The sequence below is a fragment of the Methylomonas sp. LL1 genome, from assembly GCF_015711015.1.
Taxonomy (GTDB): Bacteria; Pseudomonadota; Gammaproteobacteria; order Methylococcales; family Methylomonadaceae; genus Methylomonas.
In genome coordinates, this window is sequence record NZ_CP064653.1 from 115,343 (window position 1) to 230,685 (window position 115,343).

Sequence of the window (115,343 nt, forward strand, 5' to 3'; positions counted from 1 at the left end):
CATGCCAGAGCGTGCCGCCATCCTCCTCGCGTAGCGGCATGGAATGGCCCTCGATCCAGATTTCACCCTTGGCCGGATGCTGGTAGCGAAATGAATTTCGCCAGGGTTGCAGGGTGCGGGCGGATTCGGCGATCGATGCCTGAATGCGGCCGATGTCATTGGGATGAATACGGGCGAATACCGGGCTAAAATCTGTTTCAACCTGATCGAAGCCGAATCCGAGGATCGATTCGATAAAGGGACTGGCGTAGGGCATGCAAGAGCTGCCGTCCGGACGCAAACGGAACGAATAAATCAGTCCCGGCACTGTCGAGGCAACCTTGACCAGTTGATCCTGCAACCTTAACCGTTCCGTTAATGCAAACTCTATTCGTACCCGTTCCGACACATCGCGCAGAATGGCGGTAAACTTTTTCTTGCCGTCGATTTCGAACTGGGCCAGGGAGGCCTCGATGGGGAACTCCTCGCCATTGGCTCGCAGGCCGGTAACAGCCTTAAGTTCACCCTGCTTACGGCTGGTGATGCCGTGAAGGTCGAAAGCGCGGATATGCGCCTCGTGAGCGCTACGAAACCGCTCGGGAATAAAGCGGTCGAGAGTTTCGCCGATTACCTGGTCAGCCTTGCAACCGAACATTTTTTCCGCCGCCGAGTTGAATAGCACAATACGTTGATCGGCGCCGATAGTAATAATCGCATCTATCGCGGATTCGACAATTCCGGAATAGCGCCGCTGACTTTCCAACAGGGCCAGCTTGCTTCGCTTCTGTTCGGTAATATCCTGGGCGGTGCCGAACCCGCCGACTAAATTGCCGTTTTGATCGAATTCCAGTACGGCTCTCTCCCGGACCCATTTTACCTCGCCGGCGACAAGCAGCCTATGTTCGATATTGTAGGGTTCGCCGTGCATGGCGGCTTGCCACATCCGGTCGACATAGGCCCGGTCATCGGGATGCACGGCGGAAAGAAAGGTTTGGTAGGTCATCGGCGGACCCTTGGCTATACCGAAAATACGGTGAGTCTGATCCGACCAAAGCAATTCGTTACGTTGGACGTTAATGCGCCAGTTGCCGATTTGTCCGACCGATTGCGCCAGATTCAAGTCTTGGTGGCTTTGCCATAGGGCTTCGGCCGATCGTCCATGGGAACTGGCCGTGGCGATAATGTAGGCCGAGACCAGGCAAAAGCAGCTATTCAAAATCAACAGGTTATGGAGTTCGATGCCCCTTGGTAGCAAGATCAGCGCATTGACCGCGATCAAGGATAAAATTGTCGCCAGGATGCCAGGATTCCGTCCCAGCCAGAAAGAGCTATGAATAATGCCGAAGAAAAACAACAGAAATGCAACCTGTTCGGCAAACACGGGAATATAAAGCGTAGCCAGCGTGGCGGCCGCGACCACCAGCAGCGTCAGTCCGTAGCGTAAAAAGGCTGAACGGACGCCTAAAGAGAAGAAAATGGATCGAAAATCGGATCGCTCAACTGTCATTCGCGTTGGATTTGGCAATAAGCATTAAAGAATTGTTTGGCGCTGCGGCCGTTTTTGGCGGCATTTTGATGGGCAAAATCCAGGGCCGCTTTGTGCAAGGTTTCGCGGTCGCCGTTGAAATCGACGAAATAGCTGTCGACTATTTCCAGATAGGCTTGGGTTTGTTGCGGGTAAAAAGCCAGCCGTAAACCGAAACGGTCCGACAACGAGATTTTTTCTTCGATGGTGTCGGAATAATGCACTTCTCCGTCCACCAATTGCGTCTCCAGATTGTCGCGCATATGTTCCGGCAGCAAATGCCGGCGATTCGAGGTGGCGTAAAACAGCACGTTGTCCGGTGGCAGCTCTATCGAACCTTCCAGTACGCTTTTCAACGGTTTGTACAGGCTATCGCCGCTTTCGAACGACAAGTCGTCGCAATAGATGATGAAGCGCTGGTCGTGTTCGCGGATGCTGTCGACGATTTCCGGCAGATACAACAAGTCCTGTTTATCCACTTCGATGATGCGCAAGCCCCGGTCTTTATAAGTGTTCAACAAGGCCTTGACCAGCGAGGACTTGCCGGTGCCGCGCGCGCCCCACAACAATGCGTTGTTGGCGGGTTTGTTTGCCAGAAAGCGTTCGGTATTGGCGATCAGCTGTTGTTTTTGCGAATCGATGCCCAGCAATTGATCCAGGCGAATCGGGTCGGTTTGACGAACCGGGCGTAGATAGGCTTGGCGCTGGCGCCAGATGGCCGCATGGGTGGTGTTCCAATCGATCATGAGTTTTCCGCGGGTTGTCTGATGGAGCCTGATTGTATGATTTTTTAGCAAGCGATAGTAGCCGCGCATTTGATCCGGCGGTTCCGGTTGATAGGACATGTATTCCGGTTAAAACAGTAATCGTTCAAATGCCGATAGCCTTGGGAGTATGGGGGGTTTTGATCAATGGCTTATAGGTTTAGTGGGGTAATTGAACGGTAACCGATAGGCCGCCAAGTTGTGAAGAGCGACCAATCTGCAGGCTTCCAGCATAAAATTCGGCAATATCGCGAACGATAGCCAATCCAAGGCCATGGCCTTGGACGGCTTCATCAAGGCGCATTCCCCGTTGGCTGAGTTGTGCAATCTCGGCCTCGGTGCAGCCTGGGCCGTCATCCGATACCCTGATAATGGCGCCGTAGCGACAATCCACTTCGACCAGAATCCGCCGTCTGGCCCATTTGAAGGCGTTATCCAACAGATTGCCGATAAGCTCCAACATGTCTTCGCGATCGTAACGCATCAATTGATCGGGAACGCGAACTTCAACATCAAATTGTTTATCGCTATAGATGTTGCGTAACAGATTGACTACCGCGGTTAATTCCAAATGCGGATTAAACGCCGCGCCAGTTTGGAAGCTGCCGGATATGCGCGCGCGTTTAAGCTCTCGATCGATACGCTGCAAGATGGCGTCATTTTGTTGCTGAAATTGTTGCCGAAAATCCGGATGCTCGCGCAGGATCGGGTCTTCGGCCAGGCGAAACAACATCGCCAGCGGTGTTTTTAGGGCATGTGCCAGGTTGCCGATAGCCGTGCGCGACTGATTCAGGCGCCGCTCGACCAGCAGCAACAAACGATTGACTTCCTTGACCAACGGCCGAATTTCCACCGGCACCAGGGTGTTGATTTGTTGCTGATTACCGTTGGCAATCTGAGCCAGTTCCCGGCGAACCGCTTTGATCGGCATGAGTGCCCGTCGGACATCGGAGGTTTGCAACAGAATGGCCGCCGCTAAAACCAGTAAACTCAAGCCGAAATACGCTATGCGAATGCCAAGGATGTCGTGGCCAATATCGGTTAAATCCTCGGCAATGCTAATGCTGACCTGATGTCCAAATTTTTCGAAGCCCCGGCTCAACACCAGCAACGGTTGCTGATGGGGCCCGGTATCGAAGTGGTATTGTCGGCTGGTTTGTTTTGGCGTCGGCGCGAACGGCAGGGTTTGTCCCTGCAATGAAACCGAATAAAACACCCGGTCGCCAATATGTATGACGAAATAATGGCCAGAATAGGCTTGTCCGTATACGGAACCGGCATGCGAACTATCAAACCTGAGTTGGCCGTTCGCATCCACGCTCAAAGTGTCCAGCAATGAGTCACCGTCGTGAGTCAATCGAGTCAACATCTGTTTTTCGGCAACAGCCCGAATCACCCAGTCCGCCGCCGACCAATGCGCGGCAAAAATCACGCAAAGAATGATGGCTAAACCGCGATTAAGCCGCCGTCGCAAAGACATCAGGTTTTTTCACCAAAAAAATAACCATGACCTCGGCGGGTAACGATCAAATCCTTGCCTAGTTTTCTGCGTAAGCGGTTGATGTAGACTTCGATAACATTGCTGTCCGGATCGGTGTCCAGCTGATAGACATGCTCAAGCAAATGGCTTTTAGTCAAAATTTGCCCGGGGTGAAGCATGAAGTAACGTAACAGCCTAAATTCGATTGCGGTCAGTTCAACTGGCTGACCGGCATCGATGCAAACGGTTTTTCGCTCTTCATCCAACGCTACTCCTGAATGGAGCAGTTGAGGCTGAGCGAAGCCATGCAAACGTTTCAATAATGCCTGTACCCGTGCTAGAAGTTCTTCAATATGAAAAGGTTTAGCCAAATAATCATCAGCGCCGGCCTTGAAACCATCGACCTTCTCATGCCAGGCATCGCGGGCGGTCAAAACAATCACCGGTAGATTGTTTCCGGCTTGCCGCCACTGTCGCAATACCTCCAGCCCCGGTAGTTTAGGCAATCCCAGATCGAGGATGGCAATATCATAGCTTTCGGTTAGGCCCAAATACTCTCCGCTCTTGCCGTCGCATGCCACATCGACGGCAAAGCCCGCCATTTTCAGCTCCGATTTTAAAGACCTTGCTAAATCGGGATCGTCTTCCACAAGTAATAGCCGCATTGTAATTTTTGTGTCGTTTTGAGAGGGGAATTGCCGTGAAGATTCTAGTGCAATGCCGGGTAATTATTCAGCTTGGTTTCATATTAACTTGGCAGAGTCGGCAATGTTTCGATAAACAACCAACAACGAGAATGTTGCGATGGCCGGTCGATTGCATGGGGAAAACCCGGTCAATGCTAGATTGACAGGCAGAAAGTTGCGTTCCTCGCAAGTTGAACGGGATGACAATAATGTGAGTTTAATCAATTTTTAAGCTTAAATTTATCTTGCCGAGCTATGGTGGCTAGCCTTTCAACAGTGGATGGGTTTCAGTCAAGACTATTTCTGAATTGTCCAACCAATTGGGACGGCTTCTTTTATAAACTCCTAGCAGGGAAATTTTAATGATGACTAAAAAATTAATTGCCGCCTTACTAGGCGGCGCTGGATTAATTGGAGCTAATACGGCCATGGCGAGTACCACCTACGGTACTTTGGGCAATTTCGACGTTTTTAATGACTCAACCACCAACTCCTATTATGGGTTTGAAATTGAATTGGAAGGCCTGGATCCGTCTTCAATCGCTAATTATAACGGCAACTACTACACCTTCCAGAACTGGCATTACGGCTCCGGGCAGGTAAGCGGTGTCAATGGAAATACCATTATTCGTTACTACGATGGGGGCGTACATGCCACGGCGCCTTACACAACGCCTATCACCAACACCGGCGGCCACTCCTGTATAACTATCGACGGTTGCGAGCATTTTGGCCTAGCGCTGAATGGCAATCCAACCGCCTCCCGTTATTACTGGCTGGATCAATCGGGTAACCGCAGTACGGCGGTAAACTTGATTGGGGCTCCTATCGTCAACGTGGTTCAGCCCGCTCCCCAAGCGCCTGGAAACCCTCAGCAGCCCGCCGTCGTGCAGTTTGTGGTGGAAGCGCCCGAAGCTCCCGAGGCGCCGCAAAGCCAAAAATTTTCCGATGCGGTTTGGGTAAAGGTCATGAAGACCGAGCTTGATATAGATCACATGGCCGATCTTGATGATTTGATGGCCAATAATCCGGACAAAATCGCCGACAAGAATGATGCTAATGCGGTAGAAGTGGAATGGAGACTGCTACAGCGCCGTCTGGCACTGGATCCCGATGATCCACAAAATAAACTCGATAGCGGCGAGCAGGAAGCAGGCGTTAATGCCGAGCAGGTATTGAGAACCTATCAATATTTTGCCTTTGCCGGTACTTACAACGAAGAACATGAAGCTACATGTACCGACGTCGGTACTTGCGAAGATGATCTCGCGGATGATGCAAATAACATCGATCTTTATGTCGGCCGCTTGATCGGTCAGCAAATGATCGCGGCGAACTTGAATGGCCCTATCGAATTCCCGGCACAAGTCCCCGTTCCCGGCGCGGTTTGGCTATTCGGCTCGGCTTTGGCGGGCTTTATCGGCATATCACGCCGGAAGCGTTCAACTACCAATTAATTAATCCAATATCGGGCTATCCCGGTTGGGGGTAGTCCGAGTCCGTGCTGGACTGACATTGGCCCGATAGTGCCTGGGACTGTATAGCCAGGGAACAGTGGTTTTGGTGTACCTTTCAGGAAAATAGCCCGGTTTGCAAAGCCGTTTTAGGTTTTCAAGCGGGGCTGGCGGCAAGCAATCGAATTCTTCGGCTCTAACCACTTCTTTCCAAACCGGATTGCTTAAACGGCAGATAACTCGCCGCATCCTGTTTATAAGCTTGGATGGCTTTTTGCTCGCGTCCGACAAAGTCGGCAATGGCTTGAGCGAAGCGGGTATCTTGTATCCAATGCGCGGAGTAGGTGGTGACGGGTTCGAAGCCACGGGAAATCTTGTGCTCGCCTTGCGCGCCGGAATCGAAGCGCCGCAAGCCTTGTTCGATGCAATAATCCAGTCCCTGGTAATAACAGGCTTCAAAATGCAGGGCGTTATATTCTTCATGGCAGCCCCAATAGCGGCCGTACAGAGTGTCAGTGCCGACAAAACTCAGCGCCGCGCCGACGTAGTCGTGGTCCTTGACTGCTAGAATCAATAAACATTGTTCGGGCATGCTAGCCGATATTTGCCGAAAGAATGCCGGGTTTAGATAAGGCTGCGAGTATCTTTTGCTATAGGTCATGCCGTAAAACCGATAAAACGCTTGCCATTGCGGTTCGGTGATATTGGACCCGGCGATGCGCAATAATTCAATCCCTTGTTCCGCCACGCGCCGGCGCTCGCGCTTGATCATCTTGCGCTTGCCGGCGCCGAGTGTTTGCAAATAATCGTCAAAATCACGGTAGCCGCGATTAAACCAGTGAAATTGCACGCCTTCGCGTATGCTCATTCCCAGAGATTGCAATTGTTCCAATTGAGGCGAAACCGGAAACAGGCAATGCCAGGAGGATATGCTGTTTTGATGGGCAAGATCCCGGATAAAGTCGAACAATACTTGTAGGACTTGGCCGGAATCGACACCGGGTTTGATCAGTAAACGCCGGCCTTGGCAGGGGGTGAACGGAATCGCGCTCAGATACTTGGGGTAATAATCCAGCCCGGATTGCCGGTAGGCTTGCGCCCATTGCTGATCGAATACATATTCGCCCCAGGAATGCCGTTTCAGATACAGCGGCATCATCGCAAGCAGTTGGCCTTGCTCATAAACCAGTAAATGCGCGGGCTGCCAGCCGGTCTGTTCGCGGACCGATCCGCTTTGTTCCAGCGCCGCTAAAAATTCGTGGCGCAGAAAAGGATCATCGAGGCCGGCCAATTGATTCCAGTCATCGGCGTCGATTTGTGTCAGGTTATGGATTTGTTTTACTTCCATTTCCGAAAACAGTACATTCAAAACATCCAGATTACAGCAATAGCACCGTTATGACGATAGAGAAACCCTTCTCGCAGGCCTCCGAAAATAACAAGCAAGCCATTTTAGAGATCATCAAGGAGGTATTTTGCCAGCCTACAACAGTATGGGAAATCGGCAGCGGCACCGGCCAGCATGCCTGTCATTTCGCCGCGAATTTACCGCATGTCCGGTGGCAAGCCACCGATAGGCAAGACAATATTCCCGGCATTCGCTTATGGCTGGACCAGGCCCAATTGAGTAATCTGGAGCCGCCGTTAATGCTGGATGTTTGCGATACGGCATGGCCGTGCCGGGCCATTGATGGCTTATTCACCGCCAATACTCTGCATATCATGAGTTGGGACGAGGTGCGGATATTGTTCGAGCGATTGGACCGTTACCTGAGGGTCGGCGCCTCGGTCTGTTTTTACGGCCCATTCAATTACCACGGAACCTACACCAGCGAAAGCAACGCTCGTTTCGATCAATGGCTGAAAAGCCGGAATCCGCTGAGCGGCATCAGACACTTTGAAGACGTCGTGGCTTTAGCTTCGGCCATAGATCTTGATTTGCAGGCCGATCATGCGATGCCGGCCAATAATCGGCTGCTGGTGTTTAAGCGGGGTGAGAGGAAAAGCTGTTAAATTCCCGACGCGGTGTGATCCGATACAAATCGGAAGATTTTGTCCGGTTTGCGACAGCGGTAGCTAGCCGTTTGGCGCGGCTATCGGCCGGCTGGCGGCCCAAAGGCCGGCCAGTGCTGGATTGGCCCTAATCTTGAATGTCTTAATCAGTTCAGCGAAACGACAATCGGTTGTTCGCTGAGCACAAGTCCGCTCAGTCAACGGCAAATTTCTCTGAGTGGGGAAATATACTTCCATAAATCGCCTAAGGAGCCGCAATGGTCACAAGTATGATCAGCCGGGAACAGACAAATACGGATAGCCTCGCTCGGTTCGAACGTTATATGGCCGAAGCCAAACCCTTGATGCAAAAACAGTATCAACAGTTGTTGGCCCAGGATTTGTCCAAACAGCAATGGGATCGTTGCTTTCAGCGCAATGTGCTGGCCGTGCTGCAACAGAGCTACGAGCTAGCCTTGCAACATTTGCAGACCTTGCCGTTCGATGGCCGCGAGGTGGCGGTCGATCGAGGCTTGTCCCAATTAACCCGGCGGATGCTGGCCGCCTTTGACGGCTTTGTCGACGAATTCCTGTTATTTGCGGTCGATAAGCATCGCACCTCTTGCGCCCTATCCAATTTTCCGGACGAACATAAACCCGATAACGCCTATCTGAACCAAGTAAAGCGCGACATCGCCGAACTCTGGCAAGGCTTTGCGATAAATGCCAACGACTTTTTTCTGGAATGCCGATGAAATTCTATTTAACCCCCGGCTCCTGCTCCACCGGGATTCATATTTTGCTGGAAGAGCTGGAACTGGTTTTCGAAGCCCATATCATCAATTTGTTGGCCGGCGATCATCAAAAACCGGATTTTTTAGCCGTCAACCCCAAGGCGACCATTCCGGCCCTGGTGCTTGATGACGGCACAGTCCTGACCGAGTTCGCCGCCATCGCTTATTGGCTGGCGCGCAGCTATCCCAAGGCCCAATTGCTGCCGGGGGATGTCGCCGGCGATGCGCGCGCGATCGAGTTGATCGATTATGTGGTCGGCACCTTGCATGGACAGGGCTTCGCCAGGATATTCACCACCGTTAAATTTAGCCCTAATCCGGCCGATTTCGAGGCGGTCAAAGCTCAGGGGCTAAGCATCGTGCAACAAGGTTTTCAGCTGGTAAACGATCTGTTGCCCAGCCAAGGTTATGCCTTGGGCAGTTTCAGCATTGCCGATGCCGCCCTGTTTTATGTCGAATTTTGGGCCGATAAATCCGATATCGTCTTGCCGGAAAATTGTCTGGCTCATTATCGCTTGATGTGTTCGCGGCCGGTGGTAAGGCGGGTGTTGATGGAAGAAGGCTATCGTCCGACATAAAGCTGCCCGACCGGTAAGTTGATTGTTACCAAGCCCTAAATGGGTTTGACTCAGGCGGAACATAAACAGCATTTTAGGTGAACCGAGCATGGCATTAATTGAAAAAACCGACACCCTCACCGTCGGCTACCCGGCGATCGATCACGATCATCACGAATTCATCCAACTGCTGAATCAGCTGGATAACGCGGCGGATGCCGACTTCGCGGTCTTGTTTCAACAGCTATACCAACATACCGAACAGCACTTTGCGCTGGAAAATCAACTGATGCGGCAGTGCGGATTTCCGGCCGAGGCCGAACATACGGGCGAGCACCAGCGGGTCTTGGGCGAATTCAAGCAATTCAAAACCAGGGTTGATAAAGGCTTGATTGCCTTTGGGCGCTCGTTTGTCAGAGATCGCTTGCCGCAATGGTTTCAATTACATGTCGCCACGATGGATAGCGCGCTGGCCGTGTATATCAAACTCCGGAGTCAGACCCATGACGGTGTCGCCGGATGACGGACTGCGCGGAACTGGAACTCATCAACCAATTTTACCCTAGCGCCGAAAGCGCGCGAATTCTTCAATATTTTCTGCGCCAACATGACTGGCCCGATAATTGTTATCACTTCGCCGGCCGACAGTTTGTCTTGCCTCGCCTGCAGACCTGGCATGCCGATGCCGGCATACGCTATAGCTATAGCAACAATCTGCTGGAAACCCGGCCCTGGACCGAGATGCTGAGCCAGATCAGGATTAAGGTCGAATCGTTGCTGGATTATTCGTTTAATTCGGTGTTGGTCAACTGTTATCGAAACGGTGACGATCATGTCGGTTGGCATGCGGATAACGAACGGGAATTAGGCGAGAACCCCTTTATCGCCTCGGTCAGCTTTGGCGCGGAGCGGGCGTTTGCCTTCAAACATAAGCGTTCATCGGAACAGGGCCGAATTTTGTTGGGCAGCGGTTGTTTGCTGATCATGCGGCCGGCCTTTCAAACCCATTGGTTGCATAGCGTGCCGGAAGACAAAACCAGCCGCCAGGCTCGGATTAATCTGACCTTTCGTAGAGTGAACGGCTTACAAATTTAGTCGGCCGCTGGACTTTCCGAATCAAAGCCGGTAAAAATATCCCCGAACAATTTGCTACTGATTCTACAGTCTATGGATTGCCCCATGGTGTCGATGGTGTTGTCGCGGTTGATGGACGAGTGGCCGGCGTAGGTTAGATGTCCCGCGTCATCGGACCATTGGACTTACCGGCTTTTATCTCGGCGTCTCTAACAAATTTAATTAACTGATTTCGAACATTTTATAGAACAATAAACGTCCAAGGAGCGGATTAACCATTTCACCCTGTCCCGATGGTAACGCATAGCGTCAAAACTCAAGCTATTCTGGATTATGTTGACGGGCAACCGGTTTGGGTGCGCTATGGCCTAGCCTTTCTGGCCGTCAGTGCCGCGGCTGTAGCGACGTTCTATATTCCGGTGCTGGGTTTACGAGCACCATTCCTGTTGTTTTTTTTCGCGATTATTCAAGCCACTTTTTGGTTCGGTTTGCATCAAGGTATTTTCGCGATGCTGTTATCCTTGTTCGTAGCTAATAGCTATTTCTTGATTCCGCTTTGTATTTCAACACCCGACGATATTGTTGTTTTAAACATCGGCTTTTGTATATTGTCAGCGGTGATGATAGCCACTACCGGATTTCATCGGCGCTTAACCAAGACGCTGAGGGACAGCAGGTACGATTTGAACCACGCGCAAGCCGTGGGACAAATCGGCAGTTGGCGTATGAACGTGCAAGCTAACGAATTGTACTGGTCCGACCAGAATCACCGTATTTTCGGCATTCCCAAGGGGACGCCGATGAGCTATGAAACTTTTCTCGGCTGCGTGCATCCGGATGACCTGGAATACGTCGACCGGATGTGGCGGGCTTGTCTGCGGGGCGAGCCTTACGACATTGAACATCGGCTTATGGTGGCGGGCGAGTTGAAATGGGTGCGCGAGAAGGCTGAATTGGAATTCGATCGCAATGGGCAACTGATAGGGGCTTTCGGCACTACTCAGGACATTAGCCGGCGCAAGCAAGCCGAAGAGCAGTTGAAGGAAAGTCAGCGTTTGCTGGCGGAGTCGCAGGCCATCGCCCACATCGGTAGTTGGACAGTCGATATGGCTAGCGGCCGGGTAAACTGGAGTGAAGAAGGTTTACGGCTTTATGGCATCGTGTCCGACAGCCATCTCAACCTGACCTTTGAGCAGTTTCTGGCCTTGTTGGATGCGGAACACCGGCCGGCCATGCGGGCATGGGTCGAATCCTGCGCGGCGGGTGACAATCCGGCGGAGATTGAGTTTCGAGTTCACAAGCCGGATGGCTCGATTCGTTGGTTACAAGGACGCGGTAAACTCGAAACAGGTCCCGATGGCGAAGCTGTGCGCATGGTCGGCACGGTGCAGGATATTACCGAGCTAAAGCAGGCCATGGAGGTCGTACGCGCGGGCGAGGCATTTGTGCGGGATTTGCTCAACTCGTTGCCCGAACACGTCGTGTTGCTGGATCAGCAGGGCAAGGTAACCTCCGTCAATGAGCCTTGGGAACGCTTCGCGCGCGAACAGGGTGGCTCGGTTTGCGAACTTTCGGTGGGCGCGAATTATCTGGATGTCTGCCGCCGCTGGTCCGCCGCCGGCGACTCCGGTGCCAGCAAGGCTCTCAATGGCCTGGAGTCGTTGTTTGCCGGACAGCGGCAGGAGTTCTTCATGGAATATCCGTGCCCAACCGCCGACGGCTTACTGTGGTTTCTGATGCATGCCAAACGCGTCAATCACAGTTTTGAGGGCGTCATCATTACCCACCTCGACATTACCGAACATAAAGCGGCCGAAATCATGCTGCGTGAAACCGAGGCCAGGTTGGCGCTGACCGTGGAAGCGGTGCATGCCGCATATTGGGACTGGGATTTAGAGACACAAGCATTGTACCTGTCCCCGGAATGGAAACAGCAAATTGGTTTTGACGAGCACGAATTAGCCAACTGCTGGGATGAGTGGGAATCCCGCCTGCATCCGGAGGATAGGGATATGGTGGTGACGGCCACGGAAAATTATATCGCCGGCGGTCAACAGGACTATGAGCTGGAGTTTCGCCTGCGGCACAAGGATGGTTCTTACCGCTGGATTCATGCGCGCGGAGGTTTGTTGCGAGACCAGGCCAACCATCCCTACCGGATGCTTGGCATCAATTTGGATGTTACCGAGTATATGAAATCCAGGGAACTCGCCCAGCGCCGCGACAAGATGGAGCACTCGTTCCGGTTATCGGTAGCCACGCAGACCGCGTCCGCGATCGCGCACGAGCTAAACCAGCCCCTGACCGCCATCAACTCCTATGCCGATGTTGCGCTCAAACTGCTGCAAATCGGGAGTCCAGACCCGCAAAAACTGGCCCATGTTTTGGAAAGTTGCGGCCAACAAGCCCGCCGCGCGGCGGAAGTCATACGGCAATTGTTGGACCAATTGCAACAAACCAAAGCCATCAGGGAGGCGGTCGATATCAATCTGTCGGTGAAGGAGGCACTCGAATTCATCTTGAGGTACAAGGAATTTGATGCTTTTCAGATAGAGCTGGAACTGGCCATTGATTTACCCTTGGTAATGGCTAATTCGCTGCAGGTTCAGAAAGTGCTGCTCAATCTGATCGGCAATGGCCTGGAAGCGATGCGGGAACGGGGGGAAGACGCCGAGATCATGACGGTCAGCACCCGCCGCGCCGAAGGCGATCCGGACATGGTACAAGTCACCGTTTGCGACAGCGGAAAAGGCGTGGCTGACGGCATTCCGCTTAGAACCCTATTTCAGCCTTTCTACACGACCAAATCCACCGGCTTGGGCATGGGCTTGGCTATCAGCCGCAGCTTGATTCAATCCTTCGGCGGCAGCATGTGGGCGGAACGCAATGCCGACAGCGGCCTGAGTATTCACTTTACCTTACCCTTTGCGAAATGAGCAGCGAACCTTGCGTTTTTCTAGTCGACGACGACTTTGCGGTCCGCGATAGTCTGAAGCTGGTGATTGAAGCAGCCGGCTTTGTTTGCCGGACGTTCGAGAGCGCCGAGCACTTTTTGGAAAGTTTTTGTCCCGGTAACATCGGCGTCCTGCTGCTGGATGTCAATATGCCTGGGCTGGACGGCCAAGAATTGCAAGCCGAACTCAGTCGCCGCCATATCCATTTGCCCATCATCTTCCTCACCGCGCATGGCGACATACCGATGACCGTTCGCGTCATCAAGGCCGGCGCGCTCGATTTTCTGACCAAGCCCGTCAGTTCCGAACTTTTGATTAAACGGGTTCGGGAAGCGCTGCAACAGGAAGTCGAGATGCACGCCAAAACCATGGAGGAACAAGCCCTTTGCCGCCGGCTAAGTGGATTGACGGCGCGCGAAATGGAGGTCATGACCTGGGTGGTATCGGGACTTGCCAATAAGGAAATTGCCCGTAAGCTGGACATCAGCCACCGAACCGTCGAGATTCACCGGGCCAGGGTCATGGAAAAAACCGGTGCCGCCAATCTGCTGGAACTAGCCCATATTTGTGAAACTTGCCGGCTGTGCCTCGACCCTCCTTTCGAGTCCACCTGACTCAAGCCGCCTCGTGATAGCCATCGTATCGGCTAAGCGTTTGCCGGTAGGTGCCCGCACGTATTTCAATTTTAAGGTCTTTTTGCTGTAATTTCATCGCAAGAAAGGCATTAAAACCCTGCCTGCCGAATGTTTAGATCAGCAACGAGGAGGCTGGTATGAATATAGATTCGACCGTGTTTTTTTTGGACGACGATGCGGCGGTACGCGATGCCATCGGTATATCCTTGCGCATGTCCGGATTTAGAGTCGAAGTGTATGCTTCCGGAACAGCATTTCTGAAAACCTACCAGGCCGATCGTCCCGGTTGCGTGTTGATGAATGCAATCCTACCCGACATGCATGGCTTAGCGGTTCTACGAGAACTAAACAGACGAAATTGTTCGATCCCGGTTATCTTCATGACCGGTATCGGAATCATACGGGATTTGTTGCCGATCCTGCGGATTGGTGCGTTTGCTATTCTGGAGTGCCCTTGTTCTAGGCATTTGATGATAGAAAGTGTATGCCATGCCATCCGGCATGATGATAGAAGCCGCTGGCTCTGAAAACTGCCTTGAGTATCGAAACAAACTCGAGTCGTTATTGATCCGAGTGGGAGGGGCTTTAGGTGGGGCGGTTCAGACCCAGGCGAATTTTTTTGCAATAAAACCGCGAAGCGGAAATATGCCGAAGGCATGGGGTTAATCCCCTGATACCGCCCCGAGCATCGCAGCATTTGACGAGAATAGCCCGCCAGGGGAGCGGCAGGGATGCCGCTCGTTTTCGGAGGGGCTGGGAGCCCCTTGAGAAAACCCTCGTCAAATGCGAGAAGCGCAGGATCCAGGCGGTATTGGGGCGGCCTTTTCTTTGGTTGCTTTCTTTTGGCCGAGCAAAAGAAAGCAACTCGGCAGTCGGTCCGAGAACCGACTTAAAATCAGCTTCGCGTAGCGTTTCGTTAATTTACGCTTCGGTTTGAATCGCACCCCTAAAGCCTCTTCCACTGTTTCAACACACTATCCTGGTTCCAGGCGGGCATGCGTTTGGTTGATCTATGCCTGCCCGTCCGGAGATGATTTAAGGTAGCGTGTTATTTGGCGGCAGTGGAAAGCCTGTCGTATTCAACCACTGTAACTTAAGTATCCCGGTATCGAGATTGTTGACGCCCTGATCTTCATTGATGTTGGCCGACCACAACCCAGGGTAGAGAAAGCTGGACTTTAAGATCCCCGAGTCGAGGTTGTTTACCACGGTATCGTTATTCAGGTCCGCCGTCAGTTGCGCGGGGGGCTGGAAACTGGCCTCGGCATTCAAATCGCCGGTCTTGATGGTGCCCAGCTGGTCGGTAGGACCATAGCTGACGCCGTCCCAGTTGGGCAACGGGGTCGGTATCCGAATAACCTGGCCTGGATGCTCGACGTCATAGCGCAACAACATGGCCGTGTCCTCGTGCTGGGTGTTATGGCAGTGTTCCACGTAAGTGCCCAGAAACTCGCGGAAGCGAATCGCCACGTCGATGGTCATACTTTCGTCCGGCAAGGGGGTAAGGCCGGGTATATTCGGCTCGCCCAGACCTGAAACACGGTAGACATCCTTGCGTGCTCCAATCTCCCAAAGCGGCGGATGGTGCTTGCTGCCGTCGGCGTTGCCGCGTAACAATAATTGGCCTTCCTCGAAGTGGACATGCACCGGATGCGCCCAACTCGCGCCGCTGTTGATGAAGTGCCAGATTTCCAGATCATTCAGTTCCGGGGCGGCCGAGACAACCGAAGGATCCGCCGTCAATTTCTTGCCGCCATCGGTCCTGATGCTCCAGGGCTTACCGTCGGTGGCGTTACTGGTGCCGAATTCGAAGGTGCGGTGTTTGGCATTCTGCAGTTCCGCATCGGTGAATTTGACCAGCGGAACCATCATCTTTTTACCCACCTCGTAGTCGGCCGGATTCATGCTGAGATCTGTGCCGCTGTATGGTTGCACCCGAAGTTCCAGAAACTTGGTGACGGTTGGGTCATCCTTCCAGCTATTGGCCTGGAGTTGGGGAGCAAAGCTACCGTTCAGGATGTCGGCCAGTGGGATCACCTTTTCAGGGCCTTTACCGTTGGAGAATGCCAGGGTATTGACCATGTAAAGTTTGGTTCCGGCCGGGAACTGGCTGAAGTCGATGATGACGTCATGCCGCTCGGCGATGCTCATGACCGGTAAATCCTTGGACTGTGGATTGGGAAAGGGTACCGCATGCTCCATGATATTGCCGTCGTTGGCGACCATGTGGAAATGCACGCGGCTGTAGGATTTGTTCGAGCCGGCCGGGCCGGGCATCTCGCCGCTGCCGGCGTCGTTATACTCGCGCACGATGGCGATCTTAAAGAAGCGCGACACGCTGGCATCGAGCATGCGTAGGCGGTAACGGCGGGCTCGCACGTCGAGATAGGGTTTATATAACCAGTTGACGGTCATCGCGTCGCCCAGAAAACCGTCGGTATTCAAGGTGTTGAAGTGCAACTGTCCATTCGCGTCCCAGGCCTTGTCGGCAATCGCCAGGTTGATGTCGTAATCGCGGTTGCCCCAGTCCAGCGTGGTACCGCTGGGGAAACACAGATTGGCATTGTTGGGATTGGCGTAATTGCATTGAAACCCTTCCTTGCCTCGGTCGATCGCGCTGTAATAATTCATCATCGCGGCATTGCCCTTGTAGACATTCTGCGCGGTGCGATCGGCCATGTGATCATGGAACCAATGCGTACTCATGGTCTCATGCCAGTCGCCGCGTATCTTGACTGTTCCGGTGGCGGGATCGCAGGTTTTGGCCGTTGGCACGCCGCTGTTGTCGGGTATCATCAGCGTTTCGCCGGGCGAGCACGGCGTGGCCGCGCGCGGTTTGGAAGCGTCGGTATTGATGCTGTCGTAGCCGGCCAACTGCATCGGCCAACGGTAGTCGTAGAACTGACCGGGGTAAAAATAAGCGCCGAAAAACCCGTCACTCTCGGCCGGATTGTGACCATTATGCTCATGGGTACTAATGGTGTGCTCGCCGAAACCGTTGTTGGCGGCGATGTCTATCGGCAATGCGTTGTAATGGCGAAACAAAGTGGGAATCCCGTAACGGGCCATCAGCAGTTTGGGTGGAAGCGTGCCATCGAAGGTCCACACTGACTGTGGCTCTTGAATCGGCATGTTGGGATGAATGCGGATTCCGATATTACGGGTACTGCCGTCGAATGCGCTGTCGAGATTCCCTTGCGCATCCGGACCGACGGTGTTGTGGTAGAGGCCGGTCCGGTTTTCCTGTCCGCTAACCACGGGACCAAACTCACCGCTGTTATAGCCGTGTAACTGTAGGTTGTCGCGAATGCCGCCGTTGATTCGTGCTCCGGTTTGCGCGCTCTGGAAGTATTGTTGCGGGAAAAATTCATTCCAACGTTGGTGGGAGAACCATTCGCCCTGTGGCCTACCTTCGATGACGCCGGTCATTGTTCTGCCTATGCAGTTCGAAATCTGGTTCGCCCAAGGATTGGGCTGGCTGGTGTTGGCCGCCCAACTTGGTGCCGGGGACAAGGGGTGCTCAAGAAAATTATCCAGCGCGTTGGAATCTGGTGTACCGTTACAGGGATCGGCACCCACCGGGCCGGGTAGGGAGGCGGCCGAAGTATTCGGATCCGGCAAGGGCTGGGTGCCGAACTCCTCGAACAGCAGCATCTGTTGACTGAAGGCTGTCGCGCCGAACAATGGGCTAGGCGGCAAATCCGTTGGTACGTTAACCGCCGCCTGGACCGCGGCTAAAGGCGCCAGACTGACAGCGCCGCTGATCGCAATGGCATGGATCATTGCCGCTAATGGTGGTCGCGATGGACGGACAAGACTATTGGCCGGTCGAAATAATAAGCTCCCGCCCGCATCGGTGCGAGCAGTCTTCATTGATCGTTTGCATAGATACATTTTCATTTTCATCACCCCTAAGTTAATCGCTCCCGACAAAGCCGGAGCTTTATCCGCGGGAACTCGCTTTTGTTGCGAACGCCTATTCGGGTATTCCCGTCCCGATAAGCAACCAAAATCACACAGCCACGCTTCCCTCTTGCATTGGAAACTTAATGCTCTGTTTTCAGGAAAGTCAGCGCGAGATGCCTTCCGTGAACATATTGCTTCGACACGCTGAACTTTTAGAAAAATAAGTTCCCGATATTCGAATGTCTTGTAGGGGCGAATTCATTCGCCCAGGGCGATTAAAATCGCCCCTACAAGGAATTCAGGGAAATTATTTCCAATCAAATCCTTACTCCCCTCGTCATCGATTCATCCCGCCCCCTCTGGCCGGCGCTTGCTTTCCTGTCGTAGGAATTCGATCAAGGCCTGAATATCCTCATCGCTTAATTTCAGATTGGGCATCGGGATATTTTTATATTTGGCCAATAGTTCCCGCGCCAGGGGATCGTTTTCCTTCAGCATCAGATCCGGCTCCTTGATAAAGCGGGTCAACCATGTAAGTTCCCGGCGCTCGACCACGCCGTTAAGATCCGGTCCCAGCTCATCGTTGCCGGCCACGGTATGGCAGGCGGTACAGCGCGAGCGGAAGATTTCCTCGCCGCGGCCCATGTCCGGCAGCCGCGTGGCATTCGCATAATCCTGATTTCCGGCTAAGCCGCCGCCGGCGTGGTTTTGCAGCCGCTCGCCCAGCGCCCAGGCTATCGATTGAGGCACATCGAAGGGGGTGCGCTTTAGCCATTGGCCGCTGGTCTCGTTGCCGACAATCAAGTTGACGTTGTGATCGCTGAGATCATGCTCGTCGCCAAGCATGCCGAGCTTGCGCCGAATCAGATCGATATCCGCTTTTGTCCCGGTCAGGAACTGCCAGCCTGGGCCGATTTTGAATTTTTGCTTGTATTCGTTGAGTACCGCCGGGGTATCGTGTTCGGGATCGATACTGATCGAATAGATGAAAATATCCCGGCCCACCCGCTCGCCGAGCAATTTCTGGACTTGGCGCAGTTTTGCCGTTTCCAATGGACAGGAGTCCCCGCAGTGGGTGTAGATGAAGTTGATCGCGACCACCTTGCCCTTGAGCATGTCGTCATAGAACTTCAGGGTTTGGTTATCCTGATTGACCAGTTGGACATTGGGAAAATAGTCGGCGCCCAAGCGGCCGGCCTGGACCGTACCGGCTCCGAACAGGAATAAGCCGCCCGCCAGCAGGCAAACAGCGATGCCCCGCCCAAATCTTCTTGTAGTTGACCTCATGGTTTTTCTCCTTTCGAATCTGTGGAAAAGGCCGCGTCCCTGGCACGAGCTTCCATTACTAGGCTTATTTCGAAAAAAATTTTAGAAATTCACTTGATTTGTTGAACCTTGTGTTTGATTTCCGGCATTCACCCACAAAGCACAAAATCTTTCGGCCCAAGAAACAAGATCTAGTTGTTGATCAGAGTTGATCAAAGCGTTGACGGGGCCGTTTTAAATGCCGAGCCATAACACCTCCGGCATTTTTCATTAGCGGCCAGTGTACATTTCCTAGGCTGCCCGTATATCCGTACGACTACTATCAGTAGTTCCACTGATAGTAGTCGTACGGATTTCTTCGCGTCATCAAGTCGATCTAAGATTTATCCAAGCTTAAATTTCCCGACCGGGATAGTCCGTAGCCTTCGGCGACATAAGAACAGCCGCGGTCTGCTTGTTACTCGGTTGGGCAATTTGGCCCGGTTTGTTTTGAGGGAGCTACCGGCGGGGATCGGTCTCTTGAGACTAGGAACATCCCTGGGATCGTTGAATGCTTGAGTTATCTATCGTTAATTAAATCTTGGAGAGTCATCATGTTGAAAAATACACTGCGCAACATTGCTTACACAGCCGCCTGCCTGACATTGTCTTTCAAAATGGATATGGCTGGTGCCGCCATCGTTACCTTTGATCCCTTGAATCCGGTTTACGCTCAGGACGAGGCGCCTGTCACCATCAAGATCGTCGGGCGGGATTTTGTGGGTGATACTTCGTCCGGCGCCACTCAGGGTTCCATGGGAGGCGGATTAAGCGTCAGTTGGGACGCCAGCATTCTTAAGTTGACGACGGTAACTTCGTTGTTTGCTGGCGATGAGTTTTTTGGCGACACGGGAGCTATCAACAATGTAAACGGTACCCTGACTGGTTTTTCGGTGTCGAGTTTTTTCACGGGTACCACTGCGGCGAATTTCGATATCGCCGAATTGGTCTTTGACTTCGTCCAACCGGGTTGGTCGGATACATCTATCAGTATTTCCGGCATAGATGTCTGGGCCGATGGCTCGGGTTTGGTCGATGTCACGCCTCTCGGAATCGGTGGGTCGGTAACGGTAACCCCAGTGGCTGTAGTTACACCAGTGCCCGTGCCTCCCGCTCTGGTCTTATTCGGCAGTAGCCTGTTGGGAATGATGTGCCTTGGCCGCAGAAAATCCTACGCGGTTTAACCTTCAAGCCGAATAGACATCCCACAGGAGAATTTTATGTCAACTTTCAACTCAATCGTTTTATTAGGTGCCTTGCTGGCATCGCCGATGGTCGCCAGCGGTTCTACCACGACGAGCTACGTCAGTGGCAATGCCACCAATCTTGCTCCGGATTTTTCTTATCAAGGGACCGGTGGAAGCTTTGTCATCACGCCCGCCTCGGAATTTTCCCATCTATGGGAGCTTAATGTTGCCGAGGGCGAAACAGCGAATCTCAGTTTTAGCGTGAGCCCAATCTATGTATCCAATTTCGCGATTTTTGATATTGCGGCCGGTATCAACATCGACTCGGTTTCGGCCTTGTTGGGGTTAACCGGAGGACCGCATAGCTATCTGGTCTCGGGTGTCGGTACCGGATTTTCGGGCGGTGCTTACTCAGTCGGAACCGAGGTCGCGCCAGTAATATTACCCGTCCCCGTGCCAGCGGCAATCTGGCTAATGGGCTCGGCACTGGTTGGCTGGGTATCGATCGGCGGACTTAAGAAGAGTGCGGTTGTGTAACAAGTAGAGGCTCTGGCCTTTCATAAAAGTGAGTCACAAACGTGCGGGCGAACATTGCAACTGATTAATTATGTTAGACAGGGGCGGGCGTTTAGCAACGCTGCCAAAACTATCGGTTCGGGATACAAGCCATCAGCGATGTATCCCGAACCGCCGAGGCCTTCGTTCCATAAATCAACTCAGTAACTCAAGCCGTTCAGCCTCATATTGCTCAAAGGAGGAATCTATGCAAACAAATTCACTCAAATTTCCAGCCAGTCGATCATGCCAAGTATTACGGTTATGCGTGGTATTGGTCACGGCCGGCGTTTCCGGCGGTGCGTTGGCCGCTCTCGACGCCGTCGGCCCGGTTAATCCCGTCGGCGATTATCCTTATTGGTACCGCGATAGTGCCGGCATTAGTCTGGAATTGTGCGCGGACCCAACGGCGGTCAATGCCTCGGCTCCGGCCAATCTATTATGCCGGATGGCAAACAATGAGCCGTCGAGTCCGAATCAGACTGAAACCTTCTGGACTCGTGTCGATGCCGGTTTATCCACCCGCATCGGTAGTGCTCAACTAGACATGGCATTGGAAGGGGATAGGGATGTGGCCTCCGGTGAAAATATCAGTTATGGCCGCATTCACATTCGCATCGACAACCCGATAGCTGGCGCGACGCTGAAAGTCACCCATCCATTCGGCCAGGTAAGCTTTGAAAATGTGCCGGAAGGCCAAGGCGCGGTTAATGTAACCGAGAAAATCGGTATTCCAAATGCATTACCACCGGCGGATTTTACTGGCGCCTTATCGTCGAACCTCGGCCCCTTTTTAAGATGGGCCGACCTGGATGGTGAGCCGGTTCCAGTGCTGGATCAACTTGGCAATGAATATATCGGTGATCCCAATATTCCTCATGCGATGACCGGCAGTCCGCTAAATACCAATTTTTTCCGGATTGAGGGGCCGGTCGGCTTAGGTTCGAGCAATCTATGCGCGGACCCTACCTTAGGTGACGATGCGGCCGATCTGACCGATTGTATCGAAACCGAATTGTTTGCCGGTGCCGGCAGGATCGCCAAGGATAGCGATAGGGACTTAGTCCCGGATATTACCGATAACTGTTCCCGTATCGTCAACGCCAATCAACGCGACACCGATGCCGACGGCTTCGGCAATGCTTGCGACACGGATTTGAATAATGACAATGTCACCAATCTGTTGGATGCACGCCTATTCAAGACAGTGTTTTTGTGCCGACCCCAAGCCAATCCGGAATTGAACAGCTGCGATCATGCCGATTTCAATGGCGATGGCGTGGTCAATAATCTGGATGCGGGCCTGTTGAAAAAATATTTTCTAAAACCACCGGGTTGATACCCTCCAAAGCCGGCTCAGCGGAGTCCCTAAGCCTTCCGCCAAGTTATGCGATCTCGTGGTGGGGTGGCCGTTAATTCACAGGAGAATAAAATGAAACGCTTCATCTCTCTGAAATATGCTCAACCGCTATCTTCGTTAGCGCTGCCGGTAGGCTGGGCGGGCGAATTCGGTAGCATTCCAAAGTCTACCCGTTCCAGGACAACCGCGCTGTGTCTGGCGATGGGTTTGGGGCTTGGCGTTTGCGTGCCGGCTCAATCGGCCACGCAGGCGCTGATCAATGGCGAGATTCAGAGTATGACTCTGAATAATCCCGGCGACCATTGGTCCGGAGGCACCCTCGTGGTGGGCGGCCAAAATGTCATCATTCCGCGCAATCTGTTGATCGATTTGCCGGCCAACCGGTTGACCCTGCAACAGATATTCGCGCAAGCGCCAGGCGCCTGCGTAAGTAACGGCGAGTCCGGCCTGGCCAAGGCGGACTCATGCAACACCAAAGGTGCCGGCGGGTTCGCCACTATCCACGCCAACCATACCAACGCCGGGAACATCATCGCCGGCGACGTGTTGATCGAGAAAGGCCTGGAATCCACCTCCGGCGAAGTCACTTATATTAATTACGATGAGGGTTATTTCATCCTGAGTGGTAAACCGGGGGATCCCAATACCGGGGTGATGGTGCGGATCAACGATCCCGATGGTCGCCACACGGTCCAGCAGGGTAAGGCTTGCGCGGGCGGTCCCAACTGTAGTGCGGATCCACGTTTTACGCTGGATGGCGACAACTATACCAATGTCTATACCACCGGTTATCCGTTGTGCATACCCAGTACCAAACCGAGAAGTTTTATCGATGTGCTGGATTTCAACAACAATGGCAATATCACTGAGAATCTGACATTCCAGGCTAATCCGGACGGCAGCGGCGATCTGTTGTGCCCAACCAGCAACCGGCCGGGGAATCCCTTGACCACGCCGGTGGACGACTCCAGACGTTTCGCGCCGATAATGCTAGGGGACAACATTACCGCCGAGGGTAACTTCGAGACTGTCGACGGTGTCCGCTTCTTCTCGTCCCATACCACGAAGGTCATGGTTGCACTGTCGACCAAGCCCGACGACACTCAGCCGGATTATCTGTTCCCCGATGAAGTGGGAATAGACGCGGCGCCCTTCTTCAACCAGCGCGCCCGTACCCTGATTATCGGCTACGGTACACTGGCTCCGATCGATGTGGATGTCTGGAGCATCCATTACGATCCGGTTACCAACCAGCCCCACGAATTTCCATTGGCTTCGGTTCAGGGCTGCGAGAATGCGGCAGGCCCCGGTACCTGCGCGGGTTTGGGTCTGGTCGGTGCCGGGGGGAACATCTTCCGGATTCGTTATGACGTGGATTTCATTAGTCAGCCAACCAAGGACAAACTGTCACCCTGCCTACAATTGCGCGCCTCGCCGCGTTTCGGCGCGCTCGACATCTGCCCCGGCGGGAATCAAGCGTTGGCTAACGAGATGGGGGTGATGAGTCCTATTCCCCACGAGGTCCAATTCCGTACCGGACACAGCGGAGCGGGGCTTTATGCACTGGATATCAATGGTCAACAGGCGCCTTGCTGCCAGTACCTGTTTCCGTTCGGAGTGGGGCTGGGCGGAATCGGTTTTCAGGAGTTCAACGAAATCGACCTCAACGCAATGCAAACCGCCTTTCCGTTCTCGGGTTTGCCCTGGAACCTTGATCGCCGCTTGAGTCCCGGCGGTTGTATCGACAGCTCCGTGCCGCCCGATGGCATCGTTGACTGCGAGGCTACACCCCAGCCATTGGAACCTTTTCCCTTCGAAGGCTACGAGCCACGCAACCAAGTGAATAACGGCCCGCGTGGGTTTTATAACGACCCGAACTACACCGCCACTGCCCTCGCGGATGCGAGCAACCGGGTGTACTCTTTCGTCGATGCAGGGCTTAACAAATTCAACGGCAACAACACGCTGCTGACTTGGGCACCGGTCGATCCGTCCTTGCAAACCATCACCCCGACCGAGGATGTGCCATTGATGTGCAGCATAGAACAGGCTCAGGCTGCCGACAGCGATGCGGACGGGGTTCCGGACAGCCTGGACAACTGTACCACTGCCGCTAACGGTCCGCTGATTCCCGACCGCGGCATGCACATCCAACGAGATACCAACAACGATGGCTACGGTAATGCCTGCGACCCAGACTTGAACAATGATGGCCTGGTGAACAATTTGGATACGGGCTTGTTTCAGGCGGATTTCTCCAAGACTGGAAACCTGGATGCCGATTTCAACGGAGATCATGTGGTCAATAATCTGGATGCCGGCATCATACGGAGCTACTTCCTGAAAGCGCCGGGACCTTCCACTATCGCGCACTAATAGAAAGGACTATCCAGTCGGGTGGTGCATCAAGGATGCGCATCACCCATTTTTCCGATCTCGGCGCTAGTTTGTTCCAGCAATGGTTTTACAAAACAGCAACAGAATGACCAATGACCATGGCACGGCGGCAAGCCTAGCGGTGATGGTTTTACCGATATTAACGACTAAAGCATAAATTCCAACTTATATCTGGCTTCGGACGGGAATTTTAAAATGACTATATCAATCCGGCATTTTCAAAAAAGGCACTCGATAAAACGCATGGGCGCTAGACTCATCGCGGCATTGCTGCTGACGGTCGGCTTTTCGGCTCACTCGGCAACCAATGCGCTTATTGTCGGGGACATCGAACGATTAACGCTTGACGATCCGAATGACCATTGGTCCGGCGGATTGCTGATCGTGGGAGGGCAAAGCATTATCCTGCCGCGCAATTTGCTGATCGATTTGCCGGCAAACCGTTTGACGCTGCAACAGATATTTGAACAGGCGCCGGCAAACTGCAAGGCCGCGAGCGAATCCGGCCTAGCCAAGGCCGATGGCTGTTCCGGCGGCAATCGGGGGTTTGCCACTATCCATGCCAACCGTACCAATGCCGGCAATCTGATAGCCGGTGACGTATTTCTGGAAAAAGGCACCGGAACCACCAGTGGCGTGGTCAGCTATATCGATCATAGCGATGGTTATCTGCGTATCAATGGGCTGCCCAACGATCCTAAAACAGGGGTCATGCTACGCTTGAACGATCCGGACGGCCGCCACAGCATTCAACAAGGCCTGGGCTGTAAGGCCGGGGCGCCTAACTGCAGCGCGGACCCGCGTTTTAGCTTGGATTCGGATAACTACGTCGTTGTGTTTTCCACCGGCATGCCGGCCTGCATACCCAGTACCAAGGCGAGAAGTTTTGCGGATGTACTGGATTTAAACCGCAACGGCATCACGACCGAAACCCTGACTGCACAGTCACTGAAGGACGGCACCGGCGATCTGCTTTGCCCTGAAACCAACCGCAGCATAAATGGTGGCCAACCGGTCGATGATTCACGTAGATTCGCGCCGATACGGGTAGGCGATCACCTGAACGCCAGTGGTAATTTTGAATCGGTGAATGGCGTTCAATTTTTATCGGTCTACAAGCTGACGCTATCAAAAGCATTGGGGACCAAAAACGATCCGACCCAACCGGATTATGTGTTTTTGAGCGAGGTTGGAATCGATGCGATGGGCTTTCAGAACCAACGCGCGCGGGCCTTGTTCATAGGCTTCAGCACCCTTTCTCCCGGTGACGTGGATTACTGGTCGGTACATTATGACCCCGGCAATAATGAGCCGCATAAATTCCCGCTGGCCTCGGTCAGAGGCTGCGACCTACTCAATGGCCAAGGCATGTGCACCCGCCAGGGGATTGGTCTGGGTATCAATGGCGGCGGAGATATTATCAAGATCAAATATGACGTCGATTTTTTGTTTCCCAGCGCGCTGACTTTATCTCCTTGCGCGCAACTCACCGCGGGTGGTTACGCCGTCTGCCCCTTCGGCGGCAGGCAAGCGGAGGAATTCGCCATATTAAGCCCGATTCCGCGCGAGATTTTTGCCCGTACCGGCCATGGCATGAAATACCCGGAGTTGATCACACTGGATATTGCCGGAAACCAGACCAGCAACGGCCAATACTTATTTCCTCTGGGCCTGGGATTGGGAGGCATTACCGCCCCTGAATTCGTCGAGATCAATCTGGATAAGGTCGGAACGCCTTTTATCTTTGCCGGCCTGCCCTGGACTCTGGACCGCCGGCTCAGCCCCGGCGGCTGTATCGATAGCAACAATGATGGTAATCCGGATTGCGAATCAAGCCCTCAGCCGCTGGATCCCTATCCGTTTTCCGGATTAGATCCGCGCACCCAGGCCAATATTCCGGGTTCCTTTTATCCGGCTAATAATTTCTACAATGCCAGCCCATTAAGCAATGTACAGAACCGGGTTCTTTCCTATGTCGACCCCGCCGTAGCCAAATTCAACGGGAACTATAGCGTATTGAAATGGCCGCCAGTTGATCCCGCCGAAATCCCCGTCGAGCCGCCCGTTCCGGTCATCCAAGAGTGTTCCGCGCTGGATAGCGATCATGACGGCATTGATGATGGGTCCGATAACTGCCTGTTAATCGCCAATCCGGACCAACGCGATACCGACGGCGATGGCTTTGGCAATGCCTGCGACACCGATCTGAATAACGATCAAATCAGCAATAACCTGGATACGGGTATCTTAAAGTCCGTGTATCTGTGCAATAGCGTATCCAACCCCGGAATTGATAGCTGCGACCATGCCGATTTTAATGGAGACGGCGTAGTCAATAACCTGGATGTAGGTATTTCCAAACAATATTATCTACTGCCGCCAGGGCCTTAGAGATCAGCGCGGGCATGATGTTTCTATCCACTTACGGTGGAAAAACAAAAAATTGTCCATCGTGTAAAAACTTGAGGAGATCGAAATGACACTTCGAAATTTTATCGGCGTCGCGGTCAGCCTATGCCTATATTGCAATGCCGGGGCGGCTGTTTCTCTGAAAGCGGTAGCGATACCGCCCGTGCCGGGGTTGAACCATTATGTTCGGGATCAAGCCATGGCGATACTGCTGGGCAAGGCCTTGTTCTGGGATATGCAATCGGGCAGTGACGGTCAGGCCTGTGCCAGCTGTCACTTTCATGCCGGCGCCGATAACCGGATCAAAAACTCCCTGAATCCGGGGCAGGCCGGAGGCGACAACAGCTTTAACGAGACGGCAAGCGGCGATGCCGGCGGAGCCAATTACAGCTTGGATGGCGCCGATTTCCCGTTTCACCAACTGCTGAACCCATTCGATCGCAATTCGTTCGTGACAAAGGATAGCAATGATGTGGTCGGTTCCAGCGGCGTGCCGTCGGGGCGGTTTAACGACATCGTTCCCGGTGTCGGCCAGGAAGATTGTTCGACGGTTCCCGATTCGGTTTTCCAGGTCGGCGGTATCAATGTGCGCCAAGTAACCGGCAGGAATTCGCCTTCGGTCATCAATGCCGTGTTCAATTTTCGTAACTTTTGGGATGGCAGGGCGAATAACGTGTTTAACGGTGTCGATCCGTTTGGCCCCAGCAATGCCTCGGCCGGCATCTGGATGCGCCAGCCCGACGGTAGCGTGATCCGGGAACCGGTCAGGCTGATCAATTCCAGTTTGGCATCGCAGGCGGTAGGTCCTCCAGGTAGCGCGGTCGAAATGATGTGCAATGGCAGAGTGTTTGCGCAACTAGGCAAAAAACTGCTGCACACTGGGATAGTGCCGTTGGGCTTGCAGGAAGTCGATGCCGGCGACAGCGTCTTGGGACCGCATGTCGCCGCTTCCGGCAAGGGTTTGAAACTCAGTTATTTACAAATGATACAGGCGGCATTCCAGCCGGAACTGTGGGATGTTTCGGGTGATTTTGGCGGTTACAGCCAGATAGAGGCCAATTTCTCCTTGTTCTGGGGCCTGGCGATTCAATTGTATGAAGCCACGCTGGTTTCCGATGACACGCCGTTCGATCGGTTCATGGAAGGCAATAGCAATGCTCTTACGCCGGCGCAGGTTCATGGGATGCAGGTATTTAACGGTCCCGGTAGGATCGAAGGTTTTACCACAACGGAAATTTTACCCGGCCACGGTTTGTGCGCGGCTTGTCATGACGCGCCGGAATTCACCGGCGCCGCTAACCGGGTATTGTCGATCAGGGAGGAGGGCCTCGGCGCTCAAGGCGTGATGGAATTCATGAATGTCGGAGATATTTTCAACGGTCGCACCGCATTCACGGCTCAGTATGACAACGGCTTCTACAATATCGGTGTCAGGCCCAGCGCTGAAGATATTGGCACCGGTGGCGTGGATCCTTTTGGCTATCCACTGTCCTTTACCCGTTTGTCCCAGCAGCATGGCCAAGTCAGCGTGGTCAATAATATCAAAAAGGTGATTATTCCCGAATTCACCATCTTGGATCCCAATACCGGTGCCAAGATTTTTGAACTTGACCTGTGCACACTGACTATTTTTTGCCAAGTACCGCCAAATGCTCCGGTCGCCGTTGACGGTGCATTCAAAGTGCCGGGTTTGCGTAACATCGATTTAACCGCCCCGTATTTTCATAACGGCGGCACCGCAACGCTGGAGCAGGTCATCGATTTTTACCGGCGAGGCGGTGACCGCCGCGATGTGCCGGCTACCGGCGGCGATACGACCGGTTTTGCCGCAAACAAAAGTAACCTCGATGAAAATATCACCAATCTGTCTCTGACGGTGGGAGACGAATCCGACTTGCTCGACTTTCTGCTGAGTCTCACCGATGAGCGGGTGCGTTGGGAAAAAGCACCGTTTGACCATCCTCAATTGCTGGTTAGAAACGGGCATGATGGCGATAATGTCATGGTTAAGGACAGCGGAAACGGTATCGCCACCGAAAGTTGGGTGGAAAGGCCAGCCGTCGGGGCCGCGGGACGTTCGGCAAAAGGTTTGCCTCCGTTAAAAAACTTTCTCGATGCGCCGATGGTCGATGCGGATGCCGATGGCCGGATTGACTCGGAAGACAACTGCGTGACTGTGGCCAATGGGCCGGTCATCGCCGATAGCGGTAAAAATAGCCAGCGGGATAGCGATGGCGATGGATTTGGCAATGTCTGCGACACCGATTTGAATAACGACAATGTGACCAATAACCTGGATTCGGGGATTTTTAAGTTGGTGTTTTTGTGTAGTACCAACACCAATCCGGCGTCTGATACCTGCGATCATGCCGATTTTAATGGCGATGGTGTAGTCAATAACCTGGATGCGGGAGTTTTGAAAAAATATTTTCTAAAACCACCGGGTTAAGATAATTAAGACTGGGTTAAATCAAGTAAACAACAACACAAAATGGGCTAATGTGCTTTAATTGTGAGTATATTCGATATGGCTTGCTTGAGTTGCCGTGTGATTGGCACTAAATGGCACGAAAACGCTTTAACCGGATGCCAATCCGCTTTACCTTACTCTTTAACAGACATGAACACTGAATCCTGCGTTTTTATCATTGATGATGACTATGCCGTACGCGACAGTCTTGGGCAGGTCATGGATGCCGCTGGGATTGCTTATCAAACTTTTGAGAGCGCCGAGCACTTTCTTCGGGACTATTGTCCGGGTAAGCCCGGTTGCGTGCTGCTCGATCTCAACATGCCGAATATGAGCGGCGAGGAACTGCAAACCGAACTCATCCGGCGGCAGTTTCGGTTGCCTATTATTTTCTTGACCGCCTATGGCGACATGGCCACAAAAGCCCGTGTCATGAAAGCGGGAGCGGTAGATTTTCTGATCAAACCCATTCCCAGCAATCAGTTGCTGGAACGTATTCAGTTGGCGTTGCAACACGAATGTCAGACCTAAGCGGCGCAAACGCTGGGTAACAAACTTTCCCGGAAGGGGCTGTGTAGGAGGGGTTTTAGCCGCGCCTAAGGCTTATCGTCGCGGCTAAAGCCCCTCCTACGCCGGCGACATACCAATTACAAAAAACAGGTTATTTCCAACCAAATTCCTAGGCAAGTTGTAGTCGGGCTAACGACGCAATTGCCTGACCGTCATTGCCATCCGGATCAATGCTCAATTCCAGTATGCCGACCTGGTTCAATTCGATTCGATAGTCTTCGATTTCCTGGGTAGAACCGGTTGGACTGAAGTTCCATTGTTGCCGCACAATCTCCTGAAATGTTTGCCCCGCATCCGCCGACCAGCGTAAAACATACTCCTGCCGGCGTTCAATCTCGGTTTCCACGAACTCCAATCGAATCCGAAACAAGCTTTGCGGCTCGGTAAAGATCAGCCGTATGGTTTGTTTTCCGGCTTCGGACGCGCGCCAGCCATCATTCAAGCCAGGCAGCAAGGCGGATTCGATCGGAAAGTCGGGATCTTCCGAACTGACTTCCACTTCCGCCAGTCTGTCCAGGTTGAGCCAATCCGGTTCTGCCATAATCGATTCCGGCTGAGAGGGTGAGATGATACGCTTGCGCATGGGAGTAACCTCCTGAGGGTGAGCCGAAAAAATGTTCGGCGGCCTTGGGTGAAAAAATTGTATGTCGACAGTCTATTGGATAAACGAACATTAAGGGCAAAAATGATGAAGACACCGTTTTCCAACGACGTCTCGCCTCGGCCATTGAGTTTCAGTCAGGCGGTTCTGTTTTGGTTGAAGCTTGGATTCATAAGCTTCGGCGGGCCGGCCGGTCAAATCGCGGTGATGCATCATGAACTGGTCGAAAAAAGGCGCTGGATTTCCGAGCGGCGCTTTTTACATGCCTTGAATTTTTGTATGTTGTTGCCTGGGCCGGAAGCCCAGCAATTGGCGATTTATATCGGTTGGCTGATGCACCGAAGCTGGGGCGGCATAGTTGCGGGAGTCTTGTTTGTGTTGCCGTCGTTGTTGATATTGATCGGACTGTCCTGGGTTTATCTGGCGTTTGGCGATCTGGCTTGGGTAGCCGGCGTGTTTTATGCGATTAAACCGGCGGTGACTGCTATCGTGTTGCAGGCGGCGCATCGTATCGGTTCGCGCGCGCTAAGGAATAAAACGTTGTGGTCGTTGGCCGGTTTGTCGTTTCTGGCCATCTTCATGCTGAAGATTCCGTTCCCGGTGATTATTCTGATCGCGGCATTGGTCGGTTTTTGCGGCGGTCGTTTGGCCCCGGAAACCTTCAAAATCGGTGGCGGCTCGGCCAGACTCGATAAAACCTTCGGCCTGGCACTGATAGATGACAATGACAGGCTGGCGCATACCCGATTTAACGGTTTGCGCGCGCTGATGACCGCCGGTATCGGCGCCTTGCTGTGGCTGGCGCCGATGGCGATACTGACAATAAAGCTTGGATGGACGCATGCCTTGACTCAAATGGGCTGGTTTTTCACCAAGGCGGCATTGTTGACCTTCGGCGGCGCCTATGCGGTATTGCCTTACGTGTTTCAGGGCGCGGTCGAGCAATATCATTGGCTGTTGGCCCGGCAAATGATCGATGGCTTGGCCTTGGGCGAAACCACGCCGGGTCCATTGATCATGGTGGTCACCTTCGTCGGCTTCGTCGCCGGCTGGTCGCAAGCCCTGCTCGGCCCGGATCAATTGTTTTGGGCCGGAAGCCTGGCAGCCCTGGTGGTGACTTATTTTACCTTTTTGCCCGGTTTTCTATTCATCCTGATCGGCGGGCCGATGGTCGAATCGACCCACGGAAATCTGACCTTCACCGCGCCATTGACCGCGATCACGGCCGCCGTGGTCGGCGTGATCCTGAACCTGGCGCTGTTTTTCGGCTGGCATGTATTCTGGCCGCAAGGCTTCCAGGGCTCGATCGATGCAGTCGCCGTAATGATTTTTGCCTGCGCGGCATGGGCCTTGTTTCGATACAAAGTCGGCGTCATTCCGGTTATCGCCGCTTCCGGCGGGTTGGGACTTCTAATGGTTTTGCTTAACAGCTGGCTGATTTGAGTTTGCGGCATGAGATAAATCAGGCGGTCGAGACGCTTGGCATTTATATTTGAGGGCTGGTTGCTTTCGGCATGAACGGTAGTGCTTATCCAATGCAGCATGTCATAATCGGGCCTAAACGCGGGGGGAAACAGCATGCTGCAAAAACGTCTGATTATTCTGCTGTCGCTGTTGATTTTGTTGCCGACTCTGGTGATAGGCTGGATGGCCTATCATTTCTCGATCGAGGCTATCGGTGACGATAGGGTCAAGGTTGTCGGCAGAATAGCCGAGAATCGGCACCAGCAATTGAAGCAAGCATTACAGCGCTCCAACAGCCGCGCTCATAACTTTCTGGCCGACATATCAAGGAAATGCCTGAATGCCGGCAATCTCGACCGGGATTGCGCCGGCGGCCTTTTGGCTGATTATCTGCATATCGAGGCCGCCAGCGGGGTGGCGTTGTTTGGCCCCGATTCCGATGCTGTCCTGAGTGTCGGTGAGCCGGCCGTCGGCGAGAGAGTTTTAGCCGAATTCGGTCCGGAGCAGTTGGCCGGTATCACCGATCCGAATCCGCAAGGCCGGCGTTTTTATTATGTGATTGCCGGCGACAAGCAATCGGCACTGCAATTGCGGGTGGCCTATCCGCTCGATTTGATTCAGCCGATTTTTACCCCTCCCGCCGATCTCGGTCAATCCGGCGAAATCTTTTTGGCCGACAGGAACGGATTTTTTATCACCACGGCGCTTTATGCCGCTGCCCAAGGCCATAGTCATCCGATTTCGGCTCGGCCGATGCGGGATTGCTTGAGCCGGCTAAACACCGAGATGCTGGAACCGGATTACCGCGGGGTGGCGGTGATTCATGGTTTTCGTTATGTACCTGAAATCGGCGGCGGCTGCATCATGGCGCATATTGATCAAGCCGAAGCCTTTGCACCGGTTCGGGCATTGGAAAAGCGCATCGTCATTGCCGTGTTGCTGTTCATCGTTTTAACCTCGGCGATTGCCAAACTGCTGGCGCGGCGTATCGTCCGGCCGATACTACGTCTGACCGAGGCCGCGCGCCGGATCAGCGATGGGGATCATTCCATTCGCGCCGAGGTGAAAGGTCTCGATGAAATATCCGAACTGGCTAAATCGTTCAATCAGATGACCGATGCATTGGCGGATGCCCGGCGGGATTTGGAAGCCAAGGTTGCGGAGCGTACTCAAGCTCTGCGCACCAGCCAGGAGCGTTACATGCTGGCCGAGCGTTGCGTTAACGACGGTATCTGGGACTGGAATATCGTGACTCACGAATATTATTTGTCGCCGCGCTGGAATACGATTTTGGGTTATGCCGATGGTGAATTGCCGAATGAAGAATCGATTTTCTTTAAATTGATCCATCCGGAAGACAAAGCCCGCGCCAGCGAAGTGTTCCGCCGCCACCTGGAAAATATGGAACGCTACTGCGCCGAAATCCGCTTGCGTCACAAGGATGGCAGTTATCGCTGGGTGCTGGATAGGGGAGAGGCCTTGCGCGACCAGAACGGCAAGCCTGTACGCATGATAGGGTCCATCACCGACATTACCGAACGCAAGGCCGCCGAAGCCCAGTTGATCGAGTATCGCGAGCATCTGGAACAATTGGTGGCGATGGCCACCACCGAAGTCCAGGCTATCGTAAAGACCGCTGTTAACGGGGTGATTTCGATCGATGCGACCGGCGCCATTCGCGTATTCAACCCGGCCGCGGAAAGCCTGTTTGGCTGGAAAGCCGAGGAAGTGATAGGCAAGAATGTCTCGCTGTTAATGCCGGAACCCTTTGCCGGCGAACACGACGGCCATATCCAGCGTTTCTTGCAAACCAATCAATCGACAATTCTTGGCATCGAGCGGGAGGTGGTGGCCCAGCGCAAGGATGGCAGTGTTTTCCCGGCTAATTTGGCGGTGGGCCATGGCATCATCTCGGAAGGGCGGCATATTTTCGTCGGCTTTATCGCCGATATTAGCTCGCAAAAGCAAGTCGAACAGGAACTTAGATTAGCCAAGGAAGCGGCCGAAGCCGCGGCCAAGGCCAAAGCCAATTTTCTGGCTAATATGAGTCACGAGATCCGCACCCCGATGAATACCATTATCGGTTTTGCCGAGGTGGCACTGCAAAACAAGGCATTGTCGCCCGATACGCGGGAGCACGTCAGAACCATCCTCGGTTCCGGCAAGCATTTATTGAATGTCATCAACGACATTTTGGACTTTTCCAAGATCGAGGCCGGCAAGGTCGAGCTGGAATCGGTTTGCTTCAATCTGCATTTCGCCGTGCAGGAGACCTTGCAAACCATAGGCCTGAGGGCGGCGGAAAAAGGCTTGAAAATTGAATTACGGATTGCGCCGGATTTGCCGCGGTTTTTTAGCGGCGATCCCAACCGTTTGCGCCAGGTGATTTTGAATCTGGTCGGCAATGCGGTCAAATTCACCGAATCCGGCGTGATCTCGGTGTTGATCGAGCAGGCGGAAGGCGAAGACATGCTGCATTTTGCCATCAGCGATACCGGCATCGGCATGACAGTCGAGCAAGCCGATCGAATCTTCGATTCCTTTTCCCAGGCCGATACCACCACCAGTCGGCGTTTCGGCGGCACCGGCCTGGGGACCACCATCAGCAAGCAAATCGTTGAAATGATGGGTGGGCGCATCTGGGTCGAAAGCGCGTTGGGGCGAGGTTCCACCTTTCATTTCACCATTCGGCTACCGTCAACCATGGCGCAAGACAGTTGCCTTTATCTGGAGAGTCCTCAGTTGGTGATGGATTATTTCTCGCCGCGCTGTTTCAAGGTGCTGCTGGCGGAAGACATCGAGGCCAACGCCACGCTGGCTAGGTTACGGCTGGAGCAACAAGGGCATAGTGTGGTGTGGGTGAAAAACGGCCGGGAAGCCGTCGATGCTTTCAGTCAAGGCGGTTTCGATTTGATCTTGATGGACTTGCAAATGCCGGTTTTGGATGGCATTAATGCGACCAAACAGATTCGCCAACTCGAACACGCTGGTGGTGGCCGGATTCCGATTTTGGCATTGACCGCCAGCGTGTTGAAGCACGAAAAGATCCTTTGCACCGAAGCCGGCATGGACGCCATCATCGGCAAGCCGATCGATGTCAACGAACTGCTGGAACAGATGGAACTGCTGACGCCCAAGGGGGTAGGGCAGCCGAGGACAGCGATCAAGCTGGAGTCGACGCCGCAAATACCGATCGATTTCAGTCCGCTGTCTTCGGTTGCCGATACAGGCAAAGGCCTGCAAACCTGGCGCGAAGCTTTGGTGTATGCGCATGCGCTGATCCGGTTTGCCGAAGAACATGGTAACGACGCGGCCCGAATGGCCGCCTTGTTTGCGGAAAATCCGAACAATCTAGGGATTATCGAGCGCCTGGCCCATGCGCTAAAAGGCGTGGCCGGTAATCTGGCCTTGATCGAGGTGGCCCGCTTGGCCGTTAAACTGGATGACAGGCTAAAACAAGAGCAATTGGAAAATATTGCCGCCGAATTTTCTGCCTTGGATACCGCGCTGAAGGCCTCGGTTGCGGCAATCCGGCAACTGCAGTTGCCGGAGAAGCAGCCAATCCTGGCCAGGCAGGCGATCGATACCGAACGGGTGGCCGGTTTATTACGGCAACTCTTGGTTGCGCTTGATGGCTTGAATCCCGACCGGGTCGAGCCTATCGTGCAACAACTCGAGCCTTATCTGGACCAGGGGGAATTGAAAACCATACAGCACGAGGTGGACAATTTCGACTTCGATGCGGCCAAGGCAGAGGTGCAAAAATTGGTCAAGCGTTTTGGTTCGGATTAGCGAGAGAGGAATGCATGAAAGATAGTTACCAAGTGCTGCTGGTTGATGACGAGCCGAATAATTTGAAAGTGCTGCAGCAAATTTTAAAAGATCGCTTTGAACTGATTTTTGCGATCAACGGCGAAAAAGCCCTGGCGGCGGCCAGCGAACATCAACCCGATATCATCCTGTTGGACATCATGATGCCCGGCATGGATGGTTATCAGGTATGCCGGCAACTGAAGCAGAACCCGGCAACCGCCCATATCCCAGTGATTTTCGTCACCGCGATGAGCGAGATGGAGGATGAAGCCCGTGGCTTCGATGTCGGCGCGGTGGATTACATCCAAAAACCGGTGTCCGGGCCTATCGTATTAAGGCGGGTGCAAACCCATCTGTCGTTGGTCAAGGTCGATGCGTTGGATGATCTGGCCCGCGCGGCCATCAAAATGCTGGGCGAAGCCGGACATTACAACGATCCTTATACCGGCGAACACATCTGGCGCATGGCCGATTATTCGGCGGCATTGGCGCGCGCCGCCGGTTGGACCCCGGCTCGGGTCGAGATGATGGAACTGGCCGCGCCGACTCACGATACCGGTAAGATCGGTATTCCCCACAGCATTTTGAAAGCACCGCGCATGCTCAATGATGAGGAATGGGAAATCATGAAAACCCATTCCGCGATCGGTTACGACATCCTGAGTAAAAGCGATAATCCGGTGTTCAAGATGGCTGCGACTATTGCGCTGCATCACCATGAGAAATGGGATGGCAGCGGCTATCCCATGGGCTTGGCTGGAGAAAATATTCCTGAAGCGGCGCGTATCGTCGCCATCGCCGATGTATTCGATGCACTGACGACCAAGCGGCCCTATAAGCAACCGTGGACTCTGGAAAAAACCCTGGAAGTCATGCGCGAAAGCGCCGGCAGCCACCTTGATCCGCATTTGCTGGATGTGTTCATGCATATCATGCCGGAAATACTAGCGATCAAGGCAAACTGGGAGTGAGAGCGTTTTATTGGCGAGGTAAGCCATCCGCTTTTCGTCAAAATATTCGTGGTTTTTTCAGGTTGGGGCTTGGGCTACAATCAACGGGTTTTTAATCAGTCATGAATTTTGGAGACAAAAATGGCGGAATTCAGAAAGTACAAATGCAAAACCTGCGGACATATTTACGATGAGCAACTGGGCGATCCTAGGCAAGGTGTTGCGCCGGGCACGCGTTGGGAAGATGTGCCGGAAGATTGGGGCTGCCCGAAATGCGGCGCCGTGAAAGCGATGTTTACCCTGTTGAGATCCTGATTTCCCGCTAAGGGATGGTCGCGAAGAAAAGGGCGCCTTGGCGCTGGCCATTAGCTTAAAGTATGGCTAGCTTACACCAAGCTGACACAATCCCTGTTACTGGGAACGGTAATGGGGATTTTTTTATTTAATAGGCAGTGGAAGTTTAGGTTCGAACCCTATGTGTAGATTAACATAGCGACCCCTTGCTGCCGGTCACCTCATTTGAACCAATGTCTGCAATATTTTCCCTTTCAGACACTGGGTTCGCGGATGAAAAAAATGATACCGCTTGCTAGAAATGCGAACAGTCCTGAAGCAACAAAAGCCAAGTTGTAGTCGCCAATCAGACTATGGACGTAGCCGGCACTGTAGGCGGCAATGGCCGCCCCGATTTGATGGGCAAAGCAAATCCAGCCGAAAACCACGCCGACGTTTTGTTTCCCGAACAAGTCCGCGGTCAAGGCTGATGTTGCCGGAATGGTGGACAACCAATTCATGCCGTAAATAATCGAGAACATCATTAATTGACCGGTAGTATCTATGCTGGGCAGTACGATCAACGTTACGCCTCTGACGACGTAATAAAACGCCAGCGGCCAGCGCTTGCCGTACCGATCGCACAACCAGCCGGATAAAATGGTGCCGAACACATCGGCCGCACCCATTACCCCTAACGACATCGCCATGGTCATTTCGGTGAAGCCGTGTTCGATGCCGTGTGGAATCAAATGGGTCTGAAAAAGCCCGGAGGTGGTTAAGCCGCAAATCCCAAAACTCGAAGCCAACAGCCAGAATTGCGGGCTGCTCATGGCTGATCGCATGGGATTTCGATCGGGCTTAATGACTGTTTCATGAACGCCATTGGCGCCAAAAGGCAACAGGCCTTTGGATTCGGGATCGTCTCTTAAAAATTTCAGCACCAAGGGTAACGCCACCAAGCCTAACGCGACGGCGATAAACAGCGTCGCCGCTCTCCAGCCTTCATGAACATTGATTTGCATTAGGACCGGGGTGAACACTAACTGGCCGGAGGAGAAGGCTGCCCCCAATATGCCTAACGCTAATCCCCGGTGCCTATGGAACCAGCGATTGATCAACGCCGAGCCCATAATCATCGAAGTGCCGCCCGAACCTGCGCCGATCAGCAGTCCCCAAAACAAATACATTTGCCAGGATTCCTGCATAAAAACGCTGCCGGCAGCCCCCAATACCGATAGTATTAGCGTGATGACACTCACTTTTTTTGCGCCGTATAAATCCATCAATCGGCCTAAAAATGGCCCTGCCAGGCCAAATAACAGCAGGTTGAGCGAAATCGCGCCGCCGATGGTTTCCCTATTCCAATTAAACTCCTGTTCCAGGGACATCATGATAATCCCTGGAATGGAGCGCAGTGCCGAAGCCACAAACAAGCACAGAAACGTGACCGCGAGCACTACCCACGCATAGTGAACTGAATAAGTATGACTCTTTGGCATTGTTACTAAGGACTTAAACATTTTCGTGAGGGTTTGTTAGTAACTGATGTTATGCAACCTTATGGTTTGTCCAATGCCATCAGAATCAGTGTCGCTATCGCGACTGGTTTATGTAGAAGTCGGTTCTCGCACCGACAGGCGAGATACTTTCTTTTGCACGGCCAAAAGAAAGTATCCAAAGAAAAGGCCGCCCGGATTCCGCCTAGATCCTGCGCTTCTCGCTTTTGGCGAGGGTTTTCGGAAGGGCTATCCATAGCCCTCCGAAAACGAGCGGCTTCCTTGCCGCTCCCCTAACGGGCTGTTATCGCCAAAAGCTGCGATGCTCGGGGCGGAATAACGGGACTAAAAACCGGCTCTGCGTAACATCAGTTAATAAGCAGACTTATTTAGCATCTTCGATTTTGTCCAGCAGTTCAATCAGCCGTGTGACCCCTTGCAGCAAGATGCCGCCGACGCCCAAGGCGAACCACACCCCAATCACAAAACCCCAATGAATCGGCGCCGCGAAGAATTCCTCCCTAAACCAGAAGGTATGCCCCCACTCGTTGAAACCGACGCTGACCAAAATCATGAACGGTCCAAACACCGCCAAGGTCAAAGGCAACGAGATACCTTTGGCATACAAGGGCAAGCGGGTTCTGGCGTACAGCCAGGCACAGCCGCCCAGGATCACGTACAGCGGGAAGTTGAAATAGAACTCGATGATGTGGTTAGCGGTAAACGGCGTGTCGCGGATCGCCACCTGATGCCAGGAATTGTCCTGTTCGGCAAAATAACTGCCCGCCCAATACACGGCGAACGTGTATATGCTGATCCACATCGTCAACGTGAAATAGCGGCGTATCTCTTCCTTGGGTGCCAGTTGATCCAGATTCCGGTCGCGCGTGGTCCATAAGTAACCCCAAAAGCCGCTAGCGACGGCGGCGATAATGACCAGTTCGATATAAAACAGCCGCATCCAGTACTGTTCGAACGCCGGTTCCGTGGAATCCAAGCCGTGTTCTATGGCAAAAGCGCCCTGATACAACCGCAAGCTAACGTAGATAACGGTTAATAGGCCAAAGCCTTTTAAATATTTGGGTAAGTCAATCAAATACCAAGGCAATGATTTAGGGTTTTCGGTGCTTAAGCTAACGTGTTCTGTCGTGGTAGCCATGATTTATGCTCCTGAATTAATTGAATTTGGGAATGACGGCGGCGGAAATGCTCGAGATATAGCGTTTTCCCATCGTATCGTCGTAAAGGAAAAGCAAACCGCCGAGCCGGCTGTCCGCATCTTTGATCAGCCCATCCAGCTTTTCCGACTCCCAGGCGGCATCGCGCACTTCAATTGTGACGGTGCGTTGTTCGCCAGGCTCGATAGGCGCATTGTTATCCAGGCTCAAGCCGTTGTTACTGACGTCATCCTTGCCGGGAATGTTGCCCACATTGGCTAATTCGGCGTTCATGAAATGTACGTTAGAGCTGGAAAACTCGCCGATCCTGACCGCGCCTTGGCTTCGATTGTCGACACTAACCTGCAACACCATGGCACGTTGAGCCACGTTGTATTCCGCTTTTAGGGTGTCCACATTGACCGTTCCGGCATTGACTTTAGCCGGCAAAGGCAAAATCCGATCCAGTCCCGCTTGTAATGGAATAGCGTCCGGGTAACTGTTGGCGGTGATGGAATTCAGCGCCAATACCAAAACCGGCACACCCACTAACACGGCTTTGGCGATGAGTTTGTCCTGATCGGTGATCAACTCATGTTCCAAACCGGCATCCAGCATGCGGTAACGGCTGATGAACAAGGGACGACGCACCCACCACAACAACCAGGCAGCCGCCAATACACCCCAGAACAAGTGCCAGAACACGCCATTGGCAAAGCCGAAGCTTTCCATGTCGATCATTTCACCGTTAATGGTTTTAATCGTATTGGTGAAATCGCCGGGATCGCCGCCAATTTCCAGCCACACACCTGGGCCCATCACCTGACCCGCGTCTTTTAAATTAAAAAACGGGTGAATGTGATAACGCCCCGGCAAACGGCCTTTCAAGACCACTTTGAACTCATAGTCGCCACCCGGCTCCAGGGCCACCGAGTTGGTCCAAGGCTTACCGTTCAGGTAACGCTCGGTACGAATCAGCACGGGTCCGGGTGTGGAGATATTCAAGAAGCTGGCTTCCGGCTTGGGCACGCTGATCGGCCAGTCTTCGGCAACATGAAACTTGCCGCTGACACTGACTTCATCGTTGACGTTGAATTTTTGCGTGGACCACTGCACGTCGTACCACTGTATGGTCCGCATCCGAATGAACGGCTCCAGGGCTTTTTCGCCATGGGCCTGAGCGGTGGGTACTGACAACACTGACAATACATTTAAGCAAAGCAATGCCAACATCCAAGGTTTAAAAAGTGATTTCATGACAGTTCCTCCTTAGATTCTTTTCAGATAACGGGTATCGGCAAACCATTTGCCGATATGCCACCACAGCGGATACATCAATGAACATAACAATGCCGAACAAAATGCCGCCAACGGTGTGGCGTACTGGCCATAGGTTCGCAAAGTGCCGCGCTCGATGATGCGCAGGTATTCCGGCATGCCGGTACGGATATATTGAAAACCGAACAAATCGGCGACCGTCAGCTGACTATTGGCCACCTCGACCGGTTGGTGGAACATGCCGAAGATCGGCCAGTTGGTGGGGTAAAACAACAACGCAAACGCCGCGCCGCCGAAGATGGAAGTGATGGTCAGGCTGTTGGTGAGCATTAACAAGGTATCCAATACCAGTGCGCCCGGAATCATCGTCGCCGGCAGCACCATATTGATGGGGAAATAGTTCCAGTAGTGATAGGCAAATACGCGGGTAACCCAGGTGCCGAGCAATAAGGCGGCGACGCATAAGGTTGCCCCCAAAGGCAGGCGAAACTTTTCCCACATCACTGCTTGTACGGCGGCTGGAAAAGTAATACCGATCAGCGGCGTGACCAATGGCCACCATTGCCGATCTTTCCAATCGACCCAGAAATCCCAGTCGCCGACGGTCAGGGCAAAATGTAGATGAAACGAACCGATGAATAAAAACAGGGCCAGAACCAGGATCAGATAATCGTAAGCTCTGACCAACCGGGCTTTCTCGCCTTGATAGGGTTTGAACGTTGAAATTGGAATTTGTGCGGACATAGTAAGAATCCCCCGAAATATGATTTAGTGAGCGACAATCCATTGAGTATTTGGGCGCGTCGCCAACCGAAAGCTACCCTTGGGGGAGTAAAACCGTATTGGTTGGTCGACACGCTCGCGGTATAAGTTAGTGGGAATTGGTTGAACTGTGAAATGGTGAAATTTCATCCGCTATCATCAAGACTGTTCATACCGGCCAGCATCGATTTTGTTTACTCTGAAAGTAAAATATTGGGAAGAGCGCGGTTGCTTGTTGGATAGGCGTCGGCGGCAAGGATGCCGCCGTCGAGCCTACACGGACGTATTCACGGCGTCCTGTCCGGCAAGCAACCGCACCTTGGGAGGCAGCTTTCTTGGGCCGGGGAGATGCACTGGTTTCATGATCGTTAGCATGAAACCGAATTCATTGAGGAACATCCGTATGGCCAATCTGCGCACCTTCGACTTAAATCTGTTGCTAGCTTTCGATATATTGATGCGGGAGCGCAATGTCACCCGCGCGGCGGAATGCATGTTCGTGACGCAGTCGGCGATGAGCCATACCTTGCATCGCTTGCGCCAACAACTGAACGACCCGGTGCTGATCAAATCGCCTGCCGGCATGCAGCCAACCGCGCTAGCGCTGGCCTTGGTGGAGCCGGTACGCAGTCTTTTACAGGAAATGGAACGATTGCTCGAGGCACCTCAGGCCTTCGATCCGGCCTCCAGTCAGCGCCGTTTCACCATCGCCGCGACCGATTACATGGAGCTTTTAATCTTGCCGGAGTTGTCGAAATTGATTGAGCAGTCGGCGCCTGGCGTCGATATTCATGTCAAACGTACAGAATCTGCTTTTCCTTTGCCGCAGCTGGAAAACGGCAGCCTGGATGTGGTGTTGGGTTTTGCTTCGGTACTGAATCCGCCCGCGCATTTGAACTGCGAACAGTTATTCATGGATCGCATGGCTTGCGTCGTCAGGCAGGGCCATCCAAAGATCAAAGCGGCGCCATCGTTGCAGGAGTATTTGGCGGCAACGCACATGCTAATCTCCAGAACCGGCGATAAATTGGGTTTGATCGATGAGAAATTGACCGAGTTGGGTTTGGAGCGGCGCATTAATTTCATCGTGCCGCATTTTTTGTCGGCACCCTTAATCGTTGCCCAGTCCGATATGATTTTGTCCTTACCCTATCGCTTGGCGATAGCGTTTCAGAAACTGGTACCACTCGATGTCTTGCCGGTGCCGGTCGTTTTGCCGGACTACGATTTGGCGATGATTTGGCATCCTTTATGGGAAAAGGATCCGGCCCACGCTTGGTTGCGTGAACAAATTACCTCGATAGGCCGGAATATTGCCGCCAGTGAAATACGCCTTTAACGCCCCGGCAGGCCTGCGGACAAAGCTTTGACCTTCAACAGGAAGTAAGGCGGTTTGGATTGATCATCGCCGCCGTTCAATGTGGCCGAGCGATGCAAGCGATTAACAACGGCATACAGCTGTCCGTTAACGCCAAAGCTAAAGGAATCGACCCAAGACAATCTTGGGCATTGCGCCAATTGCCGGTATTGTCGTTTAGGATCGATCAAGCCAATGGCATTATTGGCTAAATCCCCCAGATAGATATTGTTATTCTCATCGATGCTGATGCCGTCCGAGATCGGTTTGTCGCTATAGCGTTCAACATTCTTAGCGAGTTCTTGAGCCGTTAACGACTCGTTAATCAAGTCGGCGGCTTTAATCCGGTAAAGGCTGAGGCCGTGCATCGGCCCGAAATACACCCATTCGTTCGCTAAATCCTCGGTAATGGGATTAACACCAATATGCGGCTTCACCAATTCGCCCGACGGGGTTTTCACCTGAATCGGCACATTGTCGATGACCAAATCGACGTTTTCCGGCACCACGCTATGGTGCCCCTCCAGCACCCTTCGAGCCGCTCCAGTCGACAAGTTGACCACGATCAACGCGGCATTCGTTCCACCCGCCGGATCGCTGATGAAGGCATGATTGTGCTTGGCATCCAACGCAAAGTCGTTGACGAACGCATCCTTGGGTGCGATCGGCGCGGGTAAATAAATCAAACGCTGGAGCTTATTGGTTTTGGTATTCCAGCCGACCAGTTTGGGCGCCACGCCGCTACGCATACAGTTGTCCAGCATCCAGACGATACCGTTGCTATCGGAGCGGATACCCAGCACCGAGTCGAGCTTGATCGGCGCAGTCGAATCGGCCGCGGACATTTCCTTATTCGGAAAAGGTAGCAAGGCTTGATCCTTGTACTCCACCACCGTGTATTGCGGTTGATAAAACTGATGTTGGCTCATGATGATCCGGCCGTTGGCGGTTGCCGTTACATTGCCGGGTCCAGTGTCGAGGTTGGCAAATACATCAAAATTAGAATTGCCTTCAGCCAAGGCCTCAAAGGCAGCAAATAGCATGACTGTGCAAGATCGAGTTACACGGTTCATTGTCATCTCCAGTATGTTGTTGGGTTGGGCAACACCATACTGGATCGTTAAACCCGTGTTAAATGACAATATTTAATCACGGACCATTCAGTACATTGATGATGAGTTGAGTATTCAATCTTGCCAGTAAGCATATTCAGAAGATCAATTCGAGATGAAAATTCGCTCTGGCTTGTTCCAAATTACTGGGTAAAGCAGCTGTTTACAGCTTTACTGGTGACATTCGCTGATATATTTGAATGTTGCAAAGTTGCCGTTATGCAAAGCTTTGCATAACGGCCAATAGCCGACAGACGAAACGGACATGTCAATGTCAATGTCAATGGCAAATGTCCCGCCGAAAACAGACATAGGGTATAGCGAGTTTAGAAACCGCACCAATCGCAAACTATGCAGTATGCATTTTTTTACTGCATACTACGAGCCATCGACATATCATCCCCTCTAACATGGAAGATCAAACTGCAATGGACAAGCGACTGATAACACTTCATCCAAAGCAGGCTCCAAACTGCTTGAATTCTTTAGCGCTGTACATGTTGATCTATTTCACTAAGAAATTTGCATTTCTTGACGCTTTGCAAAACTCAAATGACTCAACCCTAAGCTTAATTACGAGTGATCGGCCAAGACAGCTTTAGCGGCTTTCCCAGATAGTTTGCCGCAGCCACGCATTGAGCAAACATTATTCAATAGCTTATCCACAAATGATTACTGATTTCAAAAAAATTGACTTACTTTCTTCTTCAGACTTTGAAATTTTTGTCAGAGATGTTTTTGTTGCTGCCGGTTGGACTGACGCTCTTATTACTAAAGTAGGGCAAGAGTTTCAACATGGCGATGGCGGCGTTGATATTTTTGCATATAAAAATAAACGCAAATTCGCCATTGAGGTTAAACAAAGACGAGCCGGAAGCACCGTTGATATTAAAGCACTAAATCAATTGGTAACAGGAGCAAAACTCGCTAATGTAACCAATATGATTTTGGTGACCAATTCTTACTTCACGTCTGAAGTAAAAGTAAGAGCATTAAGGCTCGGTGTTGAATTGCTTGACAGAGATGGTTTGCAGAGTTTGTGGATTAAAAAGCATTCTGAAATCGGACGCGAAATTAAGCCCAGAAAATATCAAGAAACTGTTATAGATGATAGCGTGGCACGGTTTAATGCCGGTAAAAACCGCTTGCTTATAGAAATGGCGACTGGTTTAGGGAAAACGTATACTGTTGCCCATTTGGTCAAATTACTATTACAGCAAGGCAAGGTGAAGCGCGTACTTTTTTTAGCACACCAAGTTGAAATTTTATTACAGTCTGTCACTGCATTTAAAAACGTTTTGGGTATTGGCACTTACTCGTTTTCCGCTTGTTTTGGTGGCGCAACCCCAGAGCATACCGATTTTGTATTTGGCAGTTTCGACACGTTATATAGCAAAATAACCACTTTAGAGAAAGAATCATTTGATATGGTGATTGTCGATGAGGCTCATCATACTCCTGCCATCACTTACTCGACTGTCGTTGACCATTTTCACCCAAAATTACTGGTTGGACTTACCGCAACACCGTTTCGTGAAGATAATAAAGATGTTTTGGCATTTTTTGGAGGTTCTGCTGGGCATGTCGGTAAATATGATTTAGCATGGGCATTGCGACACAATAAGCTCGCGTTTCCAAAATATTTGGTTTTATTAGATGACTTGGACCAATCGCGAATTGACCAACTCGACCAAGGTATGTCGATTAGTGACTTAGATCAAAAGCTTTTTTTGCACAAAAAAGATGAGGAAGTGGTTCGCATCATAGAAAAAACTGTACAGGATAAACAAATGCCTAACCCTAAAGGCATTGTTTTTTGTCGTAGTATCAATCATATCAACTACCTCATTCAATTTTTTCCAGCGGGTAGCGCAACGTTTGTTCACTCGAGAATGAATGACCAACAGCGTTGGCAAAATATTCGGGATTTCCGCGAAGGCAATTATCGTTATATTTTAGTGAGAGATTTATTCAACGAAGGAGTGGATATTCCGGAAACTAATTTATTGGTTTTTATGCGTTATACTGGATCACATACCGTTTGGTTACAACAATTAGGTAGAGGTTTGCGAAAAACACCGAACAAAGATTATGTACACGTCTTGGATTTCGTTGGCTCATTAGAACGCTTAAATGAAGTGCATCAATTGACAAAACGAGTCAACAGTATACCTATTGAAAAGGAAAACTGGGAACAGCAACCCGGTGATAAAAAGGAAGCCGTGCATAATTCTTCGTTAGAAGTAAATTACAGTCAATCCGCTGCACAAGTTTTACAACTAATAGAAGAGCTTCAATATCGATTAAAATCACGAATGCAAGTTATGAGTGCGTTACAGAGATATTATGAGGATTACGAAAAAATACCGGAATTAAATCAGGTTGAAAGCGTTTTGACTGACATTACTGCCGACCAAGTCGCCACGCATTTTGACTCATATTTTGGTTATTTAGAAGCGGCGTTAGCAGGACGATATGATCAAGGTATATTTCGCACATTGTGCTTAAACTATGCAACTGATTTTTATCAAAAAAACCATATCTGTCCAACGTTTAGGGCTATTAGCTTAGCAAATCAGTACAACGGATTGTTGGCTTGCTCTGAGCTAGAAGTTAAGCTTTTATTGGGGAGCGAAGTTGAGTTAGAAAATCATTTGTTAGAGCAAAAAAAAGCAACTGAATTCAATAGTAAAATAGTTGAAGTAACTATTGAATTAGCGGAACCGACTGAAAACGTAAAAACTAACGAAATAAATAATGAGTCGCTAATTATTGAAAAATATTCAAAAATTATTAACACGCGACAAGATTTATTGAGACTTGCCGATGAGGAACGGGCAGAAATTAAAAAAGTATTTAATTCTGAGTTTCGGTTTCTTAGTTGCCTGCAAACTCAAAAAGACAAATGAATGCAAACTTTATGGATAAAAATGTTACTGTAGATATTACGGAGTATTACCTGACTCCTTTAGCTAATATTACACTGCCGGATAAGTATAATAAACTGATTAAACGCATAAAAAGCGCGTCGGAATACAACTTATCGGCTGAAACAATAGCGGACATTGTTAACCTCGATCCCAATGAATTTTCAGTATATGCCGGCATTGGCAAATCATACGTTCAAGCTCTGATAGAATTTAAAAATGAGCTACCGAGAATTTTAGAGTTGAATCAAGACTCAAACGTTGTCTTAGAAGAAAATTTATTTTCAACCGAAAATTTTAGACAACTCGAAGACCCAATAAATAGTATTGAATTCTCACCGAAATACCAGAAGCTCATAAAACGAATTTTTGCAGTAATGGATAACATTGCAACACTACAGGATATTGTTAATATTGATGTTGAAAAATTTTCAAAATTACCGGCGATCGGTAAGTTGTATGTTGAGCAGTTGGTAAGCTTGCAAAATGCTCTTTTGCCTCAAGACAATAAAGATGAGTCTATCGAAATAGCAGAAATACAATTGCCGTTAGAAACTATACTTTCAAAGCTTTATTTAAACTATAGTTTTTTAAATGATGTAGAAATTAAGCAATTAAAAAAGCTAGAAAAATTTTATGGCAAAGCTGTTGATGTTCGTAATGTGAATACTCTGCTAAATCTTGATAAGTTTCAATTGGCACAACAAGCTGGTTTCGGAAGGTCGTTTTTAACAGCTCTGAGTGATTTACAGAATAGACTAAAAAATGAGTTGAGTGCATTACCTGAAAATATAGCCGCATATACTATAAAACAAAAGGGTTTGTTTATATCAAGTGAAATTAAATTTATCGAGTTTAAAGAAATAGATGCCGTTTTAATAGAAGATGTTGAAAGTTATTTGTGGACATTAGGTGAAAAGGAAATGGATTTCGCGCTTTCGCGCTGGGGCTTTAATCAGAAACATGAAACACTTGAAGAAGTTGGAAGTCGATATGACATAACAAGAGAACGGGTGCGACAGGTTGAAAAAACTATCAATAATGGCTTACTTTTAAGCCTAAGAATACAGTCCAAAGTTTTGTGGGCTAATATTCGTGAAAAAATGACTGAAGACTTGACTATTTTACTACCTAATTTAGCAAAATGTTTTGAAACGGAAAAATTGTTTTACGAATTTATAGAGCTATGCTGCCAAGTTGAAAATGGTAATATTCATAAAATTGTGTTTACCAAAATTAGCCCAAAAATTATCAATCAGTTATTTTGTACCAATCAATCTCCTATAGCGCATGAGGCAATTGTTAATGAATTGATGTCTAATTATGGCTATAGCAAAGCTGCAGCAATTAATGGCTTAAAACAACTAGCGAAACTCGATAAAATTAAAGTAACTGAACAAGGTATTTATCCTAATCGGCTTGGAAAAATAGAAGCCGTCGCTCACGTTTTAACTTTTCATCCGGCCGGTTTGCCTTGGAAAGATATAGCTAGGATTGTGAACAAAAATAATTATTCATCAACGCCATTTGATGAAACAAGGCAAGCAAGTGGATTTGCCAATGAATTTATTTATTTATCCGACCACGGGACGTATCGTAACTTAATATTTCTAGATATTGAAAAATTTAACATTCCTGAAATTATGCAACATCTGCTTGACTACTTCAAAAAAAATCAAACAACAACTTTGCATTTACATGATTATTATTACAAGACTAAGGAGCTATATTGTGAAATAGAATACTTTACTTTGCGACATATTATTAGAGAGCATGGCGAAGAAAGAGGGGTTTATTTTAATGGTAAATCAGGCACGGATAGTGTAAGTCTTGATCCAGAAGTAACTCTGATTTCACAATCTGATGTAATCATCAAAGTTCTGAATGAATCAAAAGTTGCCATGACTAAACAGGAAATTGCGGAGCGTTTAAGAAGTAAAAGTAAAGCTCATGCCACCTTTTATCTCAATAAACTCATGGAAGAGGGTAGACTGGTTCGAGTTGATCAGTTGGTTTATACAACACCTGAAAAGGCTTTCAAAAGTATGGACACAAAGGCAGTCATGATGGTTATTCAAGATATTATGAACACTTCTAGTACTATTGTTGAGGCCGATGTATTTCGTGAATACGTTAATTTGGAGCTGAATTTAAGCTATTCGAAATATATTTATGCAGCCTTAGTCAGAACAAAAATTAACGAATTAGGCTGGTACCGTAATGGCAGTTTATTTAGCAAAAACTCAATTCCTTATAAAAGCTTGGCTGATTTATGTCGCCAATTGTGCAATCGTACGTTGCCCAATGATAAAAACGCTGAAATTCTACAACAAGCAGTATGGCTAACCCGCGCAGTGACGGAAGATGCACTTCAATGGTGGAAATGGCAGCAAAAGCACAACAGTTAATTGGCTCTACGTGAATCTTAGCCTGATCAGATTAACGATATCGTAATCGGAGGAATGTTGGCTTCGAAATATGCGATTACGCAAGCCAATCGCACCTACAGTTGAAGGGCCGCTAATTGACCATTACGTGGAGTTTCATTTTATGCACAGTATCTTGGTTTCGACTAGTTGACATTAGGAATCAAGCGGCTTGGGCAAGGCAGCCAGATAAAAAGCTGATCATAATTTCTGCAAACTTCAGGAGTCAATTTTCTGTTGTTCAATTCAGATACAAACCCTCAGCACTACAGATAGCTTTTCCTACTTAAATATTGCTCCCAACAAGGAAACAATCATGCGGAATTTATCCATAATGTCGATAAAAAGTGAGAACTCAATACGTCTAATGAAATCGACTGGAATAATTGCTGATATTGCTCCCTCTGGGTGTATTTGAAAGTTTGTTTCAAATCATGGAAATTATGCAAAGATTGCGAGCGAGTTAGAGGCTTTAAAGCCAGCTTACATCATGGTTGTGCCAAAGTCGCTGCACATAAAAGGAAACTTCACATAATGGCCAGCTCTGTCTATCAGTATCTGATTGAATCGAAACTGGTTTTTATAATTGTAAGATTAAATTAGGGCTTTTTAAGGGATAGCCGTTGTCATCTTCAAAAAATTTCAGATGATTGCAGCGGTCTATCCCTTGTTATAAACCATTCTGAGTCGCCACCAGCCACACTTTGGCCTAATGGTTAGGCCTTGGCGCCCTTTTTATAGGTTCAATTTACGCCAGTTTGCTTTTCAAAAAGCCGACGATTTCGTCAAACGCCACTTCCTGGCTTTCCTTGTCGTTGCGGCCTTGATATTCGACGGTGCCGCTATCCAATCCGCGATCGCCGATCACGATTCGGTGCGGGATACCGATCAATTCCATATCCGAGAACATGAAGCCGGCACGCACTTTTCTGTCGTCCAGCAGCACTTCAATCCCGGCAGCCATTAACTCGCGGTAGATTTTCTCGACCGTGCCGGTCAGGCGGTCGGATTTATACATGTTCATGGGGCAGATAGCCACCTGGAAGGGAGCTAGTTCGTTCGGCCAGATGATGCCGCGCTCGTCATGGCCTTGCTCGATGGCGGCGGCCACCACGCGCGAAATGCCGATGCCGTAGCATCCCATGATCATGATCTGATTCTTGCCGGCTTCGTTGACGATGGCCGCGTTCATGGCCTCGCTGTATTTATCGCCCAACTGAAAGATATGACCGACTTCGATGCCGCGAGCAATCGTGATGTTGCCTTGGCCGTCCGGACTGGGGTCGCCTTCCACCACCATGCGCAGATCGGCAAATTGTTCGGGAGCTGGCAAATCGCGTTGCCAATTTACGCCGCTGTAATGCTTGCCGTCTTGGTTGGCGCCGCAGATAAAATCGGCCATCAGGCTGACGCTACGGTCGGCGATGACCGGCATGGTTAAGCCGATCGGCCCGATGGAACCGGGTTTGCAACCGCAAGCGGCGCTGATCTCTTCGTCGCTGGCCAATTGCAGCGGCGACAACACGCCTGGGATTTTTTCGGCCTTGATGGTATTTAATTCATGGTCGCCGCGCAGCAGCAGTGCAACCAGGGTGTTATCCTCGCCTCTGACGATCAGGGTTTTCAGGCATTGTTCGGGATCGACATTGAAAAACCGGCTGACTTCATCGATGCTGTGCTGGTTGGGAGTATCGACCAAGGTCATGGTTTGGGTCGCCGCGGGTCGCGTGCCTTGCGGCATCAAGGCTTCGGCCTTTTCGACGTTGGCGGCATAATCGCTGGCGTCGGAAAATGCGATGGCGTCCTCGCCGGAATCGGCCAGTACGTGAAATTCATGCGAGACCGCGCCGCCTATCGAGCCGGAGTCGGCGATCACGGCGCGGAATTTCAAACCAAAGCGATTGAAAATATTGGTATAGGTTTGATACATCAAGTCGTAGGTTTGCTGCAACGATTCCTGATTCAAATGGAAGGAGTAGGCGTCTTTCATGATGAATTCGCGCGAGCGCATCACGCCGAAGCGGGGGCGGATCTCGTCGCGGAATTTGGTTTGGATCTGGTAATAAGTGATCGGTAATTGCTTATAGCTTTTCAACTCGTTGCGGGCCAGGTCGGTGATGATTTCCTCGTGGGTGGGGCCCAGGCAGAAATCGCGGTCGTGCCGGTCTTTCATGCGCGCCAGTTCCGGGCCGTATTTTTCCCAGCGGCCGGTTTCCTGCCACAGTTCGGCGGGTTGCAGGGCGGGCATCAACACTTCCAGCGCGCCGGCCTTGTTCATTTCGTCGCGGGTGATTTGCTCCACCTTGCGCAGCACGCGCAAGCCCAGCGGCAACCAGACATAGATGCCGGCCGCCAGTTTGCGGATCAGGCCGGCGCGTATCATCAGTTTATGGCTGGCGATTTCGGCATCGGCGGGTGTTTCTTTTACGGTGCTCAGGGGGAATTGTGATGTGCGCATGTCGTTGATGGGTATTTAGTCAATAAATTGCCATTTTACCGTTTAACGGGCGGACTGAGAATTTTAGCGGGTGATTTTTCTGCCGGATCGGGCTTGATATTGCTTATGTTTGCTATAATTCGGGAGCATTTGGCAATTTCTTTGGATAGTGTGCCCGGAAGATTAGGAAAAATGATTAAAGTTTTGCTGGTTGATGATCATGAGTTGGTTAGAAGCGGCATCGAAGCATTGTTAAATGCAGTCGAGGGTATTGCCGTGGTTGCTGTCTGTGATTGCGGAGAAAAAGCGCTGCAGGTGATAGGCGCCGATCCTCCGGATGTGGTGCTGATGGATGTCAATATGCCGGGGATGGGCGGATTTGAAGCGTGCCGGCGTATTTTGCAGAGTTATCCCAAAGTCAAGATTATCGGTTTGTCGGTACACAATGGCGGCCCGATTCCTCAGCAATTGTTAAAGTTGGGAGTGGGCGGTTTTGTCTCCAAGGCTTCGCCCGTCAGCGAAATGGTCGGGGCGATCAAAACCGTGATGTCCGGCAAGCGCTATTTATGCCAGGATGTGGCCAGCAATCTGGTATTTGAGTCGATAGAGAGCGAAGAGGCTTCGCCGTTTTTTCAGCTGTCGCAACGCGAAGCCGAGGTGGCCCAGATGATTCTGCGGGGTAAGGGCATTCAGGAAATTGCCGAGGCATTGACGCTAAGCGACAAGACCGTCAATACCTACCGTTATCGCTTGTACGCCAAGCTGAAAATCAAAAATGACGTGGAACTGACCCGGTTGGCGGTCAAATTTAACTATTTCGAAACTTAGTGCGGTAAAAGTGCCCGCCGATGGACGAGCACTTTTGTCGGATCAAACCAAGCCGCGAGCCTTGGTGAAAGCTTCTCTAAAGTCGATAAAAACCGGCTTTTCACTTTCCAGCATGAACTTCAACAATTCATGCTGTAATTGATATTTCACATTGCCGACAGCCAACGCGCCCACGCCCACGGCGTTAGCCGACTGGGTGGCATGAATCAATGGAACGGCCATGTCGTTAGAGCCAATGCCCTCAATCCCCGGCGGCGGGACTGCGTTGACGTCACCCGCCACTTTCAATTGCTTGGCCCCGGCCAATACCGCCGCATTCAGCACCCGGATGCCGGCTTTTGCGGTACAGAACACAATGTCCGCATCGCCAAGCAGTTCTGCTTTTTCAGCATCGGTTCTGGCCACGGCACCGGTCATTTTGGCATTGAAACGGCGATTGTATTGCTTGGCCGCGTCATTTGCCGTATCCACCGATAAATGATCGACCAATACGGTTTCGGCGCCTTGCAGCGAAGCAATGATGCCGGTGGCAATGCCGACAGGGCCGGTACCGCCGAAAACCAAGGCCTTGCAGTCCTTTAATTCCTTGCCGTGGGTTTGTTGCAAGGCTTTTTCGACGCAGGCCACCAATGCCGCCGCCGTAGTGTAGGCGCCGCTGGGATCGGCGAAAACCGAAATCTCGAAAGGCGGCACCATGGCAGGCTTGGTCGCTTGCAACATATCGATGGCTAGGCCAATGTCGCGGCCACCGATAAAAATCCCGGTTTTCTTGATGCCGGACGGGCTGCGCGAAAAAATCGCATCCTGTGTCAGGTTTTGGATGTTCTCCAATTTGACGTTGGAATAAGGCATCAGCACGTCAAAACCGGCATCGAGCGCCATGTTGATGTCAAACGGGCTGTTGTTTGGCATCGGGTCGAACATGTGAAGTATGCTGCGTTTTGCCATTTTGATCTTACCTTCGGTAGTTGACGGATTGCTTGGCTGGAACAATACCTTAATTACTCGATTTAATAAATTCACGGGCTACTTCAAATGCGTGTTCAAAATGCAGGAACAGCGGTTGATCGCATTCCAGCATTCTTTTCAGTAAGCGGCTTTGCGCCTGGTATTTGATGTTGCCGATCGCCAACGCGCCGATACCGACCGCGCCGCTATTGGAACCCGCCAACGGTTTGCCGTTGTCGAAGGCGTCCAAGCCGGCAATGCCGGCGGGCGGCACGGCGTTGACGTCGGCGGCCACTTTCAATTGCGGGGCCGAGGCAATCAGTTCCGCGCTCAATAATTCGATGCCGGCGGCGCCGGTGGCAAATACCACGTCCGCTGTTTGCATGTATTCGGCTTTGTCGGCATCGGCGCCGGCGCTGATGCTGATTTTGCCGTCGCCGAATTCCTCGCTGCACAATTCGGCGGTGCGTTGGGCTCTATCCAGCTGTCTGCCGATGATTCTGACCTTGGCGCCTGCTTGGGCGGCAATCACGGCGGCGGCTTGGCCGACAGGGCCGGTACCGCCCAGCGCCAGTACGTTTTTGCCTTCCAGCGTGGTGCCGAATTTGTTGGCTAGTTCTTTTTCAACCGCCGCCACCATGCCGGCCGCGGTAGTGAAGGCGCCGCTGGGATCGGCAAATACGGAGACTTCGAAAGGCGGAACCATGGAATTTTTGGCCATTTTCAGCATGTCCATGGCTTGCTTGGTTTCGCGGCCACCAATGAAAATGGCGGTGCGCAACAGACCTTTCGGACTACGGGAGAAGATGGCGTCTTGCACCAAACCCCTTACTTCGCTGGGTTCAACGTTGATGTAAGGGACGGCCGAAATCCAGCCCGCATCCATCGCCATGTTGACGTCGAAAGGGCTTAGGTTTTTGGCTGTGGTCAGCATGTGTAGGATGAAAGGTTTTTCCATGGTTTCCTCTAGGATTTTGATTAGCCGTCAAGTATAAAAGAAAAGTCCGGCCGATAACAATTTTGCTCTGATGCTGGATTAAGTCGTCAGACTGCTCATTTCAGCTTGGAGGTGACGTGCGGTTCGATGGCGTGGTACATCAATTGATGCATGCGCGGATTGCCGACGATGATGTTGCCGGATTGTAAATACTTGTCGTTAAAGGAAAAGTCGGTAGCTACGCCGCCCGCTTCCTGGATCAACAAAACCCCGGCGGCAATGTCCCATTCCTTGACTCCGATCTCCCAATAAGCATCCAGACGGCCGCAGGCAACATAGGCCATATCCAGCGCGGCGGCGCCGGCTCTTCTGATGCCGGCGGTGTCGGCGGCAATCGCCTTGAACATGCCTAAATAAGGTTCGATATGTTCCATGGTTTTGAACGGAAAGCCGGTGCCGATCAAGGCCCCGCGCATGCTGTTTTGTTTGGTGACGCGGATTTTCCGGTTGTTCAGCATCGCGCCGCCGCCACGCTCGGCGGTGAACAGTTCATCGCGAACCGGATCGTAAATCACGCCGACTTCCAGCTTGTTTTTATGCTTCAGTGCGATCGAAACCGCATATTGCGGAAAACCATGTAGAAAATTGGTGGTGCCATCCAGCGGGTCGATAACCCAGACATAATCATTACCCTGATGCTCGCCGCTTTCTTCGGCCAGGATGCCGTGTTCCGGAAAGGCTGCTCGAATCACTTTGATGATTTCCTGCTCGGCCATGCGGTCGACTTCGGAGGCGTAGTCATTGCGGCTTTTTTGGTCGATGGTGAGTTTCTCGACATTTTGCGAGGAACGTTGAATCAGGTCGCCGGCGTTGCGCGCTGCGCGCACGGCTATATTAAGCATGGGATGCATAGATCGGATTGGTAATGAGCAGTTAGAAAACAGCGATAGCATAGCAAATCTTTTGCTAGAATCGCCGGTTTTTTAGCCGTTGAGAGCCGCCTTTGCTATCCAATTTTAAAGTCGTTCTGGTTGAGACATCCCATCCCGGCAACATCGGCGCCGTGGCGCGGGCGATGAAAAACATGGGCATGGATCAACTGCGGCTGGTGTCGCCCAAGCTGTTTCCTCATGCCGATGCCACGGCGCGCGCTTCCGGTGCCGATGATGTATTACGCGCAGCCCGTGTCCATGATTCCCTGCAACAGGCGATAGCCGATTGTCAGGTTGTTTTGGGATCCAGTGCCCGCGATAGAACCATAAGCTGGCCTTCGGTCACTGCACGCGAATGCGCCGAAAAATGGGGCGGCGGGGCGGCAAAGGAAAATATCGCCTTGGTATTTGGCCGGGAAAATTCCGGATTGAAAAATCACGAGCTGGATTTGTGTCATTATTTGCTGCGTATTCCTTGTAATCCCGACTACAGTTCGCTGAACTTGGCGGCGGCGGTGCAAGTAGTCAGTTATGAGTTATTCGTCGCCAGCGGCCGGGAATATGCCAGCAGCATAGGCGATCGCGGCGAGGAGCCCTTGGCGACGGCGGAGCAAATGGAAGCTTTTTATACCCATTTACACGAAACCATGGCCGATATTGGCTTTTTGCATCCGGAGCGTTCCCGCTCCATCATGCGCCGCTTGCGGCGTGTATTCAATCGTACTCAGCTCGATACCAAGGAGCTGGATATTTTGCGGGGTATCTTGCGATTCTCTCAAAACCACAACCTGAAGTAGGCGATATGTTCGACCAAATCAAAGAAGATATTCAGTGTGTGTTTGCGCGCGATCCGGCCGCGCAATCGGTGTTCGAGGTAATCACCACCTATCCGGGTTTCCATGCTGTATTGATTCACCGAGTCAGTCATTGGTTGTGGGAACGGCGGTTTAACTGGCCCGCGCGCTATGTTTCGTTTTTGGGGCGTTGGCTGACCGGGATTGAAATTCATCCGGGCGCCAAAATCGGCCGACGTTTTTTTATCGATCACGGCATGGGGGTGGTGATCGGTGAAACAGCCACCATCGGGGATGACTGCACCCTGTATCACGGCGTTACCCTGGGCGGAACCAGTTGGAACAAGGGCAAGCGCCACCCGACTTTAAAAAATGGCGTGGTGATAGGCGCCGGCGCCAAGGTGCTGGGGCCGATAGAAATAGGCGAGGGCGCCAGGGTGGGTTCCAATTCGGTGGTGGTAAAACCGGTGCCGGCGGGGGTGTCGGTGGTCGGAATTCCGGCGCATATTATCGATGCCAAGGCCAAACAGGAAAAAGCCCGACGCGATGCGATCGCGCAAAAAATCGGTTTCGACGCCTACGGCGCCACCGGCGATATGCCCGATCCGATTGCTAATGCCATCAATTTAATGTTGGATCATATTCATCAAATGGACAAACAACTGGAAGTGATGTGCCGGAAATTGAATGACGCCGGCATTCAATGCGGCGATCAACACATTCCGTACATGGATGATTGCCAGATTAAGGATAAGGATTGAAATGCGCGGGTCCGATTAGCGAAACGTAATCGGACGCATGTTGTCATGATTACCCGCTAGGTATCGACAAACACCACACCGGACAATTTAGTGGAATACTTAGGGCTTGAGTCAAGATGGTTGAAAAATACGCCCGCGCCAACCTTTGTAACGTTTTTTCTTGTGAGTTCTTTCATTCCAAACCAGAGCAAGCCTTTTTAGTTGAACACGATTGGGTGGATTTCCAGGTATACATTCATCTATTGAATTTGCAAATTCCCTATCACCGATAGGTCCGGGAAACAGCATCATAAAACGTACATTTTTTTTAAAAATACTTCCAGACTCAATCTTTGCCTGATGAAAGAACAAATACTCAAACTTACTGGTCACAATGTTATACATATTGCCTACGGAAGCTAAAGCATGCGTTATTTCACTGGTTGAATCGCCTATAATTACTAGAGCCGGTCTTTCATCACCCCCGATCGAACGCAGTCCCTTGAACCTATCAATATCCAATAACTGCCCGTTGCCTTCCGAATAATCAAAATAATCTAAAACGTGCGTTAAATTGGGCTCGGCTTTTCTTCGACAAGGACTGTAAATCCTCTCATTAAAAATCCTCCCGTAGGAAAAAGTGTTTGTAGAAATTGCATGGGATTCAAGAGTACCCACCCAAGATTTGACTGCCATAATGCTCCTTAGTAAATAGCCCCGGCTACGCAGGGCAGGGCAATCGCGCTATGTAGCACTTGCCCGATCCTATCGTTTAGTATAGTGATTTGCCCCAAAACGCAGATGTTACCTGATCCAATGCCCTATTTGGCTAATCTTGAAGACCCGCGGCGCGAAACCAAAAACAAGCTGCACAACCTCGGCGATATTGTCATGATTGTATTGTGCGCGGTGTTGAGTGGCATTGAAGACTGGGTAGGCATGGAAGAGTTTGCCGAAGAAAAAGAAGATTGGCTTAGGACATTTCTGGCACTACCGAACGGCATTCCCTCGCACGATACCTTGAGTGATGTATTTGGACGATTGAATCCCAAAGCCTTTGCGGATGCCTTTCAGTGTTGGGTGCGGGCGGCCTTGCCCAGCCTTTCGGGTCAGCAAGTTTGTTTGGATGGTAAAACCCTGCGCGGCAGTCGTGAAGGGGATAAAGCCGTGCATTTGATGAGTGCTTTTGCCGCTGAAGCGCGCTGGGTATTAGCGCAGCAAGCGGTCGGCGAAAAAACTAACGAAATCACGGCCATTCCGGATTTGTTGTCGATGTTGGATATTCAAGGCGCCTTGATCTCGATTGATGCCATGGGCTGCCAAAAAGCCATTGCCCAAACCATCGTCGCGGCGCAAGCCGATTATGTGTTGGCTCTCAAGGATAATCACGCCTTGCTTTGCGAAGACGTTCGACTCTGGCTGGATACGGAAAATGCCCAAAGTCGATTACCCATCCATGAAACGATCGACAAAAGTCACGGGCGCATCGAAATACGCCGCTATAGCTTGAGTACCCAGATTGATTGGTTGACGCAAAAGCCAGACTGGGCCGGACTACAAGCCGTTGGAAGGGTTGAATCAACGCGCATCATCGGCGATAAAACCTCGGTCGAGCATCGTTACTATTTGTGCTCATTTACCGATTTGTCGCGCTTTGCCAAAGGTGTCCGACAACATTGGGCGATTGAAAACTCACAGCACTGGGTGTTGGATGTGCAATTTGGCGAAGACGCCAATCGAGCCAGAACTGATCATTCCGCCGAAAATCTGGCATTGATGCGACGGATGGCCTTGAATCTGCTCAGGAACAACGGTCCAACTAAAGATAGCTTGAAGCGCCGTAAACTGCGGGCCTGTCTAAACGACAACTATCGCTTCAAGTTACTTTTTGGGACAGAAGCTACGTAGCGCGATTGCCCTGCTACGCAGGGGCTTTAATTGTGAAACGCCCGAAGGGGTTAAACGGGGTTGCCAGCACGGCTCCTGTTAGAGCCAACTAAATGTTGATATTCGACCAGAGACTAGAGGGGCAACGCACCAGCCTTTTCGTTGGGCCGTGATTGTTGCCTGATACATTCTTCTGAAGCCGAGGCAATCCACGAACCAGTCTCGCGGTCCTTGACCATTATCTTGTTTACCCTCGCCACCGACAATTACCTAAATAGGGGAATTAACCATGGATTTTGAAGTTTTCTTGACTGGCGTATGAAATGCATAGTTTCAAGGGATAATGCCGACGACATGCAGTTTACGAAAAAGACCATGGAATTCATGCATGCCTATGGCGCGATTTTGAGTCAGCTCCCGCAGAGCTGCAGTTTCTCTACTTCGGCTTAATTTTCTTCGGAATTGTCCTTTATTCCGTGTCGGCAAGGTCAGACAATGGCCGGACCTTGCCGCCTCACGCTATTTTTACCTAATTTTACAAACCGCCAACACTGCTTAACCGATAACGACAGCATAATGTCCCCCTCGTTCTCATGGGATTTTCAGTGATAATTAATTGGCCTAGAGTCGTCCATTATTGTTTACCAGCCACTACCCGTGCACTCATATTGACAGCTTGCGTTTTCCATCTCTCTGCGCTAATCGAGCAAGATCAGGCTGCCAAGCGCGATGCATTTATCGCCGATGGCGGCTACGCGGCGGCAAGACTGTTTGAAATCGATCACGCCAGCGTAACCAACGCGTTTATGGACAGCATCGCCATGAGGGACAATTTCGCCGCACTTTGGCTGGGGAAATACGCCCTGAGCTGGCTGAAACCCGTAGCGGATTTAACAGTCGAGCGATGAGCTTGCGTAAAAAAGCCATCCTGTGGATCAATTTGCTGCTGACGGGTTGCATGGTCGGCCCCGATTACCGAAGGCCGGAAACCAATCTCCCCGCCTCATGGAGCGGCACGGCGGCCAATATTGCAGCAACGGAGGCGGATATGGCCCAGTGGTGGCGGATCTTCAACGACCCGCTGTTATCCAATCTCATCGAACAGGCCAAAACCGGGAATCGCGATCTCTATCAAGCCCAGGCGCGTTTGCATGAAGCACGTGCTCGACGCCGTTTGGCCGATGCCAACCTGCTGCCTACCTCGTCAATGGAGCTATCCGCTAGCCAGACCGGCAGCAGTAAGCAGGCCGGTTTCAGTGCTGGGAGCACGGGCATCGGTGTGTCCAGCGAATTGTATAGCCACGGCATTGACGCCAGTTGGGAATTGGATCTGTTCGGCAAGTTGCGCCGCAACATCGAATCGGCCGAAGCCGGCGAACAAGCGGCGCGGGAAGATTTGCGCGATGTATTGGTCAGTCTGTGCGCGGAAGTCGCTTTGAACTATGTGGAGCTGCGCGGCTACCAAACCCGTTTGGCGATCACGGAAAATACTCTGGCCTCGCAGTCGGAAACTTACGACATTACCCGCTGGCGGGGCATGGCCGGCTTGACCACACAGTTGGACGTCGATCAGGCCAAATTGACGATGGAAAATACCCGCGCCAACTTGCCAAATCTGCGTAGCTCGATCAAGCAAAGCAAACATAGCTTGGCCTTATTGCTGGGCCTGCAGCCTGTCGACCTGGATACACAGCTGGCTGCTTCGGCTCCGATTCCAGCCGCAACCGGCCGGGTGGCGGTCGGCATCCCCGCCGACATGCTGCGGCAGCGGCCCGACGTGCGCCGCGCAGAACGTCAACTGGCGGCTCAAACCGCTCAAATAGGGGTTGCGGAAGCCGCGCGTTATCCTGACTTTACCTTAAGCGGTTCGATCGGTCTGGAATCCTTGGCTTATGCCAATCTCTATAGCGCCAGCGCCAAGGCCTTTCAAATGGCGGCCAAAGCGGCGTTGGTGTTGCTGGACGGCGGCCGCATCAGCGCCAACGTCGATATTCAAAACGCCTTGACCGAACAGGCATTGGGGTTGTACGAAGCGACGTTGTTGGCGGCCTTGCGCGATGTCGAAAATGCATTAACCGCTTATGAAGAGGAAATTAAGCGCCGCGACAGTCTGGAGTCAGCCGTCGCGGCCGGCATCAGCGCACTGGCTTTAGCTCAAACACAATACACCTCGGGTATCAGCGATTTCCAGCGAGTATTGGAAGCGCAGCGCTCTCTGCTCAGTGTGCAATTGCAGCTCGCTATCAGCCAAGCCGAAGTCGCCTCGAACGTCATCCGCCTTTACAAGGCGCTCGGCGGAGGATGGGATATTGAAAAAAACAAACAGGAAACAGGGCATGAACACTAAAAAAGTTCCCTCGCCGCAAGCTATTCGCCAACTGCTCGGATTGGAAACGCACGGCAAGCGCCAGACGCAAAAAAAGTGGTTGTGGATTGCGGTTGCCGGTTTTGTTATCGGCATGCTTGGCCTGTGGCTAAGCCGCACTGGCGGGCAGTCTGTTGCTTATAACACCCAAACCGTGACTCGCGGCGACTTATCGGTGACGGTTAGCGCCACCGGCACCCTAGCGCCGTTGAAAGAAGTGGATGTCGGTATCGAAGTGTCCGGCACCATCAAATCGGTGCAAGCGGATTACAACGATAGGGTAAAAATTGGCCAGGTACTGGCCAGTCTGGATACCACTCGACTGGAAGCGCAGGCTCTGCAGTCGCGGGCGGCGCTGGAAGCGGCAAAAGCCAAGGTACGGCAAGTGCGGGCCACGGTCAATGAAGCCGAGGTACAACTGGCCAAGCAGTTAAACGTACGAGAGTTGAGCGGCGGCAAAGTACCTTCGCAATACGACCTGGATGCCGCCAAGGCCACGTTGGCTCGTGCCCAAGCCGATGAAGCTTCTGCTAAAGCATCGGTCAACCAGGCCCAGGGTACGCTTAACGTCAATTTGACCGACTTGACCAAAGCCGTGGTGAAGTCACCGATCAACGGCGTGGTGTTGGCCCGCTCGGTCGAACCGGGCCAGACCGTCGCATCGCAGTTTCAGGCACCTATCTTGTTCACCTTGGCCGAAGACCTCACGCAAATGGAGTTGCAAGTCGACGTCGACGAAGCCGATGTCGGCATGGTGCGGCCCGGCCAGCCCGCCCAATTCACGGTCGACGCCTATCCGGACCGTAACTTTCCGGCCGAAATCACTCAAGTGCGTTACGGTTCGGAAACCGTGGACGGCGTGGTGACGTATAAAACAGTGCTACGGGTCGATAATTCATCGCTGACCTTGCGGCCCGGTATGACCGCCACGGCACTGATTACCGTCGAGCGGAAAAAAGACGTTTTACTGGTTCCCAACAGCGTCTTGCGTTTTACACCGCCGGCCGGTCGGCAAAAGAAAAACGGTGGCAACGGTGGTTTGCTGGGCGCTTTATTACCGCGTCCGCCGAGTTCGGAACCCATCAAAGACGTCCAAGCCTCGACCGGAAAAACCCAACAGGTATGGAGTTTACGCGACGGCCAATTGTTTCCGTTTGCTATCACCAAAGGCGTCAGCGACGGCAAAATGACCGAAATCGTTGTCGGCGATGTCGAGGTCGGAACGGAATTGGTAAGTGGAACGGCGCAACAGCCATGAACGCCTCCAAACCGTTATTGGCGTTGCGGGACATCCGCAAAATTTACGGCGGCGGCGTAGTGGAGATGCAGGCCTTGCGCGGCATCAGCCTAAACATAGAACAAGGCGAATTCGTTGCCGTCATGGGGCCGAGCGGCTCCGGCAAGAGTACCTGCATGAACATTCTCGGTTGCATGGATCAACCGACCGATGGGCAATACCTGCTTCAGGACATCGATGTCGGCAGCCTCTCACGCGACCAGCGAACGTTGCTGCGCCGGCATTATCTCGGCTTTATCTTCCAGGGCTTCAATCTGCTGAACCGCACCTCCGCCTTGGAAAACGTCGAGCTGCCGCTGATTTATCGCGGCGTCGACCCGGACGAACGCCATGCCGCCGCTTATCAAGCATTGAGAACCGTTGGCCTCGAAGGCTGGGAACACCATATGCCCAATGAATTATCCGGCGGCCAGCAGCAACGCGTGGCGATTGCCCGCGCCATGGTCACCCAACCCTTGTTACTTTTGGCAGACGAACCAACCGGCAACCTTGACACTCAGCGCAGTAAAGAAATCATGGAACTTCTGACCACCTTCAATCGCGACAACGACATTACCATCGTGATGGTCACCCACGAAGCCGACATGGCGGCTTACGCCAAGCGCATCGTACATTTTCGCGACGGTTTGATCGAATGCGACCAAACCACCGAGAGTGGCTCATGTTAGGAGTGGCCTTGCGACTGGCGTTTCGGGAATTGCGCCGTAACCTGATGCGTTCGATATTGACCATGCTCGGCATCATCATCGGCGTGGCGGCGGTTATCGTTTTGGTAACATTGGGCAGCGGCGCGACCCAGCAAGTGACGCAGCAAATTGCCAGTTTGGGTAGCAATTTATTGATGATTACCGGTGGCAAACGCATGGGGCCGGGACAAAGCGCCTCGGCGCCCGCGTTCAAAATAGCCGATGCCGAAGCCATCATGCGTGAAATTCCTGAATTGGCGGCGGTCGCACCCCAAGCATCGGCTTCTTCGACAGCGATTGTCGCCAACGAGAACTGGGGTACCAGTGTTACGGGCGGCACGGCGGAGCTTTTTAGCGTCAACAATCGCCAAATCGCCGAAGGCCGGATATTTACCCCTAGCGAAGCCCGTTCAGGAGCCGCCGTCTGCGTGATCGGCGAAACCGTGCGCGACAAGTTGTTCGGCCGGCAAAGTCCGCTGGGTGCGCGGGTGCGCTTGCAAAAATTGTCATGCGAAATCGTCGGCTTGCTGGAAGCTAAAGGCCAATCCAGTATGGGTACCGACCAGGACGACATCGTCGTCATGCCGTTAAGGACGTTTCAACGCCGGATAGCCGGTAATAACGACGTGACCATGATTCAAGTGTCTGCCCAAGACGGCGTTTCGACCGACACCGTCAAGCTGGCGTTGCAACGGGTACTGCGGGTGCGCCGGCATATCTCGGCCGATGAAGACGACAATTTCAACGTAATGGACATGAAGGAAATTGCCAGCATGTTGTCCGGCACCACGCAAATGATGACCAGCTTGCTCGGCGCGGTGGCTGCGGTGAGCCTGCTGGTCGGCGGAATCGGCATTATGAACATCATGCTGGTGTCGGTGACGGAACGTACGCGCGAGATCGGCATTCGTTTGGCGATTGGCGCCCTGGAAAAGGAAATCATGCTGCAGTTTCTGGTGGAAGCCGTCGTGTTGTCGTCTACCGGCGGCGTCATCGGTATTGTACTGGCGATGCTGTTTTCCAACTTGCTGGCGACCTTGCTGCAGGTGCCTTGGGTGCTGAATTTATCGGTGATTTTGGCGGCTTTCGCCTTTTCCGCCGGGGTAGGCATCGTGTTTGGTTATGTGCCGGCCCGCAAGGCGGCCAGAATGGACCCGATTGAGGCGTTGCGGCACGAATAAACTATGACAGATGGGCCTTGCCGAGCCAGAGGGCCATCAGCGCCGCGCGGTTGTTGACTCCAAACTTGCGGTAAATTGCCTTGATGTGGGAATGGGGGGTGCTATAGCTTTGTTCCAGCGAGGAGGCGATTTGTTTTTCCGATTGCCCGCTCAGCAAGGCCAGCAAAACTTTTCGTTCAGCTGCTGTCAGCGGAGAACGGGCGACGAGGTTGAGTCAAATCGCGGAACACGCCGATATATATTTCGGCATCCTCATTTGGTGATCGTTTGCGCGAGTAGCCGCAAATTGATGGCGACTTTTCAGGTATCGAATTGGTTTGGTTTCTCAACCGGACGCCTGGGTCAAACAACGATGATTTTATTCCGGTCGATGACTTCACCGATGACGCAGGCTCTGGTAACACCGTTATCATGCAGAGCTTGTAAACAAGCTTTGGTCTGATCGTGCGCTACTGAAAATAAAAGCCCGCCGCTGGTTTGCGGATCGAACAACGCCGGAAAGTGTTGTGGGCTGATGTCGGCATTCAGCAGGCAAGCCAAGGACGCATGATTTTGAGGCGCGATGGAGGCGAAATAACCTTTATTAAATAATTCGGCAACGCCGGCGAATAGCGGAATGGCCTGGTAATCGAGTTTAACCCCCAAAGCGCTATCGCCTGTGCCCATCATTTCAAATACGTGTCCCAGTACGCCAAAACCGGTAATATCGGTGCAACCGGATATATCAAAAGATCGGATCGCTTCCATCGCGACATAATTAGACTGCAACATGCTGGAAAGCGCCTCGTCTACCCATTTACCATTAGCCTGGGCCAGCATATTGGCGGCAAGGATCACACCGGTGCCGATGGGTTTGGTCAAAATCAAGCGGTTGCCGGATTTGGTCAGCCGTTTCCTTAAAACCCGATGCGGCACCACTTCGCCCTGGACCGCAATAGAAATCGAGAACTCCGAGCCTTCGCCGGTATGGCCGCCGACCAGGGAAACTCCGCTTTTAGCCAAACTATCCAGTACGCCGGACATGACCTGAAAAATGTCTTCTTTATGAATCCTTGCCGCTGCCGGCTGGAGTGTCAGGCCTACCTGAACCGTCTTGGCGACGCCGCCCATCGCATAGACATCGCTCAACGCATGCTGGGTGGCGATTTGCCCGAATAGAAAAGGGTCTGAAATGAAGGAGCGGAACTGGTCTATGGTTTGCAAACACAGCGTATGTTCGGAGAAGCGGGTCAAGGCGCAGTCTTCGCCGTCGTTTACGCCCAGCAGCACGGAGTCGTCTTTGGGAATCGCCAGTTTATCCAGGCCTTGCGTCAGCGTGGAGGCCGCCAGCTTGCTGCCGCAGCCTCCGCAAGTGTTGTCTTCCCAATCCTCCGGCACCAGGGATGTTTTAGCTTTGGGCATGGTTTTATTGAAAGACGGCGGCTTTACATTAAAAGTCCCGGCCTGGAAACGCTGCATGAAACGCCGATCGATTTGGTCCTTGACCCGCCACAACAGCGAGGGCCACATCCATCTCAAAATGGAGGCATCGTCTTGATGAACCAGGGCTTGACGTTCGCCTATCGTAATCAACGACAACACATGTTTTTTGGGCTGAAAGCTTTTTAACGCGGATTGGCGGGTAAAGAAGGCGCGGATATTGTGTTCGAGCACCATGCCTTGCCTGACCGCATAAACACCGGCCTTCTTCAACGGCGAGGGCGAAAAATGAATGCAATCGCCGGCGGCAAATAGGGCGTCGGCATTTTCGACCCGAAGTTTCTCGCTGACCTTGACGAAACCGTCCCGATCAACCGCCAGCCCAGAACTTTCGAACCACTCCGGCGCGGCGGCCTGGGTGGCGATCAGCGCCCGATAAAAGTTTTCAGTACCAACCAGTCCTGTAGCATTTTTAAGTACCAGGCCATTTTCTTGGACTTCAAGCACTTCGGTATTCTGTAAGACTGTAATGCCCAATTCGTTCAGCGTTTTTGCCAGCCGCTGTTGGGCGCAAAGGTCTTTTGCCGAAACCAAGAATTCATGCCGATGGATCAGGTTCACCTCGGCCTTCCAGCAGTTTTGGGTTATCAGCATTTTCAGGATGATCGCGATTTCGACGCCCGAGGCGCCGGCTCCCACAACCGCCAGCCGTAAGGGGGCCTCGCCTCGATAAGCCTCAAGATCGGCAAGCAACCTCTGCCAATGGGCGATAAACCGGGAAATCGGTTTCAGCGGGATCAGTTTTGCCGCGGCTTCTGCCGATAAATTCTCTATGCTCTTGGGCTGAATGCCGACATTGATAGCCGCGCAGTCATAGCTGATTTCCGCCCTGTTCTCCAGTTGGACGGTTTTTCTGTGCGGGTCCAGCCCGACGATCTTGGCCTTGATAAAGCGTTGGCCGAGTTCTTCGCAGAGCCTTCTCAGATCGAAATGGCATTCCTCGTAGGAATAATAACCGGCCAGAAAGCCGGGTATCATGCCGGAGTACGGCGAATGGGTCTGATCGGATATTAACGTGATTCTCAGGCCGCCAATGGGATTCATCGCCAACATCTTCAATACCTGAATATTGGCATGGCCGCCGCCGAGCAAAACCAAATCCGAAATGGTGGGTATCGGGTTGTTATGCATGTTGTAGATCTTGCAAAAAATCCAGACAATCCCGCCAGGAACCTTTGAACAAGGTTGGCCGCGATTTTAGCGAAAGAGCATACAGATAGCGCTTGTCGTAATAAATGGTCAGCAAACGCTCGATCCAGTCGAGATGGGGCGCTTCGCTATCTTCATTCATCGCGCCAATTGCAAAAGCTTGTTTTAGTAGGTTTTTAATCTGATCGCACTCAAGGCCGCCCAGCCGGTTACGGATTTTTTCCATGTTCAGCAGAAAGCGATTTTCCATATCACTTATTGGTACGCCGCTGGCATGAGGGGCTTGAATGTATTCCCGGTAGATTTCCAAGGCTCGCGCCCGGACGGGTGTATCTATCATTACCATCGGCGCTTCGGCCATGCGGGCATAAATGTGATCGGGCAGATGACAGCGGCCGATATTGGGGCTCTCGTCTTCTAGCACGTAGTTTCCGGAAGCCTGGTAAAACGATAGCGCAAGCTGGTTTTCAAAGGTAGCTTGTTGCGGCTGGAGGACGCCCAACCGCAGGCCAAAAGCGCTGCCTCTATGCTTGGCAATGCCTTCGATATCGACATAGCTCCGCAGTTGATGCAGCAATCGGGTTTTACCTGAGCCGGTCATGCCGGAAAGGACGATAAAGGGCGCGGGATTTTCCAGCACCTTGAGCGCTTCATGTCTCAAGGCTTTATAGCCGCCTTCGACCCGAATTGCTTCGCAGCCGTTTTGATAAATCCAATCCTGAGCCAATCGAGAGCGCAGTCCGCCGCGCCAGCAAAAGACTAAAGCCGGCTGCCGGGGACGGCTTTTGATCGCTTCGCTCCAGCGCTGAATCATATTGTCCTTATACTCGCCACTGACGAGTTGATGCCCAAGCACTTGTGCCGCTTCGGAGCCTTCGACTTTATACGTCAGACCAACATCATGGCGATGCGCATCGGACAGGATGGGAATATTGACTGTATTATCGAAATGAGCCTTTTCAAATTCACCCTCCGACCTGACATCGATAATAGCCACTTCAAGATTGCCCAACTGATTGAAGGCTTCGGATGCGGGGATAGTGGGGTGTTTGATCATAAACCTAGTGTGGATGTGTTGTAACTATTCAGCGCGAAGCATAGCTTACCCTCTACAGCGGAGGCTGTCATAAACAAAGATACGGTACATCTTATGCCTCCGGCGGCCCCGATTCGTCCGCGTCACCTCGTTTCGACCCAACAAGGGGTCGATACATCGGCTCTCGCATGACTTGACGCCGTTTCGCGAGGCCTTGCAGGTTTTCTCCGCTTCGCTACGAAAACCCGCCCGGCGCTACGGCTTCCAGGGACTACTCAACCTTCACTCGCTAGCGCTTCGTTTCCAAGGTTTCGCAGCGGCTGAATAAATACAACTTTTATTTGATTTTATTGATTGCCACGGGCTATCGTCGATTAAAATCACAAATTTTAACGAGCCAAACTTTAAAACTTAGCCTTGAAAAATCGCCGGCAAATAACGAAGTATCCAATGGAAATTTGCAATATCGAATCCTGCGGCGAAGTTGCGGGACGCAGACTCGCGGAGCAATGTCTGCTCGAACAGAAAAACCACTACCGCGACATTTTCCACAACCTTTCCGATGCCATCTATCTGGTGGAAGTGGCCGAGGACGGACGCTTCCGCTATCTGGAAACCAACCAACATCGTCAAGTATGCGCAGGCCAGTAAAGTCAGCATTGTCCTGACTCGGGAGGATGGTGCTTACCGCCTGGACATCCAAGACGACGGCAAGGGTTTCAACCTCGGTACCGCTAAAAAAATGGGAGCGTTAGGCCTAAAAGGTATAGAGGAGCGGGTCCAAGTGTTGGGCGGCAAACTGACCATAGCATCCGAGCCTGGCTGCGGGGCGAAATTGACGGTGAAATTGCCACGGTGATGTCGACTTATTCCTTGTTTCTTTAGGGCTTCCGAGTTCCTGATTAGCCCATCACTGATGTCGATACCTCATAATCACAATGGTAGTTAAACCTAGAACAGGTTTCCTTCCACCGCAAGCTCGCGGGCATCCCATTCCGCTTTAATAGCTAGAATTTTTGGCAGAATGTCCATGAAGGCCTGGACTAGGCGACTATCAAGATGTGTTCCGGCGTTTTCCTTGAGGAAGCCCAGTGTCTTCTCCAAAGGCCAAGCCTCTTTATAGGGGCGTTTCATGGAAAGGGCGTCGAATACATCGGCAACCGCCACGACGCGCGCCGACTCGGGAATCTCCTCCGCCGATAAGCCATTCGGATAACCGCTGCCATCCCATTTTTCATGGTGATTTAGCGCGATTTCTCCGGCAAGCTGAAACACGGCCGCCTCGCTTTGTTTGAGGATGCCATAACCTATGGTCGTATGGGTTTTCATAATCCGCCATTCTTCCGCATCCAGCTTGCCGGGCTTTTTCAATACAGCATCGGGGATGCCGATTTTGCCGGTATCGTGCATGGGGGCAGCCAGTTCCAACAGTTTGCAGCGTTCGTCGTTCCAGCCTATCGTTTCAGCTAGGGAGCGGCTGTACGCCGCCATGCGCCAGATGTGGGCGCCGGTGTCGGTATCGTTGTAATGGCCGGCTTTGCCGAGCATGTGGATCGCATCGTGATAACTTTTTTCCAGTTTATCGATCCCCACGAGCGACAGATGAGTTTGCACCCTGGCTTGTACGATAGGGACTGAAATGGGTTTGGTGATGTAATCCACCGCGCCGACGTCGAACCCGGCCTTTTCGTCGATTTCTTGCGTCATTCCCGTGACGAAGATGATCGGTATGTCCTGCGTCTCGTGATTACTCTTGAGTCGGCGACAAACTTCGTAGCCATCCATGTCGGGCATCTGCACATCGAGCAAGATCAGTGCGGGATTGTGTTTTTCCACGGCCTGTAAGGTTTCCAGCCCACTACGGGCAAAGGCGAGGGCATGATGATGTTTTAACGCCATGCGCAGGATGCCAAGGTTGTAAGGTTCATCATCGACACATAGAATCGGACCGTTTGACATGGTTAAACCTTCTGTTAATTAATGTTGAACTGTTTAATGAGGGCTTTGGTCTGTTCCTCGGCGGCACGGAAATCGAAGTTATCCAGCAGTTCCCGTATCGGTTGCAGCATCTGTAATGGCAGCAGTTTCTCGAGGGCGGCCAGAGCAGGTTCTGCTTCATCAGGGTTGTCTCGATCGAGCGCCAGCAATAACTCGCGCAACAATCGCAGAGGGGCGTCGCTGTCAGCTATGCAGGAAATAGCCCCATCATTTGGTGAATTTGGTTTGGTAAGGCCGGTTATTTCGCTCAAGACGTCATCCAGTGCCAATTGTAGTGTTTTCGGCCAATCACCCGTTTCACGACCTTCGATCAGCGCGCGTTCGATTTTTTCGGCCAGTTCCCAAACCACCATCATTGCCAAATTACCGGCGGTGCCTTTTAATTTGTGCGCCGAGACACGGGCATGTTCCAACGATCCTTGCGCAATGAGAGTGCCAATTTCATCGCCATCGTGTCCGTGGGCGTCGGCAAACTTGCGCAGATACTTATGGTAAGTTTCCACATCGCCCCAACTGCGCACACCGCGCTCCAGATCAATAATTGGGGCTGGGCCGGTTTTAGTGTTGGCGGGGCGTGAAGTCGTGATCGGCGCGGTGTTTTCCTGATGGTGACCCGTGGCGTATTGCTGAAGTTGTCTAATCAAATCGTCGACATCAAAAGGCTTAGCGATGAAGCCATTCATGCCTGCCGCCAGTGCCGCGGCCTGCTGGTTTTTGAAGGCGCCCGCGGTCAGGGCGATGATGGGTAGCGAGGCCAAGTCCAGTGTGTTACGAATCTGCCGGGTCGCTTCATAACCGTCCATTAACGGCATCTGGATGTCCATTAAAACCACGTCGATGCGGTCAGGATTATCACTTAGCCATTGCAATGCGGTTTTACCGTCATCGGCGAGATGAACGATGGCGCCTTCCGATTCCAGGATGCGGCGCGCCATATCGCGATTGATTTCGCTATCGTCCACTACCAGCACCCGAAGCGGGTATAGACGACTATCGTTTGCCGCCAAGGTCGTAGAGTCAGGCGCTAAATCCCCATTGTGGCGCCGTTTAGCTTCGGAAACGGCGTTATACAATGCGGAGGCTGTTACCGGCTTGTTCAGGATGGCATCGGCTAAATTTGAACCCGGCTCACGCACCAAGGCATCGCGGTCATGAGCCGTGGCCATTACGATCAGCGGTGCGTTAGGGATATTGCCCAGGGCTTGCTTAATCTGCTGTCCGGCCGTCAGCCCATCCATGCCCGGCATGCGCCAGTCCAGCAGCAGCAGGTCCGGGAGCTTGTTATTCTGTGCGCGGGCAATGACGCGCTGCACAGCTTCCTCACCGGAGGAGACCACTTCCGGATTCCAGCCCAGACTGCGCACAGTGGCGGCCAGCATCTCCCGTGCAAGCGGATGGTCGTCGGCGATCAGCACATTCTGAAAAGCCATGGCCGGCTGTACGTAGTCCTGAGGCTCAACCAATTCCACGGGTAGTACAAACCAAAATTCGCTGCCATTGCCGAGCTCGCTGATGACGCCGATCTCGCCACCCATCATCTTCACCAAGCATCGGCAAATGGAGAGACCTAGCCCGGTGCCGCCGAAACAGCGTGTCGTGGAAGTATCTTCCTGGGCGAAGGGGGAAAAGATTTCAATCTGCTTGTCGGGGGCGATGCCTTTACCGGTATCCTGTACGCTGAATCGCAAGTAGTCTTGCCCATTCATGACAGGCACTCGTGTCACCGTAAGTGTAACGCTACCGCGCTCGGTGAATTTGAGTGCATTGCTGGTCAAATTCACCAATATCTGTTCCAGTCGTAACGCATCTCCACGCAGGAATTCCATGCCTTCCGGCGCCGGCCCCATCACCAGTTCGACATCATGTCTATATTCGACGGCCGACATCAGTGTTGCCACATTATCCAGTACGTCATTAAGCCGGAATGGTGCATGTTCGATTTCGAGGCGCCCTGATTCGATCTTGGAAAAATCCAGGATGTCATTGATGATCCCCAGTAACGAACGGCCAGCGATGCGAATTTTTTTGACCAGATTTTGTTCCTCGGCCGCGAGATTGGCCTTTTCCAGTAGATAGGCCAGTCCAAGAATGGCGTTCATCGGCGTGCGTATTTCATGACTCATGTTGGCCAGGAAATTTCCTTTGACGCTGGATAAGCGTTCCGCCTCTTGTCGAGCCGCTTGTAGTTCGGCCGTACGCTCGACCACGCGCTGTTCCAGGATTTCATTCATGTGGATGATTTCGTCCTGGGCGCGCTTGCGTTCGGAAATGTCCACGACCGTGGCCAACACAAAAGATTGGTTATTATCCTGATAAGGGCTCAAGCCGATTTCGATGGGAAACACGCTGCCATTCTTGCGGGTGCCATGTAGATCCCTGCCGGCGCCCATGGCGCGACTGGTGGGCGCTTGGAGATACGCCTCTCGTTGTTCGGTGTGGTGGGAGCGCAGCGTTTCCGGTAACAGCATTTCTACGGGGTGGTCGATCAGTTCCGAAAACCGGTAACCGAACATGTTTTCAAACGCGGAATTAGCCATGACGATTCGGCCCGCGGCATCTACCACCAATAAGCCGCTGGTGTTGGCCTCAAACAGCATCCGGAAACCGGCCTGCGATTCCTGTAATCGATGGGCTGCTTCCGCTTCGCTACGCGCCAGCGCCGCTTCCTTTTCAGCCCGCGCGCGCGCCGTTTTGGCCTGGATCAAGCGGCCAATGCCGAATCCAAACAGCGAAAGTACAATAAGTCCGCCGCCTAACTTGGCCGGCCAAACCTGATGTTCCAGGGTAGACAATTTGCTTGCCGGCAGTTGCGTGACGACTTTCCAGTGTATGTTATGCGAAAGCCGGGTATTCTGTTCGGAAACGGGCAATACCGAGTTCCAGGTCCAAAGTCCATCCGGCAGAAGAACTTGCCCCTTATCCGCCTTCGATATGGCTTCCCAAGCCTCCGGGTGTCGGCTACCCAAGGTGACTTTGCGCTGGAACATGAAATCCCATTCGTCGGTCTCGTCGGGGCTTTTGAGCCAATAACCGTCGTCATTAAGCAGCATTATGCGGCCGGCGGCGGGGCCGGCACTGCCGACAAAGGCATTCAGCATTGAACGGGCGGCAATATTAATAATCAGGATGCCGCGAGGCGTGCCGTCCGCGGCAAAAATTCGAGTTGCAACTCTTATCGTCGGTTTGTAAGGCATCTCGAACTGGCCATTTTCCATGTTCAGATCGAGTGGAGAAATATAAATCTCACCCTTTTCGAGCCGCAGCGTATCAATGAAAAAATAGCGGTCGTGCTTGTCCTGCAAATCGCTGTGCTGGACTAGCCGAGGTTGTCCGTTGTTATTATTGGCTCGAACGCGTTCTATTCCATGATCGTCAATCCAACGTACTTTGTCGTAATTGGGGTTGCGCGACATTAACGAAATAAAAGCCTCTTCCATTTGCGTCGGATCCGACCTTTCGGCGGCCTCATATACTTGGCGCACGGGCGTTTCATTGGCCAGGCTAACCATATGCCGTATCGGTATTGCCAGTTCTCGGGTCAAACGCCCCTGGCTTAGCTCCACATACGTTTTCTCGTCAGACATCAACATGGATATTTCGGCCTTGATGCGCGATTCGCCTATAGACCAGGTGCCGGCCGAGACCAGCACAACGATAGGCAGAAACAACAGCAGAAATTCCCTTAACATGCCGTCTTTCCCGAAGGCATTTGACTTGTGGGACAGCCTTTTTGGGGTATTCAAAAAATTTTCCATGGTGGTCTCAAAAAATATTTGAAATATTTTCAGCGGTATTTTGCTCTGCAGCGACAAACCAACCAGTGCTACAAGGAATACTGTTTCAATAGATATTGAATGGCTTGGATTGATCCTTCCGAGTGTGCTGAATCATTAAAAAATGATAGTGTCCGCGCCTGGTCCACATATTTTATACACCAGACTATGACGCATTAAAAACAATAAAATTCACTCTGGATTCCAAGTTAATTCCTATTGGCCGAATTGAGGCGAATTTTGTCACAATCAATCATCGAGACTTGGATTAAGTACTACTTGTAGCTCGTAACCCAAATGGCCGGGCTTTTTTCGACATCATTTCGGAAAAAAGGGAGGATGTTTTCGTTCGGAACGAGATGCGCCGAGTTCGGAAGCGGATCGTTTCGGTTGCGAGCGGGAAAGATGCGCTTCCGAGGGAAAACAGTGTCGTTCCGATGGAGGACGTTGTCGTTGGTAGGGAGAATGGCCGGGTTCGGAACGGGATCGTTGAGGTTCCGATCGAGGCGATTGCATGTTCGAACGAAATCGTCGAGTCTTTTTTATGGAACGATCCGTATCAAAGACTCAATGCCGAGCCGGCGAACGGCAATAATCTCGTTCGCCGGCTCGGTGGGATCGTCTAAATTCGCTCAGGCGGAGTTGGCGCCACCATTGCCGGGACCGGCCGATTTATGCGCGAAGCGGCGGCCCAGGCTGTCCAGATGTTCGCCCAACGAACCATCCTTGCCGGCCAGTTTAGCGGCTTGATAAACCACCAAGCTCTGGGCATAAGCATCGCTGCCGACCGCCAGGTAAGTGTCCTCCAGGCGTTTAGTCAGTTGCCGCATGGCCATCAGCACCGGTTCCAGTTGCTTGACCAGGGCCACATCGCGGCGATATTCCCCCAGATCGAAATTGCGCGGCAATATGCCTTCGTTCTGGGTTGCCAATAGCAGTCCTTGGTCGACGAAGGCGCGGCTCTTGTCGCCCATCTTGGGCAAGGTGCGGCGATCTTCGATGGTTAAATCGATCAGAAACGGCATTTGGTCTTGAATCTGCTTCATGGCCTGTAATGCGGCTTGTTGTTGTTCCGGCGGCAATTCGCCCTTGACTAAGTCTTTATTCATCTAGCTCTCCTTGTGTATCGGCACGATTAACAAACCGCCGGAATTCGGCCGGCAACCGGCGGCGGGGTATACGGGCAAGCTGATATCGTCCGAATTTGAATGGTTTTTTCATTCAAGAAACGTTGAATAAGGTGGTCCAGTTATGATTTGGCAAGGCCACTATAAATGGCGGCGAGCGCCTAACGTTGATCCTAAGCCCAGTTGTTACGCTCGGGACAGGCTTGCCAAGGGGCTTAGGCGATTTATGGCAATAAATTTACCCCTTCTTAAAAACTGTCCTTGACTGAACGCAGTCAAGGTCAACTATTCGCTTCGACTCCGCTCAGCGACCGGCTTAGCTCCGTTCAACGAACGAGTCAGCTCCGCTTGGCGAACGATAGTTTCGGCATCGGTAATGAGTACAAGCGTTCTCAAAAATAGCCGTAATCAAAATTTTCTTAATGTCGGCCAAGCTGCGTATATATTCCGGTTGAAATGAGCAAGCTAACGATGCCGGCGGCGGTTTTCCGATCGGTTAATATGGGATTTGGCTCATGCAATAGGGCATTTGGCGGCATGTGATGCCGCTTATGAGGCTTGCACCTATGCTAAGCGGCCGGCTTGTATGCATGCCCATCTCTGTTGTTGCTGATTGCAGCAAATCTCATACCCAAATCCAGCCATCGCCGGGACCGTATAAATTATGCCGGTGCATACGTTTTTCTGGCTTGCCACTTGCCGAGTTCCGGGTTTGATAGGTGCCTGGCATGCGGGATAACAAAGCCGATGGATTATTATCCGGTTCCACGGCGAAATTTTAGGTGGAGCAGGCGCCGTTAAAGCATAATACTTGACTAAAATAGTGGGTTTATTTATAGTCTCCCTACTTTAACTAAGTTTTATTCAGGGGGCTTTATGCGACTCACCACCAAAGGGCGTTATGCGGTCACGGCCATGCTGGATTTGGCATATCACAGCCAAACCAAGCCGGTAACATTGACCGACATTGCGACCCGGCAGACTATTTCGCTGTCTTATCTGGAGCAGTTATTTGCTCGCTTGCGTAAGGCTGGCATGGTCAAGGGCGTCAGAGGGCCGGGCGGTGGTTATACCTTAAGCCGCAATGCTCGCGATATCAACGTTGCCGATATTATCGAAGCGGTCGACGAACCGGTCGATTCCACCAAATGCGGCGGTAAATCCAATTGTCACAACGATCAGCCCTGCATCACCCATGATTTGTGGATGGGATTGAGCGAGCAAATTCGGGCCTATTTGAAACAAATCAGCCTCGGCCAGTTGCTGGAAAGGGAATTGGTCAGCGAAGTGGCGAAAAGGCAGGGCAAACAGGTTGAGCAGGTGATTGGCATTCAGAGTTTGCAGGAAAGAAAATCGGCTTAAATGATCTATTTTGATCACAATGCCACTACTCCGGTCGATGAGCGGGTAGTGGACGCGATGTTGCCGTATTTACACGATTTGTACGGCAATCCTTCCAGTCTGTATCGGCTGGGCCGCATGGCTCGCAGCGCTATCGATAGCGCCCGAGAGCAGGTGGCGGCCTTGATCGATGCACCGGCATCGCAAATTTTGTTTACCAGCGGCGGCACCGAAGCCAATGCCTTGGCCTTGGCGAGCGCCCAGGGCAAGCGTTTATGGATTTCGGCGATTGAACATCCGGCCGTTGTTGAAAATGCCTTGCGCCAATCCGGCCGCTATGCGGGGATTAACAGTTTGCCGGTGGAACCTTCGGGACTGGTTGCCGAACAAGCGCTTCGGCAATTCGATCTTGGAGCAGGCGATTTTATTTCGCTGATGCTGGCGAATAATGAGACCGGCGCCATCCAGGATGTTGCCGGATGGGTTGATCGGCTCAAGGGGCGGGGCGTTATTATGCATACCGACGCCGTGCAGGCTCTGGGTAAAATTCCGGTTAGTTTCAAACAGCTGGGCGTGCAGTTGATGAGTCTTTCCAGCCATAAGATATACGGTCCCAAGGGCTGTGGCGCGCTGGTTCATGACGCCGGGTTTTCCGTGCAACCCATGCAATGGGGCGGAGATCAGGAGCAAGGTCTGCGGGCCGGCACCGAAAATGTGCCGGCGATCGTCGGTTTCGGCAAGGCGGCGGAATTGGCCCGGCTTGAAATCGAGCAGCGGACCCACCATATCCAACGTCTCCGAATCCGCTTGGAGCAACAACTAAAAACCATTACCGATTTGGTGATTTTTGCCGAGCAGGCGCAGCGCTTGCCCAATACCGTGCAGTTCGGCATTCCCGGTGTGAATGGCCAAATGCTGTTGATGCAACTGGACCGGCGTAATATCGCCGTTTCCAGCGGTTCGGCCTGCGCGGCGGGTTCGGAACAAATCAGCCCGGTGCTGGCGGCGATGGGCGTGGATGCGGCGTTGGCCAAATCCGCGATTCGGATCAGCCTGGGCCAGGGCAACAACCAAAATGAAATCGATCAATTTGTCGATGTCTTAAAGACATTGCTAGCTGGAAATTAGGAGTTATTAGCATGAGTATTAGTGTGACGGAACGGGCGGCCAAACAAATTCAGAAACAATTGCAAAAACGCGGCTCCGGCTTGGGCTTGCGGCTGGGGGTCAAGCCTTCGGGCTGTTCCGGTTACGCCTATGTGTTGGATTACGCGGACGAACAGGCGGCCGATGAAATCGTGTTCGATCAGCACGATGTCAAAGTGCTGGTGAAGCAGGCTGATCTGGATAAACTGGAAGGGATAGAATTGGATTATGCCAAGGAAGGTTTCAACGAAGCCTTTAAATTCAATAATCCCAACGTCAAGGGCATGTGCGGTTGCGGGGAAAGCTTTAGCGTTTGAGTTTCAAGAAGCACCGGCTTGGAAATACCGAAGCCGGTGTCATACGGTTTATTTCATATTGGCGCCGCAGTTGCCTTCCATTTTTTTGTCGCCAGTGGCTTTATCTCCGGCGGGGGCGGGAGCCGATTTGTTGCCGGCGCATTTGCCTTCCATTGCCTTGGTATCGGTGCTTTTTTGTTTCATGGCGCCGCCGCATTTGCCTTCGCCGCAAGCGCCGTCCTTCATTTTCGCAGCGCCATCTTTTTCGGCCTCCGCGGTTTGCATATAGCCCGAGCTCAAATCCGATAAAGCAAAAGGATTACTGTCAATTTGCACAGCATTGGCCGCGAAAGGTAACAAGGATGCGCTCATTGCAATGGCAAAAGGGGTTTTTTGAATATTTTTCATGTTATCTCCTGGTTATGGTTGATTTTGAAGCCGTGGGCGCCCGGGCCATGGACTCTGGCGTTACTATCACAAAAAAGCCGGTTAAAGTAAAGGTGAGCAAATTCTAATAAACAACAGCCGTCGGCCTCTGGTAACATGGTTTCCACGATTGATTTATCTTTGGTTTTTAAAATGGCTGAAAAACCCGAAATTGTACAATTGGGCGCCGAGATACTACGCCAACAGGCGCGTCGTGTTGACGATTTTGATTGTTCCAAGTTCCATCATCTGATCGATGATATGCAAGCTTTGATGCTGGAGAGTAACGGTGTCGGCATCGCCGCCCCGCAACTGGGTGCGTCCTGGCAAATCGTGATCATCGCTTCTCGTCCGACCGCGCGTTATCCCAATGCGCCGGACATGGCGCCCTTGCTGATGGTCAATCCCGAATGCCAGGTCCTGGATGCTAGTATGCATAAGGATTGGGAAGGCTGTTTAAGCGTGCCGGGTATTCGAGCCTTGGTGCCGCGCTATCAAACCGTGCAAATTAGCTATCAGGACCGGCAAGGCCGGGCCGATCAAATCGTTTTGCGAGATTTTCCGGCTCGCGTGTTTCAGCATGAATTCGATCACTTGCAAGGTTTAGTCTATCTGGATAGAGTCGAATCCAATCGCGACATTATTTCCGAAACCGAATTCTTCAAAAAAATAGCCGCTTAAGGTGAAAGGCATGCGTTTTTTTTTCGTACTGTTAGGGCTTTTAATCAATAATCCCAGCCAGGCACTATTGCCGCTGTCCGTGTCGGAAGTGGCGCCCGGCGTTTATGTGCATGTATCCGACCATCATTGGCCGGACCGGGATAATCATGGCGAAATCGCCAATATCGGTTTTATCGTCGGCGATCGCTGCGTGGCGGTGATAGACAGTGGCGGTAGTCCGCGGCAAGGCATCGCCTTACGCAATGCGGTCAAACAGGTTACCGACAAGCCAATATGTTATTTGATCAATACCCATGTGCATCCCGATCACATCTACGGCAACAGCGCATTCAAGGCGGACGGGGTAAAATTCGTCGGCCATCATAAGTTGGCGCGGGCGATGGCAACAAGGGCGCCTCATTATCTGAGCAAGGCCGATGAATTGCTCGATATTCGCGTCACCAACGATAATATCATCCCGCCGGATTTGCAGGTCAGGGATAAGATGACCTTGAATCTGGGGAATCGCGAACTGGTCTTGACCGCACATGCCACGGCCCACACCGATAACGATTTAAGCGTCTACGATAAAAGCACCGATACAATGTGGCTGGCCGACTTATTGTTTCTGGAACATATCCCGGTGATCGACGGCAGTATCAAGGGTTGGTTGAAAGAGTTGGACGGGCTGGAAAAAAATCATTACAAACTGGTGATTCCCGGTCACGGTAGGCTGGTGAGAGACTGGCCGACTGCCTTGCAACCGGAAAAAGCCTATTTGGCTCAATTGGCCGCCGAAATCAGAAGCATGATTAAACAAGGCAAAACGCTGGAGTACGCGGTTGAACATGTCGGCTTATCGGCCAAGGATCACTGGCAACTTTTTGAACAATTCCATCGCAAAAACGTCACCATTGCCTTTGCCGAGCTGGAATGGGAAGACTGATTCTTTATCCTTAACGAGAGAGATTGACCATGATTAAACCGCATAAGATTTTATGGCTGTTGTTTTTTTTGCCGGCCATGATTTGGGCCGAGGGCGACGATAGCGTCTGGAACAGTGTGCTGAAAAACCAGTATTTTGCCGGTAAAAGCATCGAAGAGTCGGATGCCGTGATTGAATTGGAAGCGCCTTATCGGGCCGAGGACCCGGCGATCGTGCCGGTCAAGGTTTCCAGCAAGATTGCGCAAACCCAGGGCAAATACATCAAGAAAATCTGGCTGTTTGTCGATAAAAATCCGTTCCCATTCGTCGGCGAGTTTGAGTTTTTCCCGGAAAGCGGCAAGGCCGATTTGGCGATGCGGGTGCGGGTCAACACTTACAGTAATATCCGGGCGGTTGCCGAAACCAACGACGGCAAACTGAGCATGAGCAAAAAATTCGTCAAGGCCAGTGGCGGTTGTTCGGCACCGATAGGCGCCGATCTGGACGAAGCGATGAAACGGTTGGGCAAGGTCAAGTTCCGGCTGGATGAAGGCGTTAAAACCGGACAGCCCACCCAGGCGCAGTTAATGATTAGCCATCCCAATATCACCGGCATGCAAATGGATCAGATGACCAGATTTGTTAGAAAATCGCATTTCATCGATCAGTTGAAAGTGACATTTAATGACAAGCCGGTTTTAAACGCTAAAATCGACATTGCTATCAGTGCCGATCCCAATTTCCGGTTTTATTTCGTGCCGGACAAGCCTGGCGAGCTGAAAGCCGAATTCAGCGATATTTCCTGCGCATCGCCAATCAGCAGGGACGTTTGCAACAAGGGCGCAAGTTATTCGCAGCAGTATTCGGTTGCGCCCTAAGCTATCATTATGAACAAAACCGCGTTTTTGCTGTGCCTGTTGCTCTGCACAACCGATGCGCAGGCATTTCGTTGTGGTCGCCAACTGGTTCAGGAGGGCGATCATAAACTGGATGTATTGGAAAAATGCGGCGAACCTGAATGGACCGATCAACGGATTACCGTGGTTGCTAGTCGATTGCGTCACCCCTATGGCGCGTTGGAATATGATCAATATGAAGAAATAGTCATCGACGAATGGGTCTATAACTTCGGATCAAGAAAATTCAAACAATTTTTACAGTTTGAAAATGGCGTGTTAAAGAAAATTAAAAATTTGAGTTATGGACGCTGATCAGGGATGGCTTTCCCTCTTTAACGAATTCATAGCGCGACTTTCCGGGATCATTACTTAAAAATCATATGACAAAGCAAAGCAGCAATACCGTTTGGCACCACGCTACCGTGTCTAGGATCAGGCGCGAGCAACAAAATGGCCACAAATCCGTGATTATTTGGTTTACCGGCCTATCCGGGGCAGGGAAGTCGACCTTGGCGCACGCGGTCGAAGAGCGTTTGTATCAATTAGGCTGCCGTACCTTTGTGCTGGACGGCGATAATGTTCGGCATGGCTTGTGCGGCGATCTCGGTTTTACCGATGAGGATAGGCAGGAGAACATCCGGCGCATCGCCGAGTTAGCCAAGTTGATGCTGGAAGCAGGCACTATTTCATTAACGGCCTTTATTTCTCCGTTCAGAGCGGAACGGAACTTGGCTAGAAAGCTGGTGCCGCATGGCGATTTTATCGAGGTTTATTGCTCATGCGATCTATCGATCTGCGAGCAACGCGATGTCAAGGGTCTATACAAAAAAGCCCGGCGGGGTGAAATCAAACACTTTACCGGCATATCCTCACCCTATGAAGTGCCGGAAAATCCGGAGTTGAGCATCGATACCGGTAGTCATTCCTTGGACGAATGCGTCGATCAGGTTTTGGCCTTATTGGTGGAACGCGGCATTATCAATAATGCTGAATAGGTAACTGCGATGAATTTTGATGTATTCAACGGCGACGCCGACGGTATTTGCGCGCTAATACAATTGCGCTTGGCGGAGCCGGTAGACGCGACATTAATCACCGGCGTCAAACGCGACATCAGCCTGCTAAAACGAGTCGATGCCAATGCGGGCGATATAGTCACCGTGCTGGATATTTCCCTGGATAAAAATCGCCAGCCCTTAGTGGAAATGCTGGACAATCAAGTCGAGGTGTTTTACGTCGACCATCATCAAGCCGGCGAAATACCCGAGCATCCTGGGCTGACGGCTTTGATAAATACCGACGCCAATGTCTGTACCAGTTTGTTGGTGGATCGCTATTTGGATCATCGCTTTACCGCTTGGGCCGTGACGGCGGCGTTTGGCGATAATTTGGAAGACAGTGCGGTTCTTGCGGCGCAAGGCTTGAATCTAACTTCGGCACAACTTGACTCGTTGCGGCAACTGGGCATATATATTAACTACAACGGATACGGATCGAGTGTGGAAGACTTGTATTTTGCCCCCGATCAGTTGTACCGTTTGTTATCCGGTTATGAATCGCCGCTTGATTTCATTGCCAGCCGCGCGGATATTTACCGGCAGTTGCGGGAAGGTTATGACGGCGATATGGCGCTGGCCGAGCACACAAAAGCTGAATTTAAAACCGATAAAGTTGCGGTTTTCATCTTGCCGGATGCAAAATGGGCACGCCGGGTTAGCGGGGTCTGGAGCAATGATCTCGCCAACCAGTATCCCGAGCGGGCGCATGCAGTGTTGACGCATAATCAGCAGGGTGGTTATCTGGTAAGCGTTCGGGCGCCGTTGAATAATAAGACCGGCGCTGACGAGTTGTGCAAGCAGTTTCCGGGAGGAGGAGGGAGAAAGGCTGCGGCGGGGATTAATCATCTGCCGCTGGAGTTTTTACCTACTATGATTCAAGCCTTCGAACAACGTTATGCATGAGGGATTGATAAGAGTTTCGAAATGGCATAACTGTTTAGTTGTTTATCAAAGTGGCGTTAGTATTTTTAAGTATTATTTTGGTTTTGGATCGAGTTAAGCTGTTTTAATAATTTAGTTGAGTGAGGAAATACGATGATGAAATATTTTATTTTTACAAGTGTGCTTTTGTTAAACAGCGTGATGTCTGGAGAAGCAATGGCGGATTGCGCTACAAATCAGTTGACGGATGCTTCGAATCCTACTCTAAACGACTTACTTTCAGGCCATACTGTTTGTGAAGCTGCAGGGGATGCGGCGGCTACGGGGCCTGACCAGTCATGGGGCGTGCAAGAAGAGCATCGGTCTGGAGGTGAATTGTGGGATTACAAAAGAGGGCCTTCTAGTACAATTGACCCTACTAAACTTATCGGAGCTTGGTCGGTATCAGGTACTGGAGCAAACACTGTAGTCAATTATAGTTACCTTGCCGGTGGCGGTGGCGGTATTTATAAAGTCTATAATAATGGTAATGCAAGCTACGATATTTGTAACGGTCCTGCTCGGGTTGCTACTGTTACTGTAGTGCCTAGCATAGGCTCAGGTTGTTCTGGGTTTGCTCATGGCGCGCCATGATATGTAGTATCTATTTATATTTTGGTATTTGATTTCTTCAAACCCCTTATCGTAGAGGTTTATGCGTAAGGGGTTTTTTATGCCTGTTTGTACTCTACATAGTAGAAAATTAGCCGTATCGCTATATAGGATAAAAATTTTATTTATGATTTAAATTATTATGCCTTATGTTTTGATTTTTATTTTTTATTTGTCTTTCGTGGTTTACGGTAGTTTAGTTCCTCTTGAATACAAGTATATTTCTATAGATCAAGCGATAATAAAATTTAAAAGTATCAAATATCTTTCATTAGGCATTGAATCCAGAGCCGACTGGATTGCCAATATTCTGCTTTATATTCCACTCTCGTTTCTGGCACTCGGTACTGTTCGGAATTGGCTAAAAAGCGGTTTTTTGGCCAAGATTATTTTTCCGATTCTGGTTTTGTCGTTTTGTTTGGCAACGGCTGTTGGCATCGAATTCGCGCAGCAGTTTTTCCCCCCGCGCACCGTTTCATTGAACGATTTAATTGCCGAAGCCCTCGGTACGGTCATCGGCATTGTTTTGTGGTTTGGCGTCGGTGAAAAATCCATCGCTTATAGTCGGCAAATGACTCATGGCAATTGGTTGTCCATCAAATCGGCAATCATCCTTTACTTGCCGGCCTATGTTTTTCTAAGTTTGTTCCCTTTCGATTTCGTCACCTCGATCGATGAGTTAAATAACAAACTTGCCGGCGGCCACGATGCGCTTTTCATCAATATTGATGACTGCGGGGAAAATCCGTTTCGCTGCTCGGTGAAATGGGTGGTGGAAATACTGGTATTAATGCCCTTGGGCGGGCTTTTTGCCGCACTACCTTATGTGCCGAATCGGAAAGGATTGGCCGTGGTCGTGGGGTTTTTGTTGGGACTGGCGATAGAGGGTACTCAACTATTTATTTTTTCCGGTAGCGCGCAAGGCTTCTCCATCGTTACCCGGATGCTGGGCATGGCGGCCGGCGTCAAAGCCTATAGTGTTTTCGCGGCTCTGGATTCGTCAACTCTCAAACCTTGGATAGGCAGGGTGATTGGGCTGGCTTTAGTTCCTTATATTGGGGTGGTGGCCGCCATCAATGGCTGGATGGACGGAAATTGGATTTCCATGTCAGCCGCGCGGCAGAAATTAGACGATACCCATTTTTTGCCGTTTTATTATTTTTATTACACGACCGAAACCGTCGCGCTGGTGAGTTTGTTAAGCAATATCGGTGCTTATATGCCGGTGGGCTTGTTGTTTTGGCTGAATGGCCTGAGAAATCCCGGACGGCCTAAAACTCATGGTTTTTGGGTGGGGCTAACTGCGGCGACTTTTGCCGTAATCATCGAGACAGGCAAACTGTTTTTGAAGGCAAAACATGTAGACCCCACCGATGTGTTACTGGCCTTTGCGGCCGGGGCGGGTACTTATTGGGCGTTGAATGGTATTCAGCGTGTGTTGGGCCAATCCAGGCGAAGAGATTCTTCTCTCTATCAGACTCGATCAATACCGGAAGATGAGTCTATCGGCTCGAGGGCGGAGGATTTTTCGGGCGCGAAATCCTTGCCGATAGACAAAAATGGCTTACTGCCGGCCGGTTTGATCGGTCTATTGATTGTTTACCAGATGATGCACTATCCGCTGATGCCGGTTTTGTTAGCGCTAGCTTTGCTTGCTTATGCGTATGCGCTATTGCAAAAACCTTTAATCGGTTTTTTTGTATTGCCGGCCTTGTTGCCACTCCTGGACCTCGCGCCCTGGAGCGGGCGTTTTTTCTTCGACGAGTTTGATCTGTTAATACTGTCGACTTTGAGCATGTGGTTAATTCGGCCTGTTGCTGAGCCAAGGCAGATGCCGGGTATTCGAATAGCCGGATTTTTTTGTATGGGTTTGTTTTTGCTGTCGTTGGGCGTCAGTTTAATGATAGGTTTGATGCCATTGCCCAGCATCGACGCCAATGCCTTTAGTAATTATTACAGCAATTTCAACGCATTACGGATAGCGAAAGGCTTTTTGTGGGGGCTGCTTTTAATGCCCTATTTGAATAGAATTTTGCCGGGTAGCCCCGGGCGAGATTATTTTTCAAGCGGATTATTGATTGGCCTGGTTGGACTGGCAATTTTCTCGATTATCGAGCGCTGGGTATTTCCGGGGTTGTTCGATTTTTCCACCGATTATCGAATCAACGGCTTGTTTTCGACCATGCACACCGGGGGCGGACATATCGAGTCCTATCTGGCGTTGACTATGCCTTTTATTGCCTCGCTGTTCTTTAGCGACAAACATCCGCTATTGGCTCGCGTGGGTGGGGGAGTACTATTCGTTTTAAGCCTTTACACGTTGTTGATGACTTTTTCGCGTGGTGGGATGATTGGTATTGCCGTGGCATTTCTGGTCTTGCTGGCGGGACTTTATTTTCATTTTAGCAGTCATCGGCGGTTAAAAATCTGGCAGTCGCTCGCGAGTGTCGCGCTTTTGTTGATCGCCATCGCCATGCTGGCCGTCCCGGTGTTCAAGGGCGACTTGATCAAACACCGTATCAGTGTGGCCGAAAAGGATAGCGAGAGCCGCCATAAACATTGGGCCGCGGCGATCGATATGATGGATGGCGATTTTGTGAGTCAAGCTTTCGGCATGGGCTTGGGAAGTTTTCCCCGTACGTTTTTTTGGTCGAATCAGGAAAATGCCCATCCGGCAATCTACCGTGTCGCGGCTGACAATGGCAATCAATTTTTGGCTTTACAGGGTGGTGATGCATTGTTTATCGGGCAGTATGTCGCCATGCAGCCGCATCAAAAGCTGAAATTATCCATAGAGGTGCGTAGTCCCGAACAAAATGCAGTGTTGTCTGTTCCAATCTGCGAGAAATCCTTACAATACTCGTTTCGATGTGTTTCCACTGAAATCAAGGTGGTCTCCGCCCAGTGGCAGCGCATCGTAAAGGACATAGACAGCGGCGATTTGGGCGCGAGTTCATCGGACATTGCAAATGGGTGGCCGAGTAGGCCGGTGCAGCTGGCACTCTATGCCGGCGGCGATGTCGGCAAGATTGTCGAGGTGGACAATCTAAGTTTGCAGGATGCAAAGGGTAATAATCTAATCAGTAATGGCGATTTCTCCGCGGGTACCGACCGCTGGTACTTTTCCACGGAAAAGCATAATCCCTGGCATATCTTCAATATTTGGGTACAAGTGCTATTCGATATGGGTTGGCTAGGTTTGTGCGCCTTTATTATATTGATCCTATATGTTTATTACCGTTTATTGAAATCCCTGCGGCACGACATCCATGCCCCAATTTTACTGGCTTCTTTCAGCGGGTTTTTGATTATCGGTTATGTGGATAGTCCATTTGACGCGCCAAGATTGACGTTTTTGTTTTTCATGCTGGTCGCTTTTGCAATTTTTGGCTGCAAGAGACCGGATAAATCATTGAGAAGATTAAATAAATAATGAACGACTTTATTCCCGGCCAACGCTGGATGAGTAACACCGAGTCGGAACTCGGTTTGGGTATGATTTTGGAAGCGGAGTTTAATCGCGTAACCGTGCTGTTTCTGGCCACCGGCGACAAGCGGGTGTATGCCAAGGATAATGCGCCGTTGACTCGCGTGCGCTTTGCCGAGGGCGATGTGATCGAATCGACCGACTACAGCAAATTGACCGTGCAGCAGGTGCAACAGCATGATGGACTGCTGAGTTATTTCGGACTGGATGAGGATGGCCAGTTTCTACAGATCGACGAGATGGAACTCAATCACCATATCCAATTCAACAAGCCGCAGGATAGGTTGTTTACCGGTCAGTTCGATCCCAGCGCCTGGTTCAGCCTGCGGTTTGAAACCTGGCGCCGGCAACGGCAACATCAACAATCGGCGGTCAAGGGCTTGCAGGGCGCGCGAGCGGCATTGATTCCGCACCAGTTGTACATCGCCCACCAAGCAGCCAATCGGATCGCGCCACGGATCATGCTGGCGGACGAGGTCGGTTTGGGCAAAACCATCGAAGCCGGTTTGATTCTGCATCACCGATTGATCAATGGTTTGAGCCAACGGGTGCTGATTTTGGTGCCGGAAGCATTGATGTATCAATGGCTGGTGGAAATGCTGCGGCGCTTCAATTTGCGTTTTAGTCTGTTGGATGAAACACGTTGCTTGTCTTGTCCGGAGGACAATCCGTTTTCGACCGAGCAATTGGTGTTGTGCAGCCAACAGTTTTTCGCCGATTTCCCCGAGCGTCAGGCTCAAGCCCTGGATGCCGGTTGGGATATGGTGGTGGTGGACGAGGCGCATCATTTGGAATGGAGTGAACAAGCACCGAGTAGCGATTATCTGTTTGTCGAGCAATTGGCGCACAGCGTGGATGGCTTGGTTTTGTTGACCGCCACTCCCGAACAGCTGGGCAAGGAAAGTCATTTTGCCCGCTTGCGCTTGCTCGACCCCGATCGCTTTTATAGCTTTCAGCAATTCGTCAAGGAGGAAAGCCAGTTTGCCCCGGTTGCCGAATTAGCCAATCAACTGATTTCGGGGCAGCGGTTGAATGCCGACCAGCAAACCCGGCTGAAAAACCTGTTGCAACAAGATAATGTCGACAAGTTGCTGCAACAATTCAATACCGAACCGGAGAACCATGAGGTGCGGGAGGAATTGATCAAGTTGCTGCTGGATCATCATGGTACCGGGCGGATTTTGTTCAGAAATTCCCGGCATACCGTGCAGGGATTTCCGGATCGCCAGCGCCATGGCTATCCCTTGCAAGGCGATGCGGGCGCCGAGTTGGCCGATAGTCCCTATTTTGTCTGGTTGGTCGCTAAGCTGAAAGAACTGGGCGAGGAAAAGGCGCTGTTGATTTGTCAGCGCGCGGACACGGTGATCAAGCTTGAGCAATTGCTGCGGCTGCATGTGGGCCATACCGCCGCCGTATTTCATGAAGGCATGAGCATCGTCGAGCGCGACCGTGCCGCGGCGTTTTTTGCCGACGACGAAAGCCGGGCGCAAGTCTTGTTATGCTCCGAAATCGGCAGCGAAGGGCGCAATTTTCAGTTCGTGCGGCATTTGATACTATTTGATTTACCGCGTAATCCCGATCTGTTGCAACAACGTATCGGCCGGCTGGATAGGATAGGCCAAAAGCATGTGATTCAGATTCATATTCCCTATCTGCTCGATAGTCCTCGGCATCTGTTGTTCCGCTGGTATGAAGAGGGCCTGGATGCCTTCCGGCATAATTGTTCGGCCGCCGGTCATGTCGCCAAGCAATTGGATGCCGAGTTGACCAAATTGCTTGTCAGCCTCGATCAGGATGCGATTGAGCGTTTTATTACAACGACCAAGGCACTGACTCGGCAAATTGAAGCCGAACTGCAAAGCGGCCGCGATCAATTGCTGGAGCTGAATTCATGTCGTCCGGACGAGGCGGCGGGTTTGATCGGGCAGCTGCATGCGATTGAAAATGATGGCGGCCTTTGGCCTTATATGGAAGCCCTGTTCGACTGCTATGGGGTGGATGTCGAGTATCATTCCAAGGATTGCCATATTCTATGGCCCAGCGAAAACTTGCGCATCGCCCATTTTCCGATGTTGCAGGATGATGGCTTGACCGTCACCGTCGACCGCGATATAGCGCTGGCGCGCGAGGATATGCAGTTCTTGACCCAGGAACATCCGATGGTGTTGTCGGCGATGGATTTGGTACTGTCCAGCGAAACCGGCAATGCGGCGGTCAGCATTATCAAGCAACCTCAGTTGAAAGCCGGGCGGTTCCTGCTGGAATTGCTGTTTGTGGTGGAGTGTAGCGCACCGGCGGAGCTGCAGATAGGCCGCTTTTTGCCGCATACGCCGCTTAGGGTTTTGATCGATCAGGACAAGAAGGATTTAACCGAGGCGATTACGCACGAGTCCATGCTGGAAACTCCGGATAGTATCGATAAGGAACAGATCAGCCAGTTCTTGAATAGTCAGCGTCAGCATATTCAAGACATGATTAAAGCCGGCGAGCAAAAAGCCCAAGCGCGCATGCAAAACCTGATTACCGAGAGTGGTAATCGGATGATCGCGGCCTTCACCGGTGAAATCAAACGCATGGTCAGATTGAAAAAAATCAATCCCGGCATCAAGGATCAGGAAATCCAGCAACTGAAGGAAATGACCATGTTGGCCCACGAAAGCATACAGGATGCGCAATTGCGGCTGGATGCGGTGCGGTTCGTGGTCACCGGCTAACCCTAGTGACATTTGGATGCGGGCCTCTGATAGTAATCCGGCTGGTTAACCTGAAAATCCAACATCCGATGGGCTGAACAACGAAAAGCCCATCGATGGATAAGGTAACGCCAGTCCGGTTATCAGTGGGTTTTGATCAGTACCGTGGTTTCGTCGAGTTCCACGCATTCGAACATCAGATCGTCGATGGAGCCGTCGATATGATCCACATAATGCAGGCCACACTCGTCGTCCGCTGTTTGATGCTTTAAAATGCCGTGTACGCAAAATGGCGCGTTCGATTCCGGCAGTATCATATTGATTCTGATGTTGCCGGTCATGTCGGTGGCAATCGGTTTTTTCAGCTTGACCCGGATGCCGCTATAACTGATGTCCAGAATGTCCGCGTCCAGAGCAATTTCTTGGTTTTCCGAATTGAAAATCAACCCGGCTTGTAAGCCTTTTGGTTTGATACGCTGGTGAATGCGTTTCTCGGATTTCATGCGTTTTCTCCCTCTAGCTAATCCACTGGATAGGCTAGGCATGTTTTTTTAGTTGTCCGATTAGGATTGTAGCGTTTTTTGCAAAAAAAACATCTGAATCGGATATTTATTTGCTGCTCGACAGGCGGCTCTCAACAAAGGTTAATTGATGTTATTTTCAGATTTGGAACTATCGGAACAGTTGCTTAAGGCTGTTGCCGAACAAGGCTATCTAACGCCTACGCCGATTCAGGATAAGGCCATTCCGGTTATTTTGCAAGGACGCGACGTGTTGGCGGGCGCGCAAACCGGTACCGGTAAAACCGCCGGTTTTACCTTGCCGTTGTTACAATTGTTGCAAAATCAACCGATTCCGCAGAAACCGCGCCCGGTGAGGGTGTTGATTCTGACGCCGACCCGCGAGCTGGCGATGCAGGTCTACGAGAGCGTCAGAACCTACGGCAGGCATTTGCCGTTTTTTGCCGAAGCCATATTCGGCGGTGTCAGTATCAATCCGCAGATCCAAAAAATACAGCGTGGCGCCGATATTGTGGTCGCCACGCCCGGCCGGTTATTGGATTTGATTCATCAACAGCATCTGGATTTGTCGCGAGTCGAGCATTTCGTACTGGATGAGGCTGACCGGATGCTGGACATGGGCTTCATCCGTGACATCCGCAAAATCATTGCTTTGTTGCCGCCCAAGCGGCAAAACCTGTTGTTTTCCGCTACCTATGCGCCGGAAATCAGCGCGTTGGCCGAACAAATTTTGCATGATCCGGTGGAAATCGCGGTTGCCAGGAAAAATGCGGCGGCCGATACTGTCTCGCAGTTGGTGTATCCGATCAAGCGTGAATATAAGCGCGAGCTGCTGTCGTATTTGATCGGCAATGGAAATTGGCGGCAGGTGTTGGTATTCGTCAGAACCAAGCACGGTGCCGACCGCTTGAGCAAACAGTTGATCAAGGACGGCATTCGTTGCGCTGCATTACACGGCGATAAAAGCCAAGGCGCGCGCGTGCGGGCCTTGGAAGATTTCAAGTCAGGCAATATCACGGCATTGATTGCGACCGATATTGCCGCCCGGGGTTTGGATATTGATCAATTGCCGCATGTGGTCAATTTTGACCTGCCGCAAGTGGCGGAAGATTATGTGCATCGCATCGGCCGAACCGGCCGGGCCGGCGCGGACGGCCAGGCCATTTCGCTGGTCGATCAGGAGGAAGCCTATTTGCTGGCGGCGATTGAAAAGCTGTTGAAGCGGGAAATTCCGCGAGTAGCCGATACCGGCTATGAAAAAGTATCGCTGGATATGGGGGCGAGCAAACCTAAAACAGCGCAAACTCCAAAGCCCGCGCCAAAACCACATGCCGCGCGATCGGTACGCCCCGCGGCAAAGCCGGGTTCGGCCAGGAAACCGGCTAGCCGCCAGCGTTCGGCGAATCGCTAGGCTTTGGGTCGGCAATATGCACCGCCAGCCAGATACAAACTGGGTTGCTACTGGTCCATTCCACCCTGTGTTTGCAATGCGCGGGGAGCAACAGATAATCGCCGGGGTTTAGTTCGACCGGTTCGGCGTCGGCAAAGCCGAGCCTGGCCTTACCTTGCAATAGGATGACCCATTCTGTTTGTTCTTGGTCGTACCAGGCGTTTTCCGCGCTATGGTGTCCCCTAGATAGAATGCGTTCAATCCGGATGGTAGGATTCTGAAACAAGGTTTGGCATAATTCATCGGGTAATTGTCGGGGAATGTCGGCAAATAGGGAGGCGAGGCTGATGTTCATTTCTCAATCGGGTTTGAAGGGGAGGGAGCATGGATCATAAAACTTTTTCTGGATTAATGGCGCTTGTGATAGAACGGGCGCCCGCTATCGTAAGATTGGTTAGGCGTGCTTGCGATCGGGCCAGATATCTGGATTTTCTGGCGCCGTTGCTATTGCGCTTGTATCTGGCGCCGGTTTTTTGGATGGCGGGAACCAAGAAATTCGCCAATTTTTCCGATACCGCCGACTGGTTCGGCAATAGCGAATGGGGCTTGGGCTTGCCGATGCCTTATTTATTGGTGTTTTTGGTCGCCTTGTTGGAAACCCTGGGCGCGTTATTTCTGTTGTTTGGTTTTGCGACCCGTTTGATGTCATTGCCTTTGATGGTCATCATGGTATTTGCGGCGCTGACCACGCATTGGAGCAATGGTTGGCTGGCGGTTGCGACCGGCAGCGGTATTTTTGCCAATGATAGGACCATGGGCGCCATGGAGCGTCTGGAGCAGGCCAAGCAAATCCTGCAATCGCAGGGCGATTATCAATGGCTGACAGAGCATGGCAATCTGGTGGTTCTAAATAACGGTATCGAATTCGCCGCGACCTACTTTGTGATGCTGCTGGTATTGTTTTTTATCGGCGGCGGGCGCTTTATCAGCGTCGATTATTGGTTGGTCCGAAAATATTTTAATGACTGATCAGCGGCGGGTGTTGGGGTCTTGTACCAGTATCCAGGGTTTCACCACAACCGCCCAGACCTCGGTTTTATCGTTATACCAGTCCTTAGCTTGCTGATCGGAGACCGGCCCAACGAGATTGTGTTTGAGCCAGTTTTCCACCAACGCTTTATTGTCGATAGAAAACTGATAAGCCACTTCGATCAAGTCCAATTGCTTGTCGACGGCAATCGCCAGGCCGGCGGCGAAGAAACGTTGTAATTCCGGCCAAGGGATTTGCGAGGTTTCCAGGTTGACCTTGGCTTTTTCCAGTTCGCTGCCGCTGTCTGTCATTTTGATGTTCCGGTTATAAAAGGGATGTTGTAGACTTGCCGGCTATTTTATCGCAACCTGCCGCAAAGCAGACCCGTGAGGAGTCAGTCATGTCACTTTTGAGTTCATTTAAGAAGCGTTCAACCCTGGATGCCGCCATCAAGCAAGTGGCGCAGGCCCGTAAAAGCGATGCCGGCAAGGCCGAGCAATTGTATAAAAGTGCTTATCAAGGTTTTGCCAGCGTGATTGCCGACAATTTGATGTTCTCCGAAGCCTTGTATCACTGGGGATTTGCCTTGTTGCACGAAGCCAGGGCCAAGCCGCCGCTCGAGGCTATCGAAATTTACGAAGATGCGATTTCCAAGTTTTCATTCTGTTTGCTGACATCGCCCAATTATCTGGGCGCGGCAATTGATGGCGGCGTGGCGTTCATGGAGTTGGCCCGTATCAGTCCGGATGACGGAAAGGCCGGCTTATATGGTTTGGCGGAAGATTTTTTCGAAAAAGCCGGCAAGATTCAAAAAGGCAGCGCGGCCTATAATCTGGCTTGTATTTACGCGTTGCGCGGAGATGAAGAGGCTTGTCAACAAGCCTTGCGGCAAGCCAAGGAATTTGGCAGTTTGCCGGACGAAACCAATATCATGCGGGACGAGGATATGGAAAACGTCAAGCAGGCGCAATGGTTTACCGAATTCATGGACGCGGTGCGCGCTCAACCCGAGCCGGTTCGGGAAAAATTGACCGATGTCGAGATAAGCGGCGAGCCCAAGTTCAAATTGAAAAAATCCGAAGACTTTGATTACTATTCCAAATAGCAGGCCGCCAAAATAGCCTGCAATTTTTCTAAGCCCAGTTCGCGGGTCAGTTTGATATTGCGGGCTGGGATATTTTCCGGGTCCGGGTAGTGTGCTATCGCGTGCTCCATGCTGGTTTCCCTGATGATGTGCAGCATCGGATAGGGGGAGCGGTTGGTGTAATTGGCGGGATCGTTTTCATCATCCGTTTCGCTGGCCATTTCAAAACGATAGTCTGGATGAAAGCTGGCCAGTTGATAAATGCCTTCATAACCTTGTTCAACCAATAATTGCTCGGCGACAGCCAGCATGTCCAGATAATCGTCAAAATCGCTAAATCCGTTCGGTAAAATCAGCAGCGTGGTTTCCGTTTCAGGGTGTGCGTCAAGATGAGTGCATTCGTCTATTAAATTTTCCAATGCGGTTTCCATGCGATCTGTTTGTGCAACCTGATAACGGATGCTATTTCTCTGCTGTTCGCGCTGCGCAAATGGACAAATATTGAAGGCGATGATGAATGAGCTAAGCCAGGTTCGGGTGGCGTTAATAATCTGTTGATCAGTCATGGGGTGGCGTTAAAAATGTTAAAGAAAAGCCTAATGCATTGGATATGCGTGGCAGCTTTGTTACCGGCAATCTTGCATGCCGATGTGTTTGAATGGGTCGATGGCCACGGCCGGCATCACTATTCCGACCGCAAGCAAGAGCAAGCAAGGATTTTACCAGTTGATCGCGGCGTTTCTTATCTTGTCGTGGAAAAAGTATTCGATGGCGATACCATTTTGTTGAGCAACGGTCAAAAGGTCAGATTGCTGGGAGTCAATACGCCGGAAGTGGCGGGCCGCAACAAAAATGCCGAAGCAGGGGGCGAGCAAGCCAAGGCTTGGTTGAAAAGCCGTTTGGAACATCATAAAGTCCGATTGGAAGCCGATGTGGAAAAACAGGATAAATATCAGCGCACTCTGGCACATGTGTTTGGCGAAGATAAACTGCATATCAATCTGGAGTTGGTTCGGCGTGGGTTGGCCACGGTGAGTATTTATCCGCCAAATTTGAAATATGTTGATGCATTACTGAAAGCGCAGCAGGGTGCCGAGCAGGCTCGCCTGGGAATATGGCGCGATTCGGTGTACATGCCGCAGGCATTCGATGCATTAACCGCGGATAATTACAAAGGCTGGAAACGGATAACAGGACCAATACAGGGAGTCAAACAGACCCGCAAATACAGCTACTTGCGGTTTTCCGATCGGGTTGCCGTGCGGATCGAAAATGCATCGTTGAATTTATTTCCGGTTTTACAGAGCTATGTGGGTAAAAGTGTCGAAGCTCGGGGTTGGGTGATCAGGCAAAAAGATCGCTTTGTTGTGCCGGTCCGCCACCCTGGCGAATTTAAAATTCTTCGGCCCGCAGGTTGATTTCTCGGCATACCTATCGATCAGGAAAGCTCAGCGTCGCCCTGGCCCATTAAAGTAGTGCGCGTTGCTTGTCGGACGGGCGTGTGAATACGTTTATTTAAGCTCGGCGGCGGCATCCTTGTCGTCGACGCCTGCCCAACAAGCAACCGCACCCTCCCAATTATTTACCCTCAGAGTAATTTGCTTTCACGCACAAAAAACCCGCCTTTCGGCGGGTTCATTTGCTCAATCATTCTGCTAATGCAGGATGACTTTTTACTTTCTCAACGGTTGTTGTGGCTGACCATTCACTTCCAATTGAACGCGGCGGTTATTGGCTTGGCCTTCCGCAGTCTCATTGGTATCGATTGGGTTGTTCCAGCCATAACCTTTAGATGAGATGTTGGTGGAAGGGTTGTTTTTGGTCAGGTACTTCTTAACCGCCAATGCACGACGCTCCGACAGATCCATGTTATGTTCGTATGAACCTGTTTTGCTGGTGTGGCCTTGAACTTCGAAAGATTCATTTGGGAATTTTTTGATAATCTCGGCCGCTCTATCCAGTTTTTGGTAATACGCGGGTTTGATAATATCTTTGTCGTTGTCAAATTTCACGTCAAGAATCCAGCAGCCATGAATGCTGACTTCGACGCCTGGCAGCGTGTTAGGGCATTTGTCCTGGCAGTTGTTGACGCCGTCTTTGTCATCATCCAGTTTTGAGCAGTCCGGGATGGGGGTGCCGGGTTTGAGGAATACGGTTTTGACGAAATCACTCATGCCAGCGGGGCTGGAAATCGTGTTGACATCGGTTGCCATGCCGCAACTGGATACGTCGGCAATCTGTTGCAGGCTATCTCTGCCGATGGCATCGTTTTGATTACCCACCCATACGGTGTAAATGCATAATTTATCGCCATATTGCGCTTTCAGTGCTTGCGCGGCGGGTACCGGGTTGGTTTCGTCCATGCCGTCGCTAAACACAATCAGAGCAATGTTGCCTGACTCCGCGCCCAAGTCAGGCTTGGCGGCAGTCAAGGCTTCAGCCAATGGAGTACCGCCACTTGAGCAAGTCATTGTGGTAATGGCGCTTTCGAAGCTACCCGCTGTATATTGCTGTACGGGTTGATTCAGCTTGGTTTCGTGCCAGTCCGTGCAAGGTCCCATGCCGAAACTGCGCAAACCTGAAGTCAGCGGAATGGATGGAATGGATTTGTTAAATTTGTGCAGCAGATTTTTTTCAACATCCAATTTGGTGCCGCTGTATTCAGCGGAATTCAGGTAGGTTTTGCCTGTTGATGACGATGAGTCATTCAATACGAAAAAACTGTTGGTTTTTTGAACTAACAAGCCGGATTGAACTTGAGCATTCAGATCGTTTGCTTGAAACGGCTGAAAAGTGTTACTCGATTGCGTGGCGCAACCGGATACGAGTGCGGCTGTCAGTGCCGCGGAAAGGGTGAGGAACTTTTGCATTGTTATTATCTCCAGATTGTTTTCGAAATTTCGGCGGGCACTAAACCCTAGTTACGAGTCTAGCACTAAAAAGCTTATTTTTTAATGCTTACGTTCACCTTAATGGTCCGGCGTGAAATAATATAGGTTTTGCCATTGGGGGCTGTCATGGCTGCGATCACTCGAATCATCTATTTTTGTATGTTATGTCTGCCGGTTCAGCTTGTGTGGGCGGAGACTGCCGATGCAATTAAGCAAATGGCCGAACAAGGCAACTCACTAGCGCAAGCCAAACTGGCTTCTTTATATCTGCTCGGCAGGGATGGTGTGGACAAGAATGAGGACTTGGCGGCGGATTGGATGGAAAAATCCGCTAATCAAGGCGTCGTCGATGCTCAAGTGGTGATGGGTGCCTTGTATGATCGCGGTATCGGCGTGGTTGCCGATCGGGATAAGGCAACAAAATGGTATGAAAAAGCCGCGGCGCAAGGGCATGGCACATCATTGGCCATTCTGGGTAAAAACGAAGCCGCCAAAGGCAGTGTGCAGTTTAATTATCAGGCAATGCGCCTTAGTGCGGCGCGTTCGATCCCGATGGAATATGCGAAAAGATTTTTAACAGGTAAGTAATTGTAATGAGTATAAGAACCCGCTTTGCCCCCAGTCCCACCGGCTATTTACATGTCGGTGGCGCCAGAACCGCCTTGTTTTCCTGGTTATATGCCCGTAAGCACGGCGGCAAATTTATTTTGCGCATCGAGGATACCGATCTGGAGCGTTCCAGCCAGGAATCGGTGAATGCAATTTTGGAAGGCATGACTTGGTTGGGATTGGAGTATGACGAAGGCCCGTTTTATCAAACCCATCGTTTCGATCGCTACAAGGAGGTGATTCAGCAATTGTTGGATCAGGGCGATGCTTATTATTGCTATTGCAGCCGCGAAGAATTGGATGCCTTACGCGAGCAGCAAATGGCCGATAAGGAAAAGCCGCGTTACAACGGTAAGTGCCGTCATGGAGCGAGCGGCGATGGTGAACGAGTAGTTCGTTTCAAGAATCCCGAGCAAGGCGAGGTGGTGATCGATGACCTGGTAAAAGGCCGTATCGTGGTAGCGAATAAGGAACTGGACGATTTAATCATCGCCCGTTCCGACGGTACGCCGACCTATAATCTGACCGTGGTGGTCGACGATATGGACATGGGCGTGACCCATGTGATTCGTGGCGACGACCATGTCAATAATACGCCGCGTCAGATCAATATCTTGAAAGCCTTGGGCGCGCAATTGCCGGTTTATGCGCATGTGCCGATGATTCTGGGTTCGGATGGGGCGCGTTTGTCCAAGCGTCACGGCGCGGTTAGCGTGATGCAGTATCGCAACGACGGTTATTTACCCGAGGCTTTGCTGAATTATCTAGTGCGCTTGGGCTGGTCGCATGGCGATCAGGAGTTGTTCAGTATCGACGAAATGATTCAGTTTTTTGAGCTGGAAAAAGTCAATGTGTCGGCCTCGACCTTCAATACCGAAAAGCTGATATGGCTGAATCATCAATACATCATGAGCAGTGATCCGGCCCGTGTCGCGCATCACTTAAGCTGGCATCTGGGGGAGAGGGGCATCGATCCTACCTGTGGGCCGGCATTGGTTGACTTGGTCAAGGCGCAACGGGAGCGCTGCAAAACTTTGGTCGATATGGCGGAGGAAAGTCTTTATTTCTATCGCGATTTCGATACCTATGACGAAAAGGCGGTCAAGAAGAACTTCAAAGCCGGTGTCGATGAGATATTGCAACATCTGTGGAGCCGATTCGATGCATTGACGGGATGGGAGGCCGAAGCCTTGCATCAGGTGGTACTGGACAGTGCCGAGCAATTGCAATTGAATATGGGTAAGGTGGCTCAACCTTTACGCGTTGCTGTCTGTGGTTGTGCTGTGTCGCCGGCTATCGATGTGACATTGTGTCTGTTGGGTAAAGAGAAAACCTTGGACAGAATCGCGCGTGCGATAGAATTTATAAAAAATAACTAGACAAGGATTAAAATATCCGTATAATGGGCGGTCTCAACTACGGGGCCATAGCTCAGCTGGGAGAGCGCTTGCATGGCATGCAAGAGGTCAGGAGTTCGATCCTCCTTGGCTCCACCAATGTAGTTGATAGTTTAAAGTCTTAGTCCCCATCGTCTAGTGGCCTAGGACACCGCCCTTTCACGGCGGTAACCGGGGTTCGAACCCCCGTGGGGACGCCACTTTTTGGCGGGCTTTAAACGCTTATCGGCAGTTGATCTATACCAGTTCTTAGTCCCCATCGTCTAGTGGCCTAGGACACCGCCCTTTCACGGCGGTAACCGGGGTTCGAACCCCCGTGGGGACGCCAAACAATTAAGCCGCCTATTCTCAATGAGAATAGGCGGCTTTTTTATGGGCGTTATTCGGGTCGAGATTACCCAACAACCATGGGCTGTTGGGTGCATCGCTTCGTTAGCAGTAAATGACGCGTTTGCCGTCCGCGGCCGGGATGATCTCGCCGATACTAAAGGCGGTTTCGCCCAGTTCATTAAGTAGTGATACGGCAGTGTTTTCATCGGCCGCATCCACGCAGACTATCATGCCAACACCACAGTTGAAGGTGATTAGCATGTCGGCCAAATCCACATTGCCTTGCTGTTGCAACCAAACAAAAATTTCCGGCAGCTGCCAAGCCGATAAATCGATTTTGGCGCTCAAATCGTTCGGCAATACGCGGGGTAAGTTTTCGGTAATGCCGCCGCCGGTGATGTGGGCCATGGCATGTATGTCGACGCTTTTCAATAATTCCAGCAGCGGCTTTACATAGATACGCGTGGGAGTCAGCAGGGTTTCGCCGAGTGGTTTGCCGTTGACGCTATCGGTCAATGCTAGTCCGCTACGCTCGATGATTTTACGGATCAGTGAATAGCCATTGGAATGCGGGCCGGAAGAGGATATGCCGATCAATTTGTCGCCGACCTTGACCTTGTCGCCGTCGATAATGCGGTCCTTTTCGACGATACCGACGCAAAAACCGGCCAGGTCATAATCGCCATCGCTGTACATGCCGGGCATTTCGGCGGTTTCACCACCCACCAGCGCGGCGCCGGCTTGTTCACAGCCTTTGCCTATGCCTTCGATTACCGCCGCGGCCGTGTCGACCTCCAGTTTGCCGGTGGCGAAATAATCCAGAAAAAACAGCGGTTCGGCGCCTTGAACGACGATGTCGTTGACGCACATGGCGACCAGGTCTATGCCAACCGTGTTATGCAGATTAAGATCCAGCGCCAGCTTTAATTTTGTGCCGACGCCATCGGTACCTGAGACTAATACTGGGTTTTTATAGCGGTCCAGCGGCAATTCGAACAGCGAGCCAAAGCCGCCAAGTCCGGCCATGACGCCGGCATTACGGGTTCTGGCCGCGATAGGTTTGATGCGGTCGACTAAAGCATTGCCGGCTTCAATGTCGACGCCCGCACTCTTATAATTCAGGCGATCGTGCTGTTGTGAGCTCAATGGGGGCCTCTTACTAAAGTTAAGATTGAAACAACCGATATTGTACTATAGTTCCAATTCATACACCGTCAGGGTAGGCCGCAAGCAATGATTTTTAACAAGGGAAAACGAGTGTTTTGGCTAGTATTTTTGCTGGCTTGTCTGCCTGTCGAAACACCCCGTGCCGTCGAGGTAACAGGCCTGTACGAAATCGAGCTGATTGCCAACAGCCAGTCCGCCGCCGATAGGGAGTTGGCGATCAAGCAGGCTTTGTATGGTGTGCTGAGCCGGGTGTTGGTTTCCGAAGATATTTCCAAAATTCCCGCTGTGCAACAGGTGTTAAGCGGCGCACAGCATTATGTCAAACAATTCCAATACTCGTTGATCGCGGCCGATGAATATTCCGACAGCGACGCGCGCCTGATTCGGGTGGAATTCGACGAGGATCAGTTGCTGGAAGTGATGCGCAAGAGTCAGGTTGGTATCTGGAGCGAAATCAGGCCGCAAACCCTAGTTTGGTTGGTGGTGGACGAAGACGGCAAGCGGCAGTTTTTTAACAGCGATGCGATGGCGGATTTCGAAAGTGCGTTGGCGCTGGCGTCGAAAGTGAAGGGCGTGCCGATCATGTTTCCAATGCTGGATCTGGAGGAACAACAACGAATTTCGGTCAGCGAAGTATTGGGCGCCGATTCCAGAAATTTGTTGGCGGTTTCGGCGCGCTATGAAGTACCGGCGGTGATGGCGGGTCGAGTAGTGAAAAAAGACCAATGCTGGCAGGGAGAATGGGCCTTTTATTTCGACGGAAAAATCAAACAATGGAATAGCGATTGCCTGCCGCTGAAGGCGGCTATGTTGGACGGCATGCAGGGGGCTTACACCGTACTGTCTAACTACTATGGGATTAAGCCTTAGTCGGTTGCTAATTTAGCGTGCTGAAAAATCTAATGCCCGATTTCAATTCGGGCATTATTTTTTCAAGATTGTCTTCACATCAGCAGCAAATGCTGCTCATGGTTTCAGCTGTCAAACCTCAGTGTCTGAAATGCCGCATACCGGTCAACACCATCGCGATGTTGTGTTCGTCGGCGGCGTCGATGACTTCCTGGTCGCGCATCGAGCCGCCGGGATGAATCACGGCGGTGATGCCGGCGGCCGCGGCGGCGTCGATACCGTCGCGGAACGGGAAGAAGGCATCCGAGGCCATGACGGAACCGGCTACCTCCAGTCCTTCGTCGGCGGCTTTGATGCCGGCAATCTTGGCGGAATAGACCCGGCTCATCTGTCCGGCGCCGATGCCGATGGTTTGGCCTTCCTTGCCGTAGACGATGGCGTTGGATTTGACGAATTTAGCCACTTTCCAGACGAACATCAGGTCGGCCATTTCCTGCTCGGTGGGCGCGCGCTTGCTGACCACTTTGACATCCGCCGCGTTGATGCTGCCCGTATCTTTATCCTGTACCAATAATCCGCCGCCGACGCGTTTGAAGTCCTGCGCCGCAATGCCGGTTTCGTTCCAGTAACCGCATTCCAGAACCCGCACGTTCTGTTTTTTCGCCAAGGCTGCTCTGGCAGCTTGGCTAATGGCGGGCGCGATGATCACTTCGACAAACTGACGAGCGACGATTTCGGCGGCGGTGGTTGAGTCCAGTTCCCGGTTGAAAGCGATAATGCCGCCGAAGGCGGAAGTCGGGTCGGTTACATAAGCCAGATTGTAGGCCTCGAAAATGTTGTCGCTGATCGCGACGCCGCAGGGGTTGGCGTGCTTGACAATCACGCAAGCGGGTTGATCGCCGAAGGCCTTGACGCATTCCAGCGCGGCATCGGCATCGGCGATGTTGTTATACGATAGTTCCTTGCCTTGCAATTGCTTGGCGGCGGCGATGCTGCCGGCGGGCGGATTTTTTTCGCCGTAAAACGCCGCGTTTTGATGCGGGTTTTCGCCGTAGCGCATGCTTTGCAGACGGTGGAATTGCATGTTCAGGGTTTCGGGGAAATTGCCGGCGTCAACCACTTTACTTAAATAAGCCGCAATCATGCTGTCGTAACGGGCGGTGTGCTCGAAACTTTTCAAAGCCAGCTTGAAACGGGTTTCATGGCTCAATGAGGTTTGGTTTGCTTGCAGTTCGGCCAGAATCGCCGCATAGTCGGTCGGATCGACCACGATGGCGACATCGTTGTGGTTCTTGGCCGCGCCGCGGATCATGCTGGGGCCGCCGATGTCGATGTTTTCGATCGCGGTTTCCAGATCGCAATCCGGCTTGGCGACGGTTTGCTCGAAGGGATAGAGGTTGACCACCACCATGTCGATAGGCTTGATGCCGCTTTCGGCCATCACGGCATCGTCGATGCCGCGCCGGCCCAAAATGCCGCCATGAACCTTGGGGTGCAGGGTTTTTACCCGACCGTCCATCATTTCCGGAAAACCGGTGTAATCGGAGACTTCGGTAACGTCGATGTTATTTTCCGCCAGTAGTTTGGCGGTACCGCCGGTGGATAGCAGCTCGATCCCTAAGCCGTTTAGTTCACGGCAGAATTCCAAAACGCCGGTTTTATCCGAAACGCTGACTAGCGCGCGAGTGACTTTTTTGTTTATGCCCAAAGGGGTATTCATGCAAACCTCAAAAAAGGAAATGAAAAAGAATTTTTAACAATTGGTTAGCAAAAGTGGAGAAACCTAGGTCGCTAACCGGCTGGTATTAGCCGAATAAGGAGAATAGAGCTGCTCGGTGGAAAGTCCACTGCTATTACAATAAGCTGGGTAAATAACAGCAATCAGCCTATGCCATATTGGTCGAGTTTTTTGCGCAAGGTACTGCGGCTCAGACCCAGTATTTTGGCGGCCTTGCTTTGATTGAAATCGGAATGTTTCAGCGCGGTTTCCAGCAAGGGTTTTTCGACTTCGGTCAAGACCAGTTGATACAGGCCGGATGAGTCGTGGCCATTCAGATGGGCGAAATAATCTTCCACCGATTGGCGCACATGATCGGATAAGGTGTGACCGTTACTATTGGTTATTTTGATTGATTCTACTTCCATCTAGGCGACTCGTGGGGTGATGAAATTAAACGAGGCGTTAACCAGCGCAAGTTGCCGCGCCGGATGTTGTGCCTGATTGATTAGGTTTTTTTGTTCGGCGGGCAGGGTGCCGAGCGGGTCGAAATACCAACCTATGTGCTTACGTGCAATTCTAACACCACTGGTAGCGCCGTAAAAACTGTATAAAGTTTCCAGGTGTTGCAGGATGACGGTTTTGATTTCGGACAAGGATAGCGGCAAAAAATCGTCATTGTCCGCTAGTTTTGCCAGAAGCTCCTTGAATATCCAGGGTTTGCCTTGCGCCGCCCGGCCTATCATGACGGCGTCTGCGCCGGTATAATTAAGCACTTGTCTAGCTTTTTCCGCGCTGTCGATATCGCCGTTAGCGATAACCGGGATACTGATAGCCTGTTTAACCTGTTTGATGGTGTCGTATTCGGCGTTGCCGTTGAATTTGCAGGCTCTGCTGCGGCCATGAACGGTCAAGGCCTGAATCCCGCAATTTTCGGCAATCCTGGCGATTCTTACGGCATTTCTATTGGCTAAATCCCAGCCCGTGCGGATTTTCAAGCTCACCGGCACTTCGACCGCATCGACCACGGCGGTCAGGATTTTTTCCACCAACTGTTCGTCTTTCATCAATGCGGAGCCGGCCGCCACCGAGCAGACTTTTTTTGCCGGGCAACCCATGTTGATGTCGATGATTTGCGCGCCGCGATCCTGATTCAGGCGGGCGGCGGCGGCCATTTGCAGCGGCTCCGTGCCGAGAATTTGAACCGAACGTAATCCGGTTTCACCGCTGTAATCGGTTTTTTGCAGAGTGCGTGGATGCTGTTGTAACCCGCTGTTGGAAATCACCATTTCCGACACGGTTAAACCGGCGCCGAATTGGCTGCACAGCCGGCGAAACGGGTTGTCGGTAATGCCCGCCATCGGGGCGAGAAGAATGTTATTCGGAAGTTGATAGGGGCCGATTTGCATGGAGAGCCAAGCAGTCAAAAAGGCGGCACATAATACCCGAAAAACAGGCGGCAATGTAGCCTACTTTTTCGTACGAGGAAATAGGCTGGCGGCGTGGTCCAAGCGCTGTCAGTCAGGACAGCCCACACTGCTTTCCTGGAACCATGGGAAAGCAGTTGCGAACTGTCGGGCGAGAATTACAGGCCTTGGCTGTTCAGGTAATCCTCGTAATTGCCGTTGAAATCGACGATGCCGTTCGGCGTCAGTTCGATGATGCGAGTCGCGAGAGAGGAAACGAACTCACGGTCGTGACTGACGAAAATCAAGGTGCCGGGATAATTTTCCAGCGCGGTGTTCAGCGACTCGATCGATTCCATATCCAAATGGTTGGTCGGTTCGTCCAGCACCATGATGTTGTTCTTTTGCAGAATTAGCTTGCCGAACAGCATTCGGCCTTGCTCGCCGCCGGAAATGACTTTGACGGATTTATTGATTTCATCATTGGAAAACAACAAGCGCCCCAGCGTGCCGCGAATCGTCTGATCGTCGTCGGTTTCCTTGCGCCATTGGCCCATCCAGTTGATCAAACTCATGTCCTCGGCGAAGTCCTCGGCATGATCCTGGGCAAAATAGCCGACATCTGCGTTTTCCGACCATTTCACTTCGCCGCTATCCGGCGTCAATTCGCCGACCAAGGTTTTCAGCAGCGTGGACTTGCCGATGCCATTGGGACCGATCACCGCCACCCGTTCACCGACCGGAATCATCAGATTCAGGTTTTTGAATAAGGGTTGTTCGCCATAACCTTTACTTAAATCTTGAACTTCCAAGGCCAGCCTATGCAGCTTCTTGGTCTGGTCGAAACGGATGAAGGGATTGACTCGGCTTGAAGGCTTGACTTCGTCGAGCTTGATTTTTTCCAATTGGCGCGCGCGCGAGGTGGCTTGTTTGGCCTTGGAGGCATTGGCCGAGAAACGGCTGACGAAGGTCTGCAACTCGGCGATCTGGGCTTTTTTCTTGGCGTTGCCGGCCAGCAGCCGCTCTCTGACTTCGGTCACGGCTATCATGTAGTCGTCATAGTTGCCCGGATATACACGCAGTTCGCCGTAATCCAGATCGGCCATGTGAGTGCAGACGCTGTTCAGGAAATGGCGGTCATGCGAGATGATGATCATGGTCGAATTGCGCTCGTTCAGCACGTTTTCCAGCCAGCGGATGGTGTTGATGTCCAGGTTGTTGGTGGGCTCGTCCAGCAGCATGATGTCGGGATTGGCGAACAAGGCCTGAGCCAGCAATACCCGCAATTTCCAGCCCGGAGCCACCGCGCTCATCGGACCGTTATGCTGTTCCAGCGGAATGTCCAGGCCCAGCAGCAGTTCGCCGGCCCTGGCTTCGGCGGTATAACCGTTGTATTCGGCGAACACCGACTCCAGCTCGGCGGCGCGCATATAGTCGTCTTCGCTGGCTTCCAGGTTGGCGTAGATGGCGTCGCGTTCCGACATGGCCGCCCACATTTCGGCGTGTCCCATTAGTACGACATCCAGCACGCGCCTGTCTTCATAAGCAAATTGATCCTGGCGCAGGATGCCGAGGCGTTCATTGGCGTCGATGCTGACGTTGCCGGCGGAAGGCTCCAGGTCGCCGCTCAAGATTTTCATCAGGGTGGATTTTCCACAGCCGTTGGCGCCAATCAGGCCGTAACGGTTGCCGTTGCCGAATTTAACGGAAATGTTTTCAAACAGGGGTTTGGCCCCAAATTGCATGGTGATATTAGCGGTAGAAATCAAGATAATGTCCGGAAAGTTGGGATAACAGGCATGCGCTGTTGTTGTGAGTTAAACGATGAAGTTGGTTATGGAAAAATAAGGCTATCCGTAAAAATTCGTAAACCTTGGGATCTGGATTAGCGGCAAGCCGGTTAACAGTCCGATTTTGTATGAGAACGGATTCTTGGATATTCTCGTTGACTATTTTATCAGAGTATAGCCGGTAAGAGATTTTGTCTGCTTAGGCTAAAATGATAGCGGCGGTAAATCCTGCTTTCCGCAACCGGGGCAGCTTAAGCCCTAAATTCTTTGTTCCAGGATGATTTGAATGCAAAAACTGGTTATTTACAATCATGGCAAGGACAGCATACCCTGGGGCGAAAAACCCTTGGCGTTGGCCGAAGTAGCCAAGGATCATGGTTTTATGTTTATTAGTCCGGATTATCAGGCCAGCAATGACCCGGAACTGCGCGTCAAGCAGCTGTTGAATATGGAATTATCCGGGTATCGAACCATCGTACTTATCGGTTCCAGCATGGGCGCTTATGTGGCAACGGTCGCCGCCGAGCGGATCAAGCCCGCCGGACTGTTTTTGCTCGCGCCGGCTTTTTATTTGCCAGGATATGCCCGCGGTGAATTTAAGCCGCATACCGAACGGATTGAAGTGTTTCATGGTTGGCGAGACGAGGTGGTAGCGCCTGAAAATGCTTGGCGATTTTGTCAAACACACCGGGCTTGTCTGCATATGTTGGATGCCGATCATCGCCTGTTGAGCGTGTTGCCGGTTATGGTAGAGGCATTTGATCGATTTTTAAGTCATTGCAATCGTTAAATTTTAAGTCCGAGGTGCGGCATGTCCGATTTTAAAAAGTACCATTGTATGGAGTGCGAGCATATCTATGACGAAGCCAAGGGCGATCCCGATAGCGGTATTGCTCCGGGTACGCGTTGGGAGGATATTGCGGACGATTGGTCCTGTCCGATTTGCGGCGCGCCGAAAAGCTTTTTTAAGTTGTTGAATTATTAAATTCGTCTGAAAAAGCTTTACATAAATTATGTCCGAATTAAATGTTCGGGCCGTTCAGTTTTAATCCATTGAAAAGGAAGATTTAAATGATACCCGTCATACTTTCTGGAGGTTCCGGCACCCGGTTGTGGCCATTGTCGCGAGGCCAGTACCCCAAACAATTTTTGCCATTGGTTTCCGGCAATACCATGATTCAGGAAACCCTGCTCAGATTAAATGGCATGGCCGGGTTGCAACCGCCGATTGCGGTCTGTAATGAAGATCACCGTTTCATGATGGCCGAGCAGCTTTGGGAAATCGGCATCAAACCCGCCGCTATTATTCTGGAACCGATGGGTAAAAATACCGCGCCCGCGGTGGCCATGGCGGCATTGAGCGCCCGCTCCGATGACGACGTTTTACTGATACTGCCCGCCGACCATGTGATTGCCGACACGGCCGCTTTCCATAAAGCCATTGTTCAAGCCGAAGCCTTGGCGCGACAAGACTTGCTGGTGACTTTCGGTATCGTCGCTACCCAGCCGGAAACCGGCTATGGCTATATCAAGGCCGGCGGAACCAGCATGGGCAGTGCTTTTGACGTGGCTGCCTTCGTCGAAAAGCCCGACTTAGCCACGGCGCAAGGCTATCTCGAAAATGGCGGGTATTTCTGGAATAGCGGCATGTTTGCTTTTAAAGCCGGTTGTTTCTTGCGCGAGCTGGAAAAATTTAATCCTGAAATGCTGGACGTGTGCCGGCGAGCGTTGGCCGAGGCGAAAACCGATCTTGATTTTGTCAGGCTGGACAAGGCGATATTTTCAACCTGTCCATCCGACTCTATCGACTATGCCGTGATGGAAAAAACCGATAAAGCCGCAGTGATACCGTTGGACGCCGGTTGGAACGATGTCGGTTCCTGGTCGGCACTGTGGGACGTGACCAGTAAAGACGAAGCAGGCAATGCCATCAAGGGCGACGTGCTGTCCATCGATACGGTCAATTCTTTCATTCATTCCAGTAATAAACTGGTGGCCGTAATCGGCGTCAAGGATTTGGTGGTGGTTGAAACCGACGATGCGGTGATGGTGGCGGCTAAAGATCGGGTGCAGGATGTCAAGGTTATCGTCGATCGGTTAAAAGCCTTAAAACGCGATGAAGCGCAGGTGCATCGTAAGGTTTATCGGCCGTGGGGACATTATGATCTGGTCGATACCGGCGATCGGCATCATACCAAACGGATCGTGGTTAAACCCGGCGCCAAGTTGTCGGTACAGAAACATCATCACCGCGCCGAGCATTGGGTGGTGGTAAAAGGCACTGCTTGGGTCAATAAGAATGGCGAAAATATTCTGGTCACGGAAAACGAGTCGATTTACATCCCGGTGGGCGTGGTGCATAGCCTGGAAAATCCCGGCGTGATTCCGTTGGAAATGGTGGAGGTGCAGTCCGGCAGTTATTTGGGCGAGGACGACATCGTGCGCTACCAAGACAATTACGGGCGGGTTTAGCGGCGCGCTAGAAACAGTTTTCGAACTGTAGCCACATCAACCCGGCAACGAAGCAAATTGAATCAATCTCGGTTTCGCCTCAACGTGTTAAGTTTTATTTGCGTTGCAGGCGAAGCGAATTCAACACCACTGAAATCGAGCTCATCGCCATCGCCCCCGAGGCGATCATCGGGTTCAGTTTGCCCATAGCCGCCACCGGGATCGCCACGGTGTTGTAACCCAAGGCCCAAAATAAATTTTGCTTGATGATGCGCAGGGTTGCACCGCTCAATTCCATCACATCCGCCACCTTACCGATGTCGCCGTTGACCAGGATCAGGTCGGCGGTTTCGATCGCCACGTCGGTACCGGTTCCGATCGCAAAGCCGACATCGGATGCGGCCAGCGCCGGCGCATCGTTGATGCCGTCGCCTATCATGCCGACCTTGGCGCCCTCGGCTTGCAATTGGCGGACGATCTCCAGCTTTTGTTCCGGCTTGGCCTGGGCGATGACCGTAGTGATACCGACTTGTTCGGCGATATAGTTGGCGGTGGCTTCGGTGTCGCCGGTGACCATCAGCGGCTCTAGGCCCTGGCGGCGCAAACGTTGAATGGCTTCGGCGGCATGCTCTCTCGGTTTATCGGCAATGCCGAACAAGGCGGCCGCCTTACCGCCGATGGCGACAAAAACGGGGGTTTTGCCTTGTTCCGCCAGAGGCGCGGCGCGTTTGCTGAGGGTTTTGATGGCAATGCCGGACTGTTCCAGCCAGTCGGCGTTGCCGATCAATACTTCCGTGCGGTCGACTTGGGCCTTGATGCCTTGGCCGGGAATGTTTTCAAAGGTTTCGACCTTGCCCGGCGTGACTTGACGCGCTTCGGCATAGGCGACGATGGTTTTGGCCAGGAAATGCTCGGAATCGAATTCCGCCGTGGCGGCCAAGGCCAGTACATGTTCTTCGTTTTGTCTTGCCGCAACAATGAAATCGGTGACCCGTGGTTTGCCTTCGGTGATGGTGCCGGTCTTGTCGAACACGATGTGGGTCAGTTTGGAAGCCATTTCCAGGCTGCCGCCGTTGCGGATATACACGCCGCGCTTGGCCGACTGGCCGGTGCCGACCATGATGGCCATCGGCGTGGCCAGGCCCAGCGAACACGGGCAGGCTATCAGCAGTACCGCGATGGCATTGCTGAACGCCACGCCAAAACTGGCGCCGGCCAGCATCCAGCCGCCGAAGGTAAAGGCCGACAGCGCCATCACCGAAGGCACGAATACAGCCGAGATTTGATCGACGGTTTTTTGTATCGGCAGTTTGGATGACTGGGCCTGATCGACCATGTGGATGATGTTGGCCAGTACCGTGTCCTTGCCGACCGCGCTGACCCGCATCTTCAACACGCCGTTGGCGTTGATGCAGCCGCCTATCAATTTGTGGCCGACCGCCTTGACTACCGGCAGACTTTCGCCGGTGACCATGGCTTCATCGACGGTCGACAAGCCTTCGATGACGATGCCATCGGTGGGAATCTTTTCGCCGGGCCGCACCAACAGAATGTCATCGACCGCGACTCGGTCCAGCATGATGATGATTTCCTGACCATCGCGCAGCAAGGTGGCGTGTTGCGGTTGTAAATCGACCAACTTGCGGATGGCTTCGTGGGCCTTGCCCTTGGCTTGCTCTTCCAGATAGCGGCCGATCAGGACGAAGGTGATGATGCCGGTGGCCGAGTCTATATAGAGTCCGCGCTTGCCGGACAGCAGCGAGAACAAACTGTAACCGTAGGAAGAACCCACGCCCAGCGCGATCAGGCTGTCCATGTTGGTGGCGCGCTGTTTGGCGAGTTTGGCGGCCTTGACGAAAAACGGCTTGCCGGCCCAAAACACCACAGGCAAGGCCAGCAAATGTTGCGCCCAATGCCAGAAACGCGAGGAAGGCGCGGCCATGCCGAGCACCATTACCGGTACGCTTAAGGCCACCGACAGAAACGCGCGGTTGCGGGCGTCTCTCAGGCGCTGCTTTTCCCGCGCAATCAGCAGTTGCCGCTGTGCCAGGTTGTCAAAATTATGGGCTTTGTAGCCGGTTTTTTCGATTAATGCAATAACTTCGTCCTTGCCGATTCGGCCCTTGATCATGGCTGTTTCCGAGGCATAATTGACATTGGCAAGCGTGATGCGTTGGTCTCGCCTCAAGAGCATTTCGATCAACAGCGCGCAGGACACGCAAGTCATGCCTTCGATGCTCAGATTGTATTCCCGTTCCGGTAGATTGATAACCGCAGCGGGCGTGTCGGTCGGTAGGGCCGAATGGCTGTTGTTTTGGCCGATGTTGCCGAGCAAGGCGTCCAGCAGCGTTAACAGGCTAGCTTTGGGTAGTTGCTTGGGATCAAACTTGATCGTGACCGAAGCGATACTCGGCACACTGCGAACCTCGACAATGCCGGGGCGCTTTTTCAGCAGAATTTCCAGGATGTAGGCGCGTTCCGGGTCTTTGAGCAAAACCGGGGCGATAACACGGATTCTACGTTTTAAGGCATGAACCAATTGGCCATGGCTAAGGCTGGTCCTGTCGGTTATAGTCATGAGCTGCTCCGCTGAAAAATAACTGGCTTAAACGATCAGTGTCCAGTTTATTTTGTTCTGTTGGCGCTACGCCGGGTTCCAAATCTTGCGCTTTAGGACAGGCCCGCGCCCTGACTAAAGCGGGTTTCTATGGGAGTCGCTTTCTTCCTTGATCTCGGCGATAAAGTCGCCAAGATTTTCTTTTTGCCGCAGCACGAAGTTCTTGCTTTCCACGGCGGTTTGAGTGCCGACCGCAATGAGTTCCTTGCGGTATTTATGGGTCATGTAGCCCGTGACCACGCCGAGGGAAAACAAAGATAAGGGGTGTCGGACCAATGCGTTGGTGAGACTTCTGCTGGCATGACTGACTCCGGAAATGACGAAACCCATCACCAGACCCTTGACCAGGGTTTCACCACGCGTGGGCGGTGCCATGCGCTTTTTGCCTTTACGGCCTCCGGTTTTCTTATGTTTGTCGTCCGCGGTATCGAGGGATTTTTCTTTGTCGTTCATGACTTACCTCCGTGTTCTTGAAACGGTGAGGGGCGTTACTGCTATATTGGTCGTGATCACTTAATCGAAAAATTCGCTAACAAGTTTGACCATATTATTCATCTGAAAGTTAAAATTAGGGCAAGGTCGTTGGCAGGCGTCGGCGACAAGGATGCCGCTGTCGAGCCTGCATGGACGCATTCACGGCGTCCTGCCCGGCAAGTAATCGCGCCCTGGACGCTAGTTTAATGGGCAGGGGCGATGCTGAGCTTGCAAGAACTTTAGCTTTCAATAATCTTGGACCACTTTATCCGGCCGGTCAAATCATTTGCACCCTTTGATAGCTTTGGGTGTGGCTCGAACTTTTATGTTACTCGGAATTCCATCATGAGCGTATCCAATACACCCCAAGCAGCCAATGGTGTCGTGAAAAAAGCCGTGATGATCACGTTGGCTTTGCTGGGCATCACGTTCATCCTGTGGCTGGATAGCTGGTTCATGGATCACGCCGGCATGCCGGATTTGGCGGGTGATGTTAATTTCGGCCTGTTGATATTGATCGGCTTTTTGACTAGTTTCCATTGCGTCGGCATGTGTGGGCCATTGATTCTGGGGTATACCGCCAAGGAGGCCAGGACCGGCCGCAAAACCTATATTACGCATTTGTTGTATGGGCTAGGTAAAACTATTTCCTACACCAGTATCGGCGCCTTGTTCGGTGCCTTCGGCGCGATCGTGGCCTTTACGCCCTACACCCAGGGCGCGGTCGGCATGGCGGCCGGTTTTTTTCTGATGTTGTTCGGTTTGCACATGCTGGAGGTATTTCCGGCGCTGAATCATTTTCAATTCAAGACACCGGCCTTCGTGATGCGCTTCGTCGGCAAGGAATACCGCAAGCACAGCAACCCATTCGTGATCGGCTTGTTGAACGGGCTGATGATTATCTGCGGACCCCTGCAAGCCATGTATGTGATGGCGGCCGGCTCCGGCAGCTGGACGCAAGGCGCGGCGATTCTGTTCTTTTTCGGTGTCGGCACCTTGCCGTTGTTGTTGGGTTTTGGCTTCCTGACCAGCCTGTTGTCCGGCAATCTGACGCCAAAACTGCTGAAGGCATCCGGTGTGATTGTGATGGCTTTGGGGCTGATCATGTTGAATCGCGGCTTGGCAGTCACCGGCACTGGCCTGGATTTCAACACCCTGGTCGCGCGCGGATCGCAGTATTTGGCGCCCACTGCCGCGGATTCCGCCAACTGCGAAAACGAGCAAACTATCCATATGGATGTACTGAAAACCCGCTTCTCGCCGAATAAATTTACCCTACGCAAGGGCATACCGGTGAAATGGGCGATCAATGTCAAGGAATTGAATGAATGCAACAATCAAATTGTGGTGCGTGAATATGGGCTGGAAATCAAATTGAAAACCGGCTTGCAGGTCATCGAATTTACGCCCACCGAAGCCGGGGTGGTGCCTTGGAGTTGTTGGATGGGCATGATTCCGGGCACGTTCATCGTGGTCGAAGATACGCTTCAATCCGAGCAGAGTCCCGCTGTCGCCCCTCAAGCGGCTGAAGCTGGCCAGCTGCTCGAAGAAACCGATCAACAACGTCTGATCCGTCAATTTCAGGACAAGTGGCGGAAAATTGCGGCTTTTTGGCAAAGCAGCGCTACCGAATAAATTTATTTTTCCAGGCGTGTGAAAGAAATTTGCAGATGGAGTGAGTGCTATGCCTTGGTTGCTGTTGTTAAATAACACAGTTAATTTTTATTGATTGGTCGCAGCTGTCTTGACTAGTCTGATTTGTATGGAAAATTTTAACTTGGTTAATAATTTGCCTATCGATGGGGTTTTATTTGTCAGGTTATTTGTTTTTTCTAATATTCAAATACCGTGTCTTGCCAAGCGCCATTTGGGTGCCGATAATCGTGTCGAAACCCAATCACGATGGTAAGTCAGACTAGCCTGTGAGTTTCTGATTTATCCTGGGACTGAAGTTATGCCTAAAGTTATGGGATATGCCATGAGAAATTCCTCGCTATTTTTTCTAAGTCTCACAGGTCAGGCCATAGTGCTGGGTCTGTTGTTGATGCATGCGTCATTAAGCGAAACTTCCAGGCTATCCCTGCTCGAACATAAAACGGCATTGGTCAAAAATCTGCGGCTGACCGACTTATGTTTGTTCACCGAAGCCCGTTATACCCGGCATCTATCGCAGGCCGATTTGAACACCGCCTTCCAGGATCATCCATTGTCGCTGGAACATTTTCCGTCCGGGTCATTTACCCAGCCTAGCCTCGAAAATAAAGCCCCATGAATCCCTGGATTGAAAAACAACGCTATATCATCGATTTCACGATTTCGTCCCTGCTGCGGCGCAAGGTCAAGAATATCGGTTTGCTGACTCTGTATACCTTGATCGTATTCATCTTGGCATCGACCATGTTTTTTACCTATTCGATCAAGAAAGAGGCCAAAATGATTCTGCAAGGCTCGCCGGAAATCGTGGTGCAGAAAATCATCGCCGGCCGCCATGACTTGTTTCCGGTTGATCATATTGATCAGATCAAAGCCATACGCGGCGTCGCCGATGTCGAAGGTAGGCTGTGGGGCTATTATTACGACAGCCTGGTGCAGGCTAATTACACGGTGTTGACGCCATCGAAACCAGTCGATGAATCGGCTTCGCAAGCTCGCACCACCGTGGTGGTCGATCCCAACGATCCTCATGCCGCCGATGTCAATAAACCCCTGTACGATTACGACGGCACGGCACCGGAAGCCGGCGGCATCGTGATCGGCAATGGCGTGGCGAGGATGCGCGAGATTGGCGTCGGCGACTTCATGCCGTTCATGGCCTTCGACGGCCAGATCATGAACTTGAAAGTGGTCGGAACCTTGTCTTCCCAATCGGAATTGGTGTCGTCGGATTTGATCCTGGTCAACGGCGATGATTTCAGGAAATTATTTGGCATAGCTCCCACATTCGTTACCGACGTCATCGTCAGCGTGAAAAATCCCAGCGAAGTCAGCATGGTGGCTGGCAAGATCAAGAAAAAACTGCACGACTCTCGTCCCATCATCCGCGAGGAAATTCTCCGTACTTACGACTCAATCTTCAACTGGCGCGGCGGCATGATGATCGTGGTGTTCTCGGCGGCGGTGCTGGCCTTCGTCATTTTCGCCTGGGACAAGGCTTCCGGCTTGAGTGCCGGCGAACGGCGCGAGATCGGCATCCTGAAGGCGGTGGGCTGGGAGACGGCTGACGTAATTCAGATGAAATTCTGGGAAGGGGCGATGGTGTCGCTGACGGCGTTTTTCACCGGCGTAATTTTGGCCTACATCCATGTATTTTTCACCGGTTCGGCGGTATTCGAACCGGCATTGAAGGGCTGGTCGGCGCTGTATCCCAACTTCGCCCTGACGCCGTTCGTCAATGCCGAGCAACTGACCACCCTGTTTTTCCTGACCGTGGTGCCGTATACCGTCGCCACTATCGTCCCGACCTGGCGCGCGGCGACCATCGATCCCGACAGCGCGATGCGCCACACCGGAGAATAAGCATGATAGAACTGGTCAACGTCAGAAAAGTCTTCAATGCCGGCAACCCCAGCGAATTTTCCGCGATCAACAACGTCAGCCTGCATATCGCGGGAAACAAGGTGACGGTACTGAAAGGGCCGAGCGGCTCCGGCAAGACCACGTTGCTGAGTATCGTCGGCTGTATGAGCCGGCCCTCGGCGGGTCGGGTCAAGTTGAATGAACGGGAAATCACCAGTTTGCCGGAACGTTTTTTGACCGACATCCGCCGCACGACTTTCGGTTTCATCTTTCAGCAACCCAATCTGATCAAGGGTATTTCGGTGCTGGAGAATGTGATGTTGCCTGCCTATCCCTTGGGCGAGAAACGCGCCACGTTGAAAGTCAAGGCCATG

97 protein-coding genes and 3 tRNA genes (2 of these 100 running past the window's edge) are annotated in these 115,343 nt (G+C 51.7%); 63 read left to right on the forward strand and 37 right to left on the reverse strand.

What is annotated here, in order from left to right:
• From IVG45_RS01035 to IVG45_RS01050, 4 genes are all read right to left on the reverse strand, one after another.
• Window positions 1–1,486, reverse strand: the 5' end (the start) of a protein-coding gene (locus tag IVG45_RS01035) for a PAS domain S-box protein (protein ID WP_196436057.1). Its footprint begins 2,714 nt before the window's first position; the window shows 1,486 of its 4,200 coding nt (coding positions 1–1,486); it begins with the start codon at window positions 1,484–1,486; its stop codon lies beyond the left edge, outside the window.
• Entirely contained in the window at window positions 1,483–2,250 is a 768-nt protein-coding gene (locus tag IVG45_RS01040) for an ATP-binding protein (protein ID WP_196436058.1), read from the reverse strand. Before IVG45_RS01040 ends, IVG45_RS01035 begins: the two co-directional genes overlap by 4 nt.
• A gap of 178 nt (window positions 2,251–2,428) precedes the next feature.
• Window positions 2,429–3,748 carry a sensor histidine kinase gene (locus tag IVG45_RS01045; RefSeq protein ID WP_230874701.1) on the reverse strand — a complete coding sequence of 440 codons (1,320 nt, stop codon included), beginning with the start codon at window positions 3,746–3,748 and terminating at the stop codon, window positions 2,429–2,431.
• Entirely contained in the window at window positions 3,748–4,413 is a 666-nt protein-coding gene (locus IVG45_RS01050; protein WP_196436059.1) for a response regulator transcription factor, read from the reverse strand. The genes IVG45_RS01045 and IVG45_RS01050 overlap by 1 nt, the downstream gene beginning before the upstream one ends.
• Window positions 4,414–4,796: 383 nt before the next feature.
• Here IVG45_RS01050 and IVG45_RS01055 point away from each other — a divergent pair, with 383 nt between their 5' ends.
• Window positions 4,797–5,891: a PEP-CTERM sorting domain-containing protein gene (locus tag IVG45_RS01055; RefSeq protein WP_196436060.1), complete on the forward strand. Its 1,095-nt coding sequence runs from the start codon at window positions 4,797–4,799 to the stop codon at window positions 5,889–5,891.
• Between the two features lie 193 nt (window positions 5,892–6,084).
• Here IVG45_RS01055 and IVG45_RS01060 read toward each other — a convergent pair whose 3' ends face one another.
• Window positions 6,085–7,236: a GNAT family N-acetyltransferase gene (locus tag IVG45_RS01060; RefSeq protein WP_196436061.1), complete on the reverse strand. Its 1,152-nt coding sequence runs from the start codon at window positions 7,234–7,236 to the stop codon at window positions 6,085–6,087.
• A 50-nt stretch (window positions 7,237–7,286) separates the two neighbouring features.
• Between IVG45_RS01060 and IVG45_RS01065 the strand changes: the two genes are divergently transcribed.
• The 8 genes from IVG45_RS01065 to IVG45_RS01100 all read left to right on the forward strand — a co-directional run bounded on the left by IVG45_RS01065 (window position 7,287) and on the right by IVG45_RS01100 (window position 14,421).
• Window positions 7,287–7,901 (forward strand): DUF938 domain-containing protein, encoded by a 615-nt coding sequence (locus IVG45_RS01065; RefSeq protein WP_196436062.1) that lies wholly within the window; start codon window positions 7,287–7,289, stop codon window positions 7,899–7,901.
• 257 nt (window positions 7,902–8,158) lie between these two features.
• Window positions 8,159–8,635 carry an amine oxidase gene (locus tag IVG45_RS01070; RefSeq protein WP_230874702.1) on the forward strand — a complete coding sequence of 159 codons (477 nt, stop codon included), beginning with the start codon at window positions 8,159–8,161 and terminating at the stop codon, window positions 8,633–8,635.
• Complete coding sequence (locus tag IVG45_RS01075) at window positions 8,632–9,252, forward strand: glutathione S-transferase family protein (RefSeq protein ID WP_196436063.1); 621 nt, start codon at window positions 8,632–8,634, stop codon at window positions 9,250–9,252. Before IVG45_RS01070 ends, IVG45_RS01075 begins: the two co-directional genes overlap by 4 nt.
• Before the next feature lie 88 nt (window positions 9,253–9,340).
• Entirely contained in the window at window positions 9,341–9,754 is a 414-nt protein-coding gene (locus IVG45_RS01080) for a bacteriohemerythrin (protein ID WP_196436064.1), read from the forward strand.
• Window positions 9,751–10,326, forward strand: a complete 576-nt coding sequence (locus tag IVG45_RS01085; protein ID WP_196436065.1) for an alpha-ketoglutarate-dependent dioxygenase AlkB family protein — start codon at window positions 9,751–9,753, stop codon at window positions 10,324–10,326. Before IVG45_RS01080 ends, IVG45_RS01085 begins: the two co-directional genes overlap by 4 nt.
• Window positions 10,327–10,598: 272 nt before the next feature.
• The gene (locus IVG45_RS01090; RefSeq protein WP_196436066.1) at window positions 10,599–13,241 is read left to right on the forward strand and encodes a PAS domain-containing protein; all 2,643 of its coding nucleotides are present in this window, start codon (window positions 10,599–10,601) and stop codon (window positions 13,239–13,241) included.
• Window positions 13,238–13,873 (forward strand): response regulator transcription factor, encoded by a 636-nt coding sequence (locus IVG45_RS01095; RefSeq protein WP_196436067.1) that lies wholly within the window; start codon window positions 13,238–13,240, stop codon window positions 13,871–13,873. Before IVG45_RS01090 ends, IVG45_RS01095 begins: the two co-directional genes overlap by 4 nt.
• 158 nt (window positions 13,874–14,031) lie before the next feature.
• Window positions 14,032–14,421 (forward strand): response regulator transcription factor, encoded by a 390-nt coding sequence (locus tag IVG45_RS01100; protein ID WP_196436068.1) that lies wholly within the window; start codon window positions 14,032–14,034, stop codon window positions 14,419–14,421.
• Between the two features lie 508 nt (window positions 14,422–14,929).
• Here IVG45_RS01100 and IVG45_RS01105 read toward each other — a convergent pair.
• Together IVG45_RS01105 and IVG45_RS01110 are read right to left on the reverse strand one after the other, a co-directional pair.
• A complete protein-coding gene (locus IVG45_RS01105; RefSeq protein ID WP_196436069.1) occupies window positions 14,930–17,677 on the reverse strand; it encodes a multicopper oxidase domain-containing protein in 2,748 nt (915 codons plus the stop codon).
• Between the two features lie 468 nt (window positions 17,678–18,145).
• Window positions 18,146–19,087, reverse strand: coding sequence for an SCO family protein (locus tag IVG45_RS01110; protein WP_196436070.1), 942 nt, complete (start codon window positions 19,085–19,087; stop codon window positions 18,146–18,148).
• Window positions 19,088–19,659: 572 nt separating this feature from the next.
• On the opposite strand from IVG45_RS01110, the gene IVG45_RS01115 reads away from it, so the two are divergent.
• The 7 genes from IVG45_RS01115 to IVG45_RS01145 all read left to right on the forward strand — a co-directional run bounded on the left by IVG45_RS01115 (window position 19,660) and on the right by IVG45_RS01145 (window position 30,014).
• On the forward strand, window positions 19,660–20,289 hold the full coding sequence (locus IVG45_RS01115) for a hypothetical protein (RefSeq protein WP_196436071.1): 630 nt from the start codon (window positions 19,660–19,662) through the stop codon (window positions 20,287–20,289).
• 36 nt (window positions 20,290–20,325) lie between these two features.
• Complete coding sequence (locus IVG45_RS01120) at window positions 20,326–20,829, forward strand: hypothetical protein (RefSeq protein WP_196436072.1); 504 nt, start codon at window positions 20,326–20,328, stop codon at window positions 20,827–20,829.
• A gap of 226 nt (window positions 20,830–21,055) precedes the next feature.
• The gene (locus tag IVG45_RS01125) at window positions 21,056–22,186 is read left to right on the forward strand and encodes a dockerin type I domain-containing protein (RefSeq protein WP_196436073.1); all 1,131 of its coding nucleotides are present in this window, start codon (window positions 21,056–21,058) and stop codon (window positions 22,184–22,186) included.
• 93 nt (window positions 22,187–22,279) lie between these two features.
• Complete coding sequence (locus IVG45_RS22510; protein ID WP_230874703.1) at window positions 22,280–24,583, forward strand: thrombospondin type 3 repeat-containing protein; 2,304 nt, start codon at window positions 22,280–22,282, stop codon at window positions 24,581–24,583.
• 264 nt (window positions 24,584–24,847) lie between these two features.
• Window positions 24,848–26,995 carry a thrombospondin type 3 repeat-containing protein gene (locus IVG45_RS22935; protein WP_230874704.1) on the forward strand — a complete coding sequence of 716 codons (2,148 nt, stop codon included), beginning with the start codon at window positions 24,848–24,850 and terminating at the stop codon, window positions 26,993–26,995.
• A gap of 85 nt (window positions 26,996–27,080) precedes the next feature.
• Entirely contained in the window at window positions 27,081–29,462 is a 2,382-nt protein-coding gene (locus IVG45_RS01140; protein ID WP_196436074.1) for a cytochrome c peroxidase, read from the forward strand.
• A 171-nt stretch (window positions 29,463–29,633) separates the two neighbouring features.
• A complete protein-coding gene (locus IVG45_RS01145; RefSeq protein WP_196436075.1) occupies window positions 29,634–30,014 on the forward strand; it encodes a response regulator transcription factor in 381 nt (126 codons plus the stop codon).
• 148 nt (window positions 30,015–30,162) lie between these two features.
• Here the strand turns inward: IVG45_RS01145 and IVG45_RS01150 are convergent, their stop codons facing one another.
• Window positions 30,163–30,594, reverse strand: coding sequence for a carbohydrate-binding protein (locus IVG45_RS01150; protein WP_230874705.1), 432 nt, complete (start codon window positions 30,592–30,594; stop codon window positions 30,163–30,165).
• Between the two features lie 147 nt (window positions 30,595–30,741).
• Between IVG45_RS01150 and chrA the strand changes: the two genes are divergently transcribed.
• The 4 genes from chrA (at window position 30,742) to IVG45_RS01170 (ending at window position 37,196) form a co-directional block, all read left to right on the forward strand.
• Window positions 30,742–32,097, forward strand: coding sequence for a chromate efflux transporter (gene chrA, locus IVG45_RS01155; protein WP_196437884.1), 1,356 nt, complete (start codon window positions 30,742–30,744; stop codon window positions 32,095–32,097).
• 135 nt (window positions 32,098–32,232) lie between these two features.
• Window positions 32,233–35,910, forward strand: coding sequence for a PAS domain S-box protein (locus IVG45_RS01160; protein ID WP_196436077.1), 3,678 nt, complete (start codon window positions 32,233–32,235; stop codon window positions 35,908–35,910).
• Between the two features lie 14 nt (window positions 35,911–35,924).
• Complete coding sequence (locus IVG45_RS01165) at window positions 35,925–36,902, forward strand: HD domain-containing phosphohydrolase (RefSeq protein WP_196436078.1); 978 nt, start codon at window positions 35,925–35,927, stop codon at window positions 36,900–36,902.
• A 120-nt stretch (window positions 36,903–37,022) separates the two neighbouring features.
• Entirely contained in the window at window positions 37,023–37,196 is a 174-nt protein-coding gene (locus IVG45_RS01170; protein WP_196436079.1) for a rubredoxin, read from the forward strand.
• A gap of 233 nt (window positions 37,197–37,429) precedes the next feature.
• Here IVG45_RS01170 and IVG45_RS01175 read toward each other — a convergent pair whose 3' ends face one another.
• The 4 genes from IVG45_RS01175 to amoA form a co-directional block, all read right to left on the reverse strand.
• Window positions 37,430–38,548, reverse strand: a complete 1,119-nt coding sequence (locus IVG45_RS01175; RefSeq protein ID WP_230874707.1) for an MFS transporter — start codon at window positions 38,546–38,548, stop codon at window positions 37,430–37,432.
• 490 nt (window positions 38,549–39,038) lie between these two features.
• Entirely contained in the window at window positions 39,039–39,812 is a 774-nt protein-coding gene (gene amoC, locus IVG45_RS01180; protein WP_196436081.1) for a bacterial ammonia monooxygenase, subunit AmoC, read from the reverse strand.
• A gap of 16 nt (window positions 39,813–39,828) precedes the next feature.
• Window positions 39,829–41,067, reverse strand: a complete 1,239-nt coding sequence (gene amoB, locus IVG45_RS01185) for a bacterial ammonia monooxygenase, subunit AmoB (RefSeq protein WP_196436082.1) — start codon at window positions 41,065–41,067, stop codon at window positions 39,829–39,831.
• A 12-nt stretch (window positions 41,068–41,079) separates the two neighbouring features.
• The gene (amoA, locus tag IVG45_RS01190) at window positions 41,080–41,832 is read right to left on the reverse strand and encodes a bacterial ammonia monooxygenase, subunit AmoA (RefSeq protein ID WP_196436083.1); all 753 of its coding nucleotides are present in this window, start codon (window positions 41,830–41,832) and stop codon (window positions 41,080–41,082) included.
• 391 nt (window positions 41,833–42,223) lie between these two features.
• Here amoA and IVG45_RS01195 point away from each other — a divergent pair, with 391 nt between their 5' ends.
• Window positions 42,224–43,189, forward strand: coding sequence for a LysR family transcriptional regulator (locus IVG45_RS01195; protein WP_230874708.1), 966 nt, complete (start codon window positions 42,224–42,226; stop codon window positions 43,187–43,189).
• Here the strand turns inward: IVG45_RS01195 and IVG45_RS01200 are convergent.
• On the reverse strand, window positions 43,186–44,280 hold the full coding sequence (locus IVG45_RS01200; RefSeq protein ID WP_196436084.1) for an L-dopachrome tautomerase-related protein: 1,095 nt from the start codon (window positions 44,278–44,280) through the stop codon (window positions 43,186–43,188). The two genes, IVG45_RS01195 and IVG45_RS01200, sit on opposite strands and share 4 nt — an antisense overlap.
• 674 nt (window positions 44,281–44,954) lie before the next feature.
• Between IVG45_RS01200 and IVG45_RS01205 the strand changes: the two genes are divergently transcribed.
• Window positions 44,955–47,228: a DEAD/DEAH box helicase family protein gene (locus tag IVG45_RS01205; RefSeq protein WP_196436085.1), complete on the forward strand. Its 2,274-nt coding sequence runs from the start codon at window positions 44,955–44,957 to the stop codon at window positions 47,226–47,228.
• An 11-nt stretch (window positions 47,229–47,239) separates the two neighbouring features.
• Window positions 47,240–49,654, forward strand: a complete 2,415-nt coding sequence (locus tag IVG45_RS01210; RefSeq protein ID WP_196436086.1) for a sigma factor-like helix-turn-helix DNA-binding protein — start codon at window positions 47,240–47,242, stop codon at window positions 49,652–49,654.
• Between the two features lie 766 nt (window positions 49,655–50,420).
• Here the strand turns inward: IVG45_RS01210 and IVG45_RS01215 are convergent.
• The gene (locus IVG45_RS01215) at window positions 50,421–52,130 is read right to left on the reverse strand and encodes a proline--tRNA ligase (protein WP_196436087.1); all 1,710 of its coding nucleotides are present in this window, start codon (window positions 52,128–52,130) and stop codon (window positions 50,421–50,423) included.
• Between the two features lie 171 nt (window positions 52,131–52,301).
• On the opposite strand from IVG45_RS01215, the gene IVG45_RS01220 reads away from it, so the two are divergent.
• Window positions 52,302–52,937: a response regulator gene (locus IVG45_RS01220; protein WP_196436088.1), complete on the forward strand. Its 636-nt coding sequence runs from the start codon at window positions 52,302–52,304 to the stop codon at window positions 52,935–52,937.
• Between the two features lie 42 nt (window positions 52,938–52,979).
• Here IVG45_RS01220 and IVG45_RS01225 read toward each other — a convergent pair whose 3' ends face one another.
• The 3 genes from IVG45_RS01225 to IVG45_RS01235 form a co-directional block, all read right to left on the reverse strand.
• Window positions 52,980–53,885, reverse strand: a complete 906-nt coding sequence (locus IVG45_RS01225; RefSeq protein WP_196436089.1) for an NAD(P)-dependent methylenetetrahydromethanopterin dehydrogenase — start codon at window positions 53,883–53,885, stop codon at window positions 52,980–52,982.
• A 49-nt stretch (window positions 53,886–53,934) separates the two neighbouring features.
• A complete protein-coding gene (locus IVG45_RS01230) occupies window positions 53,935–54,843 on the reverse strand; it encodes an NAD(P)-dependent methylenetetrahydromethanopterin dehydrogenase (RefSeq protein WP_196436090.1) in 909 nt (302 codons plus the stop codon).
• 95 nt (window positions 54,844–54,938) lie between these two features.
• Window positions 54,939–55,733 carry an inositol monophosphatase family protein gene (locus IVG45_RS01235; protein ID WP_196436091.1) on the reverse strand — a complete coding sequence of 265 codons (795 nt, stop codon included), beginning with the start codon at window positions 55,731–55,733 and terminating at the stop codon, window positions 54,939–54,941.
• 92 nt (window positions 55,734–55,825) lie between these two features.
• Here IVG45_RS01235 and IVG45_RS01240 point away from each other — a divergent pair, with 92 nt between their 5' ends.
• Together IVG45_RS01240 and cysE are read left to right on the forward strand one after the other, a co-directional pair.
• A complete protein-coding gene (locus IVG45_RS01240) occupies window positions 55,826–56,551 on the forward strand; it encodes an RNA methyltransferase (RefSeq protein WP_196436092.1) in 726 nt (241 codons plus the stop codon).
• Window positions 56,552–56,556: 5 nt separating this feature from the next.
• On the forward strand, window positions 56,557–57,309 hold the full coding sequence (gene cysE / locus IVG45_RS01245) for a serine O-acetyltransferase (RefSeq protein ID WP_196436093.1): 753 nt from the start codon (window positions 56,557–56,559) through the stop codon (window positions 57,307–57,309).
• Window positions 57,310–57,420: 111 nt separating this feature from the next.
• On the opposite strand, the gene IVG45_RS01250 is transcribed toward cysE, so the two are convergent.
• Window positions 57,421–57,984 carry a hypothetical protein gene (locus IVG45_RS01250; RefSeq protein ID WP_196436094.1) on the reverse strand — a complete coding sequence of 188 codons (564 nt, stop codon included), beginning with the start codon at window positions 57,982–57,984 and terminating at the stop codon, window positions 57,421–57,423.
• A 105-nt stretch (window positions 57,985–58,089) separates the two neighbouring features.
• On the opposite strand from IVG45_RS01250, the gene IVG45_RS01255 reads away from it, so the two are divergent.
• The 6 genes from IVG45_RS01255 (at window position 58,090) to IVG45_RS01280 (ending at window position 64,704) form a co-directional block, all read left to right on the forward strand.
• On the forward strand, window positions 58,090–59,196 hold the full coding sequence (locus IVG45_RS01255; protein ID WP_196435104.1) for an ISAs1 family transposase: 1,107 nt from the start codon (window positions 58,090–58,092) through the stop codon (window positions 59,194–59,196).
• A gap of 647 nt (window positions 59,197–59,843) precedes the next feature.
• Window positions 59,844–60,083, forward strand: a complete 240-nt coding sequence (locus IVG45_RS01260) for a hypothetical protein (protein WP_196436095.1) — start codon at window positions 59,844–59,846, stop codon at window positions 60,081–60,083.
• On the forward strand, window positions 60,080–61,522 hold the full coding sequence (locus IVG45_RS01265; protein WP_196436096.1) for an efflux transporter outer membrane subunit: 1,443 nt from the start codon (window positions 60,080–60,082) through the stop codon (window positions 61,520–61,522). The genes IVG45_RS01260 and IVG45_RS01265 overlap by 4 nt, the downstream gene beginning before the upstream one ends.
• Window positions 61,512–62,798, forward strand: coding sequence for an efflux RND transporter periplasmic adaptor subunit (locus tag IVG45_RS01270; RefSeq protein WP_196436097.1), 1,287 nt, complete (start codon window positions 61,512–61,514; stop codon window positions 62,796–62,798). The genes IVG45_RS01265 and IVG45_RS01270 overlap by 11 nt, the downstream gene beginning before the upstream one ends.
• Window positions 62,795–63,505 carry an ABC transporter ATP-binding protein gene (locus IVG45_RS01275; protein ID WP_196436098.1) on the forward strand — a complete coding sequence of 237 codons (711 nt, stop codon included), beginning with the start codon at window positions 62,795–62,797 and terminating at the stop codon, window positions 63,503–63,505. Before IVG45_RS01270 ends, IVG45_RS01275 begins: the two co-directional genes overlap by 4 nt.
• On the forward strand, window positions 63,499–64,704 hold the full coding sequence (locus IVG45_RS01280; protein WP_196436099.1) for an ABC transporter permease: 1,206 nt from the start codon (window positions 63,499–63,501) through the stop codon (window positions 64,702–64,704). The genes IVG45_RS01275 and IVG45_RS01280 overlap by 7 nt, the downstream gene beginning before the upstream one ends.
• Before the next feature lies 1 nt (window position 64,705).
• On the opposite strand, the gene IVG45_RS01285 is transcribed toward IVG45_RS01280, so the two are convergent.
• From IVG45_RS01285 to mnmH, 3 genes are all read right to left on the reverse strand, one after another.
• The gene (locus IVG45_RS01285; protein ID WP_196436100.1) at window positions 64,706–64,870 is read right to left on the reverse strand and encodes a LuxR C-terminal-related transcriptional regulator; all 165 of its coding nucleotides are present in this window, start codon (window positions 64,868–64,870) and stop codon (window positions 64,706–64,708) included.
• A 176-nt stretch (window positions 64,871–65,046) separates the two neighbouring features.
• On the reverse strand, window positions 65,047–67,314 hold the full coding sequence (selD, locus tag IVG45_RS01290) for a selenide, water dikinase SelD (protein WP_196436101.1): 2,268 nt from the start codon (window positions 67,312–67,314) through the stop codon (window positions 65,047–65,049).
• Complete coding sequence (gene mnmH / locus IVG45_RS01295; protein WP_196436102.1) at window positions 67,307–68,389, reverse strand: tRNA 2-selenouridine(34) synthase MnmH; 1,083 nt, start codon at window positions 68,387–68,389, stop codon at window positions 67,307–67,309. The genes selD and mnmH overlap by 8 nt, the downstream gene beginning before the upstream one ends.
• 429 nt (window positions 68,390–68,818) lie before the next feature.
• On the opposite strand from mnmH, the gene IVG45_RS01300 reads away from it, so the two are divergent.
• Together IVG45_RS01300 and IVG45_RS22940 are read left to right on the forward strand one after the other, a co-directional pair.
• A complete protein-coding gene (locus IVG45_RS01300) occupies window positions 68,819–69,019 on the forward strand; it encodes a hypothetical protein (protein WP_196436103.1) in 201 nt (66 codons plus the stop codon).
• A complete protein-coding gene (locus IVG45_RS22940) occupies window positions 68,931–69,227 on the forward strand; it encodes a sensor histidine kinase (RefSeq protein ID WP_442923351.1) in 297 nt (98 codons plus the stop codon). Before IVG45_RS01300 ends, IVG45_RS22940 begins: the two co-directional genes overlap by 89 nt.
• A 92-nt stretch (window positions 69,228–69,319) precedes the next feature.
• Here IVG45_RS22940 and IVG45_RS01305 read toward each other — a convergent pair whose 3' ends face one another.
• The 3 genes from IVG45_RS01305 to IVG45_RS01315 form a co-directional block, all read right to left on the reverse strand.
• Window positions 69,320–70,327 carry a response regulator gene (locus IVG45_RS01305; protein ID WP_196436104.1) on the reverse strand — a complete coding sequence of 336 codons (1,008 nt, stop codon included), beginning with the start codon at window positions 70,325–70,327 and terminating at the stop codon, window positions 69,320–69,322.
• 14 nt (window positions 70,328–70,341) lie between these two features.
• Window positions 70,342–74,055: a response regulator gene (locus tag IVG45_RS01310; RefSeq protein ID WP_230874709.1), complete on the reverse strand. Its 3,714-nt coding sequence runs from the start codon at window positions 74,053–74,055 to the stop codon at window positions 70,342–70,344.
• A gap of 716 nt (window positions 74,056–74,771) precedes the next feature.
• On the reverse strand, window positions 74,772–75,248 hold the full coding sequence (locus tag IVG45_RS01315) for a hypothetical protein (RefSeq protein WP_196436106.1): 477 nt from the start codon (window positions 75,246–75,248) through the stop codon (window positions 74,772–74,774).
• A gap of 894 nt (window positions 75,249–76,142) precedes the next feature.
• On the opposite strand from IVG45_RS01315, the gene iscR reads away from it, so the two are divergent.
• From iscR to IVG45_RS01330, 3 genes are read left to right on the forward strand one after another with little or no spacing between them, the layout of a single operon-like run.
• Entirely contained in the window at window positions 76,143–76,628 is a 486-nt protein-coding gene (gene iscR / locus IVG45_RS01320; RefSeq protein ID WP_196436107.1) for a Fe-S cluster assembly transcriptional regulator IscR, read from the forward strand.
• Window positions 76,629–77,735 (forward strand): cysteine desulfurase family protein, encoded by a 1,107-nt coding sequence (locus IVG45_RS01325; RefSeq protein ID WP_196436108.1) that lies wholly within the window; start codon window positions 76,629–76,631, stop codon window positions 77,733–77,735.
• 11 nt (window positions 77,736–77,746) lie between these two features.
• Complete coding sequence (locus tag IVG45_RS01330) at window positions 77,747–78,070, forward strand: HesB/IscA family protein (RefSeq protein ID WP_196436109.1); 324 nt, start codon at window positions 77,747–77,749, stop codon at window positions 78,068–78,070.
• Between the two features lie 48 nt (window positions 78,071–78,118).
• Here IVG45_RS01330 and IVG45_RS01335 read toward each other — a convergent pair whose 3' ends face one another.
• Window positions 78,119–78,457: a hypothetical protein gene (locus IVG45_RS01335; RefSeq protein WP_196436110.1), complete on the reverse strand. Its 339-nt coding sequence runs from the start codon at window positions 78,455–78,457 to the stop codon at window positions 78,119–78,121.
• Window positions 78,458–78,628: 171 nt separating this feature from the next.
• On the opposite strand from IVG45_RS01335, the gene def reads away from it, so the two are divergent.
• The 9 genes from def (at window position 78,629) to rapA (ending at window position 89,751) form a co-directional block, all read left to right on the forward strand.
• Complete coding sequence (gene def / locus IVG45_RS01340) at window positions 78,629–79,156, forward strand: peptide deformylase (RefSeq protein WP_196436111.1); 528 nt, start codon at window positions 78,629–78,631, stop codon at window positions 79,154–79,156.
• A 10-nt stretch (window positions 79,157–79,166) separates the two neighbouring features.
• On the forward strand, window positions 79,167–80,081 hold the full coding sequence (locus IVG45_RS01345) for a quinoprotein relay system zinc metallohydrolase 2 (protein WP_196436112.1): 915 nt from the start codon (window positions 79,167–79,169) through the stop codon (window positions 80,079–80,081).
• A gap of 29 nt (window positions 80,082–80,110) precedes the next feature.
• A complete protein-coding gene (locus IVG45_RS01350; RefSeq protein WP_196436113.1) occupies window positions 80,111–80,938 on the forward strand; it encodes a quinoprotein dehydrogenase-associated SoxYZ-like carrier in 828 nt (275 codons plus the stop codon).
• Between the two features lie 9 nt (window positions 80,939–80,947).
• The gene (locus IVG45_RS01355) at window positions 80,948–81,271 is read left to right on the forward strand and encodes a DUF2845 domain-containing protein (RefSeq protein ID WP_196436114.1); all 324 of its coding nucleotides are present in this window, start codon (window positions 80,948–80,950) and stop codon (window positions 81,269–81,271) included.
• Between the two features lie 68 nt (window positions 81,272–81,339).
• Window positions 81,340–81,954, forward strand: coding sequence for an adenylyl-sulfate kinase (cysC, locus tag IVG45_RS01360; RefSeq protein WP_196436115.1), 615 nt, complete (start codon window positions 81,340–81,342; stop codon window positions 81,952–81,954).
• 9 nt (window positions 81,955–81,963) lie between these two features.
• Window positions 81,964–82,920, forward strand: coding sequence for a DHH family phosphoesterase (locus IVG45_RS01365; RefSeq protein WP_196436116.1), 957 nt, complete (start codon window positions 81,964–81,966; stop codon window positions 82,918–82,920).
• A 132-nt stretch (window positions 82,921–83,052) separates the two neighbouring features.
• Window positions 83,053–83,532 (forward strand): hypothetical protein, encoded by a 480-nt coding sequence (locus IVG45_RS01370; protein ID WP_196436117.1) that lies wholly within the window; start codon window positions 83,053–83,055, stop codon window positions 83,530–83,532.
• Window positions 83,533–83,692: 160 nt separating this feature from the next.
• On the forward strand, window positions 83,693–86,983 hold the full coding sequence (locus IVG45_RS01375; protein WP_196436118.1) for a VanZ family protein: 3,291 nt from the start codon (window positions 83,693–83,695) through the stop codon (window positions 86,981–86,983).
• The gene (gene rapA / locus IVG45_RS01380; RefSeq protein ID WP_196436119.1) at window positions 86,983–89,751 is read left to right on the forward strand and encodes an RNA polymerase-associated protein RapA; all 2,769 of its coding nucleotides are present in this window, start codon (window positions 86,983–86,985) and stop codon (window positions 89,749–89,751) included. The genes IVG45_RS01375 and rapA overlap by 1 nt, the downstream gene beginning before the upstream one ends.
• A gap of 122 nt (window positions 89,752–89,873) precedes the next feature.
• Here rapA and IVG45_RS01385 read toward each other — a convergent pair whose 3' ends face one another.
• Window positions 89,874–90,233 (reverse strand): PilZ domain-containing protein, encoded by a 360-nt coding sequence (locus IVG45_RS01385; RefSeq protein WP_196436120.1) that lies wholly within the window; start codon window positions 90,231–90,233, stop codon window positions 89,874–89,876.
• Window positions 90,234–90,381: 148 nt separating this feature from the next.
• Between IVG45_RS01385 and IVG45_RS01390 the strand changes: the two genes are divergently transcribed.
• Window positions 90,382–91,662 (forward strand): DEAD/DEAH box helicase, encoded by a 1,281-nt coding sequence (locus IVG45_RS01390; protein ID WP_196436121.1) that lies wholly within the window; start codon window positions 90,382–90,384, stop codon window positions 91,660–91,662.
• Here IVG45_RS01390 and IVG45_RS01395 read toward each other — a convergent pair.
• On the reverse strand, window positions 91,634–91,996 hold the full coding sequence (locus IVG45_RS01395; RefSeq protein ID WP_196436122.1) for a cupin domain-containing protein: 363 nt from the start codon (window positions 91,994–91,996) through the stop codon (window positions 91,634–91,636). The two genes, IVG45_RS01390 and IVG45_RS01395, sit on opposite strands and share 29 nt — an antisense overlap.
• Window positions 91,997–92,025: 29 nt before the next feature.
• Here IVG45_RS01395 and IVG45_RS01400 point away from each other — a divergent pair, with 29 nt between their 5' ends.
• On the forward strand, window positions 92,026–92,670 hold the full coding sequence (locus IVG45_RS01400; RefSeq protein WP_196436123.1) for an HvfX family Cu-binding RiPP maturation protein: 645 nt from the start codon (window positions 92,026–92,028) through the stop codon (window positions 92,668–92,670).
• Here the strand turns inward: IVG45_RS01400 and IVG45_RS01405 are convergent, their stop codons facing one another.
• A complete protein-coding gene (locus tag IVG45_RS01405; protein ID WP_196436124.1) occupies window positions 92,671–92,982 on the reverse strand; it encodes a DUF2288 domain-containing protein in 312 nt (103 codons plus the stop codon).
• 89 nt (window positions 92,983–93,071) lie between these two features.
• Between IVG45_RS01405 and IVG45_RS01410 the strand changes: the two genes are divergently transcribed.
• The gene (locus IVG45_RS01410; protein ID WP_196436125.1) at window positions 93,072–93,776 is read left to right on the forward strand and encodes a TPR end-of-group domain-containing protein; all 705 of its coding nucleotides are present in this window, start codon (window positions 93,072–93,074) and stop codon (window positions 93,774–93,776) included.
• On the opposite strand, the gene IVG45_RS01415 is transcribed toward IVG45_RS01410, so the two are convergent.
• Complete coding sequence (locus IVG45_RS01415) at window positions 93,764–94,321, reverse strand: DUF1415 domain-containing protein (protein WP_196436126.1); 558 nt, start codon at window positions 94,319–94,321, stop codon at window positions 93,764–93,766. The two genes, IVG45_RS01410 and IVG45_RS01415, sit on opposite strands and share 13 nt — an antisense overlap.
• Window positions 94,322–94,369: 48 nt before the next feature.
• Between IVG45_RS01415 and IVG45_RS01420 the strand changes: the two genes are divergently transcribed.
• A complete protein-coding gene (locus IVG45_RS01420) occupies window positions 94,370–95,173 on the forward strand; it encodes a thermonuclease family protein (RefSeq protein ID WP_230874710.1) in 804 nt (267 codons plus the stop codon).
• Window positions 95,174–95,428: 255 nt separating this feature from the next.
• Here the strand turns inward: IVG45_RS01420 and IVG45_RS01425 are convergent, their stop codons facing one another.
• Window positions 95,429–96,625, reverse strand: a complete 1,197-nt coding sequence (locus IVG45_RS01425; RefSeq protein WP_196436128.1) for an OmpA family protein — start codon at window positions 96,623–96,625, stop codon at window positions 95,429–95,431.
• Between the two features lie 135 nt (window positions 96,626–96,760).
• On the opposite strand from IVG45_RS01425, the gene IVG45_RS01430 reads away from it, so the two are divergent.
• From IVG45_RS01430 to IVG45_RS01450, 5 genes are all read left to right on the forward strand, one after another.
• Window positions 96,761–97,234, forward strand: a complete 474-nt coding sequence (locus IVG45_RS01430) for a tetratricopeptide repeat protein (protein WP_230874711.1) — start codon at window positions 96,761–96,763, stop codon at window positions 97,232–97,234.
• A 5-nt stretch (window positions 97,235–97,239) separates the two neighbouring features.
• Complete coding sequence (gltX, locus tag IVG45_RS01435) at window positions 97,240–98,634, forward strand: glutamate--tRNA ligase (protein ID WP_196436129.1); 1,395 nt, start codon at window positions 97,240–97,242, stop codon at window positions 98,632–98,634.
• A gap of 41 nt (window positions 98,635–98,675) precedes the next feature.
• Window positions 98,676–98,751: transfer RNA gene (locus IVG45_RS01440), tRNA-Ala, on the forward strand.
• A 25-nt stretch (window positions 98,752–98,776) separates the two neighbouring features.
• Window positions 98,777–98,852 (forward strand) — tRNA-Glu (locus IVG45_RS01445).
• A 52-nt stretch (window positions 98,853–98,904) separates the two neighbouring features.
• Window positions 98,905–98,980 (forward strand) — tRNA-Glu (locus IVG45_RS01450).
• 104 nt (window positions 98,981–99,084) lie between these two features.
• On the opposite strand, the gene purM is transcribed toward IVG45_RS01450, so the two are convergent.
• The gene (gene purM, locus IVG45_RS01455) at window positions 99,085–100,128 is read right to left on the reverse strand and encodes a phosphoribosylformylglycinamidine cyclo-ligase (RefSeq protein ID WP_196436130.1); all 1,044 of its coding nucleotides are present in this window, start codon (window positions 100,126–100,128) and stop codon (window positions 99,085–99,087) included.
• A gap of 111 nt (window positions 100,129–100,239) precedes the next feature.
• On the opposite strand from purM, the gene IVG45_RS01460 reads away from it, so the two are divergent.
• Window positions 100,240–101,019, forward strand: a complete 780-nt coding sequence (locus tag IVG45_RS01460; protein ID WP_230874712.1) for a DUF2066 domain-containing protein — start codon at window positions 100,240–100,242, stop codon at window positions 101,017–101,019.
• A 118-nt stretch (window positions 101,020–101,137) separates the two neighbouring features.
• Here IVG45_RS01460 and purH read toward each other — a convergent pair whose 3' ends face one another.
• The 4 genes from purH to IVG45_RS01480 all read right to left on the reverse strand — a co-directional run bounded on the left by purH (window position 101,138) and on the right by IVG45_RS01480 (window position 105,890).
• Window positions 101,138–102,718, reverse strand: coding sequence for a bifunctional phosphoribosylaminoimidazolecarboxamide formyltransferase/IMP cyclohydrolase (purH, locus tag IVG45_RS01465; protein WP_230874713.1), 1,581 nt, complete (start codon window positions 102,716–102,718; stop codon window positions 101,138–101,140).
• 161 nt (window positions 102,719–102,879) lie between these two features.
• Window positions 102,880–103,143, reverse strand: a complete 264-nt coding sequence (fis, locus tag IVG45_RS01470) for a DNA-binding transcriptional regulator Fis (protein ID WP_196436132.1) — start codon at window positions 103,141–103,143, stop codon at window positions 102,880–102,882.
• Window positions 103,144–104,124: a tRNA dihydrouridine synthase DusB gene (gene dusB, locus IVG45_RS01475; RefSeq protein WP_196436133.1), complete on the reverse strand. Its 981-nt coding sequence runs from the start codon at window positions 104,122–104,124 to the stop codon at window positions 103,144–103,146. It abuts the gene before it with no gap.
• A gap of 176 nt (window positions 104,125–104,300) precedes the next feature.
• A complete protein-coding gene (locus IVG45_RS01480; RefSeq protein WP_196436134.1) occupies window positions 104,301–105,890 on the reverse strand; it encodes an ABC-F family ATPase in 1,590 nt (529 codons plus the stop codon).
• A gap of 307 nt (window positions 105,891–106,197) precedes the next feature.
• Between IVG45_RS01480 and IVG45_RS01485 the strand changes: the two genes are divergently transcribed.
• From IVG45_RS01485 to IVG45_RS01495, 3 genes are all read left to right on the forward strand, one after another.
• A complete protein-coding gene (locus IVG45_RS01485; RefSeq protein WP_196436135.1) occupies window positions 106,198–106,701 on the forward strand; it encodes a YqiA/YcfP family alpha/beta fold hydrolase in 504 nt (167 codons plus the stop codon).
• A 21-nt stretch (window positions 106,702–106,722) separates the two neighbouring features.
• Window positions 106,723–106,896, forward strand: a complete 174-nt coding sequence (locus tag IVG45_RS01490) for a rubredoxin (protein ID WP_196436136.1) — start codon at window positions 106,723–106,725, stop codon at window positions 106,894–106,896.
• 86 nt (window positions 106,897–106,982) lie between these two features.
• Window positions 106,983–108,383: a mannose-1-phosphate guanylyltransferase/mannose-6-phosphate isomerase gene (locus tag IVG45_RS01495; RefSeq protein ID WP_196436137.1), complete on the forward strand. Its 1,401-nt coding sequence runs from the start codon at window positions 106,983–106,985 to the stop codon at window positions 108,381–108,383.
• Window positions 108,384–108,477: 94 nt separating this feature from the next.
• Here IVG45_RS01495 and IVG45_RS01500 read toward each other — a convergent pair whose 3' ends face one another.
• Together IVG45_RS01500 and IVG45_RS01505 are read right to left on the reverse strand one after the other, a co-directional pair.
• Entirely contained in the window at window positions 108,478–110,940 is a 2,463-nt protein-coding gene (locus IVG45_RS01500; protein WP_196436138.1) for a heavy metal translocating P-type ATPase, read from the reverse strand.
• A gap of 114 nt (window positions 110,941–111,054) precedes the next feature.
• Window positions 111,055–111,432: a hypothetical protein gene (locus IVG45_RS01505; protein ID WP_230874714.1), complete on the reverse strand. Its 378-nt coding sequence runs from the start codon at window positions 111,430–111,432 to the stop codon at window positions 111,055–111,057.
• Between the two features lie 366 nt (window positions 111,433–111,798).
• Between IVG45_RS01505 and IVG45_RS01510 the strand changes: the two genes are divergently transcribed.
• From IVG45_RS01510 to IVG45_RS01525, 4 genes are all read left to right on the forward strand, one after another.
• Complete coding sequence (locus IVG45_RS01510) at window positions 111,799–113,088, forward strand: sulfite exporter TauE/SafE family protein (protein ID WP_230874715.1); 1,290 nt, start codon at window positions 111,799–111,801, stop codon at window positions 113,086–113,088.
• A gap of 343 nt (window positions 113,089–113,431) precedes the next feature.
• Window positions 113,432–113,725: a hypothetical protein gene (locus IVG45_RS01515; protein WP_196436139.1), complete on the forward strand. Its 294-nt coding sequence runs from the start codon at window positions 113,432–113,434 to the stop codon at window positions 113,723–113,725.
• A complete protein-coding gene (locus IVG45_RS01520; protein WP_196436140.1) occupies window positions 113,722–114,969 on the forward strand; it encodes an ABC transporter permease in 1,248 nt (415 codons plus the stop codon). Before IVG45_RS01515 ends, IVG45_RS01520 begins: the two co-directional genes overlap by 4 nt.
• A gap of 2 nt (window positions 114,970–114,971) precedes the next feature.
• Window positions 114,972–115,343, forward strand: the 5' portion of a protein-coding gene (locus IVG45_RS01525; RefSeq protein WP_196436141.1) for an ABC transporter ATP-binding protein. The gene runs 309 nt beyond the window's last position; 372 of the gene's 681 nt are visible here — the first part of the coding sequence; its start codon is at window positions 114,972–114,974; the stop codon falls past the right edge of the window.

Bases quoted from the DNA above. Each gene is read 5' to 3' on its own strand.
- IVG45_RS01235 (WP_196436091.1), bottom strand. From the start codon at position 55,733: ATGCATCCCATGCTTAATATAGCCGTGCGCGCAGCGCGCAACGCCGGC.
- IVG45_RS01275 (WP_196436098.1), top strand. From the start codon at position 62,795: ATGAACGCCTCCAAACCGTTATTGGCGTTGCGGGACATCCGCAAAATT.
- IVG45_RS01165 (WP_196436078.1), top strand. From the start codon at position 35,925: ATGAAAGATAGTTACCAAGTGCTGCTGGTTGATGACGAGCCGAATAAT.
- IVG45_RS01355 (WP_196436114.1), top strand. From the start codon at position 80,948: ATGAACAAAACCGCGTTTTTGCTGTGCCTGTTGCTCTGCACAACCGAT.
- IVG45_RS01140 (WP_196436074.1), top strand. From the start codon at position 27,081: ATGACACTTCGAAATTTTATCGGCGTCGCGGTCAGCCTATGCCTATAT.
- IVG45_RS01105 (WP_196436069.1), bottom strand. From the start codon at position 17,677: ATGATCCATGCCATTGCGATCAGCGGCGCTGTCAGTCTGGCGCCTTTA.
- IVG45_RS01060 (WP_196436061.1), bottom strand. From the start codon at position 7,236: ATGGAAGTAAAACAAATCCATAACCTGACACAAATCGACGCCGATGAC.
- IVG45_RS01310 (WP_230874709.1), bottom strand. From the start codon at position 74,055: ATGTTAAGGGAATTTCTGCTGTTGTTTCTGCCTATCGTTGTGCTGGTC.
- IVG45_RS01410 (WP_196436125.1), top strand. From the start codon at position 93,072: ATGTCACTTTTGAGTTCATTTAAGAAGCGTTCAACCCTGGATGCCGCC.
- IVG45_RS01200 (WP_196436084.1), bottom strand. From the start codon at position 44,280: ATGAACCGTGTAACTCGATCTTGCACAGTCATGCTATTTGCTGCCTTT.
- IVG45_RS01330 (WP_196436109.1), top strand. From the start codon at position 77,747: ATGAGTATTAGTGTGACGGAACGGGCGGCCAAACAAATTCAGAAACAA.
- IVG45_RS01210 (WP_196436086.1), top strand. From the start codon at position 47,240: ATGGATAAAAATGTTACTGTAGATATTACGGAGTATTACCTGACTCCT.
- IVG45_RS01425 (WP_196436128.1), bottom strand. From the start codon at position 96,625: ATGCAAAAGTTCCTCACCCTTTCCGCGGCACTGACAGCCGCACTCGTA.
- IVG45_RS22935 (WP_230874704.1), top strand. From the start codon at position 24,848: ATGGGCGCTAGACTCATCGCGGCATTGCTGCTGACGGTCGGCTTTTCG.
- IVG45_RS01415 (WP_196436126.1), bottom strand. From the start codon at position 94,321: ATGACTGATCAACAGATTATTAACGCCACCCGAACCTGGCTTAGCTCA.
- IVG45_RS01315 (WP_196436106.1), bottom strand. From the start codon at position 75,248: ATGAATAAAGACTTAGTCAAGGGCGAATTGCCGCCGGAACAACAACAA.
- amoC (WP_196436081.1), bottom strand. From the start codon at position 39,812: ATGGCTACCACGACAGAACACGTTAGCTTAAGCACCGAAAACCCTAAA.
- IVG45_RS01395 (WP_196436122.1), bottom strand. From the start codon at position 91,996: ATGAACATCAGCCTCGCCTCCCTATTTGCCGACATTCCCCGACAATTA.
- iscR (WP_196436107.1), top strand. From the start codon at position 76,143: ATGCGACTCACCACCAAAGGGCGTTATGCGGTCACGGCCATGCTGGAT.
- IVG45_RS01075 (WP_196436063.1), top strand. From the start codon at position 8,632: ATGAAATTCTATTTAACCCCCGGCTCCTGCTCCACCGGGATTCATATT.
- IVG45_RS01365 (WP_196436116.1), top strand. From the start codon at position 81,964: ATGAATTTTGATGTATTCAACGGCGACGCCGACGGTATTTGCGCGCTA.
- IVG45_RS01485 (WP_196436135.1), top strand. From the start codon at position 106,198: ATGCAAAAACTGGTTATTTACAATCATGGCAAGGACAGCATACCCTGG.
- selD (WP_196436101.1), bottom strand. From the start codon at position 67,314: ATGCATAACAACCCGATACCCACCATTTCGGATTTGGTTTTGCTCGGC.
- IVG45_RS01115 (WP_196436071.1), top strand. From the start codon at position 19,660: ATGTTGAAAAATACACTGCGCAACATTGCTTACACAGCCGCCTGCCTG.
- def (WP_196436111.1), top strand. From the start codon at position 78,629: ATGGCTGAAAAACCCGAAATTGTACAATTGGGCGCCGAGATACTACGC.
- IVG45_RS01500 (WP_196436138.1), bottom strand. From the start codon at position 110,940: ATGACTATAACCGACAGGACCAGCCTTAGCCATGGCCAATTGGTTCAT.
- IVG45_RS01055 (WP_196436060.1), top strand. From the start codon at position 4,797: ATGATGACTAAAAAATTAATTGCCGCCTTACTAGGCGGCGCTGGATTA.
- IVG45_RS01070 (WP_230874702.1), top strand. From the start codon at position 8,159: ATGGTCACAAGTATGATCAGCCGGGAACAGACAAATACGGATAGCCTC.
- IVG45_RS01100 (WP_196436068.1), top strand. From the start codon at position 14,032: ATGAATATAGATTCGACCGTGTTTTTTTTGGACGACGATGCGGCGGTA.
- amoA (WP_196436083.1), bottom strand. From the start codon at position 41,832: ATGTCCGCACAAATTCCAATTTCAACGTTCAAACCCTATCAAGGCGAG.
- IVG45_RS01230 (WP_196436090.1), bottom strand. From the start codon at position 54,843: ATGGAAAAACCTTTCATCCTACACATGCTGACCACAGCCAAAAACCTA.
- IVG45_RS01520 (WP_196436140.1), top strand. From the start codon at position 113,722: ATGAATCCCTGGATTGAAAAACAACGCTATATCATCGATTTCACGATT.
- dusB (WP_196436133.1), bottom strand. From the start codon at position 104,124: ATGCAAATCGGCCCCTATCAACTTCCGAATAACATTCTTCTCGCCCCG.
- IVG45_RS01050 (WP_196436059.1), bottom strand. From the start codon at position 4,413: ATGCGGCTATTACTTGTGGAAGACGATCCCGATTTAGCAAGGTCTTTA.
- purH (WP_230874713.1), bottom strand. From the start codon at position 102,718: ATGAATACCCCTTTGGGCATAAACAAAAAAGTCACTCGCGCGCTAGTC.
- IVG45_RS01370 (WP_196436117.1), top strand. From the start codon at position 83,053: ATGATGAAATATTTTATTTTTACAAGTGTGCTTTTGTTAAACAGCGTG.
- IVG45_RS01305 (WP_196436104.1), bottom strand. From the start codon at position 70,327: ATGTCAAACGGTCCGATTCTATGTGTCGATGATGAACCTTACAACCTT.
- IVG45_RS01405 (WP_196436124.1), bottom strand. From the start codon at position 92,982: ATGACAGACAGCGGCAGCGAACTGGAAAAAGCCAAGGTCAACCTGGAA.
- IVG45_RS01095 (WP_196436067.1), top strand. From the start codon at position 13,238: ATGAGCAGCGAACCTTGCGTTTTTCTAGTCGACGACGACTTTGCGGTC.
- IVG45_RS01250 (WP_196436094.1), bottom strand. From the start codon at position 57,984: ATGGCAGTCAAATCTTGGGTGGGTACTCTTGAATCCCATGCAATTTCT.
- IVG45_RS01080 (WP_196436064.1), top strand. From the start codon at position 9,341: ATGGCATTAATTGAAAAAACCGACACCCTCACCGTCGGCTACCCGGCG.
- IVG45_RS01495 (WP_196436137.1), top strand. From the start codon at position 106,983: ATGATACCCGTCATACTTTCTGGAGGTTCCGGCACCCGGTTGTGGCCA.
- IVG45_RS01120 (WP_196436072.1), top strand. From the start codon at position 20,326: ATGTCAACTTTCAACTCAATCGTTTTATTAGGTGCCTTGCTGGCATCG.
- IVG45_RS01490 (WP_196436136.1), top strand. From the start codon at position 106,723: ATGTCCGATTTTAAAAAGTACCATTGTATGGAGTGCGAGCATATCTAT.
- IVG45_RS01515 (WP_196436139.1), top strand. From the start codon at position 113,432: ATGAGAAATTCCTCGCTATTTTTTCTAAGTCTCACAGGTCAGGCCATA.
- IVG45_RS01110 (WP_196436070.1), bottom strand. From the start codon at position 19,087: ATGAGGTCAACTACAAGAAGATTTGGGCGGGGCATCGCTGTTTGCCTG.
- IVG45_RS01085 (WP_196436065.1), top strand. From the start codon at position 9,751: ATGACGGACTGCGCGGAACTGGAACTCATCAACCAATTTTACCCTAGC.
- cysC (WP_196436115.1), top strand. From the start codon at position 81,340: ATGACAAAGCAAAGCAGCAATACCGTTTGGCACCACGCTACCGTGTCT.
- chrA (WP_196437884.1), top strand. From the start codon at position 30,742: ATGAAGACACCGTTTTCCAACGACGTCTCGCCTCGGCCATTGAGTTTC.
- IVG45_RS01215 (WP_196436087.1), bottom strand. From the start codon at position 52,130: ATGCGCACATCACAATTCCCCCTGAGCACCGTAAAAGAAACACCCGCC.
- IVG45_RS01150 (WP_230874705.1), bottom strand. From the start codon at position 30,594: ATGGCAGAACCGGATTGGCTCAACCTGGACAGACTGGCGGAAGTGGAA.
- IVG45_RS01505 (WP_230874714.1), bottom strand. From the start codon at position 111,432: ATGAACGACAAAGAAAAATCCCTCGATACCGCGGACGACAAACATAAG.
- IVG45_RS01125 (WP_196436073.1), top strand. From the start codon at position 21,056: ATGCAAACAAATTCACTCAAATTTCCAGCCAGTCGATCATGCCAAGTA.
- IVG45_RS22940 (WP_442923351.1), top strand. From the start codon at position 68,931: ATGCCATCTATCTGGTGGAAGTGGCCGAGGACGGACGCTTCCGCTATC.
- IVG45_RS01145 (WP_196436075.1), top strand. From the start codon at position 29,634: ATGAACACTGAATCCTGCGTTTTTATCATTGATGATGACTATGCCGTA.
- IVG45_RS01225 (WP_196436089.1), bottom strand. From the start codon at position 53,885: ATGGCAAAACGCAGCATACTTCACATGTTCGACCCGATGCCAAACAAC.
- IVG45_RS01065 (WP_196436062.1), top strand. From the start codon at position 7,287: ATGACGATAGAGAAACCCTTCTCGCAGGCCTCCGAAAATAACAAGCAA.
- IVG45_RS01280 (WP_196436099.1), top strand. From the start codon at position 63,499: ATGTTAGGAGTGGCCTTGCGACTGGCGTTTCGGGAATTGCGCCGTAAC.
- fis (WP_196436132.1), bottom strand. From the start codon at position 103,143: ATGGAAGTAGAATCAATCAAAATAACCAATAGTAACGGTCACACCTTA.
- gltX (WP_196436129.1), top strand. From the start codon at position 97,240: ATGAGTATAAGAACCCGCTTTGCCCCCAGTCCCACCGGCTATTTACAT.
- IVG45_RS01270 (WP_196436097.1), top strand. From the start codon at position 61,512: ATGAACACTAAAAAAGTTCCCTCGCCGCAAGCTATTCGCCAACTGCTC.
- IVG45_RS01345 (WP_196436112.1), top strand. From the start codon at position 79,167: ATGCGTTTTTTTTTCGTACTGTTAGGGCTTTTAATCAATAATCCCAGC.
- IVG45_RS01195 (WP_230874708.1), top strand. From the start codon at position 42,224: ATGAAACCGAATTCATTGAGGAACATCCGTATGGCCAATCTGCGCACC.
- IVG45_RS22510 (WP_230874703.1), top strand. From the start codon at position 22,280: ATGAAACGCTTCATCTCTCTGAAATATGCTCAACCGCTATCTTCGTTA.
- IVG45_RS01040 (WP_196436058.1), bottom strand. From the start codon at position 2,250: ATGATCGATTGGAACACCACCCATGCGGCCATCTGGCGCCAGCGCCAA.
- rapA (WP_196436119.1), top strand. From the start codon at position 86,983: ATGAACGACTTTATTCCCGGCCAACGCTGGATGAGTAACACCGAGTCG.
- IVG45_RS01300 (WP_196436103.1), top strand. From the start codon at position 68,819: ATGGAAATTTGCAATATCGAATCCTGCGGCGAAGTTGCGGGACGCAGA.
- IVG45_RS01170 (WP_196436079.1), top strand. From the start codon at position 37,023: ATGGCGGAATTCAGAAAGTACAAATGCAAAACCTGCGGACATATTTAC.
- IVG45_RS01385 (WP_196436120.1), bottom strand. From the start codon at position 90,233: ATGAAATCCGAGAAACGCATTCACCAGCGTATCAAACCAAAAGGCTTA.
- IVG45_RS01265 (WP_196436096.1), top strand. From the start codon at position 60,080: ATGAGCTTGCGTAAAAAAGCCATCCTGTGGATCAATTTGCTGCTGACG.
- IVG45_RS01335 (WP_196436110.1), bottom strand. From the start codon at position 78,457: ATGAAAAATATTCAAAAAACCCCTTTTGCCATTGCAATGAGCGCATCC.
- cysE (WP_196436093.1), top strand. From the start codon at position 56,557: ATGTTCGACCAAATCAAAGAAGATATTCAGTGTGTGTTTGCGCGCGAT.
- IVG45_RS01325 (WP_196436108.1), top strand. From the start codon at position 76,629: ATGATCTATTTTGATCACAATGCCACTACTCCGGTCGATGAGCGGGTA.
- IVG45_RS01255 (WP_196435104.1), top strand. From the start codon at position 58,090: ATGTTACCTGATCCAATGCCCTATTTGGCTAATCTTGAAGACCCGCGG.
- IVG45_RS01350 (WP_196436113.1), top strand. From the start codon at position 80,111: ATGATTAAACCGCATAAGATTTTATGGCTGTTGTTTTTTTTGCCGGCC.
- IVG45_RS01400 (WP_196436123.1), top strand. From the start codon at position 92,026: ATGGATCATAAAACTTTTTCTGGATTAATGGCGCTTGTGATAGAACGG.
- IVG45_RS01510 (WP_230874715.1), top strand. From the start codon at position 111,799: ATGAGCGTATCCAATACACCCCAAGCAGCCAATGGTGTCGTGAAAAAA.
- mnmH (WP_196436102.1), bottom strand. From the start codon at position 68,389: ATGATCAAACACCCCACTATCCCCGCATCCGAAGCCTTCAATCAGTTG.
- IVG45_RS01375 (WP_196436118.1), top strand. From the start codon at position 83,693: ATGCCTTATGTTTTGATTTTTATTTTTTATTTGTCTTTCGTGGTTTAC.
- IVG45_RS01220 (WP_196436088.1), top strand. From the start codon at position 52,302: ATGATTAAAGTTTTGCTGGTTGATGATCATGAGTTGGTTAGAAGCGGC.
- IVG45_RS01160 (WP_196436077.1), top strand. From the start codon at position 32,233: ATGCTGCAAAAACGTCTGATTATTCTGCTGTCGCTGTTGATTTTGTTG.
- IVG45_RS01175 (WP_230874707.1), bottom strand. From the start codon at position 38,548: ATGATGTCCCTGGAACAGGAGTTTAATTGGAATAGGGAAACCATCGGC.
- IVG45_RS01390 (WP_196436121.1), top strand. From the start codon at position 90,382: ATGTTATTTTCAGATTTGGAACTATCGGAACAGTTGCTTAAGGCTGTT.
- IVG45_RS01090 (WP_196436066.1), top strand. From the start codon at position 10,599: ATGGTAACGCATAGCGTCAAAACTCAAGCTATTCTGGATTATGTTGAC.
- IVG45_RS01045 (WP_230874701.1), bottom strand. From the start codon at position 3,748: ATGTCTTTGCGACGGCGGCTTAATCGCGGTTTAGCCATCATTCTTTGC.
- amoB (WP_196436082.1), bottom strand. From the start codon at position 41,067: ATGAAATCACTTTTTAAACCTTGGATGTTGGCATTGCTTTGCTTAAAT.